Origin of the sequence: Sphaerotilus sp. (genome assembly GCF_034519685.1) — a bacterium.
Lineage (GTDB): Bacteria > Pseudomonadota > Gammaproteobacteria > Burkholderiales > Burkholderiaceae_C > Sphaerotilus.
In genome coordinates this window covers 1823717-1936821 of sequence record NZ_JAXHOF010000006.1, presented here as the reverse complement: position 1 = coordinate 1936821, position 113105 = coordinate 1823717, and the positions used below count along the sequence as shown (strand labels likewise).

Here is a 113105-nt window from a genome sequence, read left to right as displayed (position 1 = left end):
GCATCCAAGACCGACAACGGGAGCGTGCAGCGGTTTGTTTCTGACGAAGACGACTTGGTCGGCTCACTCGACGCAGGCGCCAATGTATTGGCTTCAGTCACCTTTGGTGGCATGGTGGACGAGCCCCTCGCTAGTATTGGTAGCGGCTCCTCAAAATTGATCTTCTCCAATCACCAAGGAAGTGTGACTGCTATCGCCGACAACACGTCGGTAACTTACAAATACCGCTATGGACCTTATGGAGAAGTGGTCCCGCCGAGCAGCGCAGATTCGAGTCCATTCCGGTTTACTGGTCGAGAGAAAGATACAGATTCGCTGTATTTTTACCGCTCTCGCTACTACAGCACGGCAATCCAAAGATTTATATCCAGTGATGCCATCGGTCTGTCAGGCGGCGTCAATACCTATGCCTACGTTGATGGAAATCCGGTTTCGTATACGGACCCTACGGGCGAAATCATACCCATCTTGGCGTGCATCGCCAATCCATGGTGCAGAGGCGCTGCGATGGGTGCCCTCGCGTTCACCGGCAATATCATCTATCAATCGATCGCAAAATCGGATTGTCCCATTGACTGGGGGGAAGCTGCGAGCTGGGGAGTGTCCGGCGCGGGTGTTAGCATGGGTATTGGCGCCGGGTTAAGCGGCGGCACAAATTCGGTGTTTTGGTCTGGCGCAGGAAACCTGCAGCGGGCGGCCAGTCTCGGACGGTCGTTGGAGTCAACTCCGATCGGGTCACTGATGAACGGCCGCATTCAGGCTAAGTGGGCATGGGACGCTGCGTCCGCCATCTATGCTGGAAACGCCCGAGGAACTGCAATTAAGGTTGGGACCCAAGCAGGCAGAACTTGGACTAACGTTGAACTACCGATTTTAACTCAACGCGGCATCCCAATCACAATCGTCCCATAATATAATGCCACCATGCAAAAACGGAAGCAATTCGCAAATGGAACAATTGTAACTTGGCTTGATAGGCAAACTATTAAGTATGATAGCAATGGCTATTGCGTATTAGCGTGGGTTGATTTCGACGCGGGGCTGTCAATCGGCAAGCGCGTAATAAAAATGGAATCACTAGCGCAGTGGCATTCGACCCCTTCAGGGCATTCAAATGCAAGCATATCACCGGACCAGCGAGAGAGAATTATCCATGACATTTCGAGTTTCTTTCTGGGCAACAATATTAGGTGCCGCGTTGAATAAATTGGTACAACCGAAATTGTTCGCTGCTGCAGCGCTTGGTATTTTTCTTGGCGCCAGCGCACAGGAAACAAGGCCACTGATCGTCTACACCTCCACCGACCAAGAATATGCCGAAGTCGTCCTGAAGGAAGCCGAAGCGGCCATCGGCCAAAAGGTCACGGCGGTCTTCGACGCCGAAGCCTCCAAGACCGTGGGACTTGAACGCCGCCTGGCTGCCGAGAAGTCCAAGCCCAAGGCCGACATCTTCTGGAACTCCGAGTTCCTGCGCACCCACCGACTCGACAAACAGGGCCTGCTGGCCGCCACGACCCTCGACAAGGGCTTCAACCTGCCCGCCAGCGTGGTCACGCCGCACAGCGTGGGCTTCGGCATCCGGGGGCGCGTGCTCGCGGTGCATACGCCATCGGTGCCGGAAACTGACCGCCCCAAGCGCATTGAAGACCTGACTGACCCGCGCTGGAAAGGCAAGGTGGCCATCGGCCAGCCGCTGTTCGGCACCACATCCACGCACTTCGCCGCACTGCACGCCCAGTGGGGCGAGGCGAAGTTCACCACCTTCCTGAAAGCACTCAAAGCCAATGGCGTGATGATCCTGCCCGGCAACGGTGATGTGCGCGACGCCGTGGTCGCCGGCCGCGCGTGGGTGGGGCTGACCGACACCGACGACGCCATCGGTGCGCTGCGGCGCCAGCAGCCGCTGGCGATGATCTTTCCGGATCAGCAGGGCGAAGGGGCCTTCGGCGTCTACATGACGGTGGCCAGAGTCGCCGGCGGCCCGAACCCGGCAGGGGCGCAGAAGCTGGTGGAGTACCTGGCCAGCGAAAAGACCGAAACCCGCCTGATCGAACTGGGTGCGGTGCAGATCCCCGTGCGGGCGAACCTGCCGATGGCCAAGGAGATCGGCTCGGTACGGCCGAAGATCTGGTTCATGGATGCAGCCAAGATCGAAGCCAGCCTGGGGCCTTCCGTCGAACTGATCCGCAAGCACCTGCTCTAGTCGCATACCGACCTTTGGCGAACCGCAGCAACCCGTAGCCATCCGCATTGCGCCTTCGCGAACAGCCCATGCCGACAGCCCCTGCGCAAGCAGTTCCCAACCCGATGCGGCTTGCCGCCCTTGCCGCAGCCGTTGCAGTGGCGGCGTTGGCATTGCCGCTGGTGCTGCCTGCGCTGCACGGTGTCGCCAGCGCGCTCCTGGCGGTGTGGGGTGATCAGGCCCTGGCTGGCGGCGGCACCTTGTGGCCGGGCAGCCGGGTGCAAGGCCTGCTGGGGCAGAGTCTGCTGCTTTCGCTGCTGTCTGGGCTGCTCGCCACGGCCATCGCCGCGCTGTGGGCGCTGGCCCTGCTAATGCCGCAGGGCCGCGCGTGGCGCATGGCCTTGTCCGCGCTGCTGGTGGCCTCGTTCTGCTTCGGCACAGTGGTCCACCTGCTGGCCTGGCGAGCCGTGTTTCCGGTCGTCAGCGGCGGGTTGGCGGGTTGGGGGCTGGCGGTAGTGACGCTCGCTCTGCGCTATGCACCCCTGGCAGCCGCATTGCTTGCCACCGGTCTGGCCAGTCTAGAGCGTGCCGAGCTGGACACCGCGCTGTGCACCGGCGGTGCGCGGGCGCTGTGGGCGGTGGCGCGGCGCCGTCTGCTGCGGCTGGCCGGCATGGCACTGGCCGCAGTCGGCGCACTGGTGTTTTGTGAGTCCGAACTGCCGCCTTTGCTGGGTGTGCATGTCTACGCCGAGGAGTTCCTGAGCCAGGTGGCGCTGGAGCCATCCACCAGCGTGGCCGCAGCCTTGGGGTGGCCTTTGATGGCGGTGGCATTGCTGTGCGCCGTGCTGCTGGCGGGGCTGCCGCGGCTGCGTGCGACGGCGGCGGGAGCGGTCTCGCTGGGCTGGATCGGCCACTGGGCACAGCCGCCAGTCTGGCTGCGTTCATGTTTGCCTGCTACCGCATTGGCGCTCGCCGCCTTGCCTTTGCTGTTGTTGGCCTGGGGCAGCCTCCAGTCCACCGGCCGCTGGCCGGCGCATGCCAGTGCCGCGTTGTTTTCGAGCCTCTGGGTGGCCGGACTGTCGGCCTTGCTGGCCTGTGCATGGGCCTGGGCCCTGGCCAGTGCGGCTGTGCGGGCCGGCGGCGGCGTAGTGCCGATATTGAACGTGTTGCTCTGGGTGATGATGCTGTGGCCGTCGGCACTCACCGGCATCGCGCTGGCCGGCTGGTCCGCACCCGACTGGGCAGACCCAGCCGCACCGCTGGTGCTGGCCCATGCGTTGCGTGTACTGCCCTTTGCGGCCTGGGTGCTGCTGGCTTTTCGTGAGGTGCAACCGCGTGCGCCGGTGGAACAGTTGCGGGCCTTGGGTGCCCGGGGCTGGCCCGCGCTGCGGCATGTACACCTGCCTGCAGCACTGCCCGGTCTGACCGCGGCGTTCCTGCTCTGCGGCGGCCTGTCGTTGGCGGAATTGACCGCCACTGTGCTGACCGTGCCGCCGGGCATGGAAACCGTGATCCTGCGCTTGTACAACCTGCTGCACTATGGCGACCAACGTGGCGTGATGTTGCTGGCCCTGGTCCAGGGTTTGACGGTGGCACTGGGCATCATGCTGGCCTTGGTTTTCTGGGGGAGGCGCGATGCTGGAAATCGATGAATTGCAGGTGCAGCGCAAGGGTTTTGCTGTGCAGGTGGCCGGGCTGAAAGTGGCGGCGGCGCAGCGGCTCACCATCATTGGCCCCTCAGGCGGGGGCAAGTCGACGCTGCTGCGCGCCGTCATGGGACTGGAGCCGCAGGCCCGGGTACGGGGCTTGCGATGGAAAGGGGCGGACATCAGTTTCGCACCGCCCGACAAAAGACCCTTCGGATGGCTGCCGCAGGAGCTGGGGCTGTGGCCCAGCCTGCGTGCAAGTGAACATGTCGCTTTCGCACGCACCCGTGGACGCAGTGCGAAGCCCAGTGACAACGACTTCAAGGTGCTTGACATGGTCGCCTTGGGTCATCGTCGAAACGCCTACCCGGCGACCCTGTCGGGCGGCGAGCGGCAGCGGCTGGCCTTTGCACGGGTCATTGCCGCACGTTCACCCTGGGCCGTGCTGGATGAGCCGTTCTCGAACCTCGATCCGGTGATCGCCCACGATCTGGCCCTGGTCTTTGGCGACCTGGCCCTGCGTGAGGGCATGGGCATGATCCAGGTCAGCCACCAGGTGCGACGGCCACAGGCAGAGGATCTGTTCTGGGTGATCGAGGACGGCAGACTGACACAGGCCGGTCCTTGGCAGGCGCTGCAACACATGCCAGCCACGCCGTGGATCGAACGTTTCGTCAGCCTGCAATGAAGTGGCCATTTCTGCTTCGATGGGGGGTGGCGCTGGCGCTGGGTGGCGCGGTTCAGCACGCACTTGCCGCCGAACGTCTGATGCAGACCTGGCACCCCTGGCAAATGGACTCATTGCTCGTCGTGTGGGCGTTGACACAAGTGCCACGGGCTCAACCGCTGGTGGTCGAGTCGGTCGTCCGCGGCACGCCCATCCCGCCTGAACAGGCCATCGATACGCCCGAATCCCCGTACCGCCGCAATGGCCGACGCACGGCGTTCGAAGAAGCGGTACGGCAGACAGGCGTGTCACACCCCTGCATTCCCCGCCTGCACGAGGCAGTAAGGGTGGTTGAGCTGGCGTCGTGGCGAAAGCCCGAATACCCGGCGGTGGAAGCGTTCGAAGCCCGCCTGCGGAGGCTCATACCATCCCAGCCCATGCGCGGGGGCGTGGATGCCGCGTTGGAAGAGGTGGAAAAGTACTGCAGGGAGGGCAAGTGAAGAACATCTCGTTGACCAAGGGCACACGGCATCTGCGGGCGGCCTGCCTTGCGCTGGCGTTGCTGGTGACCGCGACGGCGGCACTGTCGCAGCCCGAATCCGACCCGCCGAGCTCGCCTGGCCTGCCAATCGGCATGAGCTTCGTGGCCCAGGACGCCGCCGGCATCTGGGGCCTGTATCACATCGATGAGCGCCGAGTTGCAGTGCGCCTGCCCACCCAGTTGGAGCCCCGCCTGGCCTGCGTGGTTCCGAACGGTAGCAAGTTCGTCTATTCGGCTGCCGACGGCAGCATTCGCCTGGGCACTGCGCGCCCAGGCGAAGAATCAGTCTTGGCGCGCGCCGATACCAGGCGCAGCTTCATCCAGCCCTGCTTGTCCGCCGACGGCCGTGAGGTTTACGTCGTGGAGATGGCCGAAGGCAAGAGCATCGAGACCGAGATCATTCGCTACACCAGCGGCGCCGATCAACCCGAGCGCATTGCCAGCCAACCTGGCGCGCAACACGACCCCTTCGTGCATCAGAAACGTTGGCTGGTCTACGCCAGCGTAGGCTGCTCGGCCGGTTGCGAGGAACTGCTGGTGGAGATCTGGACACGCGACCTGCTGACGGGCAAGGCCCGACAGTTGACCCTGCTCAACGCACTGTCGCAAGGGCCGGTGACGGACGGACGCCGAGTCGTCTTCAGCAGCAACACCAGCGGCACCCACCAGTTATGGCAAGTGGGCTTGGATGGCAGCAGTGTGCAGCAACTGACCCGCTCCCCCTTAAGCCAGGCTGTTTCGCCGGCCTTGTGTGGCGGAAACCTGCACTTCGTGAAGTCGACCCCGGGCAGCGCAGCCATTGTCAGTTTGACGCAAGACGGTCAAGAAGTGGAACTGTCCTTACCTGGCTTGAAGTCCTTTCGTGCCTTGAGGTGCCTGTAATGAGTCGATTTCGTGTTGCCATCGCCTGCTCGTTGCTGACTTTCCCGCTGATGGTGCTTGGGCAAGTGAAGCTGTTGAGTGTGAGTGCGACCGAACTGAACAGCACAGACAACGCCAACGTGGTGTACACCGTGCGCACCACCGACGACGGTGCTTTATCACTCGATGTACTGACGGGAGATGGGGATGTGGTGCGCCACCTAGTGAAACCGGACGCCAAGGCCGGCGAGCACGAATTGACCTGGGACGGGCGGGACTCGCGCGGCCGGCCCGTCCCCGACGAAGCCTACTGCCCCCGAGTGACGCTTCAGACGGCCAACGTTCGAACTGAGGACAACCCCTGCCGGCGAACTGGCGGCGAAGTGCTCAGTGATCTGAAGCCCAGCATCACCTCGAACGGCGACATTGCCTATACCGTCGAAAGTGCCGCTCGCGTGCTGATTCGGGTGGGCGTGAAACACGGCGCGATGATACGGTCCCTGTCCGTTTGGCGGCCACGCCCGGCGGGGCGCAACCTGCTCCGCTGGAATGGCTTTGACGAGAGTGGTCAGATCGACCTGCGTACCGACCGGCTTGCGCTGCTGGCTACTGCGTTCAAGCTGCCGGATTTCAGCGTCATCACCACCGGCCAAGCTGGATTGGATTATCGAACGTGGCGCACCGCCCAGGGTTGGCCCGAGAAGCCAGACACACCCGTGGATGGCGGCGCGGCAACGCCCCTGGAACGCGGTGGCATTCGCATTGCACGCCAGCACTACATGGCGCGCTACAAGGATCGGGAGCCTCGAATCACGGTGCGCTTCCTGGACAAGACCGGCAAGCCCTTGAATCCGGCCCGGAAGACACCTGACGAGGTTCGCGTCATGGTTGATCTCCATCCCGAGGACCGGTGGCTGATGCAGGAGCAACTATACGAAGTGGCCTTTTTCGTGAATGGCGACTTCGTCTCGGAAGAAGAGAACGGGTATGTACCTATCGGCTGGCTATGGAACACCGCAGGCTTGTCACGCGGCCGCCACCTGCTGACTGTGAACCTCACCGGGTTCACAGGCAGGGTTGGGACCAAAACCATCGCAGTACAGAAGTGACAGTGCTGCGCGGAAGGGCAGCCTAGATGGATGCCGCATCCGGACAGACTTTGCGGCGCTTACCCCCTCAACCCCTGCGCCTCGGCCGCCAGCCGGGTGATGCGCGCCCAGTCGCCCGACTTGACCGCGTCGGCCGGCGTCAGCCAGGAGCCGCCGCAGACCTTGACGTTCGGCAGCGCGAGGAACTGCGGCGCCGTCTCCAGCGTGATGCCGCCGGTCGGACAGAACACGACGTCGTGGAAGGGGCTGGCAAAGGCCTTCAACAGGTTGATGCCGCCCACCGCCGTCGCCGGGAACAGCTTCAGGAAGCGGTAGCCGTCGGCATTGGCCATCATCACTTCGCTGGCCGTGGACACACCCGGCAGCAGCGGCAGGCCGATGTCCAGGCAGGTGCGGCCGATCTCGGGCGTGTAGCCGGGGCTCACGGCGAACTGGCAGCCGGCGTCCTTGGCGGCCTGCGCATCGGCGATGGAGCGCACGGTGCCGGCGCCGACGATCGCCTCGGGCACGGCGGCGACCATGGCGCGGATGCAGTCGAGCGCGGCCGGGGTGCGCAGCGTCACCTCCAGCACCCGCACGCCGCCGGCGACCAGCGCACGGGCCAGCGGCACGGCGTCTTCGACGCGGTCGATGACGATGACGGGGATGACGGGGCCGCAGGCGGCGAGTTCGAGGGTGTTCATGGGCGTGGTCAGGTTGACGGGTTCAAAGGAGGTTCGAGGGGCGCGTGACCGGTCCGGGCTCAGAGCCAGGTCACGGCGCCTTCTTCGGCGGTCAGCACGTTGCGGCGCATCCCGCCGAACAGCTCGCGGCCCATGCCGTGGCCCGCGTCCTCGGCCAGCGCGTCGGAGCGGCCTTCGATGGCGCGCGCCGCCCATTCGTCGGCCGGCACCAGCGCGTCCAGCGTGCCGGTGACCGCGTCGACGCGCACCAGATCGCCCGTGCGCACCTTGCCCAGCGGGCCGCCGGCCAGCACCTCGGGGCTGACGTGGATGGCGGCCGGCACCTTGCCCGACGCGCCGCTCATGCGACCATCGGTGACCAGCGCGACACGGAAGCCCTTGTCCTGCTGCACGGCCAGCGGCGGCGTGAGCTTGTGGAGTTCGGGCATGCCGTTGGCCTTCGGGCCCTGGAAGCGCACGACGGCGACGAAGTCACGCTCCAGCTCGCCGGCCTTGAAGGCGACGTGCAGCGCTTCCTGGCTGTCGAAGACGATGGCCGGGGCCTCGATGATGTGGCGGTCTTCCGGCACCGCGCTGACCTTCATCACGCCGCGGCCGAGGTTGCCGGCCAGCAGCTTCAGGCCGCCCGACGCGCTGAACGGCGCCGCCGCGGTGCGCACGATGGTGTCGTCGATCGGCGTGCTCGGCAGGTCGTGCCACACCAGCGCGCCGTCCGCACCCAGCGTCGGCACGCGGCCATAGGCCGCCATGCCGCCCTCGGCCACCGTCAGCACGTCGCCGTGCAGGCAGCCGCTGTCGAGCAGCTCGCGCAGCACGAAGCCCGGCCCGCCGGCGGCCTGGAACTGGTTCACGTCCGCCTTGCCGTTCGGGTAGACCCGCGACAGCAGCGGCGTGCAGCCCGACAGCTCGGAAAAATCGGTCCAGTCGATCACGATGCCCGCCGAGCGCGCGACCGCGACCCAGTGGATCAGGTGGTTGGTGGAGCCGCCGGTGGCCAGCAGCGCGACCATCGCGTTGACGATGCAGCGTTCGTCCACCAGTTCGCCGATCGGCGTGAAGCGCTGGCCCTTGCGGATCGACAGCACGGTGCGCACGGCTTCGCGGGTGAGCGCCTCGCGCAGGCCGGCGTGCGGATGGATGAAGGCGGTGCCGGGCACATGCAGGCCCATCGACTCCAGCAGCATCTGGTTGGAGTTGGCGGTGCCGTAGAAGGTGCAGGTGCCGGCGCCGTGGTAGGCGGCGGATTCGGCTTCGAGCAGCTTGTCGCGGCCGACCAGCCCCTGGGCGAACTGCTCCCGGACCTTGGACTTCTCGCTGTTGGACAGCCCCGTGCTCATCGGCCCGGCCGGCACGAACACACACGGCAGGTGCCCGAACTGCAATGCCCCGATCAGCAGTCCGGGGACGATCTTGTCGCACACGCCCAGCAGCAGCGCGGCGTCGAACACGTCATGCGCCAGCCCGACTGCCGCCGCCATCGCGATCGTGTCGCGCGAGAACAGGCTCAGCTCCATGCCGGCGAAGCCCTGCGTCACGCCGTCGCACATCGCCGGCACGCCGCCGGCCACCTGCGCGGTGGCCCCCTGGCGGTGGGCCTCGTCGCGGATCAGCGCCGGGTAGCCCTCGTAGGGCTGGTGTGCCGACAGCAGGTCGTTGTAGGCGGTGATGATGCCGATGTTGGGCGCCTTCTCGGCCACCACGCGGAACTTGTCGGCGCCCGGCAGCGCGGCGAAGGCGTGGGCCACGTTGGCGCAGCCCATGCGGTCAGCGCCCCGCGGCTGGGCCGCCGCGGCCCGGGTCCGGCGAAGGTAGGCCTCGCGCTGCGGGCGGCTGCGTTCACGGATGCGGGCGGTGATGTCGGCAATCTGGGTTTTCATGGCGTTGGCGGTCGTGAAACTTGATTGTCGATTAAAGCGTAACTAAGTTACATCGTCAAATCTTTCCGTCCCTGCGACCAGGGCTACCCGCCAGCGCACGCACCGTCCGTGCCAGACCACAGCATGTGCGCCAGCCCCTGCAGAAATGGCTGCAGCCCGCCAGGACAGAGGTCTTCTGTCCTGGCGGGCTGCACAGTGGGGACACCGGGTGGGATCAGGCCGTAACCGGCCCGTAACCCAACCCGTGACCCGGCGCAGTTCGCGTGCGCTTACTGGGCGTCGACGAGGCGGATCTCGACGCGACGGGCTTCACGCTCGGTGCCCGTGCCGGTGGTGCTTTCCGGCTTGCGCAGCAGCACCTGCTCCAGCGGAATGCCCCCGACCAGCAGGGCCGCGCGCACGGCCTTGGCACGCTGCTTGGCCAGCTCGGCGTTCATGACCGGGTCACCCGTCGAGTCGTGGTAGCCCGACAGCAGGACGCGCTTGCCCGGATCGGCGGCGAGCGCCTTGACGGTGTCGGCCATGGCGGGTTCCGCGTCCGGCAGCAGTGCGGCCGAGCCCGATTCGAAATACACGGTCGCCAGTGCAGCGGTCGTGGTCGTGTACTCCACCAGCACATCGGCCGGATCCGTCGCGCTGGTCGCCGCAGCGGCGGTCTGGGCGACGGGTGCCGCCGGACCCTTCATCGTGCGCACCACGGCAAAGCCGAGCACGCCCAGCAGCAGCACCGCCACGCTGGAAAACACCACCCACAGACCCACCTTGCGGCTTTCGTCGCGATCGTCGTCACTCATGGAGAATCCTCCTCATCGTTAAAAGGTGCGCAAGTTTAAAGGCCTGCACGTTGTCAGGGCGTGATGCATCCGGTCACAGCACCCGCTTGTCGCACCTGCACCACTGCCGTCACACTGCCAGACCATGCACGGTCCATTGCCCCCTCCCGCCCGTTCCACGGTCTGCTCGGCGCACGCACTGCGCCTGCTGCAGACCACCCGACAACAGCTGGCCGAGCGACTGGACCGGGGCGAGGCCTTCTGGCTCTACGCCTACGGCTCGCTGCTCTGGAAGCCGCAATTCACGCCGGCGGAAATCCGGCCGGCCCGGCTCTGGGGTTTCCACCGGGCCTTGCGGATGCGCTCGCGGGTCAACCGCGGCTCGGCGGAATGCCCCGGGCTGGTGTTTGCGCTGCTGCCGGGGGGCTCCTGTGTCGGGCAGGTGCACCGAGCGGGCAGCGGGGACGGTGCGGACGCACTGTCCCAGCTCGACACACTCTGGGAACGCGAGATGCCCAATGGGGTCTACACGCCGCGCTGGCTGCGCTGCCACACGTCGCAAGGCCCTGTCACCGCGCTGGCGTTCACGCTCGACCCGGACCATCCCTCCCACACCGGCCGCCTCGACGACGCAGCGCACCTGGCCATCTTCCGCAATGCGGCAGGCCGCTATGGCCGCACCGTGGACTACCTGCACCGCACGGCGCAGTGCCTGCAGGCGCTGTCGATCCACGATGCCGAGGTCTCACGCCTCGTTCGGCTGGCGCGCGACCACGGACTGCTGCCAGGCCAGGACGGTGCTTGACGCACGCACCTGTGCCAGATCGGCCTGCGTGTTGATGTCCTGGAGCACCCCCGCATCGTCGGTCTCGACGGCCGCCGACGGGTAGCGCACCAGCAAACGCCGCAGCCCCTCTTCTCCGCTGAGCTGCACCAGCTCGGAGTACAGCTCCGCTGACAGCCCGACCGGAAACCCCTGGCGGCCACGGTACTGGGCGTAGGCCACCGGCGCCTGGCCCAGTGCACGCGCCACCGCGCGCAGGGTCTGCGGCTGCACCAGCGGCATGTCACCCGGCAGGATCAGCCAGCCCGGTGCATGCGGACGGGCGCTGACCCCCGAGGCGATCGAGAAGCCGACACCCAGGGGCTCGCGGCTGGCGGATCCGACCGGGGGCAGCAGCACGATGTCGCGGGACGCCACCACACCGCGCGCCACCTCCACCAGCGCAGCCACCGTGACCACCACCAGTGGCAGCCCCGCGGAGACAACCGCGTCCAGGGTGTGCGCCAGCACGCTGGCCGGTCCGAGCGACTGCCCGAGCTTGGGGCCGGCGCCCTCGAAGCGCGCGCCGCCACCCGCGGCCAGCACCACCACGGTCGGCAGACTCCGGGTGGGACTCATGGGAAGCTCCTCATCAAGGCATCAGCGTGGTCCATCGTTGTTCTCCCTTGCATGCCGACATGGGAACCCACATCGCACGCCAAGAAAACTGGTGCCTTCACTTAAGGAGAACTGCTAGCCACGCGGCCTCGGCTGGATCAGTCCGACGTCAGGGAGGTGTGTTGCGCTGGAGCAGTGCACCGGCCAGCAGAGATTTCTATAATCCAGGCATGAACAACATCGCCGATCTGCGCAAGAGTTACGAAGCCGGGGAACTCGACGAACACAGCGCTGCCGGCATGCCGCTGCAGCAGTTCGACCTCTGGCTGCAGCAAGCCCTCAAGGCCGGTGTGCCGGAACCGAACGCGATGACGGTGGCCACCGTCGGCGCCGATGCCCGGCCATCGACCCGCATCGTCCTGATCAAGGGCTATGACGCCCGCGGCCTCGTCTGGTACACCAACTACGACAGCCGCAAGGGGCAGGAGCTGGCGCTGCATCCGTGGGCCGCGCTGCAGTTCCACTGGGTCGAGCTGGAGCGGGTCGTCCGCATCGAAGGCCCGGTCGAGAAGGTGTCGGCCGAGGAATCCGACGCCTACTACGCCTCGCGTCCGCTGGACTCTCGGCTGGGGGCCTGGGCCTCGCCGCAGAGCCAGCCGATCACCTCGCGCGCGGTGCTCGTCAGCAATGCCGCCCGCGCCGCGGCGCAGCACGGCCTGCACCCGCCCCGTCCGCCGCACTGGGGCGGCTACCGGCTCGCGCCGCAGCGCTGGGAGTTCTGGCAGGGCCGCAAGTCGCGCCTGCACGACCGGCTCGTGTACCGGCAGGACACCGACGGCCAGTGGCTGCGCGAACGCCTGGCGCCCTGAGTCAGCCCGATTCGGCGCAGAGTCCCCCCTCGGTGGGGCAGAATGCGCCGACCTGACCACCCGGCACTCTGCCTGATCCCCCGTGCTGTTCGACCCTTCCTGGAAACCCCTGCTGTCGGCACTGCTGCAGCCACCGGCCAGCCTGCTGCTGCTGATCCTGCTCGGCCTGTGGCTGGTGCGCCGCAGGCCCGGCCTGGGCACGGCGCTGATCGCGCTGAGCACGGGCGGGCTCTGGCTGATGTGCTGTGTCGGCACCGCCCGCTGGCTGCAGGACAGCGTGCTGCGCCCCCCCGCAGCCCTGACCCCGGTGCAGGTCCGCGCACTGGTGCGCAGCCCGAACCAGCCCCCGACGGCCATCGTCGTGCTCGGCGCGGGACGCCACCGTCTCGCCGCGGAATACGGCGCCTCCAACCTCACCCAGCAGGCCATGGTGCGGCTGCGCTACGGCGTCTGGCTGGCACGGCAGACGGGACTGCCGCTCGGCTATGCCGGTGGAGTCGGCTGGGCGCAGATCGGCGAACAGTCGGAGGCCGAGACGGCCGCCCGCATCGTGCAGGACGAACATGGCACCAGCCTGCGCTGGACCGAATCGCGCTCGCGCGACACGCGCGAGAACGCCGACCTGATGGTGCCGATGCTGGACGGTGCCGGCGTGAAGCGCATCGTGCTCGTCACGCACGCCTCGCACATGCCGCGGGCCATGCGTGCGTTCCGGGAAGCGGCCGGCAAGCGGCTGGTCGTCATCCCCGCGCCGGTCGCCGCGGTGACACGCGACGACCAGACGATCCTGGACTGGATGCCCTCGCACCAGGGCTTCACGCTGGTCCACAACGCCCTCCACGAAGTGCTGGGGCTGGTCACGGGCTCATGACTGGCCCGTGAACAGGCGTCCCCACAGGGCGTCCATGCGCTGGGTCACGGCCCGGTCCATCTCGATGGTGCGGCCCCACTCGCGGCTGGTTTCACCGGGCCACTTGTTGGTGGCGTCCAGCCCCATCTTGCCGCCCAGCCCCGACACCGGCGACGCAAAGTCGAGGTAGTCGATCGGCGTGTTCTCGACCAGCGTCGTGTCGCGCACCGGGTCCATGCGGGTCGTGATGGCCCAGATCACCTCCTGCCAGTTGCGGATGTCCACGTCGTCGTCCACCACCACGATGAACTTGGTGTACATGAACTGGCGCAGGAAGCTCCAGATGCCGAACATCAGCCGCTTGGCGTGTCCGGGGTAGCTCTTCTTGATGCTGACGATCGCCATCCGGTAGCTGCAGCCTTCGGGCGGCAGGTAAAAGTCGGTGATCTCCGGAAACTGCTTGCGCAGGATCGGCACGAACACCTCGTTCAGCGCCACGCCCAGGATGGCCGGCTCGTCCGGCGGTTTGCCGGTGTAGGTCGAGTGGTAGAGCGCATCCTTGCGCATCGTCATGCGGCTGATCTCGAACACCGGGAACCAGTCCTGCTCGTTGTAGTAGCCGGTGTGGTCGCCATACGGCCCTTCCAGGGCGTGGAGGTAACCATCCTTTTCCTTAAGCGGAATGCCTTGTTCGCTCACGCCCTCGAATCCGGGCGCAGCGGGCGGGATGTGGCCCTCCAGCACGATCTCGGCAAACGCGGGCACCTGCAGCTTCAGATCACCCTCGCCGACACCGCTTTCCGCCAGCTCGGTGCGCCCTCCGCGCAGCAATCCCGCGAACTGGTATTCGGACAAGGTGTCTGGCACCGGCGTGACCGCGCCCAGGATCGTGGCCGGATCCGCACCCAATACCACTGCGATCGGAAAGGGCATTCCAGGATTTGCGTGTCCGAATTCACGAAAATCCAACGCACCTCCACGGTGGGCCAGCCACCGCATGATGGTCTGACGCGGCCCGATCACCTGCTGCCGGTAGATCCCCAGGTTTTGCCGTTTCCGGGCATTCGGGACCGACTGCGGACCCCGGGTTACCACCAATCCCCAGGTGATCAAGGGGGCCACATCCCCCGGCCAGCAGTGTTGAATGGGCAAAGTTCCCAGGTCAATTTCACTACCCGAAATGATCAATTCATGGCATGCCGCACGCCGGACCACGGCGGGCTTCATGTCCCACACCGTCTTGGCCATTCGTAACAGACGACCGGTGTCCTGCAGGCCTCTGGGGGGCTCCGGCTCCTTGAGACGCGCCAGAAGCTCACCTATTTCACGTAACGAAGAGACGTGCTCCGCCCCCATGCCGAGCGCCACACGCTCCGGCGTACCGAAAAGATTGGTAACAACCTGGGTTGACGAACGCCCCCCGCGCACCGTCGGGTGCTCGAACTGCAGGGCCGGACCGCCGGCGCGCAAGGTCCGGTCGGACAGCCAGGTCATCTCCAGTTCGACTGCAACCGATTCTTTCACTTTGAGCAGGGCCTTACGTTGCTCCAACAAGGCCAGGAAGTCTCTCAGATCGCGGTATTTCATGAATTTACAATCTCATTACGGTGTTTCTTATTGTTGACTGGTTATTTGGACGACTTCTAGAATTCATCCGTTTTCGAACACAGGGGGCTCGTGGCCTGCCGCTGATGCGTAGCTGCCCCCTTCGATCCCGTTGCCTGTAGAGGGGTTGACCACCCGACAAGAACCACTCGAACGAGGGCTGTCGGCTGTTGCGCAACGGGGATTATCTGGGCGCCCGCCAATGGCCACACGGCGCCCGCAGTGATCGAACGAGGAGTTGCATGACTGCACCCCGATCCTGGACGCGGATTCAGACCGCCACCGCCGAGTCGGTGCGTGTCTTCATCGCGGATCTCGGCAACGGCCTGCTGGCCGTCAGCCACAACAGTCTGGCCGTCATCGGACTGGCTGTCCTGAGTGTCACCTTCGTCATTGGCGGTCGCGCCGATGTGCGGGGTCTGCTGGAAGAACGTGCGCTCGACTGGCTGGTCGAACGCCAGGAAGCCCGCTCTGCGGAAACCAGCCAGATGGAAGAGCCCAGCCTGCTGGCACAGGGCGACTTCTCGGCGGTGGACCGCGCGACGGCCATCGACCCGAGCGAGCTGAACCGCCAGCAGGCAGCAGTGGCCCAATGGCTGGCGCGGCGCTACAAGGTCGCCCCCGAGCCGGTCGGCCGCCTGGTCCAGGAGTCCTGGTCGCTGGGCAAGCGTGTCGGTCTGGAGCCGACGCTGATCCTGGCCATCGTCGCCATCGAGTCGTCGTTCAACCCGTTCGCCCAGAGTTCGGTCGGCGCACAGGGGCTGATGCAGGTGCTCACCCGCGTGCACGACGACAAGTACGTCGCGTTCGGCGGCAACCATGCCGCGTTCGATCCGCTGACGAACCTGCGTGTGGGCGTGCAGGTGCTCAAGGACTGCATCGCCAAGGCGGGCTCGGTCGAAGGCGGTCTGCGCCACTACGTCGGTGCAGCCAACCTCGCCAGCGACGGTGGCTATGCCTTCAAGGTGCTGGCCGAGCAGGAGTTCCTGCTGCAGCTGATCAAGGGCCGCTCGGTGCCCGTGACGGCCCGCCTGCCCGTGCCGCCGGTGTCCGCACCCGCCGAACAGCCGAGCACTGCGCCTGCACTGACGCCGCAGGCCAACCCGGCCACCAGCCCCTCTGCCACCGTCAACCCGGTGCTGCAGAGCAAGCCGGACCGTGTCGCAGCACTGAGCTACTGACCGGCCACTGACCGACAGCGCTGCTGATAAACTCCGCGCACCACGCAACTGGCGTTCACGGACCCCGCCCGGGGTCCAAGGTGGGTCAACCACCGGGGAGCGTGGTCGCGGCAGGCCCGGACCGGGGTCTGTGCAGCGGATTCATTGCCGTGCGCCTGGGCAGCCCACCGCCTCCGCCTGCAACCAGGCGAGGTCGGCGGGGCCGGACTTCACCGACAGGACTGCCTCCCCATGTTTGACCGCGCTACCCAGACCCTCGCCGCCATCGATCCCGAGATCACGGCCGCCATCGACGCCGAAGTGCGTCGCCAGGAAGAGCACATCGAGCTGATCGCCAGCGAGAACTACACCTCGCCCGCCGTCATGGCCGCACAGGGCTCGCAGCTCACCAACAAGTACGCCGAAGGCTACCCTGGCAAGCGCTACTACGGCGGCTGCGAACACGTCGACGTCGTCGAGCAGCTCGCCATCGACCGCGCGAAGAAGCTCTTCGGCGCCGACCACGCCAACGTCCAGCCGAACTCCGGCTCACAGGCCAACCAGGCCGTCTTCTTCGGCCTGCTGCAGCCCGGCGACACCATCATGGGTCTGAGCCTGGCCGAAGGCGGCCACCTCACCCACGGCATGCCGCTGAACATGTCCGGCAAGTGGTTCAAGGTCGTCTCCTACGGCCTGGACGCCAAGGAAGACATCGACTACGAGCAGATGGAACGTCTGGCCCACGAGCACAAGCCGAAGCTGATCATCGCGGGCGCGTCGGCGTTTGCGCTGCGCATCGACTTCGAGCGCTTCGCCCGGGTCGCCAAGGCGGTCGGCGCCTACTTCATGGTGGACATGGCCCACTACGCCGGCCTGATCGCCGCGGGCGTCTACCCGAACCCGGTGCCGCACGCCGACGTGGTCACCACCACCACGCACAAGACCCTGCGCGGCCCGCGCGGCGGCCTGATCCTGATGCGCGGCGACGACATCGCCAAGAAGATCAACTCGGCCATCTTCCCCGGCATCCAGGGCGGCCCGCTGATGCACGTCATCGCCGGCAAGGCGGTCGCGTTCCAGGAAGCGCTGCAGCCTGAGTTCAAGGCCTACCAGGAACAGGTCGTCAAGAACGCCGCCGCGATGGCCGAGACGCTGACCAAGCGCGGCCTGCGCATCGTGTCCGGCCGGACCGAGAGCCACGTCATGCTGGTCGACCTGCGCCCGATGGGCCTGACCGGCAAGGAAGCCGAAGCGCTGCTGGGCCGTGCCCACATGACCTGCAACAAGAACGGCATCCCCAACGACCCGCAGAAGCCCATGGTCACCAGCGGCATCCGCCTGGGCTCGCCGGCGATGACCACGCGCGGCTTCAAGGAAGAACAGGCCGTGCTGACCGCCAACCTGATCGCTGACGTGCTGGAAGCCCCGACCGACGAGGCCGTGCTGGCCCGTGTGCGCGAGCAGGTCGCGGTACTGACGCGCGACTTCCCGGTCTACCGCGGCTGATCCGTTCGAGCGATCAGGTGTCCTGACGATGCGCTGCCCTTACTGCGGTCACCAGGACACCACCGTTGTCGAGACACGCGCGTCGGACGAGGGTGACGCGATGCGCAGACGCCGCCGCTGCAGCGCCTGCGACAAGCGCTTCACCACCTACGAGCGGGTCGAGCTGGCCATGCCCGCCGTGGTGAAGAAGAACGGCAACCGCATCGAGTTCGACCGCGCCAAGCTGCGCGCGTCGATGATGCTGGCCCTGCGCAAGCGCAATGTGAGCGTGGACCTGATCGACGCCGCCATCGCCCGCATCGAGAGCACGCTGTTCACCAGCGGCGAGAGCGAGGTCACCACCTCGCACATCGGCGAGCTGGTGATGCGCGAACTCAAGCGCCTCGACAAGGTCGCCTATGTCCGCTTCGCGTCGGTCTACCGCCGCTTCGAGGACGTGGACGCCTTCAACCAGCTCATCCGGGAAATCTGAGCGCTGCGCATCGAGCGCGCGGTATCCCCCCGCTCTCCCCCGAAATACCCGAACGACTCCCCCTTCGGAGCGAGGCGCCCACCGGGGCGGCTTTCCTAGACTGAACCCTGCACTTCACCCCGCAGGACAGGAAGGAAGGCCGATGACACAAATGCCGTCCCGGACGACGAAACCGCCACTCCGGCGCGCACACGGCGCACACGGGCTCACGCTGGTGGAGCTGCTGGTCGTCCTGGCGCTGGCCGCCCTCATCCTGCACAGCGCGACCCTGTCGTTCTCCGGCTGGCTGCAGCGCCAGCACCTGCTCGGCGTGTCGGCCCAGTTCAATGCCGACCTGCAGTGGCTGCGCAGCGCCGCCGTGCTGCGCCACCGCATCCTGCGCCTGAGCTTCCAGGACACCGGCGCCGGCATGTGCTACCTGATCCACAGCGGAGAGGCAGACACCTGCCGCTGCAGCGCCGATCCACGCGCCGAGCCGCTGGTCGCGTGTGACGACGGGACCGAGCTGCTGCGGGCGGCGCTGGTGCCAGCATCGCGGCGCATCCGACTGCGCTCGAACGTGGCCAGCCTGCGCATCGACCCGCGCCACGGCACCTTCACGCCCACCGGCAGCATCGAGGTCTCCACCACCGACGGCAGCAGCGCCCTGCGCCACGTCGTCAACATCCTCGGCCGGGTGCGGACCTGCACCCCGGGGCCACGTTTCCCGGGGTACAGCCCATGCTGAACACCACGCCACACCCGACCGCGAGCCGGGGCATGACCCTGGTCGAGCTGGCCATCGCGCTGGTCCTGGTCGCGATCCTGGCCTCGCTGGCGGTACCCGGCTGGCAGGCCCAGGTCCAGCGCACACGCCGCAGCGACGCCATCGTCGCCCTGGCACAGCTCCAGCAGGCGCAGGAACGCTGGCGCTCGCAGCGACCGACCTACGCCGCCGGACTCGGCCCGGACGGTCTGGCCCTGCCCGCCATCAGCCCGGCCGGCCACTACGACCTGAGCACATCGGTCGCCCCCGACACCGCCCACCACCGCTACCGCGTCACCGCCGTGGCCCGCGGCCCCCAGACGGACGACCGGCTGTGCCGGTGGCTCGTGCTGGACATCGGCGCCGGGCAACTGCACCACCGCTCCGGCCCGGACGGACAGACCGGCAACCTCGACGCGCAGAACCGCCTGTGCTGGAAATCATGACCCCGGCACCCGCCCTGCGGGGCTGGAGCCTGGTCGAGCTGATGCTGGCGATCGGGCTCGGATTGCTGCTGCTGACGGTGGTGCTGCACCTGGTGTCGGGGCATGTCGAGGAGCAGCGCCGCCTGCTGCTGGAGAGCCGGCTGACGCAGGATCTGCGGACCGCGGTCGAGATGATCGCGCGGGACGTGCGCCGGTCCGGGTACTGGGCCGACGTGTCGGGCGGGGTCTGGGACAGCAGCCGTCCAACGGCCACCTTGACCGCCAACCCCTACCGAGGAGCCGTGCTAAACGGCCCGGCCGCCGCCCCCTGGCTCGGCTACGGCTACAGCCGCGACCTGACCGAGAACCACATCAGCAGCAACCAGGAAAAATTCGGTCTGCGCCTGAACACCAGCGCCCAGGTCATCGAGTGGCGCCTGTCCGGCAGCGCCGTCGCCCCGGACGAGCGCGACCACTGGCAGGCGCTGACCGACCCGGCGCTGATGCGCGTCACGCGGCTGTCGATCCGGCTCGACGAAGTGCGGCACAGCCTGCTCGCCCACTGCCCGAACACGGCCTGTGGCGCCCGGACGGACTGCCCGCCCGAATGGATCCAGCGCCGGGTGCGGATCGAGGTCGATGCGCAGGACGCCCGGGATGCCCGGGTGCAGCGCCAGCAGTCCACCGAGACCCGGCTGCGCAACGACGAGGTGGTCGGTGCCTGCCCGCCGTGAACAGGCGGGCACGGGCACGCTCGCGATGGTGATGACCCTGCTGCTGATCGCGCACCTGGGCCTGCTCTACAGCCACCGCGCGCTGCTGTTCGAGCAGCGCGCCAGCGCCAGCCAGGTCCGCGCCGTCCGCGCCCAGGAAGCCGCGCAGGCGGGGATCGACTGGGCCGTGGCGCGCCTGAACGACCGGCGCGCCACGGACATGCGGTGCCTGCCCGCACCGCCCTCCGCAGCAGACACGCCGGCCACGCTGCGCACCCGGTGGGAGCGCAGCTTCGCCACCGCCACCCCGCTGCAGCCCGCCTGCCGACAAAGCGACCCGGACCCGGTCTGGCAGTGCCACTGCCCCGACAGCGGCCCAGGCCGGGTCGCCGCCCCGGACGACAGCGCCGACCACCCGGCCTTCGCCCTGACGCTGGGCAGCGGCCCGCGAGCGGGACTGTGGACGCTGACCGCCGAAGGCTGCTCGATGCCAGGCCCGGATTGCGGCGCGGCGTCGGGCAGCCCCGAGCCCGACGGGCGTTACCGCGTCACCACCGTGCTCGCCCCCCTCGGCCAGCTGGTGTCGCCACCGCTGGCCGCGCTGACCAGCGTGGGCGCCGTCACGCTGTCCGGCAGCGCCCGCGTGGTCAACACCGACCTCGCCAGCGGGGGCACCGCCATCCACAGCGGTGGGGACATCACGCTGCAGGCCCCGGCGACGGTGATCGGCCCGTCCGGCCAGCCGGTGAATGCCGGGCTGGTGGGCAACGACCCGCCACTGACGGGGCGCGCCCCCACCGGCACGGACACGCTCTGGCCACGCCTGTTCGGGCTGGACGCACGCGCGCTGCAGGCCCTGCCCGCCTGGGAGCCGCTGGCCTGCACAGGGGGCTGCACCGGCGCAGACCTCGACAACGCCGTGCAGCGGGGGGCACAGGCGCTGTGGCTGGACGGCGACCTGCGCCTGGCCGCCGGGGCCTGGGGGAAGACCGAGGCGCCGCTGCTGATCGTCGTGCGCGGCACGCTGCAGCTCGGCGCCGACGTGTCGCTGCAGGGCTTGGTCGTGGCCGACCATGTGCAGGCGCTGGCCACCGCGGCGCCTCGAAGCCAGCTCCGCGGCGCGCTCGTCAGCCTGGGGACCACCATGCTGGACGGCGCGATCGACGTGGTGCGCGACCCGGCCGTGCTGCAGCAGGCCGCGGCGCTGGGCAGCGTGCTCGCCCCGGTGCCGGGCAGCTGGTTCGATCCGCACACCCGATGAAGCGCGCCTGCACCGGCTTCGCGCTGATCGAGCTGCTCGTGGCGGTGGCGCTGCTCGGGCTGGGCACGGCGTCGCTGCTGCGGCTGCACCTGGAACTGCGGCGCACCACGGACCTGTCGCGCCAGCGCAGCGAAGCCGTCCGGCATGCCGCGCAGCACCTGGAGCAACTGCGCGGGCGCACGCCAGCCGACCTCGGCGGGCTCGCGGACACCGGCCCGCAGGTGCTCGACACGCCCACCTCGCCGACCCGCTACACGCTGGAGCGCCGCGTCAGCACGGACACGGCGGGCCGGCTCATGCAGGTGGCCGGCACCGTGCGCTGGCAGGACCGGCAGGCGCTCGACCACACACTGACGCTGGCGACCGCCCTGAAGATGCTGGACCCCGCGTTTGGCGCGGCCACGCTGCTGAACCGCGCCGCCGCCCCGGGCAGCGCGAGCCCGACCGCCCCGGGCATGTCGGAGCGCTCGCTGCGCATCCCCGCGTCCGCCCGCGACCTGGGCGATGGCCGCCACGCCTTCAAGCCGCGCACCGACGAGGCCCTGGTCTGGCTGTTCGACAGCCGCAGCGGCGAGGTGATCGGCCGCTGCGACAGCACCGTGGGGCTGCCGGCCGAGGCCCTTGACGCCAGCAGCCTCGGCACCTGCAAGGTGTTCAGCGGCCTGCTGCTCAGCGGCCACGTCCGGTTCGCCACCGACCGCGACACCCTCACCGCCGCCGACGCCGAACAGCCCGCCAGCCCCGCGATGGGCCTCACCCTGCGCCTGACGCTGACCACCACCGGCCACCCGAGCCCGGCCTGGGAGTGTGTGCAGGACGGACCGACCGGCGTGCCGCCCGGCACCACGCTGAACACCTCGATCGCCTACCACTGCGTCATCCAGCCCGTTGCGCCCGCCTCGGGCGGCACGCCACGCTGGTCCGGCCGGCTGGACCTTGTTCCACAAGGCTGGCTGCTGGTGAGCGCCTCCGGCAGCACCGGGCGGTTCCGCATCTGCCGCTACAGCGCCGACCACGACGGCAACGGCCGCATCGACAACCCCGAGCACCCGGCCAGCCACAGCGTGGTGACGACCGCGCTGGGCAACCAGAATTTCCTGGTGATCCGGGCCGCGGCGCGCTGCCCGGTCGATGTCGGCCCGTTCGGCACCTCGGGCCTGACCGGCACGGGCAACGCCGTGGACGACAGCACCGTCGCCCACCAGCCCTGAAGAAGCCACCCGCCAGCCCGCCAGCGCACAATCACGCGATGCGCACCGCCCCCACCCCCACCTTCTCGGCCCACGACCAGGTCGCCATGGCCCAGGCGCTGACCTGGGCCGAACAGGCCATCGGGCTGACCGACCCGAACCCGCGGGTCGGCTGCGTCATCAGCGACGGCCAAGGGCGCGTGCTCGGCGCCGGCCACACGCAGCAGGCCGGCGGCCCGCACGCCGAAGTCATGGCGATCCGCGCCGCACTGGCCGACGGACATGACCTGCGCGGCGCGACCGTGCACGTCACGCTGGAGCCCTGTGCCCACCACGGCCGCACACCGCCCTGCGCCGACGCGCTGGTGGCCGCTGGCGTGGGCCGGGTGGTGGCCGCCGTGCTGGACCCGAATCCGCTGGTCGCCGGTCAGGGACTGGCGCGGCTGCAGGCCGCCGGCATCGCCGTTGCCCACGGGCTGATGGCGGATGCCGCCCGTGAGCTGAACATCGGCTTCTTCTCGCGCATGCTGCGCGGGCGGCCCTGGGTCCGGCTGAAGGTGGCTGCCAGCCTGGACGGTCGCACCGCCCTGCCGGACGGCACCAGCCAGTGGATCACCGGCCCGCAGGCCCGCGCCGACGGCCATGCCTGGCGCCGACGGGCCGGTGCGGTGCTGACGGGCATCGGCACCGTGCGCGAGGACAACCCGCGGCTGGATGTGCGGCTGGTGCCGACGGCGCGGCAACCGCTGCGCATCGTGCTCGATGCCCGGCTGGACACGCCCCCGACCGCCCGGCTGCTGGAGGCGCCTGGCGAGGTCGTGCTGGTCTGCGCCGCCTCCGCGCTGCACAACCCGCGGGCGTCCGCGCTGGCCCGCGCCAACGTCACCCTGGAGCCCGTGGCCACCGACCCGAACGGCTGGATCGACCTGCCCGCGGTGCTCGACGCGCTCGGGCGGCGCGGCGTGAACGAGCTGCACATCGAGGCCGGCCAGCACCTCAACGGCAGTTTCGTGCGCGCCGGGCTGGTCGACGAGTACCTGGTCTATCTGGCGCCCCGGCTGCTGGGCGCCGGACGTGACATGGCCGCCTTCGGGCCGCTGGCGCAGATCGCCGACGCCGCACCCCTGGTCTTCACCGACATCACCCGCGTCGGCGCCGATGTGCGACTGATGGCACGGTCTGCAACGGCATTCGGCTCGCCAGCCTGAGCCGCCTACAATCGCGGGATGCCGATTTCACCCATTCCCGAGCTGGTCGCCGAGCTGGCGGCCGGACGCATGATCATCCTGGTCGACGAAGAAGACCGGGAAAACGAAGGCGATCTGGTCTTTGCCTCCGATCTGGTCACCCCCGAAGCGATCAACTTCATGGCCCGGTACGGCCGCGGACTGATCTGTCTGACCCTCACCCGCGAGCGTTGCGAGTACCTGCAGCTGCCCCCCATGGCTGCACGCAATGGCACCAAGCACAGCACCGCGTTCACCGTCTCGATCGAGGCGGCCACCGGCGTGACCACCGGCATCTCCGCTGCGGACCGTGCCCGCACCGTGCAGGTGGCGGTCGCGCGGGACTCCGTGGCGCGTGATCTGGTGCAGCCGGGCCATATCTTCCCGCTGCAGGCGCAGGACGGCGGCGTGCTCATGCGCGCTGGCCACACCGAAGCCGGCTGCGACCTGGCCCGCATGGCCGGCCTGTCGCCGTCCGCCGTGATCTGCGAGATCATGAAGGACGACGGCACGATGGCGCGCCTGCCCGACCTGCAGGAATTCGCCCGCGAGCACAACCTCAAGATCGGCACCATCGCCGACCTCATCACCTACCGCAGCGGCAACGAGTCGCTGATCGAGTGCCTGCACCAGGACCGGCTGACGACGCCCTGGGGCGCCTTCGACAGCCGCGTCTACCGCGACCGCACCGGCCAGGTCCACCTTGCCCTGAGCGCGGGCAGCTGGGCGGACGAGGACGAGGTGCTGGTGCGCGTGCACGAGCCGCTGTCGGTGATGGACCTGCTGGACATCGGCCGGGCGCGCCATTCCTGGTCGCTGCCACAGGCGCTGACCACATTGCAGGAGTCCGGCCGCGGTGTGGCCGTGCTGCTCAATGTGGCGCAGGACGCGCAGGCCCTGCTCGGCGTGGCCCTGCCGCCCACTGGCGAGCCGCCCCGCACCTCGATGGACCTGCGCACCTACGGCGTCGGCGCCCAGATCCTGCGTGACCTCGGCATCCGCCGCATGAAGCTGCTGAGCAACCAGCGCCGCATGCCCAGCATGGTCGGCTACGGCCTCGAAGTCACCGGGTTCATGCCCGTGGCCGCTGCCGCGGCCGTGGCGCCCTGATCCTCCACAAGCCAAGGAACACACCATGCAAGGCGCAGACAAGGGCACGGCCCCCCGCCTCGACGGCAGCGACCTCCGGGTGGCGATCGTCCAGGCCCGCTTCAACGCCGCCATCACCGACGCCCTGGCCGAGCACTGCACGAACGAGCTGGTGCTGCTGGGCGTCGAACGCAAGCACATCCGCCATGTCCGCGTGCCGGGCGCGCTCGAAGTCGCGCTCGCGCTGCAGGCGCTGGCCGAATCGGACGAACACGACGCCCTGATCGCGCTGGGCTGCATCATCCGCGGCGAGACCTACCACTTCGAGCTGGTCGCCAACGAGAGCGGCTCGGCCGTGACGCGGGTATCGCTGGACCAGAGCGTCCCAATCGCCAACGCCATCCTCACGGTCGAGAACGAAGCCCAGGCCTGGGCCCGCACCGAAGAAAAAGGCCGCGACGCAGCCCGTGTCGCGGTCGAGATGGCCAATCTCCTGGAAGACCTGACTTGAACCCGAACCCGAAATCCCGCCCAGGCGCTTCCAGTCCGTCCAGCGCTGCCGGTCCGGCTGCGCCCCGCCCCAAGTCCGCACGCCGCCGCTCCCGCGAGCTGGCGCTGCAAGGGCTGTATGAGTGGCAGATCAGCCGCGCCGAGTTCAGCGTCGTGCGTTCGCACATGCGCGAGCAGGAGGACTTCGGCAAGTGCGACAACGCGCGCTTCGACGCCCTGCTGCAGGGCTGCATCGAGCAGGCCCCGGCGCTCGACAGCCTGCTGGCCCCCCACCTCGACCGCCCGATCGCCGAGCTGTCGCCGATCGAGCACGGCGTGCTGCTGATCGGCCTGTACGAGCTGCAGCACTGTCTGGACGTGCCCTACCGCGTCGCCATCAACGAAGCCGTCGAGCTGGCCAAGGCCTTCGGCGGCACGGATGGCCACAAGTACGTCAACGGTGTGCTCGACAAGGCAGCGGTCGACCTGCGTCCCGCCGAAGTCGCCGCCCAGCGCCTCGCGCGCTCGGCGCCCCGGGCCGAATGAACGGGCCAGCCGCACCGACCGGGCCGGATCCGCTGCGGCTGGCGCAGCGCGTGGCCGGCATCGAGCCGTTCTGGGTGATGGAGTGCGCCAAGGCGGCCGACGCCATCGCCCGCACCGCCGCCTGCGACCCGGCGCAGGGTGGCGAGCGGATGGTCTACCTGAACATCGGCGAGCCGGACGAGACCGCCGCCCCGGCCGTGGTCGCGGCAGCCAAGGCCTGCCTGGACGCCGGCCGCACGCAGTACACCCACGCCGTCGGCCTGCCCGCGCTGCGGCGGGCGCTGTCGGGCTGGTACGCCAGCCGCTGGGGTGTCGAGGTCGACCCGCGGCGCATCGTGGTGACCGCGGGCGCATCCGCGGCGCTGCAATTGCTGTGCACCGCGCTGGTCGAGCCGGGCGACGAGATCCTGATGCCCGACCCGTGCTACCCCTGCAACCGCCATTTCGTGACCGCCTCGGGCGGCACGGCCCGGCTGCTGCCCACCACACCGGCCCAGCGCTTCCAGTTAGACGCCGCCTCCGTGGCCGAGGCCTGGGGACCGGCCACACGCGGCGTGATGCTGGCCTCCCCGTCCAACCCGACCGGCACCTCGGTGCCGGCCGAGACACTGGCCGGCATCGTCGAGGTCGTGCGGGCGCGTGGTGGCATCACCATCGTCGACGAGATCTACCTCGGCCTCAGTTTCGACGCCGATGCCCGCACCGCGCTGGCCCTCGGCGACGATGTGCTCGTGGTCAACAGCTTCTCGAAATACTTCGGCATGACCGGCTGGCGGCTGGGGTGGCTGGTGCTGCCGGAGGCCCTGGTGGCACCGGTCGAGAAGCTCGCCCAGAACCTCTACATCTGTGCGTCCACCATCGCGCAGCAGGCCGCGCTGGCCTGCTTCACGCCCGAGACGCAGGCGCTCTGCGAGGAACGCCGCGCCACGCTGAAGGCGCGCCGCGATTTCATCGTGCCCGCGCTGGAAGCACTCGGCCTGCACGTGCCGGTGCAGCCGGATGGCGCCTTCTACGTCTGGTTCGATGTCACCGCCCATGCACCGGACAGCTGGCAGTTCTGCTTCGACATGATGGAGCGCGCCCACATCGCGCTGACCCCGGGCCGCGACTTCGGCCATGCCGAGACCGGCCGGTACGCACGCCTGTCCTTCGCCAGTTCGATGGACGATCTGCAGGAGGCCGTGCAGCGCCTGCAGCGCGTGCTGGGACGCTGACCATGGCCGGGCCAGCCCAGCCTCAACGCCGATGCCGATGTCGCTGCCCATGACCGACCTGCAGCCCGTGTCGCAACGCCCTCCCTCCGAAGCGCCCCGGCCCGACTCCGGCGCCGACACAGGCACCCTCGGGCTGTGGTTGCCCACCAGTCCGGGTGACCTGCCCGACGGCAGCCACGAGACGCTGCCCCCGGACAGCCTGCCCTTCGAGCAACAGATCGACGAGGCACTCCAGATCCACGGCCCGGGCCGCACCTCCGCCACACCCGTCATCGACGGCCGCCGGCTGCAGGGCGACACCGGCGCAGCGGCCGACAGCGGAGAACTGGGCCGCTATGTGCTGGAGCGCCCGCTCGGCGCCGGGGGCCTCGGCACCGTCTGGTCGGCCTACGACACGGTGCTGGCCCGGCAGGTGGCCGTCAAGACGCTGCCGCTCACGGCACCCGCGCCCGAACGCGCACGCCTGACCGAGCGTGTGCTCGACGAAGCACGCGCCGCGGCGCGCCTCAGCCATGCCCACATCGTCACCGTGCACGACGCGGGCGTCAGCCCGGAAGGGGCCTACATCGCGATGGAGCTGCTGCGCGGCAAGGATCTCTCGCAGATGCTGCGCTCCGGCTGGCGCCCCACCGCCGAACAGGCCGCGCTGATCGTGCGTCGGGTCGCCGATGCCCTGAGCTATGCCCACGGCAAGGGCGTCGTCCACCGCGACATCAAGCCGGCCAACATCTTCATGGTCGGGCGGACGCGGCCGGTGGTGCTCGACTTCGGCATCGCCCAGTTGCTGCACGAGACCGATGCCGTGGGCGGACCGGCGATGGGCTCTCCGTTCTACGCGGCCCCCGAGCAGTTCGAAGGGCGTGAGTGCGGGCCGCGCACCGACGTGTATTCGCTGGGTGTCGTGCTCTACGAGCTGCTGACGGGGCACCGGCCCTACAGCGGCACCTCGCTGGCCGAGATCCGCGCTGCCGTGCGCGCGGCGCGGCCCCGCCCGCCACGTGAGCACGATCCGCGCATCCCCGCCGCCCTGGCCGCCATCGCGCTGCAGGCCATCAGCATCGACCCCGAGCAGCGCCAGCGCACCGCCGGCACGGTGGCCCGCGAGCTGCGCGCCTGGCTGGCCACCGTGCCGGCGGGCAGCGGACGGGATGGCGGCGCCGAGCCCGTCCACCATCTCCCGCCCCCGCAGCTGCTGAACGCCGGCACGGGCCCTCTGGAGGCCACGGTGCCCGCCCTGGCCACCACGCCCCGCGTCTCTCCCGCCGACACGCCCCAGGAGCGGCCGAGCTGGATGCTCAGCGCCCTGCTCGCCGGCGTGCTCGTGCTGCTGCTGCTCGTGGTGGCGATGCTGTGGACATCCACCTGATGCATGAAACCTCTCCACGCAGCTTGAACGTCGAGTTCAAGGTTCGAGACTACGAGTGCGACATGGGGCATGTCGTCAACCACGCGGTCTATCTCCACTACCTGGAACACGCCCGCCACGAGTTGCTTGGCAGCATGGGCATCCGGTTTGGCGACCTGGCCCAGCGCGGCATCTTCCTGGTGGTCACGCGCGTTGAGGCTGACTTCAAGGCCTCGCTCGTCAGCGGTGACACCTTCACCGTTCGCACCGAACTTCAGCGCCATGGGCGCCTGCGGCTGCAGTTCCACCAGCAGATTCAGCGCTCGCCTGACGGCAAGGTGATGCTGAGCGCCGTCGTCACCGGCACCGCTCTCAATGCGCGTGGACGTCCCGAGATCCCGGCTGAGCTGGATGGCCTTTTTGGGCCTTCCATTTCATGAACTGAACTGCCCCGGGTTGCGTGGAGCCCAGTGGCTTTGCGTCAGGTGGGCCTATTGAATGTCGCTCATGGCGTGGTGTCGGCGGTGGCGCTGCGTCGGCCTCGCTTGGCCTTGGGCGCGGCGTCGCGGCTGGCGGCCAGGCGCTTGAGCAACTCGGCCGCCGGTTCGTCGTTCGGATCCTGCGGCACCAGCTCGCCCCGGAACGCCTTGGCCAGCAGCGCGGGGGTCAGGCGGTCGGCGGCGGTCTGAGCGGTTTTCAGGCGAGCTTCGAGGCGGTCGGCGAAGGCGAACAGGGTTTCGACGCGGCGGATGATTTCGGTTTGCTCAGCAATGCCAGGCATGTTCAACGGGAACTCCTTAACCTTGGAGAGATTTAAGTTCGGTTGATTCCCACCTTCGGCCAAAACCCGCATTTCAAGATAGTTCGCTTGCAATGCCAACTTGACATATTTGACCAAGGCTTTCTTTGGATCAACAATAACCGCTGCACATGCTTGGTTAATCGTCGCAGGCATCCCGAGTTCACTCACCTGCCCGCGCGTTTTGCCCTCTCCATACATCGCGACAAGAAGCGTTCCAGCCGGATAGATTTTTAAGCGATGCGCTGTAATGGCTTGCTGAGTAACGTACTCATCGGACGAGAGGATCAACTCTTGGCTAGTTGCACCACTGGTAATCCACGGCACACCTGTGAGAGAAAAGTAATCCGGGTTGGATCGAAGTGGTGTTGAACCCGTCCCAACATGGGAAACTGACTCTACGTTGGTCGCTATCCAATCCACTCGGCCATTTTCATCTCTCCAATCCTCCGTCAACCGCCCCGAAGTCGCCGCCGCCAGCACCGATTGCCGGAAGCGCTTGAGCAAGGGCGCCACGCGGGCGAGGCGGTCGCGGCAGGCGTCCACGCGGGTGAGGACGGTGTCGAGTTTGTCGGCGATGCGGGTTTGTTCGGCGAGAGGCGCCAAAGGCGCAGGCCATGCTTTAACTACCGCCTGCGATATATTCGGCTGCGCGCCGCCTTGGCCGGCAAAAATAAAGGCTTCCTTTTGTGAGCCCAAATAGTGGTACAGGTACTCGCCAGTAACAATACCCTTGTAAGGAATTCCAACGGCACATGCTTGATTCGTGGCCGCGGGAATCCCAATAATACTCGTCTTGCCGATTGTTGCACCGTACATGGCCAGCGCAATACTTCCTGCAGGAAACAGTTTTGCGCTAGATTGAGCCAAAGCATCCTCGGTGATGTGCTCTTCCGTGCTCATTAAGACACGTGGCCCAAGTTCACCCGTCTTGATCCAAGGTATACCACCGCCAAAAAAGGCTGGATTGGATCGGCTTGGAGTTCCGCCAGAACCCCACAATGCAAGGTCGCCCAGCTTCGCGTGGGTCCAACCGATTGGAAGCGATTTCAATTTTCCACCTCTTCGCCGAGTTCCGCCAAGATCGCTTCGAGTTCTTCCAGCGCGCCGTTCAGCTCATCCATCGCCTCCCGCGCCAGCACGGCCGGCTCCGGCAGGTCGGCGGCGTCCTCGGCGTTGTCGTCCTTCAGCCAACTGATGTCCAGGCTGTCGCCCCGCGCCCGCACCTCGTCGCGGCTGAACCGACGCCAGCGCCCCGCCTCGCCCTGATCCGTGCGCGGACTGCAGCCATTACAGTCCTCACCGAACACCGCTTCGAACTCGGCAAAGTGCGCCCGCGTCAGCGGCGTGCGCTTGCCGAACTTGGGCGCGTTCGCCCTCATGTCGTAGACCCAGACCTCGTCCGTGCTGCCCGTGGCCGCCTGCCCGATCTTGTGGAAGAACAGCACGTTGGTCTTCACGCCCTGCGCGTAGAAGATCCCCGTCGGCAGCCGCAGGATCGTGTGCAGCCGGCACTTGTCCATCAGGTCGCGCCGAATCTCCGCCCCCACCCCCGCCTCGAAGAGCACGTTGTCCGGCAGCACCACCGCCGCCCGCCCGTCGTCCTTCAGGTGCCGCACGATGTGCTGCACGAACGCCAACTGCTTGTTGCTGGTCTGGTAGGTCAGGTCATCGCGCGTCGGCCCGCCACCGCCCTTGGCCGTGCCGAACGGCGGGTTGCTCAGCATGATGTCGCTCTTCGGCAAACCCGCTCCCGCACTGCCCAGCGTGTTGCCCAGGTGAACCACCCCGGCGTCATCACCCTCCATGCCGTGCAGCAGGCAGTTCATCAACGCCAGCCGCCGCGTGCCCGACACCAGCTCCATGCCGAGGAAGGCCCGGTTGCGCTGGAACGCCCGCTCGCGCTCGTTCAGGTCGTAGTAGTCGTCGGTGTGCTCGCGCATGTAGCGGTCGGCCGCGATCAGGAACCCGGCCGTGCCCGCCGCCGGATCCTGGATCGTCTCGCCCGGCTGCGGCTGCATCAGGTGGACGATGCTGTCGATCAGCGGCCGGGGGGTGAAATACTGGCCCGCCCCGCTCTTGGTCTCGCTGGCGTTCTTCTCCAGCAGCCCTTCATACAGATCACCCAGCCCGTCCTTGGCCGCGCTGAACCAGTCGATGCCCTCCAAGCTCTTGATGAGCTGCTCCAGGTGCCGCGCCTCCTTCAGCCGGGTCTGCGCGTCGGCGTAGATCGCGGCGATCAGCGGGTCGGTGCTCTGGCTCAACTGCAGCAGCGCGCTGCGGTAGTGGTTCAGCAGGTTCAGCCCGCTCAGACCCAGCAGCGTCTTCCAGCGCGCGAACTCCGGCAGCTTGTGCGCCTGCAGCACGCCGTTGTCCGCGTTCTCCTGCTCCATCTTGATGAACAGCAGCAGCACCAGCTCGGTCACGTAGTCGCTGTAGTTGATGCCGTCGTCGCGCAGCACGTCGCAGAGGTTCCAGAGTTTCTGGACGATGTCGTTCTGGGTCATGGGTGGAGTGAAAAGACGGCCCGGGACGCGGCAAACCGCACCCAGGCTCAGGATGAAGAACCGCTGTCTGGTCTCAGGCGCAGCGAGCAGGCCAATGGAACGTCACACGCCCAGCGGCAACTGCCGTGCGTCGAAGCCCGTGGACTGCAACTCGCGCCGGAAGTGGCTCATGGCCAGCGGGAATGCCTGTGCGACCAGAAGATACTGGTGCGGCTCCTGGTCCAGCAAAGGTGCCACCACCGTCTCGGCGAGGCCCGGCGGGTAGTGGAACTTGGCCGTGTACTCGCCCTTGAAAGAAGCGGTCTGGCTGGCGGCTTGCTGACTGTGCGCCTGCGCGCCGAGGGTGATCTTGACGATGGCTTGCAGCGGCCCGCTGGAATCCGCGGGAACAGCCAGGCCGACCTGGATCTCCTGCTGGAGTTCCAGCGACCAGGGTGATCCGCTGTCTTCCACCCGGTTGTCGGACTGGAAAGCCTCCACACGGAACGTGATCAGCCTGGGACGCCATTCGGCTACTTGCATGACTGCACTCCTGCTGCCGTGAAGGTTCTGAACTCCCTGGGGACGTAGTGAGGAGAAGGATCCTCTTGCCGGCGGTTGATGGAAATCACCGTGGCCGACCGTGTCACATGGCGGACCGGGCGCGTCAGCACCAGTTCGTCGGTCATGCCCTTCTCTTCCGCCAGCGCCCGAAAGGCTTCCGGGCTGCGGCGCACCAGACGCAGCAGCGTGTCCATGGATTCGGACTGGACGACGTCATCGTTCTCGTACTTGCTGAACGCCACCGGACCGCCACCAAAGAGGCGCGCAGCCAGTGCTTGCGTCAGGTGGTACTGATCGCGCAGGGCGGCGACCTCGGCGCCCGTCAGCAGACCATCCACCTGTTTGCGCCAGGCCATCAGGGCACGCTTGTTCAGCTTGGCCTGAGCCGCGCCTGCAAAGTCGGAGCCGCAGTGGTCGCACAGCAGGAAATGCTGGGGCAGCAGCGTCTGGTGGCCCTTGTAGTCGGTCTCGACTTGCTCGACCTGTTGGGTCACATGGCCTTCGCCACACAGCGGGCAGAGTTCTTGTGTATCCATCAGGACACCTCCTCAAACATGGCAGGACACCATCAGCACCAGCCGACCTGTCTTGCCAATGGCGAATTTCACAAAGTACGACACCGTCATGGACCTGCCGGTCGCCGGTATCGTTTCCTGGCGACGGATCCGATAGGCATCGCACGCCGCCAGCGCCCCTTGGCCGTTCTCGCACCACTCGGAGTCGATGTAGTCGGCCGTGGTCAGCGCCTGAATCAGTTCGGCCACCTGCACCAGATCGCTCTCGAACAGGTTGAGCACATCCTTCCGGCATTTGGCGGTCCACAGGAGGATCTGGTCTTCGTTTGCCGCCAGGGCCTTGACGCGGGCCAGGTCATACAGCGGCCCATCTGTATCCACCTTCATCCGGCCGGGCTGATCGGGTGGAGTGGAACTGTACTCCGAAAGAACATTTCTTATTACCATGATGGTAACTTACCCCGAGTAGACGCTGACCATGCCACCGCAAAAGCTGGACATTGTCACGCTGCGTTCTGCCAGAGCGCCTCTGCCAAGGTGGCGAGCACCGGTGTCAGCGCACCGCCAAGCTGGCGGTCCAGCCCACGCTGCCCGCCCTGCTCGGCAAAGGCGCGGTTGACGAAGGCCGCGTCGATCACGACCTCGTGCGTGAGCTGCTTGGCCAGCCGCTCCAGCCACCGGCGCTGCACCGGTGTCCAGGTGCGCAGGCCGTAGACCCGCTGCATGGCCTGTGCGACCCGCTGCTCGAAAGGCAGCAGCGCCTCCCCCAGCGCGGCCTGCCGGATGTAGCCGACGATGCTGGCGGCAATCTCGACCTGGCTGCGGTGGCGCCACGCCGACTTCAGTTGCGCCTCGCTGTAGCCATTGGCGTCCAGCAGCAGCCGCACCTCGCGCAGTTGCTCGCGGGTCAAATCCTTCGGCCGGTTGACCACCACCGCCAGCGCCACCGACTGGTTGACCTGCTCGCGCACGAAGCGGCTGAAGCTGTCCAGATAGTCCTCCGGCTTGGCGTAGGCGCCCCAGCTCTGCTCCCGCGCGACCAGCTCGTCGGCGTGGCTGGACAGGATGGGACCGAAGGCCGAGCCCATCAGCACACGCACCTCGGTGAGCTGGTTCAGCAGACCGGCGTGCTGGCCCAGGAACTCGGCCGCGGGCTGTGGCCCGAGGCTGTGCAGATGCTGGTGCAGCTTCTCCGGTGGCACACCCCATTGCTGCTCCAGCGCATCCAGCCGGGCCTTGAGCTTGGCGCCCTTCTCGGTCGGCTGCTCGGCCTGGTGGCGGGCGGTGCGCAGCACGCGCATGAGCTTCTGGCCGAGCTGGTCGAGCACGTCATGCGCATGGCTGCGCTCAGGCTGGCTGCCGGGCAGCGCCAGGCTGGCCGGGTTGCGCAGCTCATCGACCAGTTGCGCCAGCGTGACGTTCGGATCCTTCACCAGCGGCTGCATGGTGTTGACCGGGTCCAGCGCGGCATAGAGATCGACCGGGTCGTAGATGCGGAACACGGTCTTGCCGATGTCGTCACAGCGCCGCGTGGCCCGGCCGATCATCTGCTCGTACAGGATGCGGCTCTTCACCCGCCGCATGAACACCAGGTGGCAGATGGCCGGCACGTCGATGCCGGTGGTCAGCAGGTCGACGGTGATGGCGATGCTGGGCAGCGCGTCGTTCTTGTAGCGGCGGATGAGCTGCTCGACCTTGTCACTGGCACCCGTGATCTTGCGCACCGCCGCCTCGTTGTAGTCGTCCTGATAGACCGCCCGGAACGCCTCGTCGAGCAACCGCTTGACCATGTCGGCGTGCGCATCGGTGGCGCAGAAAATCAGCGCCTTCTCGGCGCTGAAGGGCATCCCTTTCAAGGTGATCGCCCGGAAGCCTTGAGAAGTCGAGCGGTGGAGAAATGAGATCGGGCAGTTCGGCCATCGACCCAACCCTTGGAGGCGGCCACCTTGGGCCCGCGCTTGGCCGTGGCGAGCTTCTTGGCCGGCAGGTGCATGGCCAGCTCCAGCAGGCGCCGCGCCAGGCGTTCGGGCGAAGGCTCGGCCCGATCGGACCAGCACTGGGCCGGCACCGCCACGAGCAGGCCCTCGAAGCCCTGCTTGACGTGCTGCGCCAGATGGAAGGTGGAGACCTCCAGCTCGGGCAGGGCGGGCCGGTGCGCCTGCTCGATCACCGCCTGCAGCAGCGCCAGGACGTTGTAGGCCAGCACCGCCACGGTGAACCCGAGCAGCGCCGCGCGCGGGTGCCCCAGGGTCTTGATCTCGCTGTCGAGCACCGACTCCAGCCGCCCGAACAGGCCCTCGATGCGCCAGCGCTTGCGGTACAGCGCAGCGATCGTGGTCGCCTCCACCGTCGCGGGCAGATTGCTCCACAGCCTCAGTGTCGTGCGGCCCGACTCGGTGGGCTCGTCCAGCTCGATCTCGATGCAGCGCCACGGCGTGCAGGGCTGTGCCTGCCCGCGCACGGCCCGCAGCGTGATGGCGCACTCCCGCACACAGCCCGTGTCCATGCGCACCGCCTCGCTCCACGCCCCGCGTTCGCCCACCCTCGGGTGGCGCCCATGCTCACGCACGATGAAGCTCGCCGCCGCGTCCTGCCAGCCCTGCAGCAGTGCGCGCGTGCAGAAGTGGCTGTCGGCCACCCACAGATCCCCGGGCTCGGCCCCCGCCACCAGCGGCATCACCCCCACCCGCTCGCTCTCGTACGCGTCTTCGCACGCCACCAGATCCCGCACCAGCGCCTCGTCCGGGTCGTACACCACCAGCGCGTGCCCCGGCAGCGCCGCGCCACGCCGACCACGCAACACCCCCAGCCTCTTCTCGCTGCGCCCCAGGTGGTTGCCGTCCACCACCCTCAGCCTCCACCCCGGCAAACTCCTCGGCCTGTCCAGGCTGCCCATCACCGGCCCCAGCCGCTGCGCGCTGCCCTGCACCAGCGCCCTGAGCAACTCCGGCCTCGTCCCGCTGACCTTCCCGTACAGCGCCGCCAGCGACACCGGCAAACTTCGGCTCTGCATGGCCGCCGCGTGCAGCGACGGCCTCAGCCCCAGCGTCACCAGTGTCATCAACTCCACCACCGTCGAGAACATCAGCGTCCTGGCGTACTGCTGCCCGCGGTGCGCCTCGAACACCTCGTCGATCCACTGCGCCGGCAGCGCCTCCTCCAGAACCATGCGCGCCATCACGCTCGCCGGCGTCTGCTGCTCGAACCGCTCAATCACCGCTTCCCAGATCTCAGTCTCCTGTTGGCCTTTCCTTCCTGCAGCTTACCGACTCTGGGGGGACTCACCTTGAAAGGGATGGCGCTGAAGGGGTCGATCTCCTGGGCGAGTTGTTCGCAGATGACGCGGTTGAAGTGTTCGTTGATGACATTGCGGTTGAAGCTCTCGATCTGGAAGTCGAGTTCATCGTCGAGTTCGGCGGCCTCGATCTCGCCCGTGTCCAGGTGCAGCACCTCGACCTGCTCGCCCTTGTCGAAGTGGATGCCCTTCTGGCTCAGCAGGGTCTGGTAGCGGATCGGCGGCTCGTGGTCGATCAGCCAGTCTTCGGCCACGGCCTCGCGGTAGGAGTAGGTGAAGATCGGCTTGCCGAAGATCTCGGTGGTGTGGCGCGCCGGGGTGGCGGTCAGGCCGATGCGCACGGCGTCGAAGTAGTCGAGCACGCGCCGGTAGCTCGACAGGTACTGGGCGTGGTCGCGCAGGGCCAGCTCACCCTCGGTCATCTCCTGGTCAAGCGTGTAGCCGCGGTGGGCCTCGTCCACGATCAGGCAGTCGTAGGTGTCCACCGGGGGCGGGTTGTCGCTGCCGAACAGCCGCTTGACCATCGCCTGCACGGTGGCAACCTGGACACGGGTTTCCGCCTCGGCGGCCATGTCGCCCAGTTCGGCGATGTTGTAGATCTTGCTGAGCGGCTGATTCGATTCCAGCGGGGCTTCGTTGAAGGCGTCCTGGGCCTGCTGCCCCAGCGCCGTGCGGTCCACGAGGAAGAGGATGCGCTTGAAGCGCTCGGCCTTGAGCAGCCGGTAGACCAGCCCGATGATCGTGCGCGTCTTGCCGGTGCCGGTGGCCATCGCCAGCAGGCAGTTGCGGCGGTGGTCGGCCAGCGCCGCTTCGACGGCGCCGATGGCGCGCACCTGGTAGTCGCGCAGTTGCAGGTAGCCGTAGGGTTCGGCCTGCAGGCGCGCTTCCGCCGCCTCCCGGCTGCGCTGCAGCAGATCGAGCAGCCCTTGAGGCGAATGGAAACCGGGGAGCGAGCGGGCCGTGTTCGACGGCGCACGCACGTCGCGGAACCAGGTGCCGCTGACCTCGGCCAACTGCTTGACCTGGGGCCGGCCGTTGCTCGAATAGACGAAGGGGATGTGGAAGTGCGCGCCCTGACCGTCCGGCCAAGGCTCGGTGCGGCCTTCCTGCTGCCAGGCAGTCGGCAGATGGGCCTCGGGCGTGTGGCTGCGGGCGTAGCGTTCGGCCTGCCCGATCTTGCCGGCGACCTGGATGTTCTGGCGCTTGGCCTCGACCACGGCGATCGGCGTCAGGCCGGCAAACAGGAGGTAGTCGGCCGATTGCCGGCCTCCCATGGGCCATTCCGCAATCGCCTTGTACCGGCCGCGCTCGGGTCGGGCGCCGCTGGCGTGGGTGAGTCGGGTGGTGTCGGCGTCCCAGCCAGCTTCGATCAACTGCAGGTCAATGACGAGCCGGGTGGTGGCCTCGTCCATCTGCAGATGGGTGGCGGCTTCGGCGGCACGGCGGGAATAGCCGGCCAGGGTCTCGCTGCCGACGGACTGGGTGGTGCGCTGCGCCTGGGCGTTCAGGCGGGACTCGAACTCCGCTTGCAGGGCGGCATAGCGCTGGTTCTCTGCTTCGGCCAGCGCCAAGCGCTGCTGCAGCGTGGCCAGCTTCTGGCTCGGGTCGTCCGGCAGTCGGAAGGGGCCGGGCTGGAACGACGGATTCGAGCCGAAGGTGCGGTGGAACCAGACCGCCAGCTCCCGCGCCACACGCAGGGCTTCCAGTCCTTCGCGGTAGCCGATGCCGTGCTGCACCTCGTGTGCGGCGGCGTTGCCGGTGCGGCGCAGCAGGTGGAAGAGCTGGCGCACCTGGGCGTCCATGCCCAGCCGCGCATCCACGGCGCGCAGCAGTTCGGCCTGGGTCGGCTGCACGAGGGCCACGCCGACACGGGCGGCGATGTCACGGGTGATGGCCTCAGCCAGCAGGCGCAGCTTGAGCACGCAACTCGACGGGTCGAACGGGTAGAGCCGCTCGGCCGTGGCGCCGAGATCGGCCAGCAGCGTCGAGTGCTCGACCAGGAATGCGAAGTTGCTCGGACCCGTCATGTGTTCCCCCTCCCTCTCTATGGGATCAGCCTCCGGCGCCACTGGTGTCGTGTGCTCGGAGGCGTCTTGGCAAAGTAGGCGACAATCGCGCCCGATGTGTGGACAGTGCTTCGCCCGCAAAAAGCGCCTATTTTCAAGACATTCTGGTGATGTCCATGGGTGTTTAACACGCCGGCCCACCAACGCGGGCAAGGCCAGCCTGACGCTCGACCAGCAAGCGCTGCGCGGCGACGAGGTGCTCGCCGAAGGCCGCATCCGCGTCGGCTGTGTGGACGCGCACACGCTGCGTCCGCGCCGCATTCCCCCCCACCTCCTCGACACGATCGGAACCCCATGAACCAGGACCTCGACATCCTGCAACTGATCCTCCACGCCAGCGTGGTGGTGCAACTCGTGATGGCCGTCCTGCTGGCGGTCTCGCTGGCCAGCTGGGCGGTGATCTTCAGCAAGATCGTCGGGCTGAAGAAGGTGCGCCAGGGCAACGACCAGTTCGAGCGCGACTTCTGGTCCGGCCGCCATGTCAACGACCTCTACCAGCAGAGCGAGCGCAACGCGCAGCACGCCGCCCCGATGGAGCGCATCTTCACCGCCGGCATGCGCGAGTTCCTGAAGCTGCGCGAACGCCGGGTGAGCGACGGCGGCGCGCTGCTGGACGCCGCCCGCCGCGCGATGCGCGCGAGCTGCCAGCGTGAGCTGGATGTCGTCGAGTCGAACCTGTCGTTTCTCGCCACCGTCGGCTCGGTATCGCCCTACGTCGGCCTGTTCGGCACGGTCTGGGGGATCATGCACGCCTTCACCGGGCTGGCGAACGTGCAGCAGGTGTCGCTGTCCACCGTGGCCCCGGGCATCGCCGAGGCGCTGGTGGCCACCGCGATCGGCCTGTTCGCCGCCATTCCGGCGGTGATCGCCTACAACCGCTTCGCGCGCGACATCGACCGCATCGCGATGCAGCAGGACAACTTCATGGAAGAGTTCTCCAACATCCTGGCCCGCAACGCCAACCAGTCGGTCGGCGCTGCCGCCTCTGCCCCGGTCTCCGCACCGGGCCGGCTCTGACATGCCGGCCGTGAGCAGCCGCGGCGGGGGCCGCCGCCGCACCATCAACGAGATCAACATGGTGCCGTTCATCGACGTGATGCTGGTGCTGCTGATCATCTTCATGGTGAGCGCGCCGCTGATGACGCCGGGCGTGATCGACCTGCCCACCGTCGGCAAGGCCCAGCGCCAGCCGGACCGCATCGTCGAGGTGCAGCTCGACGCGGGCGAGCTGCTGCGCATCAAGGTCGACGGCAAGGCGGACACCGAGGGCGAACGCATCGCCCTGCCGCAGCTCGCCCGGCGCATCAAGGCGCTGCAAGGCAGCGGAGCCGATGCGGCGCAGACGCCAGTCATCATTTCTGCGGACAAGGGCGTGCAGTACGAAGCCGTCGTGAAGGTCATGGACACGCTGCAGAAGGCGGGCATCGCACGGGTCGGTCTGGCTGTGCGCACCACCGGGGCCTGAGCGACGATGGCCCGACCGCCGATCCCGAACGACCCGGTGCGCAACCCGCCCTCGGCCGACAGCCTGCGACTGGGCACGACCGTGGCGGTGATCGTGCATGTGGGACTGATCGCGGCGCTGGCCTCTGGGGTGGCGTGGAAACGCGAGGAAATCGCCACGGTGACTGCGGAGCTGTGGTCAGCCGTGCCGCAGCAGGCCGCACCCGCCGCCCCGCCGCCAGCCCCCACGCCGCAGGCCCAGGCAGTGCCGGTCACGCCGCCTCCGGTGCCCGAGCCTCCTGCACCGGTCGTCAAACCGCCGCCTGCGCCGCCGCCCGCCCCCAAGGTGACCCAGCCCCCGCCCCCACCCGAGCCGAGCGAAGCCGACATCGCACGCGAAAAGGCGGACAAGCGCCGCCGCGAGGCCGAGGAGGCGGAACAGGCCAGGCGTGAAAAGGCCGAGAAAGCCGCCAAGGAACGCGAACAGGAAAAGGCCGCCCAGAAAGCAGCCCAGAAAGCAGCCGAGAAGGCCGCTCAGAAAGAGGCCGAGAAGCAGGCTGCGCTCCAGAAGGAAGCCGAGCGCAAGGCCGCTGCCGCCCAGAAAGCCAAGGAAGCCGCCCAGCAGGAGAAAGCCGCCAAGGCCCGCGAGGACAACCTCAAGCGCCTGCAGCAGCAGCTCGGCGAAGGCAGCGACGCCGCCGCGCCGCCCACACCCGCCCGCGCCACGACCGGCACCGGCAGCAGCAGCGGTGGCGGCACGGCCGCGCAGTCCTCCGGCCCGTCCGCCGGCTACGCCGGCCGCCTGCGCGCCTACCTCAAGCCCAAGCTGGTCTACACCGGCCGCAACATCGGCTCGACCCCGGCCGTGGTGCGCCTGCGGGTCGCTCCGGACGGCACCATCCTCTCGCGCGAACTCATCAAGTCCAGCGGCCAGGCCGATTGGGACCAGGCGGTGCTGGACGCCATCGACCGCGCAGGCGTCGTGCCGCGCGACATCGACAGCCGGGTTCCACCGGTGATCGACATTCCCTGGACCGCCTCCGAGCGCTGAACCGACGAGCCCCGACCGCCATGCACTATCCCGTGACCCACAACGAAGCCGCGTCCCGTTTCGAGACGACGGTGGACGGCCTGCTCTGCGTGGCTGCCTACCGCCGCAGCCCGGGCCTGGTGGACTTCCACCACACGGGCGTGCCCCGGGCGCTCGAAGGCCGGGGCATCGCGGCGGCGCTGGTGCAGGCCGCGCTCGAATGGGCCACCGCCGAGGGGCTGGCGGTGCGGCCGAGCTGTTCGTATGTGCGGGTGTACCTGCGCCGCCATCCTGAGCTGTCGGTGCGTCAGAGCGACTGACGCCCGGACACTCGACCCGCTCACGCCCGCAGGTCGATCACCTTCACCCGCACCTTGCGCTCCTTGTCGCCGCGCCGCACGCTCAGCTCCACCGTCGCGTCGATCCCCGCCCGCTCCAGCTCGCCGACAAATGTGGACAGCGTCTGCACCGGCTTGCCGTTGACGCCGACGATCACGTCGCCGAGATCGCCGTTCTGCGGGTTGTAGGGCACCAGCCCGGCCGAGGCGGCCGGCGATCCGCGCCCGACCGCACCGAGCACCACACCAGAAATCCCCGCCCGCGCCACCTGGTCCGGCGAGATCGGCGTGACGCCGATGCCTGGCAGCGGCGCGTGGCCCCGGTTGATGAGCGACGGCACGACCCGGTTCACCAGATCGACCGGGATCGCGAAGCCGATGCCCGACGAACTCCCGCTGGCCGAGCGGATCGCCGTGTTCACCCCGATCAGCCGCCCCGCGCTGTCGAGCAGCGGCCCGCCGGAATTGCCCGGGTTGATCGCGGCATCGGTCTGGATCACGCCCGCGACTTCGCGGAAATTCGCCGTCGGCAGCTCCCGGTCCAATGCGCTCACCAGCCCCTTGGTCAGCGTGCGCTGCAGGCCGAAGGGGTTGCCGATGGCGTAGACGGTCTGCCCGATGCGCAGATCCCGCGAGGTGCCCACCGGCACCGGCCGCAGGTTCTTCGGCACTGTCTTCAGCCGCAGCACCGCGAGGTCGTACTCGGCCGCACCGCCCACCGGCTCGGCCTCGATCGGCTTGCCGGCGTCCAGCCGCACGAAGACCTTGCGCGCACCCTTGACGACGTGGAAATTGGTCACCACATGCCCGCTGGCGTCCCAGACGAAGCCGGAGCCGGCGCCCTGGCTGACCTCCGCACCGCCGAAGGTGCCGCGCTGCACGGTCTCGGTGGTGATGTAGGCCACCGACGGCGCGGACTGCTCGAACAGGGTCACGACGGCCTGCTCTTCCGCTTGCAGCGCGCCACGCGCCGCCACCGGGCGGGGCGCCGCCGACGTGTCTTCCCGGCCGCATGCCGCCAGCGGCCAGACCAGCGCCAAGGCCATCACCGCACACATGCTGCGGGCCTGCGCGCGGCTGTGGTCGGGATCCTTGTTCACATTGATCGTCATGGTGCGTCCAATCCTGGGCAATTCAGGGTAATTCCATTGCATTCTGTCACCACTCCAAGAATCCCGGCCGTGACAGACGGACACCCGCACGGCGGGTATCCTCGGCCCATGTCCAAACCTGTCCGGGCCGCGCTGCCCCACCCCGCCTAATGCGCCGCGGCGTCCTGCAGGCGTCCCTTGCCTATGTGATCTGGGGACTGTTTCCGCTGTATTTCAGGCTGCTGCACGGCGTGGTCGCACTCGAAGTGCTGGCGCACCGGGTCGTGTGGTCGCTGGCCTTCCTGGTCGGGGTGCTGACGCTGCGGCGGCAGTGGGCCTGGCTCGGACCGGCGCTGCGCCAGCCGCGGGTGCTCGGGCTGTTCCTGGCCTCGTCGGCGCTGATCGGCACGAACTGGTACGTCTACATCTGGGCCGTCACCCAGGGCCGCGTGGTCGACGCCAGCCTGGGCTACTTCATCACGCCGCTGGTCAATGTGCTGACGGGCTGGCTGGTGCTCAAGGAGAGGCTGCGGCCGGTGCAGTGGGCGGCGGTGGCGACGGCGGCGGCCGGCGTGGCCTGGCTGACCTGGGCGCAGGGCACGCCGCCGTGGATCGCGCTGATCCTGGCCGCGAGCTTCTCCACCTACGGCCTGCTGCGCAAGACGGCCACACTCGGCGCGCTCGAAGGGCTGACGCTGGAGACACTGCTGCTCGGACCGCTGGCGCTCGCGGGCCTGGGCTGGGCGCTCACGCAAGGACAATCGGCTTTCCCGGGTGCGACACTTGACCAGCAGCTGCTGCTGATGGCGGCCGGGCCGCTGACCGCCGTGCCGCTGCTGCTGTTCGCGGGCGGGGCGCGGCGGATTCCGCTGAGCCTGCTGGGCATGCTGCAGTACATCGGGCCGACGATCCAGCTCGCGCTGGGTGTGTGGCTGTTCCATGAACCCTTTGCCGGTGCGCGGGCACAGGGCTTTGTCATCATCTGGGTCGCCTGCGCCCTCTTCAGCGCCGAACTCTGGTGGCGCAGCCGTCAAACCCCTTCGCCCTTGCCAACCCCATCACCACCGTGACCACCGTGACCCGCCCTCTGAATCGACACACCAACGCGGCCTTGCTGCGGGTGCGCTCGGCGCTGATCTCGCTGAAGGAAATGCTGATCACCGGCGGCCCGGTGCTGCTGCTGGCGGTCGGGCTGGTGTGGATGGCCTATGTGATGCTGGACCCGAACCCGCCGCGGCGCATGGTGCTGGCCACCGGCACGGCGCAGGGGGCGTATGCCGAGTTCGGGCAGCGTTACCGGCAGGCGCTCGAAAAGCACGGCATCGAGGTCGTGCTGAAGCCGACGCAGGGCTCGCTGGAGAACCTGCAGCTGCTCAAGCGCGGCGAGGTGGACGCCGCCTTCGTGCAGGGCGGCTCCGACGAGGTGCAGCTCGGCGACGAGGCGCCCGACGACACGCTGCTGAGCCTGGGCAGCCTGTTCCGCGAGCCGGTCTGGGTGTTCTACCGCGACGACACGGCCAAGGCCAGGCTCGGCCGCGAGACGCTCGACAGCCTGTCGCAGATGGCCGGCTGGCGGCTCAACGTCGGGCAGGACGGCAGCGGCGTGACCAACCTGATGCGCCGCCTGCTCGACGCCAACGGGCTCGACACTGCCTCGATGCCGCTGACCCGGCTGGCGACCACGCCGGCGGTGGTCGCGCTGCTGGCGGGCGAGATCGACGCGATGGCAATGGTCTCGGCGCCTGAATCGCCGATCGTGCGCATGCTGCTCATCACGCCCGGCATCCGCCTGCTCGACTTCGCGCAGGCCGAGGCCTATGCGCGCCGCGTCCCGCAGGTATCGCCAGTCGGGCTGCCGCGCGGGGTGGTCGATCTGGCGCAGGATCTGCCGGCGCAGGACGTGCGGCTGGTGGCGGCCACTGCGATGCTGGTCGTGCGCGACGACACGCACCCGGCGCTGCAGCAGTTGCTGGTGCAGGCCGCGCGCAAGGTCCACGGCGAGCCGAACTGGTTCCAGACCAAGGGCGAGTTCCCCAAAGGTGTCGGTGGCGACTACCCGCTCGCGCCGGAAGCCCAGCGCTTCTACGCCACCGGCGAGCCGACGCTGCAGCGCCATGTCAGCTTCTGGATGGCGAACCTGGTGGACCGGATGTGGGTGGTGCTGGTGTCGATCATCGCGGTGCTGATTCCGCTGTCACGGGTCGTGCCGCCGCTCTACAACTTCCGCATCCGCTCGCGCATCTTCCGCTGGTACGGCAGCCTGCGCGAGATCGAGCAGCACATCACCGACCGCACCCGCAGCCGCGACCTGCTCCACAGCGACCTGGACCGCATCGAGGAGCTGGTGGAGCGCCTGCCGGTGCCGCTGTCCTATGCGGACGAGCTGTACTCGCTGCGCAGCCACATCACGCTGGTGCGCCAGCGGCTCGATGGCCAGCCCGCCACCCCTCCGACCTGAACCCGCCCACGCCACCATGACGACCACGCCCGCGCCGACCTCCCCGGTTCCCGAACGCCTCGCCCTGCTGCGCGCCCGGCTGCAGCACCACGGACTCGCCGCCGTGCTGGTGCCGTCCGCCGACCCGCACCTCTCGGAATACCTGCCCGAGCGCTGGCAGGGCCGCGTGCGCTTCTCGGGCTTCACCGGCTCGATGGGCACGCTGGTGGTGACACCGACCCGCGCTGCGGTCTTCGCCGACAGCCGCTACTGGACACAGGCCGAGGCCGAACTCGCCGGCACCACGGTCGAGCTGGTGAAGATCCCGACGGGTGCTGCGACCCACCACCTCGACTGGATCGCGCAGACGCTGGCCCAGGGCGACGTGCTGGCGGTGGACGCCGCCGTGCTCGGTCTCGCAGCGGCCAAGCAACTGGGCGATGCGCTCGCCGCGCGGGGCATCGTGCTGCGCACAGATCTGGACGTGCTCGATGAAGCATGGCCGGAACGCCCGGACTTGCCCGCCGCACCGGTCTACGAGCACCTCGCCCCGCACGCCGCCGTCGCGCGCGCCGACAAGCTCGCCGCCGTGCGCGCCGGCATGGCCAAGGCCGGCGCGCAGCACCACCTCGTCTCCACCGTGGACGACATCGCCTGGCTCACCAACCTGCGCGGCGCGGACGTGGACTACAACCCTGTCTTCCTCGCCCACCTGCTGGTCGGCGAACAGTCGGCGACGCTCTTCGTCGGCGCCGGCAAGATCGACGCCGCACTGCAGGCGCGGCTGGCGGCAGACGGCATCGCGCTGGCCGACTACGCCGATGCCCGTCCGGCGCTGGCGCGGCTGCCGGACGGCGCCACGCTGCTGGTCGATCCGAAGCGGATCACGCTCGGGCTGCGGCAGGCGGTGCCGGCCGGCGTGCGCGTCGTCGAGGCGATCAACCCGAGCACACTCGCCAAGAGCCGCAAGACTGCCGCCGAGGCTGCGTTCGTGCGCGAGGCGATGGAGCTGGACGGCGCGGCGATGTGCGCGTTCTACGCCTGGTTCGAGTCGGCGTTGGGCCGCGAGGCGATCAGCGAGCTGACCATCGACGAGCGCCTGAGCGCCGAGCGGGCGCGCCAGCCGGGCTTCGTGTCGCTGAGCTTCCCGACGATCGCCGGCTTCAACGCCAACGGTGCGATGCCGCATTACCGCGCCACGCCAGAATCCTTCGCCTGGATCTCGACGCCGGACGGCCTCGTCGCCGAGGGGCTGCTGCTGATCGACTCGGGTGCGCAGTACCTGGGCGGCACCACCGACATCACCCGCGTCTGGCCGATCGGCACGCCGAGCGCGGCGCAGAAGGCCGACTACACCCGCGTGCTCAAGGGCACGATCAACCTGTCGCGCGCCCGCTTCCCGGCCGGCACGCTGTCACCGCACCTGGACACGCTGGCCCGCGCGCCGCTGTGGGAGGCGGGGCTGGACTTCGGCCACGGCACGGGACACGGCGTGGGCTATTTCCTGAACGTGCATGAAGGCCCGCAGAGCATCTCGCGCGCCGTGCCGGACGCCTCGATGGCGATGTGGCCGGGCATGATCACCTCGATCGAGCCGGGGCTGTACCGCGACGGCCGCTGGGGCATCCGCATCGAGAACCTGGGGCTGAACGTCTCGGTCGGCGAGCCCGACGAGTTCGGTGAGTACCTGGCGTTCGAGACGCTGACGCTGTGTCCGATCGACACGCGCTGCCTCGACTTCACCCTGCTCCGCGAGGACGAGCGGCGCTGGCTGAATGCCTACCACGCCGCGGTCTACCGGCGCCTGGCGCCGCGGGTGTCGGGGGCTGCGCTGCAGTGGCTGGTGGCGCGTACCGCGCCGATCTGAGCCGCGCAGGACACGCTCAGTACGTCGTCGAGTCACCGCCGTTGCCACCGCCGTCGCCCCGGTCATCGGTGCGGCGGCGCAGACGGGCCGCGGCCTGCCGGTTCTCGTCCAGCGTTCCCCAGTCGGAGGCCGGGAACGGCGGCATCGGCGACACCGGCTCGCCCTTGGCACGCTGGCGGGCGCTGGTGATGGCGTGGTGGGCATTCCAGGCGGCTTCCTGGGTCTGCTGCAGCATCTGGAAGGCGCTGACCACCTTCTGCAGCCGCTCGGCCTGCAGGCGCAATGCCTCGGCGGTCGACGCACTCTCGGCCGCCATGCTCGCGTTCTGCTGGTTCAGGCGGTCCAGCAGCACCACATCCTGCTCCGGCAGCGACGCCTGCGGACCGTTGAGCTGCGGCGGCTGACGGCGCAGCTCGACCAGATCGGTCATGCGCTGCACCGACACCACGATCGCGTCCATCGTCAGGTCGGCGTCCCGGGCGAGCTGACCGCCGAACTCGACCTTTTCCGCCGAGGCATGGACCAGCGCCTTGATCTCCTTGGCTGCGTTGGCCGCCCGCACCGCCAGCGCACGCACCTCGCCAGCCACCGTCGCGAAGCCCTTGCCCTTCTCGCCCGCCTGGGCCGCCTCGACCGCGGCATGCAGCGCCAGCAGGTTGGTCTGGAAGGCAATGTTGTCGATCTTGCCGATGATCTCGAAGATCTCGCGGCTGGTGGTGCGGATGTCCTCCATGTTGGCCACGACCTGCGAGACGACCTCGCCGCCGCGCTGCGCCGCCGTCACCGCCACGCTCAGCATCTCCTGCGCGGTGCGCACGGACACCTGCAGCGGCTGGTCGCCGTCGGCCAACGCGACCGTCGTGCCCGCCTGGACCGCCCCGGGCATGGCCGTCTCGGTGGAGGGCGCGGCCGCCTGCGCGGTGGCCACGGCGGCATCGTGCGCGGCGACCTGCAGACGGCGCCGGATGTCGGTCATGGCGCGCAGCAGGTGGCCGAACTCGTCTTGCTGGTGGGCCTCGGCCAGCGTGTGGTCTTCGCCGTCGGCCAGCCGCTCGGCAATGTCCACGGCCTGGTCCAGCGGCCACTTGATGCTGTCGATCAGCGTCCAGGCAATCAGCGAGCCGCCCAGCAAGGCCAGCGCACCGAGCGCGCCCAGCAGCAAGGTCCACTGCTGCTGCTGCGCCTGCCACTGCGCCAGCTGCTCTGCCGGCATGTGTGCAAACTGCATCAGTTGTGTGTTGTTGTCTTGCAGTGCATAGACGCCGAACAGGGTCAGCACCAGCATCAGTGCGATCAGGGCGCCAAAGCCCAGTCCCAGGCGGGTGGCCACCGTCAGGTCGGCAAGCAGGCGGCGGGTGTGGCGAAAGGCAAACATCGGGGACGGACTCCGGGTCTCTGGTCGATGCCCCGATTCTGTTCAAGGTCTACGTTTTGCGAAATACATCACGTCTCGTCACACCAGCGTCGAAATGCAAGAGCCTGCATGACGTGCCTGCGAGCAGGGGAGCCGGATCCCGCAATCCGTTCCTGAACGTGCCCTGTGGCGCCGAAAGTTGCAAATCCGACCCTCCATCCAGAGGTTTCGGGGGCCCGTGATCCAAGGTTTTGATGCCCCGCTCGGAGCGACTCGATCCCGTCAGCCTTCACACATTCGGTCGTACCACCTTGGCCTGCAGCGCTTCCTGCAGCATCTGGATGCTGTCCTGCAGATGCGAAGCGGTTTCTGCCGACCAGCCGGAACGATAACGTACCAGGCGCAGGCGTGCCAGCAGATCCTCTGCACGCTGGCGGATGAGCGTGCGCAATTCCACGCGGCCGAGCGGTGCGGGCTGCAGCAGCGTGCCGATCAGGCGGGTCGTGTGGTCGCGCTGCAGCGCGCGGCGCAGGGCGGGAATGTCGCCCCGCCCTGGCGCCAGATCGGCCCAGACCTCGGCGTCGATGCGCCGGTACAGCTCGGCCAGCGCCAGACTCTGCGCGGGCTCGCTCGCCTTGGCGGCGCCGTCGAGCAGGCGCACGGCCACCCCCTCGCTCATCAGCTGGGCCAGCACGCCGCGCTGCAGGTCCGACAGCTGGGTCTGCGGCAGGAAGTCCGTCGCCACGGCAGTGCCGCCGGCGAACAGGGCATCGGCACGCTCCAGATAGTCCGGCGCCAGCCGGCGTTGCAGGCCCGGCGAGACGCCCAGGCTGTCCGGCGAGAGCACCTCGCGGGCGAGCGTGTCGAGGGCCGCCCGCTGCTGGGCGGCGGGCACGGGCGTGAGCGGATCACGGCCGGTGCCGGGACCGTCTCGCAGGGTGCGCAGCCCGCCGATCTGGCGCAGCAGCGTGCCGCTGACCCGCGCCACGTCGCGCAGCGCATAGCCCACACCGCGCCGCAGCGTCGCATGGTCCGCCTGCGCCACCGGCCGGGCCTCCAGCCGGCGCAGCAGGTCACGCGCGATGGCGATGCGCTTGCGCGCGAACACCACCGGATCGCTGCCCAGGTCGCCCTGCAGCGACTCCGGGTCGAGCCCGAACAGGTTGTCCTCATCGGTGCCGTAGGCCAGCGCCGGCTCACTGCTGCGGCCGGCGATGCGCGCCAGCTCGGCGGTCTCCTGCTCGGCGGGCAGCGGGCGGTAGGCGTACTCGATCGCCCAGAGGTCGTAGGGGCCGAGCGTGGTCAGGAACGGTGCCACGGCGGGCTGACCGCGCCCCGGCAGGTTCACCGCCGAGTAGTCCATCACCGAGCCGGACAGCGCCTGGGTGCGCGTGAACTCGGGGTCGGAGAGCTGCGCTTCGCTGTAGACATGCGAGGCGCGGAAGTTGTGGCGCAGGCCGAGCGTGTGGCCGACCTCGTGCATCGTCACATCCTTGAGGTAGGCCTCGACGAAGGCCGTCGCTTCAGGCCCGGCCGGATCGGCGCCGTCGCGCAGGGCCAGCACGTCCAGCGCATAGCCCAGCTGCTCGCCCGCCAGATCCCCGTGTTCGCAGGCGGCATGCAGATCGAACGGACGGGCAAAACCGGCCGATGCCGCAGCGCCAGGACGCTCGCGCAAGGCGTCGCGGGCCTGCATCAGCGCCAGCCAGTCGTCTACGCCGGGGTGGGCCAGGATCTGTGACTGCAAGGTGCGGATGGCGCGTGAACTCAGGCTCTCGATGGCGATGTCGGCGTCCAGGATCTCGCCGCTGCGCGGGTCGACGTGCACCGGGCCGACCGCGCCGAACATCGCGCTGGCGTTGGTCATCCAGCGGACCGAGGCCACACCGGTGTCGAGCGTGTCGAAGGTCGCGTCGTCGGGCTGGACCTTGACGACGATGGCGTCCTTGAAACCGAGCGGCTCGAAGGCCTTGTTCCATTCCAGGATGCCGGCCGTGATCGGCGCCCGGTAGCGCTCGGGCACGCTGCGGTCGATCCAGTAGGTGATCGGCTTGACCGGCGGCGACAGCGCAGCGGCCGGATCCTGTTTCTCCAGGCGCCAGCGGTGGATGTGGCGCAGGCGCGGGGTGCGGGCGATGTCGTCGCTGTAATCGTCGACAGTGGTGAGGAAATGGCCGATGCGGGCATCGGCGGCGCGCGGCGCCATCGGCTTGTCGGGCAGGCGCGACAGCGAGTAGTGCAACTGCACGAAGAGGCTGCGCGCGTCCGGCAGCGTCTTCGGCACGCTCGGGACGACGGGCGCGCCGGGCTGGCCGACGCTCAGCGCGGCGGTGGCGAAATGGCTCTGCACCTGCACGACCAGCAAGTCGGGCTGGGCGCGCACCGCGGTGATGGCCGAGTTGCGCGGGTCGAGGCTGTAGCCTTGGCGGTACGTGCGCTGCAGCTGGGCGCCGATGCCGAGCATGTCGCCCAGGAACAGCGCGCTGGCATCGACCAGCACGGTCTTGCGGTCCGGGTGCGGCTGGCTGGCGACCACCGTGCTGGCCAGCAGACTGGGCGAGAACGCGGCGGCCACGGCGCGGGCCTCGGGCGTGCCGGCCTTGGCGACGTACTGCGCATTGCGGGCGATGAGCTGCACCTGGTTGTGGATGCGGCGGAACTCGACCCACTGCGCCTTGCCTGCGCCGGTGCGCCCGCCCATCAGGCCGCCGAGCACCCCGCCCTCGCCGATGCCGCCGGCGAGCTTGGGCGACAGGAACAGCGGCACATTGAAATCATGCGGCGACAGCTCCAGCCAGACCTTCTCGTCCTTCTGCCACGCGGTGATCATCCCACCGAAGCGGCGGGCGTCGCGGGTCACCAGCGCGAACGGCGGCAGCGGATTCGGGACGACGGGCGGGGTCGCAGCGGCCGGTGCACCGGCAGCGGGTGCGGTACCGGATGCGGCGCCTGCGGGTGCGCTGGCAGCACTGGACGGGCGGCTGGCAGCGGAAGCGGTGGGAGCCGCGCCCGGCGCCGACGCCGTCACAGCCGGCCCGTGGGCACAGCCGGTCAACGCCACCAGTGCGGCAGCCAGGGAGGTGAGAGAGCGCGGCGACATGCGGGTCCAGTGCAACGAAGGGCAACGAAGGGAGCCGCCGATTGTGGCCGCGCATGGCGAATCAGTCGGGCACGCGGTCCAGATCGCCCAGCCAGACCGTGGCTTCTGCATCGCTTGGCGCGCGCCAGTCGCCGCGCGGCGAAAGCGAGCCGCCCGAGCCGACCTTGGGCGCATTCGGTACACACGAGCGCTTGAACTGGCTCGTCTTGAAGAAGCGCCACAGGAAGGTGCGCAGATGGCGCTTGACCTCGGACAGCGGGTAGGCGTTGTGCGCGCCGATGCCCTCGGGCCAGCGGCCGGTCTGCGCGTCGCCCCAGGTGTGCAGCGCCAGGAAGGCCACCTTCGATGGGGCGAAGCCGAAACGCAGCGTGTAGTAGAGGTGGAAGTCCTGCAGCTCGTAGGGGCCGACGCTCGACTCGCTCGACTGCTGCGGCTGGCCGTCGGCGTTGCCAGGCACCAGTTCCGGGCTGATCTCGGTGTTCACCACATCGATCAGCGCCTGGCTGCAGTCCGCTCCGAACGCGCCCTGGCCCGCCACCCAGCGCACCAGGTGCTTGATGAGCGTCTTGGGCACGCTGGCGTTGACGTTGTAGTGCGACATGTGGTCGCCCACGCCGTAGGTGCACCAGCCCAGCGCCATCTCGCTCAGGTCGCCCGTGCCCACCACCATCGCGCCGTGGTGGTTGGCCAGGCGGAACAGGTGGCTGGTGCGCTCGCCGGCCTGGACGTTCTCGAAGGTGATGTCGTACTGCGGGTGGCCGTCGGCGAAGGGGTGGCCGATGTCCTGCAGCATCTGCTGGCAGCTCGGGCGGATGTCGATCGTTTCGGCCGTGCAGCCGATCGACGCCATCAGCCGCAGCGCCTGGTCCAGCGTGCGCCCGCTCGTCGCGTAGCCGGGCATCGTGTAGGCGAGGATGTTGGTGCGCGGCAGGCCGAGCCGATCCATCGTCCGCGCGCACACCAGCAGCGCGTGCGTCGAGTCCAGCCCGCCCGACACACCGATCACCAGCTTCTTCACGCCCGAAGACTGCAGCCGCTTGGCGAGACCTTGCACCTGGATCTGGAACACCTCCTCGCAGCGGGCGTCCCGGATGCGAGGATCGGACGGCACGTAGGGGAAGCGGTCCACCCAGCGCTGCAGCGGCAGCCGCTCGGCACCGGGCCGCTGCAGGGCCACGGCCACCGTGCGGAACGCCGCCACCTCGGCGCGGTGGCGGGCGGCGCTGGCGGCGAAGCTGGTCTGGCGCATGCGCTCGCGCGAGAGGCGCTCGGTGTCCACGTCGGCCGTGACGAGCTGGGCGTCGGCGCGGAAGCGCTCGGACTCGGCCAGCAGCGCGCCGTTCTCGCAGACCAGCGCGTGGCCATCCCAGGCCAGATCGGTCGTGGACTCGCCGTAGCCGGCCGAGCTGTAGAGATAGGCCGCCACACAGCGCGCCGACTGCTGCGCCACCAGCGCATGGCGGTACTCGGCCTTGCCGATGGTGACGTTCGACGCCGACAGGTTCACCAGCACCGTCGCCCCCGCCAGCGCTGCGAACGACGACGGCGGGATCGGCACCCACACGTCCTCGCAGATCTCGACGTGGAAGGTGAACAGCGGCGTGCGGAACAGCACCTGCGCGCCGAACGGCACCGTCTGGCCGCACACGGTCACCTCGGTGGAGACGGCGTGCTCGGCCGGGCTGAACTGGCGGGCCTCGTAGAACTCGCCGTAGTTGGGCAGGAAGGTCTTGGGCACGACACCCAGCAGCCGGCCGTCATGGACCACCGCCGCGACGTTGTAGAGCGCGTGGTCCACCCGCAGCGGCAGGCCCACGACCGCCACCGCATTCACCCCCGCCGACGCCGCGACCACCTCGGCCAGCGCCGCCTCGCAGCCGTCGAGCAGCGCCCGCTGGTGGAACAGGTCGTCGCAGGTGTAGGCCGACAAGCCCAGCTCGGGGAAGGCCACCAGCACAACGCCCTGCTCGGCGGCCTGGCGGTGCAGGGTGATGGTCTGCTGGGCGTTGTGCGCCGGGTCGGCGACGCGGCACACGGGGACGGCGACGGCGACGCGGGCGAAGCCGTGGGTGTAGAGGTTGAAGAAGGGCAACGGTAACGGCGATGGCGTTTGCGAATCCCGAAGGGTCACGGTGGAGGCTCCTGAATGCGTCATGGCAAGGGCATTGAATGGCGGCGTGAATAGAAGACGAATAGAAGATGAATAGAAAAGCTACCCCTCTGCCCTCACCCAGTTCTCGACGCGCAATCCGGCGATGCGCCGGAATTCCCGCTCAGTGTTCGTCACCAGCGTGGCGCCAAGGCTCAGTGCATGGACGGCGATCAGCAGGTCCATCGGGCCAATCCGCTCGCCTCGGCGCTGCAGATCCACCTTGGTTCGTGAATAGAAATCGACGACCTCTGCGCCCAGGGGCTGCACGGACAACTGACCCAGCAGCGCATCGACCCGGCCGGCGTAGTGGGTGCCGCTGGCGCGCAGGGCGCCAACACGCAATTCCATCGCGGTGACCACGCTGACCGCCAGATCCTGCGGCTCGAAATCGTTGAAGCGGGCCAGCACCTCGGGCGGGCGCGTCTTGATGACGTAGACGCAGAGGTTGGTGTCGAGCAGGATCATCGCGGAGTGCCGTGGTCGGTGCCGAACAGGTCGCTGCTGCGCTCGAACTCACCTTGGTCGGGGCGGGTGAAGCTGCCGTCGTCGTCCACCGGCAGGCGGTCGAACGCCTCGGCCAGCAGGTCGCCCAGCCGCTGACCGCGCTTGGGGGTCAGCAGCAGACCTTCGGGCGTGCGGCGGATGTAGACCTCGTCGGTGTCGAAGCGCAGATCCTTGGGGATGCGCACGGCCTGGCTGCGGCCGGACATGAAGACTCTGGCGGTGGTCATGGGTGGACTCCTTAGTCCCGAGATATACCGGGTGCATGATATCTTTTTCAATAGATTTGTTACAGATGGTCGCCGCCGATTCGGCACACTGACCGGCCGTTCAAACAAGACAGTCATGGGGAAATCATGAGCACGACGAAACTGATCACGATCGATGGCGTTCAGGTCTATGTGGAGGTCGAGGCGCTGGACCTGCCAGTGCCGGCCGATGCGACCGCACCGGGCACCCGCGGCATCGGCCAGCGCCGTAACGTGGAGCCTACCGGGGTGGCCGAGAAGCTTGGTGATGTCGGCGACCAATTGCGTGCTGCGATCAAATCGATCACCGGGCCGATGCACTCTGCATTGAAGGAGTTGCCGCCGGATGAATGGACGATCGAGCTGAACATCGGTTTCAAGGGCCAGGCGGGCATTCCGTGCATCACCAAGGGGGAAGCCAATGCCTCGGTGAAGGTCACGGCGAAGTGGAAGAAGTCGGGCGCGTGAGCCCATGCCACTACCGCCCAAGATCCTGTCGGTCTGGGGCAGCCCGGACGGGGATGACTTTCTAGGGTCGGCGAGCCTGCTGGATCGGGAGCATGTGCTGACGGTCAAGCACTTGTTCGTGGACTGCTGGGGGACTGGCCAGGATCTGAGACAGCGGATCTACGTGGGGGACGCTTCCTGCAAGAACGCCCACCGGCTCCGCGCTGATCTGCATGGCACCCATCCGCACCACGACGCGGCCATCGCCCGGCTGTCGGTGACTTGGCCCGATCCATTGCCGCCGGTTTGGTTGATGTCAGCACATCGCTCGCTGACACGGGCGCGGGTGTGTTTGCATGTGGTCAGCCCTGAGCTGCGCGAGTTCTACAGCGTTGGCAACTACGAGATTGGTGGACATGACACCACCCACCAAGAGTGGGAGCTGTCTCCGGAAACGGCGCAGGGTCACTCTGGCGGAATCATTGCGATTGATGGTGAGGTTGTCGGTTTGCTGTTCGGACGCATGCCGGGCCAGCCGCTGGCGCGGGCGGTGTGTGTTCATGATCTACACGACTGGCTACGGCGCCTCATTCCAGGCTGGGTCTGTGGCTCGTCGCATCTGGAGCAGCAATTCGCCGAAGGACTGGCGCGGATAGAGGTCTTGATCCGGGAGCGGCCTTCCCTGGGTGCGCTGTCCTGGGGACGTGACAACCTGAGGCCAGCAATGCTGCACAAGGCACTGGGCGATCTCAAACGGGCGATGGATTCGCTGATCGACAGCGCAGGAAAGGGGCAGCAGCAGTACCCGGAAAGGCTTCGAGAGGATTGCCTGACCTTGATCGGTGAGGTGGTCGAGCTGGCCTTCGACCGCGAGGCGTTGATGGCGTGGGCCAGGACGCAGGAAATCGCCCCGTTCAAGTCGGCAGGTCTGGCGGCCATCTGCCTGGTGCTGGCCAAGGGCCGCAAGGTCGGCCTCACCGTGGATGGTCTGAGCAATCACGAATTTCGGACCCGACGCACGGCATACGTCGAACAGGCGCTGACGCCGGGCTGTGGGCCGGATCGGCGGCAGGATATCGGCCGACAGTTCTATGCTCAGGTTTTCGCGCTGCCCCAAGGTGAGGCGCCATTGGATGAAGACGCACTGGACGATCTGAAGTACCGCATCGAAGAGGCGACCGAGGACGGGATGCCGTTCATCGTTGCCGGCAAGGCAGAGCGTCTGGACCAGGTGGGTGAGTTGCAGCGGCTTGCAGGGCTTTTCAGTGCCCAAGCAGTGGCGCGAACCGGCCAGCGCTCCTCCGATCTACCGCCGATGCTGCTGATCCCCGAGGGCAAGCTGCTGCAATCGTTGCTGCTGTGCCTGGAAGCCATACAGAGGATTCGATGACTGTTTCCCACCCCGACATTCCGGTCTACCCGACCGACACCGACATCCTCATCCCTGCCCAGGAAACCTGGCCCGAGACCATCCACCGCTTCGCCCCCGACGGCTTGGCGGCCACGGCCTTGTGTGCGGCCGAAGCATGTGGCCGGCCGCTGCTGATCCGTGGTGCGCCTGGTGTCGGCAAGAGCCAGGCCGCCCGCGCTGCTGCTGCTGCGGGCGCACGGCCCTTCGTCTCGGCCGTGATCGACAGCCGCACCCAGGCGCATGACCTGATGTGGCGGCTGGATGCGGTACGGCGGCTGGGCGATGCGCAGGTGCTCCAGTCCGGTCAGAAACTCAGACCCGAATCGGCGTACATCGAGCCGCAGGCGCTGTGGTGGGCGATCGACTGGGCAAGCGCGTGCCGGCAGATGGAGGCGTACTGCGTGGCGGCCGACATCGACCAGGCCCGGCAACCCAGCACACCCAAGGGCTGGACCCCAGACACCGGCCGCGCCCCGGTGCTGCTGCTCGACGAGATCGACAAGGCCGACCCGGACCTGCCGAACGCGCTGCTGGAGGTGTTGGCGAACGGGGGCTTTCGCCTGCCGTTCGCCGCGGCCGAGGTGACGGCCTCGCCGGGCCGGCATCCGCTCGTGGTCATCACGACGAACGAGGAGCGCGATCTGCCGCAGGCGTTCCTGCGCCGCTGTCTGATCCTGAAGCTGGAGTTGCCTGAGACCGAAGCGGCGTTCCTGACGTACATGCGGGAGATGGGCGAGCGGCACCAGCGATTCTGGGCGGGTCGCTGCGAGGTGCTCGACCGGGCAGCGCAGCGGCTGTGGTCGCAGCGCGAGGAGGGGCGGCGGCGCCACGAGTACCGGCCCGGCACCGCCGAGTTCCTCGATCTGGCGGGGGCGCTGGCCAATCTGTGGCCGGGGGACGCTGCCATGCAGAAACAGCAGCTCGACCTGCTGGAGCAGTTCACCTTCCACAAGACGCTGGCTGCGCCGCGCTGACGGGCTGACGCCATGGCCCGACGTCCGCGCTTGAACGACGGCGATCTGCTGCGCGCCTGGCACGCGCTGGCAGCGCATGAGCGGGATTCGGTGGCGCTGGCCTTGCAGTATTTCGGACGTGCCGCGCCAGAGGTGCCGCCGGCCGACGAGGAAATCGCGGCCGACACTGATCAGCCGTTGGTGGCGCCCCGACTGGAACCGCCTGAGCCGCCACTGCCGGCGGTAGCCGTCGAGCAGCAGGTATTCTGGCGCATCACCGAGATCCAGCACGAACCCTCGGAGGAGGATCCCCACCCGGTCGAATCGGTGGACGATGCCGTGTTCTGTTCGCCGCCGGATGCCGCCCCGCCGCCCCGCGAAGTCCCGTTGATGGCGTCGAGGGCGGTGATGGCTCGGCTGCGGCGCCACCTGGTGCGCGGGGTCGAGACGGATCGGCTGGATGTACTGGCGGCGGTACGCTGGATCGCGGATGGCCGGCCGCTGCACCGGCTGCCGCCGACCCGGCAGGCGCGGCTGCCCGGTGCGGTGCAGGTGGTGATCGAGGCGTCGGCCACGCTCGGGCCGCTGCGCCATGACTTCATTCCGGTGCTCGACCGGCTCGGACGCTGGCTCGGACCGCGGCGGCGGCTGTTGCGCGCCGACGGGTCGCCGCACTGGATTCGGGATGTGCGGGGGCGGCCCGCGGAGATCCGGACCGATGGCAGCCCGGTTGTGCTGTTGGGCGATGCGGGTTTGCTGGCGCAAGCGGGTGAGGCGGCGATGGAGCGCTGGGTGCAGCGAGGGCAGGCGCTGATGCAGGCGGGGCAGCGGCCCCTGCTGTTGCTGCCGGCCTCGGTGCAGCGAGTCGCGCCGGAGGTGGCGCGGGTGTTCGACGTGGTGGCGATGGAGGGCGACACGGCCGCGGCGCCTGTCGCCATGCCGGCGGAGGCGCTGGAAGACCCCGTGCGTGGGCTGCGGGCGGCGATCTTTGGCAACACCTACGTGCGGCCGGGGTTGCTACGGCGCTTGCGGCAGGCCGTGCGGCCGTGGTATCCGTGGCTGGATGCTGCGGCCGAGGCGCAGCTCTGGAATGACGCCGGGGTGGTGTCGAACATCAACGCCTGTGCGCTTTCAACCGAGCAGCGCCCGGCCGCGGAGGCCGATTTCGCTGCGTGGCCGGCTGCGCTGCGCGAGGCGGTGATCGAGGTGCATCTGGCGGAGCTGGCGTCGATGTCGCCGCTGGTGCGGGCCGAGTACGTGTTGTGGGTGTCGCGCCATGTACCGGCGGGGACGCGGCTGCGGCCGGTGCTGGACGAAGCGGTTCTGGCCACGGAGTGGCTGATGGCGCAGGCCGGGGCGCGGCTGCAAGCCGGCGACGACAGGATGGCGCGGGAGCTGGAGGCGCATCTGCTCGACTTTGGCGAGCGCAGTGCGCCATTGCTGGCGCAGGGCAGCGAGGCGGTGCAGCGGGCGTGGGTGATGGCGTGGCGGCGAAGCGCGCAGCCGAGGGACGAGGCCCATCTGCCGGCGGGGCTGCGGCTGGAACGGCTCGGCGGGTTGATGCGGCCGATGCTGGGGACACAGGCGCTGGAACTGCGGGTCCAGCAGTGCGGCCAGGGCGTCGAGGTGCGTGTGGACTTGGCTGAGGCCGGTGGTGTCACAGGGGCAGCGCTGCATCGCACGGAAGGGGTGCCGCTGTGGCAGGTGGACGGCGCAGAGGTCCGGCGGGTCGGGGATCGGGTGGAGCGGTCGAGTCGCGCGGGGTTTGAGGTTCGCTTGGGGACGGATCGTGTGCGGGTGGAATCGTTTGTTCGGCCGGAGTGGGCTGAGTCGATCGAGTTCGATCAAGATCGATGGGCTGGCCGAACTGTCGAAGGTCGCGAATTGATCTGGGTGCCAAGGCAGCGTGTCGAAGTAGTCGGTGGTGTCGGCGCGAGTGGCTTTGTCATTCCGAATGGGGCTTGGCGATCTGTGCGTGGTTCGCACCAAATTGTCAAACCTCCATGGGCAATCCGTTTCGGGGCTGACGAGTTCGGTGAATGGGACGAGTTTGAGGTTCGTGGTGTCACGCAGCGTATGCGCTGGATCGCCCCCGGCGAGTTCCTGATGGGTTCTCCCGAAGAAGAAATCGATCGCTTCAACGACGAACGCCAGCACCCTGTCCTGATCACCAAAGGCTACTGGCTCGCCGACACCGCCTGTACGCAGGAACTCTGGGAAGTAGTGATGGGCGAGAACCCGAGCAACTTCAAAGACAACCTGCAAAACCCGGTGGAGCGGGTGAGCTGGAACGACATCACGCAGAAGTTCCTGCCGCGCCTGAACAAGCTGGTGCCGGGGCTGAACCTGACGTTGCCGACGGAAGCTCAATGGGAATACGCCTGTCGGGCCGGCACCCAGACAAGGTATTCATTCGGGGACGAGATCAATCAGGAGCAGGTGAATTTCGATGGGAAGCGCGGAAAGACGGTGCCGGTAAGGGAGCTTCCCGCCAACCCGTGGGGGCTGCACCAGATGCAAGGCAATGTGTGGGAGTGGTGCCTGGACGAATTGGCTGCGTATCCCGAAGGAACCTCGATAGACCCAGTTTTCCATCAGGACAAAAAAGAAGAAGGTAGCCGGCGGGTGCTTCGCGGCGGGTGCTGGCTCAGCGACGGCGGACTATGCCGCTCCGCCCGCCGCCTCGCGTTCGTACCGGGTCTTCGCGACCGCTTCATCGGCCTCCGTCTGGCCCGAGTGGCTGAACAGCCGGGGGCTGGATGGACGGAGCAGCCGAACGAATCCCGGAGTTGGACAAAGACGGCATCGACGCTGTGGTCGAACCTGAGCATGGGCTTTGGCCTGCGCAACAAGAAGGACAAGAAGTGACGCCGCCATGGTTTTGCCCCCCTCGCCCGCTGGCGGGAGAGGGGAGAAAGACACTGCAGCGATGCCTGCATTGAATCAGCTCCCACCCGTCATCCCCTTCCGCTGGGCCTGCACCTACGGCGAAGACCGCACCGGGCTGTGGCAGGCGTTCGAGGTCGCGGGGGTGCGGCAGGTGATGCGCTGGATTCCGCCGGGGGAGTTCCTGATGGGATCGCCCGAGAGCGAGGCAGAGCGATCCGACGATGAACGTCAGCACCGTGTCGTGCTGACCGAAGGGTTCTGGCTCGCGGATACCGCCTGCACACAAGCGCTGTGGCAAGCGGTGATGGGTGACAACCCCAGCGGGTTCAAGGACGATCCGCAAAACCCGGTCGAGCAAGTGAGCTGGCTGGACATCACCGAAAAGTTTCTCCCGAAGCTCAACGCGCTGGCACCGGGTCTGGATCTCGTGCTGCCCACCGAAGCGCAGTGGGAATACGCCTGCCGAGCGGGGACGACGACACCGTTTTCGTTTGGCGAGCAGATCACCACAGATCAGGTGAACTACAACGGGAACTATCCGTATGCAGGCGGCAAGAAGGGTGAGTACCGCAACAAGACAGTTCCAGTGAAGGCGCTGCCGGCCAACCCATGGGGGCTGTACCAGATGCACGGCAACGTGTGGGAGTGGTGTGTGGACGAGTACGCTGAATATCCTGAAGGGACGGTGGAAAATCCAGTTGTCCATCAAGACAAACAAGAAAGTCGCCGGCGGGTGCTTCGCGGCGGGGGCTGGATTTCCGGCGGCGGGCGCTGCCGCTCCGCCGACCGCGACGCGAGCGGGCCGCTTGTTCGGGGCAGCCGCATCGGCTTCCGTCTGGCTCGACGGGCTTGCTGACCAGCCAGACCAGCACAGGAATTTTTGTATTGCCAGCCGGAGGCTGGCGGGGCGGAGGCCCGCAGAGTTCCTCAAGGACATGCGGGAACGGTTCCGCAAAGACAAGCCATGATCGTCGCTGCTTGGCTCCACACCGCACTACCGCAGCATCATGACCTGTTCCAGACCCTAGAATCAGCCCCATCCAACACCCTCGGAACCGATCATGGCCCACACCATCCTAGCCTCGACCACGGCCAGCATCTCCGAACTGAAGCGCAACCCGATGGCCACCGTGGCGGCAGGTGAAGGCGCTCCCGTGGTCATCCTCAACCGCAACGAGCCGACGTTCTACTGCGTGCCGGCCCTGGCCTACGAGGCATTGCTGGAGCGTCTGGAAGACCTGGAACTCAACGCGCTGGTCTCCGCCCGTCTGGCCGCCGGCGAAGCACCGATCCCGGTGTCGCTCGATGACCTATGAGCTGGCCTTCCTGCCGGTCGCGCTGGCCGAGTGGAAGCAGCTTGATGGGTCGGTGCGCGAGGTCTTGAAGAAGAAGCTGGCCGAGCGGCTGGAGAACCCGCATGTGCCCGCCGCACGCCTGCATGGGCAGCGAGACCGCTACAAGATCAAGCTGCGCGATGCCGGATACCGACTGGTGTACGAGGTGCGCGACAACGTGATGGTGCTGCTGGTGATCGCGGTGGGCAAGCGAGAACGGGACGCGGTGTACAAGGCGGCGGCGAAGCGGTCAGGGCGCGGTTGAAGGCCGAGTCTGTCTCTCCTGCCCACTACACTGCCCCGATGCACACCCCACCCTCCCGCCGTCGCCTCCCGATCGGCATCCAGACCTTCCGCGAGATCCGGGAAGACGGCTGCTACTACGTGGACAAGACGGGCTTGGCGATCGACCTGATCGAGTCGCCGGGCACGGCGTTTTTGCTGAGCCGGCCGAGGCGCTTCGGCAAGAGCCTGCTGGTGGACACGCTCAAGGAGCTGTTCGAGGGCAACCGGGCGCTGTTCACCGGGCTGGCGGCCGAGGCGCGCTGGGACTGGTCGCGGCGGTACCCGGTGATCCGCATCAGCTTCGGCGGCGGCGTGGCCCACACGGCGAGCCAGTTCGGCTACCGCGTCCAGTCCAACCTGCAGGCCAACCGCACCGCGCTGGGTCTGCCCCGCCCGCCGAGACTGCCGCCGGATGACGTGGCCGGCGACCTGATGGACATGATCGTGCAGGCCCATGCAGCGCATGGCGAGCGTGTCGTCGTGCTGATCGACGAATATGACAAGCCGATCCTGGACAACATCCAAGACCCCGAACGCGCCCGCGAGATGCGCGAAGGCCTGAAGAACCTGTACTCGGTGCTCAAGGACGCCGACGCACACCTGAAATTCGTCTTCCTGACCGGCGTGTCCAAGTTCAGCAAGGTCAGCCTGTTCTCCGGCCTGAACCACCTGACGGACCTCACGCTGCAGCCGCGCTGGAGCGCCCTGTGCGGCTACACCGACCACGACCTGGACACCGTGTTCGCGCCTGAGCTGCCGGGACTGGACCGCGACGAGATCCGCCGCTGGTACAACGGCTACAACTGGCGCGGCGAGTCGGTCTACAACCCCTTCGACGTGCTGCTGCTGTTCCGCAAGCGGCAGTTCATGCCGTACTGGTTCGAGACGGGCACGCCGACCTTCCTGGTGAAACTGCTGACCGAGCGCCGGGAGTTCACGCCGAACCTGGGCCGGATGATGGCGTCGGGCACGCTGCTGTCCACCTTCGACGTGGACACGATCCCGACCGAATCGCTGATGTTCCAGGCGGGTTACCTGACGATCGCCTCGGAACGCATCCGGCCGGGGCAGATCGACTTCCAGCTCAAATACCCGAACCAGGAGGTGCAGGCGAGTCTGAACGACGTGCTGCTGCAGTCGCTCTCAGGCGATGTGTCGGTGCCGGGGCGGCAGATCAGCCGGCTGTGGGATCTGCTGGAAGCGGGTGACCCACTGGCGCTGCGGGATCTGTTCCATGCCTTCTTCGCCAGCATCCCGAACGACTGGTACCGCAACAGCCCGATTGCGCAGTTCGAGGGCTACTGGGCCAGCATCTTCTACAGCCACTTCGCCGCGCTGGGGCTCGACATCCGGGTCGAGGACACGACGAACAAGGGCCGCATCGACATGGTCGTGCTGGCGTGCGGCGCGGTGTGGATCTTCGAGTTCAAGGTGGTGGAACTGGTGCCGGAAGGCCGCGCCATCGAGCAGATCCGCGCGAAGGGCTACGCCGAGAAGTACCGCGACCGAGGCGAGCCGATCCACCTGATCGGCGTCGAGTTCAGCCGCGTGGAGCGCAATCTGGTGGCGTTCGATGTGGAAACGCTGAGCACATGAGCACGAACAGGACCATGACCACCAGACGCCGCCTCCCCATCGGCATCCAGACCTTCCGCGAGATCCGGGAAGACGGTTGCTACTACGTGGACAAGACCGGCCTGGCGATCGACCTGATCGAGTCGGGCAAGGCGTTCTTCCTGAGCCGGCCGAGGCGCTTCGGCAAGAGCCTGCTGGTGGACACGCTCAAGGAGCTGTTCGAGGGCAACCGGGTGCTGTTCACCGGGCTGGCGGCCGAGACGCGCTGGGACTGGTCGCGGCGGCTCCCGGTGATCCGGATCGACTTCGGCGACGGCGTGCTGCACGGCCGCGCGGAACTCGATCGACGCATCCTCGACCAGTTGCGCGTCAACCGCGAGGCGCTGGGCGTGCCCGTGCTGACGGGGCCGCAAGCGGATGACGTGGCCGGTCAGTTCGGTGAGCTCATCCGGCAGGCGCACGCGAGCACGAGCGAGCGCGTGGTGGTGCTGATCGATGAATACGACAAGCCCATCCTCGACAACATCGACCGGCCTGAGACAGCGCGGGAGATGCGCGAGGGGCTGAAGAACCTCTATTCGGTCTTGAAGGGCGCCGACGCGCACCTGAAGTTCGTCTTCCTGACCGGCGTGTCCAAGTTCAGCAAGGTCAGCCTGTTCTCGGGCCTGAACCACCTCACCGACATCACGCTCGATCCCGAGTACAGCGCCCTGTGCGGCTACACCGACGAGGATCTGGACACCGTGTTCGCGCCCGAGCTGCCGGGGCTCGATCGGGACGAGATCCGCCGCTGGTACAACGGCTACAACTGGCGCGGCGAGTCGGTCTACAACCCCTTCGACGTGCTGCTGCTGTTCCGCAAGCGGCAGTTCATGCCGTACTGGTTCGAGACGGGCACGCCGACCTTCCTGGTGAAACTGCTGACCGAGCGCCGCGAGTTCACGCCGAACCTGGGGCGGATGATGGCGTCGGGCACGCTGCTGTCCACCTTCGACGTGGACACGATCCCGACCGAATCGCTGATGTTCCAGGCGGGTTACCTGACGATCGCGTCGGAACGCATCCGGCCGGGGCAGATCGACTTCCAGCTCAAGTACCCGAACCAGGAAGTGCAGGCCAGCCTGAACGACGTGCTGCTGCAGTCGCTCTCAGGCGATGTGTCGGTGCCGGGGCGGCAGATCAGCCGGCTGTGGGATCTGCTGGAGGCGGGTGACCCGCTGGCGCTGCGCGACCTGTTCCACGCCTTCTTCGCCAGCATCCCGAACGACTGGTACCGCAACAGCTCGATTGCGCAGTTCGAGGGCTACTGGGCCAGCATCTTCTACAGCCACTTCGCCGCGCTGGGCCTGGACATCCGCGTCGAAGACACGACGAACAAGGGTCGCATCGACATGGTCGTGCTGGCGTGCGGCGCGGTGTGGATCTTCGAGTTCAAGGTGGTGGAACTGGTGCCGGAAGGCCGCGCCATCGAGCAGATCCGCGCGAAGGGCTACGCCGAGAAATACCGCGACCGGGGCGAGCCGGTCCACCTGATCGGCGTCGAGTTCAGCCGCGTGGAGCGCAACCTTGTCGCGTTCGATGTGGAGACCCTGCCCCGATGACCGCCACGCTCACCCTGCACGAAGACCCCACCACGCTCGACGCCGACGCCTGGAACGCCCTGCTCGCCGCCTGCCCCGCGCCGACGCCCTTCCTGCGCCACGAATTCCTCGCCGCGCTGCACACCAGCGGCAGCGCCGTGACCCGCACCGGCTGGCAGCCCGTCTTCCTGACGCTGGCCGACCCCGACGGCACGCTGCAGGCAGCCGCCGCGCTCTACCTGAAAAGCCATTCCTACGGCGAATACGTCTTCGACTGGGCCTGGGCGGATGCGTGGCAGCGGGCCGGGCAGCGGTATTACCCCAAGCTGCTCGGCGCGGTGCCGTTCACGCCGGTGCCCGGCTCCCGGCTGCTGGCGCGCTCGGACGCGGCGCGGGCCACGCTGCTGCAGGCCATCGAGACCTTTGCCCGCGACCAGGGGCTGTCGTCGGCGCACCTGCTGTTCCTCGACGAGGCCGACCGCGCGGCGGCGCAGGCGCAGGGCTGGCTGCTGCGCGAGGGTGTGCAGTTCCACTGGTCGAACCGCACGCCCGAGCCGTATGCCGACTTCGCCGATTTCCTCGCCAGCCTGACCCGCGACAAGCGCAAGAAGATGCAGCAGGAGCGGCGCTACGTGCGCGAGGCGGGCGTGACGTTCGAGGCGCTGCACGGGGCGGCGATCGGCGAGGACGACTGGGACTACTTCTACCGCTGCTACGACACCACCTACCGCGAACACCACTCGACGCCCTACCTGACGCGGGCGTTCTGGGCCGAGGTGGCGCGCACGATGCCCGCGCACTGGCTGCTGTTCATCGCCCGGCGCGGCGGGGAGCGGATCGCGGCGTCGCTGGTGGCGCTCGATCCGGCGCAGCGCGTGGCCTACGGGCGTTACTGGGGCTGCACTGAGTCGGTCCCGCACCTGCACTTCGCCGCCTGTTACCACGAGCCGCTGGACTGGTGCGTGCGCGAGGGCTTCGCCCGGTTCGAGGGCGGCGCACAGGGCGAGCACAAGATGGCGCGCGGGCTGCTGCCGGTGAAGACCACCTCGGCCCACTGGCTGCGGCACCCCGGCTTCGCGGACGCGGTGGCGCGCTTTCTGGACGAGGAGACCGCCGGGATCGGGGCGTATGTGGACGAGCTGCGGGGGCGCAATCCGTTCAAGGGCGAACCCTGAATCCGCGTGGCCTTGCGGGGAACACCCCGGATAATCGCCGCCCATGACACGCCCTCTGCGCCTCGCCGCCCTCGCCCCCGTGATGGCCACCCTGGCCGCCTGCACGACGCTGCCCAGCGACCGCCTGCCGCCGGCCCCCGCGCCCGCGCCGGTGATCACGCTGCCGTCCACGCCGGTGCCGTCACCTGCGCCGTCCACGACGCCGGCCCCTGCCCCGCTGCCGCTGCCCGCCCCCGTGCCGCCGCCACCGCCTGCCCTGCCGCCACTGCCCCCGGCGCCCCCTCCGCCGCCCGCGCCTCCGCCGGTCAGCGCCGCTGAGGTGCGGGCCGTCGCGCTGCGCGTGCTGCCGCCGAACATCCCCGACCGCAGCGCCTGGGCTGACGACATCGCCACCGCCTTCGCCGCGCTGTCCATTCCGGCGCAGGCGCACAAGGTCTGCGCGCTGGCCGCCGTGATCGAGCAGGAATCGACCTGGCAGGCCGATCCACCGGTGACCAACCTGTCGACAATCGCCAAAGCCGAACTCGACAAGAAACGGGCACGCTTCGGCATCCCGAAAGCCGTGATGGACCTGGCGCTGTCGAAGACCTCGCCGGATGGCCGCACCTACCAGCAGCGGCTCGACCGCCTGCGCACGGAGCGCGAGCTGTCGATGCTCTACGAGGACATGATCCGCGAGATCCCGATGGGCGCACAGCTCGTCGGTGGCCAGAACCCGGTGCGCACGGGCGGCTCCACCCAGGTCAGCGTCGCCTTCGCCACCGAGCTGATGCGCGACCGGCCCTACCCGTGGCGGCCGGCCGGCACGCCACGCGAAGAGGTCTTCAAGCGCCGCGGCGGGCTGTATTTCGGCGCGGCGATGCTGCTGGACTACCCCGTGTCGTACAACCGCATGCTCTACCGCTTCGCCGACTACAACGCCGGCCGCTACAGCAGCCGCAACGCCGCCGTGCAGTCGCTGCTGACCCAGTTGACTGGCCAGAAGCTCGACCCGGACGGCGACCTGCTGCGCTACAAGGGCGGCGAGCCGGTGTCACCACGCACCGAGCCGAGCCAGGCGTGGCGCGCACTGCTGGCGCTGCAGGCCGAGCTGGGCGTGAACGCCGCGCAGATCGAGCGGGATCTGCGGCTGGAGAAACGCTTCGAGTTCGAGCAGTCGCCGACCTACCGGCGCCTCTACCAGCTCGCCGACAGGCGCGGCTTGAAACCCGCCCGTGAGCAGTTGCCCGACATCGACCTGAACAGCCCGAAGATCACGCGCAAGCTGACGACCGCGTGGTTCGCGGACCGCTGCGAGGCACGGTATCGCACCTGTCTGGCGCGGGACGCGGCGCTGTCGGCGATGTCGCCAGCCAGCGATCCGCGGCCCTGACAAGGGCGTGCAAGGACTATCCCGGATAGCCCTTGCCGACCCTGCCCCCGGGCGCGCATGCTGACGGCATGGAGCACTCCGACCCCCCACCCTCCGCAGCCGACACCGGCGACATCACCCGCTCTCCGATCGCGCAGCGCATCGACTGGCTCTTCGAGCTTGCGCGCCGCCATGCACGCGACTACGCATCGTCGGGTTCATGGCTGGCACGCCAGTGTCATCTGGCCCGGCACCCGACCGCCATCACGGTGCTCAAGTGCATGGACGGACGGATCAACATCTCGGTGGCCACCCAGTCTCCGCCGGGCATCATCCAGCCCTTTCGCAACCTCGGTGGCATGTTCGATCTGGGCTGGCCTCACCTGGGCGAAACCCTGGTCGGCCACGTCAGCAAGGTGGTCGCCACGGGTCGGCAGATGCTGATGATGATCACCTACCACTACTCCAAGGGCGACCCCGGGCGGGGCTGCGCCGGCTTCCACTACCGCACGCAGGACGCCCGCGCCCACACCTTCCGCATCCGCGACCAGGTGCAGATCCTGTTCGGTGGTGCGGGATCGGCCGGCATCACGGTCTATCCGCTGGTCTGCGGTTTCGAGACCGATGAGGATGCGCTGATGCTGCACGCCCCGGACGGACGCACCTTGTCCATGGCCGACCTGCACCCCGACGAGACCGAGCACCTGCCCCGCCACCTCGCGGCACTGCTGCCCGACATGCCGACGCGGATGCGCGACGACTTGCTGCCGCTGCTGCGCGGCAACCTGGCCCACATCCACACGCTGCGTGGCCGGGTCCGCACCCTCGACATCGAGCACCGGGAGTGGGTGATCTGCCTCGGCCGCGGCTTCGACTGGCTGCACACCCCGAACCTGGCCCTGATCATCGGCCCCTACAGCCCCAACCTCGAAGGTCCGATCCTGCAGGCCGCCGGCATCATCCGCGCCAACATGCGTGCCGGCCGCATCCCGGACGATGGCTTTCTGCTGCTCACCTCGGTGCCGTACGAAGAGGTCGGCGTCGACAGGGCCCGGGCGGTGCTCAAGTCCAGCTTCATGTCCCGGTTCGCGGCCGAGGCCATCGCCCACCACCAGCCCGAGCAGGTCCGCAAGATGACGGTGCGAAGCTCGGTGTTGAACTGGGGGTCACGCAGCCTGGAGTTGCTCGGGCCGGACGACGTACTGATCGAGCAGGACATGTACGCCGAGGACGCCGCGCGCCGCATCGCCGACGCCGCGGTGGCCGGGCTCGGCCGCGTGGACATCCTCGTCAACAACGCCGGTGGCTCGCGCAGCTTCAAGGAGCTGCGCGTCAGCGAGGAGCAGTGGCAGGAGGCGATCACGCTGAACTTCCACCGCCCGCGCCAGCTCGGCGACGCGCTGATCGACCAGATGATCGCCGGCCGCTGGGGCCGGATCATCAACATCACGGGCAAGAGCGAGCCGGAGCACATCAACGGCGCCTTCTGCGCAAAAGCCGGGATGCACAGCTGGGCAAAGGGCCTGAGCCGCATGGTCGGCCCGCACGGCATCACGGTGAACTGCATCCCGCCAGGGCGCATCCATTCCGAACAGATCTTCCGCAATTACACGCCCGAGTACCGGCAGTGGCAGTGCGAGAACGAAATTCCCGCGGGCCGCTACGGCGAGCCGGAAGACCTGGCGAACCTGGTGTGCTTCCTGAGCAGCCCGCTGGCGAGCTACATCACCGGCACGGTGATCCCGGTCGACGGGGGCCTGCGCCGCTACCAGTTCTGAACCGAGCCGGGCCCCAGACACTGGACCGCCCCACGACAACGAGGAGACAAGCCATGACCATCGACCGCCGCCACTTCCTGTCCGCCACCGCGGCACTCGCCCTGCCCGGGCTCGCCACGGCGCAGGCCACCGCCTCGGGCTGGCCGAAGCAATCGGTCCGCTTCGTCGTGCCGTTCGCACCCGGTGGCACCTCGGAGATCGTCGCGCGCACCGTCGCCCACGAACTGACGAAGCAGCTCGGCCAGACCGTGTTCGTGGACAACAAGGGCGGCGGCGCCGGCATCCCGGCGATGCAGGAGGTCGCCAAGGCCACGCCGGACGGCCACACGATCATCCTCGGCCACGTCGGCTCGCTGGCGGTGAACCCGTACATCTTCCCGAACCAGCCCTATGACGTGAACAAGGATTTCATCCCGGTCACGCTGCTGGCCAAGGTGCCCAATCTGTTCGTGGTCCACCCGGACGTGCCGGCCAAGGACTTCAAGGAGTTCGTCGCCTACGTGAAGAAGAACCCCGGCCAGCTCAACTACGGCTCGGCCGGCAACGCCAGCGCGGGGCACCTGGCGATGGAGTACCTGAAGCTGGTCACGGGCATGTTCATCACCCACATCCCCTACCGCGGCACCGGCCAGCAGCTCACCGATCTGCTCGCCGGGCGCACGCAGGCCAGTTCGGCCGGGCTGCCCGCGATGCTGCCGCACATCAAGTCGGGCAAGCTGCGCGCCATCGCCGTCGGCACGCCGCAGCGGCTGGCGGCATTGCCAGACGTGCCGACCGTGGCCGAAATGGGCTTCAAGGACTTCGAGACTTCGCAGTGGTACGGCATCCTGGCGCCCGCCGGCACCCCTGCCGACGTCGTGAAGAAGCTCCAGGAGGAATCGCTGAAGGCGCTGAAGTCGAACTCGGTGACCGAGCGGTTCACCGCCGATGGTGCGACGGGTGGCGGCGGACCCTCCAGCGAATTCGCGGCCTACATCGCGCAGCAGCAGAAGATCTGGAAAGAGATCGTCAAGCGCGCCAGCATCAAGGCCGACTGAAACGCAACGGATGCCCACGATGGTCGATGTGCTCGTGATCGGCGGCGGCAACGCCGCGCTGTGTGCCGCGCTGATGGCACGCGAAGCCGGGGCGTCGGTGCTGCTGCTCGAAGCCGCTCCACGCGCGCTGCGTGGCGGCAACTCCAGCCACACCCGCAACCTGCGCTGCATGCACGACGCGCCGCAGGACGTGCTGGTCGAGGCCTACCCGGAAGAGGAGTTCTGGCAAGACCTGCTGAAGGTCACCGCCGGCAAGACCGACGAACACCTCGCCCGGCTGGTGATCCGCGCCTCGTCGAACTGCCGCGACTGGATGCGCTCGCACGGGGTGCATTTCCAGCCCTCGCTGTCGGGGGCGCTGCACACGGCGCGCACCAACGCCTTCTTCATGGGTGGCGGCAAGGCGCTGGTGAATGCCTACTACCGCAGCGCCGAGCGGCTGGGCGTACAGATCCGCTACGAGGCGCCGGTGGACCGGATCGAGCTGGACGGTGACCGCTTCGCTGCGGCCTGGGTCGGCGACGAGCGCATCACGGCGCGGTCGTGCGTGCTGGCGTGCGGCGGCTTCGAGTCGGACCGGGGCTGGCTGCGCGAGGCGTGGGGCCAGAACGCGCGCGGCGAATGGCCGGCAGACAACTTCCTGATCCGCGGCACCCGCTTCAACCAGGGCACGCTGCTGCGCGAGATGCTCGCCCACGGCGCGGACCCGATCGGCGACGCCACGCAGGCGCACATGGTCGCCATCGACGCCCGCGCCCCGCTCTACGACGGCGGCATCTGCACGCGCATCGACTGCGTGTCGCTGGGCGTGGTCGTCAACCGCGAGGCGCGGCGCTTCTACGACGAGGGCGAGGACTTCTGGCCCAAGCGCTACGCGATCTGGGGCCGCCTCGTCGCCCAGCAGCCGGGCCAGGTCGGCCACTGCGTGATCGACGCCAAGGCGCTCGGGCGGTTCATGCCCCCAGTGTTCCCCGGCAAGAAAGCCGACACCCTGCCCGACCTCGCCCGCCAGCTCGGCCTGGACGAAGCCACCTTCATGCAGACCCTCGACGACTACAACCGCGCCTGCCGCGTCGGCACCTTCGACCACACCCGGCTCGACGACTGCCACACCGACGGCGTCGCCCCCGCCAAGACCCACTGGGCGCGGCCGATCGACACGCCGCCGTTCTACGGCTACACGCTGCGCCCCGGCGTCACCTTCACCTACCTCGGGCTGAAGACCGACGACCAGGCCGCGGTGCATTTTGGTGGTCGGCCGAGCGACAACCTGTTCGTGGCCGGCGAGATGATGGCCGGCAACGTGCTCGGCCAGGGCTACACGGCCGGCGTGGGCATGTCGATCGGCACGGCCTTCGGTCGCATCGCCGGCACCTCCGCGGCCCGCAGCGCGCTGGCCGGACTGGGGCAGCGCAAAGGAGCCGTCCATGCAGACGCTTGAAGCGCTGACCCGCGACGCGCTGGCGCTCGGGCGCGGCGAGTTCGTCCCCGCCACGCCGCAGACCGACGAGGTGGCGCGCGTGATGGGCATCTGCAACGCCTGCCGCTACTGCGAGGGCTTCTGCGCGGTGTTCCCGGCGATGACGCGGCGGCTCGACTTCACGCCGACAGACGCGCACTACCTCGCCAACCTCTGCCACAACTGCGGCGCCTGCCTGCACGCCTGCCAGTACGCGCCGCCGCACGAATTCGCGCTGAACGTGCCGAAGGCGATGGCCGAGCTGCGCGTGCAGACCTACGCCGACCACGCCTGGCCACCTGCGCTGGGCGCGCTCTACCAGCGCAGCGGGCTGACGGTGGCACTGGCGCTGGCGGGCGGGCTCGCGCTGTTCCTGGTGATGGTGCTGGCGATGACCGGCGGCCTCTGGCATGCGCCGATGGCGGGCAACTTCTACGCCGTGTTCCCGCACAACCTGCTGGTGGGCATGTTCGCGCCGGTGTTCGGCTGGGCGGTGCTGACGCTGGCGATGGGGGTGCGGCGCTTCTGGCGCGGCGTGTCACCGGGGGCAGCGAGTGGCGCGGCGGTGGCCGAGGCCACACACGATGCGCTGCGGCTGAAATACCTGGACGGCGGGCACGGCCAAGGCTGCAACAACGACGACGACCGCTTCACGCTGTGGCGCCGCCGCTGGCACCACGCCACGTTCTACGGTTTCCTGCTGTGTTTTGCCTCGACCAGCGTGGCGACGCTCTACCACTACCTGCTCGGGCTGCAGGCGCCCTACCCGCTCACCAGCCTGCCGGTGCTGCTGGGCACGCTGGGCGGGATCGGGCTGCTGGTCGGGCCGGCGGGGCTGCTGTGGCTGAACCTGCGGCGCGACCCGCTGCACGGCGACCCGGCGCAGCGGCCGATGGACCGGGGTTTCCTCGTGCTGCTGTTCCTCGTCAGCCTGACGGGGCTGGCGCTGCTGGTCGGGCGCGACACAGGGGCGATGGCCGCGCTGCTGGCGGTCCACCTCGGGGTGGTGATGGCGTTCTTTGCGACGATGCCGTATGGCAAGTTCGCGCATGGGGTGTACCGGACTGCCGCGCTGCTCAAATACGCCATCGAGAAGCGGCAGCCGAACACGCTCGGGCTGGGCGAGGACTGACCCGCCCCGGGTTCAGCCCACCGGCTCCAACACCCAGCGCCCCTCGCCCGTGAAGGTGAGCGCCTGGTCATGGAACCCGGCCAGCGTCTGCCGATGGCCGATGCTCACGAGGATGGCCGCCGGCAGGTGGGTGCGCAACAGGCCGTAGAGGGCGTGCTCCAGTCCGGCGTCGGTGGCCGAGGTGGCCTCGTCGAGGAAGATGATCGCCGGCCGGTTCGCCAGCGCCCGCCCGAAGGCCAGCCGCTGCTGCTCGCCCGGCGAGAGCACCTGGGACCAGTCCTGCACGACGTCGAGCTGGTCGATGAGCTGGCCGAGCTGCACCTGGGTCAGCACCTGCCGCGCCACGTCATCCGCCACCGTGTCCGCCGGATAGGCCAGCGCCGCCCGCAGGCTGCCCACCGGCAGGTACGGCCGCTGCGACAGGAACAGGCTGGCCGCGCCGGTCGGGCGCTCCGATTCGCCGGTCGAGAACGGCCACAGCCCGGCCAGCGTGCGCAGCAGCGTCGTCTTGCCCGAGCCGGACGGGCCGCGGATCAGCAGCGCCTGCCCGGCCGCCAGCGTCAGGTTCAGGTCAGTCAGCAGCGCTCGGCCATCCGGGCGATTCACCGTCAGGTCACGGGTCACCAGGGCCGAGGCGTTCTCCTTGACCACCGGCAGCGACAGCTTCGCCGACGCCGCCACGTTCTGCTCGAAGCCGCTCAGCCGGTCCAGTACCGCGCGGTAGCCCGCGAAGCTGTCATAGGAGCTGCGGAAGAAGGACAGCGCATCCTCCACCTGCCCGAAGGCCTGGCTGGTCTGCATCACGTCGCCGAGCTTGATGGTGCCGGCGAACAGCCGCGGCGCCTGGATGATGAAGGGGAAGATCACCGCGATCTGGCTGATGACGAGGTTGTAGCCGTCGAGCTTGAGCGAGCGCCACAGGGTGTCCCAGGCATTGCCGATCACCGCCGTGAAGCTCTTCAGCAGGCCCCGGCGCTCCACCGCCTCGCCGCGGTACAGGGCGATGCTCTCGCCGTATTCGCGCATGCGCACCAGCAGGTAGCGGTAGTTGGCGGTGAACTTCTCGTTGAGGAAGTTCAGCTCGATCAGCGGCCGGCCGATCCGGAAGGCGAACACCGACGCCGCAATCACGTAGACATAGACGAGGAATACCATCGCACGCGGCACCTCGGTGCCGAACACCGTCATCGACGCCGACAGGTTCCACAGGATGCCGGTGAACTCGTACATCGACACCACGGCGCTGACCAGCCCGAGCGCCAGCGTCAGCGTGGTGGTGATGAGCGAGGTCACGTCCTGCTGGATGCGCTGGTCGGGGTTGTCCACCGACGGCTCGGCGAAGCGACCGAGGTAATAGGACTGCCCGCCGAGCCACTCGGACACCGTGCGGTCGTTGAGCCACTGGCGCCAGTGGATGGTGAAGGCGCTGCGGAGGTAGGACGTCACCAGCGCGCGGACCACGTGGATCGCCGCCAGGATGCCGAACAGGTTGAGGCTGAACCAGAACTTGGGCTGGTCGAGCGCCTGCAGCGCGCTGTAGAAATCGTTGTACCAGTACGAGAACAGCACGTTCATGCGCACCGAGAACAGCGTGAACAGCAGCAGCAGCGCCACCCCCAGCAGCGGCCGCCAGCTCCGTTTCGGCGAGAAGTAGGCGCCGCTGAGCGACCAGAACTGCCGCCCCCAGACTGTCCAGCGCGCCAGCGCCGCCATCACGAGCACAAAGACCACCAGCGTGATGGCAAAGGTCTTGCCGAGCCAGATGGCGCTGTTGAGAAGCTCTTGGTTCCAGTTCATCCCGATAGTCTACGGGCGATCCGTGGACGAAAAAAAAGGAGCCGTACCCGGCTCCTTCCTGTCTCGCGGGGCTTCCCGGATCAGGCGGCGTTGGCCTTCTCGTAGGCGGCCATGCCGTTGACGATCTCGGCCTTGGCTGCGTCCGGGCCTTCCCAGCCCTTGACCTTGACCCACTTGTTCGGCTCCAGGTCCTTGTAGTGCTCGAAGAAGTGCTGGATGGCCTTCAGGCGCATCTGGTTGATGTCTTCCGGCTTCTGCCAGTGGGTGTAGATCGGCAGGATCTTGTCGATCGGCACGGCCAGCAGCTTGGCGTCGCCGCCCGCTTCGTCGTCCATCTGCAGCACGCCGATGGCGCGACAGGTCACGACCACGCCCGGGGTCAGGGCGAACGGCGTGATCACCAGCACATCCACCGGATCGCCGTCATCGGCCAGCGTGCGCGGGATGTAGCCGTAGTTGCACGGATAGTGCATCGCGGTCGTCATGAAGCGGTCGACGAACAGCGCGCCGCTCTCCTTGTCCACTTCGTACTTGATCGGATCGGCGTTCATCGGGATCTCGATGACGACGTTGAATTGCTCGGGGGCTTTCGCGCCGGGGGTGACGTTGTGCAGGCTCATGTGGGAGTTTTTCCGAGTGGGGACGAACAATGCCCGGGATTCTACGGGGCGCGCTTGCACCGACCTTGCGCGGCGAGCGATCTGCGGTGACCGTTGACCAACACACCGCCCCGAAATCGTGCGGGCCGTGCTGGAAAACACCATGCTGGCGTGATTGTTTTAACGATTTACTTCTTCTACGATGCCCGCAGGCGCCGGCCCTCGGCGAATGACATCCCGTGCAGAGATTGCAGAGTTCGACGACCCACCCCACGAGGAAGGAGACTCCGATGTCCATGACCACCGCGCTCATTGCAGCGCTGTTGTGCGGCCTGGCGGCTGTGCTGTACGGCTTCCTCACCCGAAGCTGGATCCTCAAACAGGACGCGGGCAACGCCCGCATGCAGGAGATCGCCGCCGCGATCCAGCAAGGTGCCGCCGCCTACCTCGCCCGCCAGTACCGCACCATCGCCATCGTCGGGGTGGTGCTGGCGGTGCTGATCGGGCTGTTCATCGGCCTGCCGACGGCCGTGGCGTTTGTCATCGGCGCGCTGCTGTCGGGGGCCTGCGGGTTCATCGGCATGAACGTGTCGGTGCGGGCCAACGTCCGCACCGCGCAGGCCGCCACCAAGGGCATGAACGAGGCGCTGAACGTCGCGTTCAAGGGCGGTGCGATCACCGGGATGCTGGTGGTCGGGCTCGGGCTGCTGGGCGTGGGCATCGTGTTCTGGGTGCTGACCGCCGGGGCCACGTCCGACGCAGCCGGGCTGTCCACGGCGCTGAAGCCGCTGATGGGGCTGGCCTTCGGCGCGTCGCTGATCTCGATCTTCGCCCGGCTCGGCGGCGGCATCTTCACCAAGGGCGCCGACGTCGGCGCCGATCTGGTGGGCAAGGTCGAGGCCGGCATCCCCGAGGACGACCCGCGCAACCCGGCGGTCATCGCCGACAACGTGGGCGACAACGTCGGCGACTGCGCCGGCATGGCCGCCGACCTGTTCGAGACCTATGCGGTGACGCTGATCGCCACGATGGTGCTGGGCGCGCTGCTGGTGACGGCCGCACCGATGGCGGCGGTGGTGTATCCGCTGCTGCTGGGCGGCGTGTCGATCATCGCGTCGATCATCGGCTGCAGCGTCGTCAAGGCCAGTCCGGGCATGAAGAACGTGATGCCCGCGCTCTACAAGGGACTGATCGTCGCGGGCGTGCTGTCGCTGGTGGCGTTCTACTTCGTCACCGTCGCGGTTGTCCCCGACAACGCGCTGGGCGGCACGGGCGCGCAGATGCGGCTGTTCGGCGCCTGCGTCGTCGGCCTGCTGCTGACCGCGGCGATGGTCTGGATCACCGAGTACTACACCGGCACGCAATACCCCCCGGTGCAGCACGTCGCCCAGGCCTCCACCACCGGCCACGGCACCAACGTCATCGCCGGCCTCGGCGTGTCGATGCGCTCGACGGCGTGGCCGGTGCTGTTCGTGTGCCTGGCGATCCTGGCGGCGTTTCAACTGGGCGGCCTGTACGGCATCGCCATCGCCGCGACCTCGATGCTGAGCATGGCCGGCATCGTCGTGGCCCTGGACGCCTACGGCCCGATCACCGACAACGCCGGCGGCATCGCCGAAATGGCCGAGATGCCCAAGTCGGTGCGCGACATCACCGACCCGCTCGACGCCGTCGGCAACACGACCAAGGCGGTCACCAAGGGCTATGCGATCGGCTCGGCCGGTCTGGCGGCGCTGGTGCTGTTCGCCGACTACACGCACGCGCTCGAAGCGCGCGGGCTGCACATCAGCTTCGACCTGTCCAACCACATGGTGATCGTGGGGCTGTTCATCGGCGGCCTGATCCCCTACCTGTTCGGCGCGATGGCGATGGAAGCGGTCGGCCGTGCCGCGGGCAGCGTGGTCGAGGAGGTGCGCCGGCAGTTCCGCGACATCCCCGGGATCATGCAGGGCACTGCCAAGCCGGAGTACGGCCGCGCGGTGGACATGCTGACGAGCGCGGCGATCAAGGAAATGATCGTGCCGAGTCTGCTGCCGGTGGTCGTGCCGGTGGTGGTGGGGCTGCTGCTCGGGCCGGCGGCGCTGGGCGGGCTGCTGATGGGCACGATCGTGACGGGGCTGTTCGTGGCAATCTCGATGTGCACCGGCGGCGGCGCCTGGGACAACGCCAAGAAGTACATCGAGGACGGCCACCACGGCGGCAAGGGCAGCGATGCGCACAAGGCCGCCGTCACCGGCGACACCGTGGGCGACCCGTACAAGGACACCGCCGGCCCCGCCATCAACCCGCTGATCAAGATCATCAACATCGTGGCGCTGCTGATCGTGCCGCTGCTGTCGGGGGGCTCGGCGCCGGTCGCCAAGGTGGAGGCAGCGCCCGCGGTCGCCGCGGCACCGGTGGCGGCCGAGGCCGATGCGGCTTCGATCAAGGTCGAGAACGGCATCGTGAAGTTCTACTTTGCTTCGGGTGCTGCAGCACTGGCGGACGGCGCCCCGGCCGCACTGACCGATGTGGTCAAGGCGGTCGGTGACGGCAAGACCGCCGTGGTCAGCGGCTACCACGACGCCAGCGGCGATCCGGCACAGAACGCCGAACTGGCCAAGCAGCGCGCCTTCGCGGTACGCGATGCCCTCAAGGCACTGGGTGTGGCCGAGGAGAAGGTGGAGCTGAGCAAGCCGGCCGAATCCACCGGCAGCGGCTCGGCGGCCGAGGCGCGCCGGGTCGAGGTGACACTGAAATGAGATCCAGCGCCTGAACTGCGCTGAACTGTGTAGTACCGAGCCAACAGATTCGCCGCACCGCCGGGCCTGTTGGCCTGCGGTTGCTTCATTCTGGGACACCTCGTTCACGCTTCCTGACGCCGAGATTTCAGATCCGCGCACAGCAAGTCTCAGGCAGCACCGACCTTGGGGATTTGCCGGCTTGATTCACGACAACTTGCGATTCATCCTTCCGAAAAAGCAGCGCAGGCATACAATGCTGCACTGCAACATAACCGCCCGCCACCCTCTCGGTGACGAAGCCCCCCGGTAGTCAGAGGAATCGCAATGCTTTACCAACTCTACGAAACCCAACGCGCGTTGCTCAGTCCGTTTGCCGAATTCGCCAGCGCCACCGGCAAGCTGTACAGCCACCCGCTGTCGCCTTTCGCCCAGGCCCCCGGTTCGCAACGGATGGCTGCCGGCTTTGACCTGATGCACCGCCTGACCAAGGAATACGAGAAGCCCGCCTTCGGCATCAACTCGGTCCAGGTCGACGGCATCGACGTCGCGGTGCAGGAACAGGTGATCCAGTCCAAGCCGTTCTGCCGCCTGCTGCGCTTCAAGCGCTACACCGACAACGCGCAGATGCTGGAGCGCATGCGTGCGCAGCCGATCGTGCTGGTCGTGGCCCCCCTGTCCGGCCACCACTCGACATTGCTGCGCGACACCGTGCGCACGCTGCTGCAAGACCACAAGGTCTACATCACCGACTGGGTCGACGCCCGCATGGTGCCGCTGTCGGACGGTGAATTCCACCTGGCCGACTACATCGGCTATGTGCAGGACTTCATCCGCCTGCTCGGCACGGAAGTGAACGTGATCTCGGTGTGCCAGCCGACGGTGCCGGTGCTGGCCGCGATCTCGCTGCTGGCCTCGCGTGGCGAGTTCACGCCACGCACGATGACGATGATGGGCGGCCCGATCGACGCCCGCAAGAGCCCGACCGCGGTGAACAACCTGGCGATGAACCGCAGCCACGACTGGTTCGAGCAGAACGTGATCTACCGCGTCCCACAGAATTTCCCGGGCGCCGGCCGCCGCGTCTACCCCGGCTTCATGCAGCACACGGGTTTCGTCGCGATGAACCCGGATCGCCACGCCAATTCGCACTGGGATTACTTTCTCGACCTGGTGCGCGGCGCTGACGACAGCGCCGAGTCGCACCGCCAGTTCTACGACGAGTACAACGCCGTCCTTGACATGGACGCCAACTATTACCTGCAGACCATCCGCACCGTGTTCCAGGACTTCTCGCTGGTGTACGGCACCTGGAACGTCAACGGTGAACTGGTGCGTCCGCAGGACATCAAGACCACCGCACTGCTGACGGTCGAAGGCGAGCTGGACGACATCTCCGGCGCCGGCCAGACCGAAGCGGCACACGGGCTGTGCAGCGGCATCCCCGAGGACCGCCGCCAGCACTATCTGGTGCAGGGCGCTGGTCACTACGGCATCTTCTCCGGCCGCCGCTGGCGCGAGAAGGCGTACCCGGAGGTGCGCAAGTTCATCCTGCAGCATCAGCAGCCCGTCGTGGTGGCAGAGCCTGAGCCCATGGCCGCCGCCCCAGCCGCATCGGCGCCAGCAGCGCCAGCGAAGGGCAAGAAGTCCACCGCGACCAGCTGATCCGACCACGAAGACAATTCGCTCTGCGACACAATGCGGGGCCGGGAATTCCCGGCCCCGCTTTTTTCATGCCGCAGCGATGACTGCGCGGCACTGCCCCATGCATCCCAGCCTAGCCGACCAGATTGACGCCCTGCTGCCGCAAACCCAGTGCACCCGCTGCGGCTACCCGGACTGCCGTGCGTACGCCCAGGCCATCGCGGAGGGACAGACCGACATCAACCGCTGCCCGCCAGGCGGCACGGAAGGCGTGGTCCGGCTGGCTGCGCTGACCGGACGTGCTGCGCTGCCGCTGGACGAGACCTGCGGCACCGAGGGGCCCTTGACGGTCGCCGTCATCGACGAGCAATGGTGCATCGGCTGCACGCTGTGTGTCAGCGCCTGTCCGGTCGACTGCATCATCGGCGCACACAAGCAGATGCACACGGTGCTCGAATCGGTCTGCACGGGATGCGAGCTGTGCCTGCCCGCGTGCCCGGTGGACTGCATTTCGCTGGAAGTCGTCACGCCCGGACGCACAGGCTGGCAGGCCTGGACAGCGCAGCAAGCCTCGCAAGCCCGCACACGCTATCTCGATCGACTCCAGCGGCGCAGCAGTGCCGGTGTTCGGCATGCCGAGCAAATGGAACACAAGGCGCGCCACAAGCTGGAACACCTGGACGCACTCACACGCCACACCGAGGTTCCCGGAGAAGTCGAGCGCAAGCGATCCGTCATCGAAGCGGCACTGGCACGTGCCCGGGAACAGAGGCTGCCAAAAACCGTGCTATAGTTTTGGCTGTTGTGTCGGGGGGGTAGCTCAGCTGGGAGAGCGTCGCGTTCGCAATGCGAAGGTCGGGAGTTCGATCCTCCTCCTCTCCACCATCACAACGTTCAACGCAAGCCAATACAAAATACAAAAAAGCCCTTGAGCAGCAACTCAAGGGCTTTTTGCGTTGTGGTGGACCGATGTATCAGGCGGCGCGCGTGGTGTCGCGAACCTCGCGGCGACGGCGCCAGGCCAGCAGGCCAGCACCCGCGGTGAGCATCAACAGGGACGTCGGCTCTGGAACAGGGGCCGCGATCGCCTCGAACGCGATGCTATCGAAATAGGCCCGGGTCGGCGCGCCGGTATAGGACCCAAACAGGGAGGCGGTGCTCGGTGTGGCCGCCCAGACGTCACTCACGATGTAGCCTTCCGCCGTCGGCAGCGTGCCGCCGAACACACTGAACACTTCCGCATTGTCGACGTACCAGCGCAGAGACCCTGCATTCCAGTCGAATGCGTAGGTATGCAGGCCTGCCGAAGCATTGAAACCGAGGTCCACGGTGTGGTACTGGGCGCCTGTGCCGGACAGGAAATAGCTCACCTGCAGGCGGGTCGGATCCTCCCCCTGGATGTGCATGCCGACCAGATCGGTTGGTGTACCGACGCCTGTCCCGGTGTACTTCATGAAGTCCGTGACCACGCCATTGCCGGATGCAGCCTTCAGCACAGCGGTGTAGCGCCCGAAGCCGTAGGTGTCATTGCTGACAAGCTGCCCCGAAGCCGATGGGCGACCGGCACACTGTTCAGGCGCCGTCGCACAGGGCTGGGTGTTCAGGCGCAGTTCCAGCTGACCGGCCGCAAAGGCGATGTGGTCCGCGCGCCAGACGTTGTTCACGGGCTCGCCCGCATACACGCCGTTGGTCCGGGACCAGCGGACCGTGTCCTCGCTGGAGAAGCCGTCAAAGAAGGACGCGCCCCCCGCATGGACCAGTCCCGACACCGGGAGCAGGGCCAGAGCGAGCAACTTGAACGAGCGGTGATAAATGGACATGAGTGGGTGCGATCTGGGTTACTTTGACCGATCTGAAAAAATCAGACCGTGCTGATACCCCCAAGACTAGGCATTGCCTGCCTGCTCCACACCCCCCCGAACGGGGACTTTCACGCCCATTCAGGCCGGCAATCTTGACTGATGTGAAAAATTCACACCGCAAATGTTCCAGATTTCCCGCGAGCACCCTGGTGCCCGGGCCTGTACAAGGCCCGCTGACGTCAGCGGCGTGCGCCGCCTTGCGACGGCATGGGTCCACGACGCTCGATGTGCCGGAAGGTTATGCGGCCCTTCGACATGTCGTAGGGCGACAGTTCCAGCGACACGGCATCCCCGGCAAGGATGCGGATGTGGTGCTTGCGCATCTTGCCGGAGGTGTAGGCGATCAGTTGGTGACCGTTCTCCAGGGTCACGCGAAAACGCGAATCGGGGAGCACCTCGGTGACGCTGCCATTCATGGCGATCAGTTCTTCTTTGGCCAAACGGGGCCTCCTGTGAAATGGATGAAATTCAGGATCAAGACACGAGCCCGACAGGCGAGCCCGTTGCCGAAGCGATCCGGCGGTAGTGCAGCAGTCGGCCGCTGTACGCACTCTCCGTCGCCGACAAGCGGCGGCAGATCGGTGTTTCGTGCAGCGCATAACCCATCGCCGCCATGCGGCGGTGAAACGGCGATCGGTTGCCACGGTTGGGATCAATGATCATCACCTCGCACACGGGAGCCCCGTGGCGACCGATGAAGGACGACAGCACCCCTGCATCGTCCCGCTCGTAGAGCACGTCGCTGCCGATGATCAGGTCGAACAGTCCCTCGACGCTCGGCCCGAACTCGGTTGACGCCTCCTGCGCCCCCCAATGCCCGTGGCAATACGGCATTGGTGGCAGTTCGTTCAACTTCAGATTCTCGCGCAGAAAACCACCCGCCAGAGGGTGACAGTCGCTTGCGGTGACATCGCTGCCACGCCGGTGCATCACCAGACTGGCCAATCCCAGGCCACACCCGATTTCGAGGATGCGCTCGGACGCCAGCAGCGGCCGGATGGCCATGGCCGCCGCCAGTTGCAGCCCCGACGGCCACACCAGCCCGAACAGCGGCCAGGCAGCGGACGAGATGCCCAGCCTTTCGGCTGCGCCCACCGGGTCGGAGAACTGCTGACGGTCCAGCAACGAACGGATGTTGAGTGCCGCCGCACCGACCACCGCGATGGTCTCGTGCTTGAGCAGGTATCCCGGCATGCGGGGCGTGTCCTCTTGGGCCGCCGAGACCCGACAGACAGGGACACGGCCAGTGAATGGGCACCCACGCCAGTGGCGAGTGCGACGCAAAAACAAAACCGCTGCAGAGTCGAAACGACTTTGCAGCGCCAGCGTGCAGTTTACTCTTGCAATGTCATCTTGACAAATTGGCAGACCCGACCGTCATTTCGAGCGGACAGTCAGTTGCGCGCAGATGTTGCGCCCGGTGACCGTGAGCCGCAGGCTGCCGCCATGCCATTCCATCCAGTTCAGCGCCACATAGGACTCGATGAGCGCGCTGTCGATCAAGTCGGCCCGTCGTCGCCGGAGGAATTCGACGGTGGGCAGCAACGCTGCCCGCAGCAGATCTTCGTGCGTTCGCTGCACATGCACGTCCCGTCCCTTCTGGGCGGAGGGGGCCCGTGAACCGGTCATGGTGCTCTCCAGTCGTTGGGGGACCATAGCACCATTCATGCCCGGCGGGCCTCGGCACGCGCCCTAAGGTGCGTCCAGGTACCGCTCGATCAGGCTGAAGAAACGGTCGTAGAACGCCCCGGCTGGGATGGTCTCGCTGGCCACCTTGACCAGCGAGTCGTCGCTGGAGGACACCGGCAGCGACAGCGAACCGATCGCGCTGACGCCCAGGCTGGCCGAGTTGGGGTTCTTCTTCAGCGAATAGCGGTCCTGCACCGCGTTGACGAAGGCGATCGTCGAGGGCGGATCGCTGGCGGCCGAGGCCGCCGGAGTCACCTCCGGCACGCAGACGATGTGGAACTCGATCTGCACATGCACCTCGGCCTCCGGCTGGAAGCTCTTGCGGCCGTTGACTGCATCCGACCGGGCCGAGGTGATGACATAGCCCTGGCTCAGCAGCGCGCGGCGCGCAGCCTCGCAGGTGCCGGTCACCGGGCTGGTGAACACCCGCGAAAAGGTCTCGGTCGAGGCGAAGGCCTCGTTCAGGTAGACGCGGTTCGCGGACTTGCTGGCCGTGCTCGGCGCGCCCACACACCCGCCCAGCGCGACCGCCGCCAGCAGCAGCGCCCCTGGCAGACAGCGGCGTGCGGACAGCAGCATGGCGGGCGGTCTGCCTGCGTCAGCGGGCCGGGCGACGCCCGCCCGCACGGGGCTTGGCGGCCGGCTTTTCCGGGGTGGCAGATTCCGGCGCGGCGGTGAACAGCTTGGCGGCGCGGCTCTTGATCTCCAGCAGCTCGCTCGGCGTGACCGCGTAGCGCGCGGCCATCACGTCCACCGTGATGCTGAACTCGACATCCTTCTTGCCGTTGGTCAGCAGGCCGGAGGTGAACTCGTAGTCCTCGTCGTGGGCGGGGAAACCGTCGGCCTCCAGGTCATGGTCCTCATAGCGGACATTGCCGATCTCGCCGCTGGCCATGTCCAGCAGCCCAGTGGACTTGATGATCGAGTCGGACAGCTCGTCGATGATGACGATGGGCAGTTTCAGGTCCATGTGCGAGAGGTTCAATTGAAGGCGCCGGATGATGCCACATCGCACAATGCGCCCCATGACCCGCGCGCCCCGCCTCCGCCCATGACCCGATTGATCGTCGGCCCCTTCAACCGCGTCGAGGGCGACCTCGAAGTCCGGCTCGACCTCGCCGACGGCCGGGTACGCTCGGCCGAGGTCTCGGCGCCGATGTACCGCGGCTTCGAGCAGATCCTGGTCGGCCGCCCGGCGCACGACGCGCTGGTGATCGTGCCGCGGATCTGCGGCATCTGCTCGGTGTCGCAGTCGGTGGCGGCGGCGCAGGCGCTGGCTGATCTTGCCGGAACCACGCCGCCACCGAACGGGCTGCTGGCCACCAACCTGATGCTGGCCTGCGAGAACCTGGCCGACCACCTGACGCACTTCTACCTGTTCTTCCTGCCGGACTTCACCCGCGAGGTCTACGCCACGCGGCCCTGGTACGCCGAGGCACGCCGCCGCTTCGCCGCGCTGTCGCCGGACGGCGCCGGCGATCACCACCGCCTGGCCACCGCCGCCCGCCAGCGCTGGTTCACGCTGCTGGGCACACTCGGCGGCAAGTGGCCGCACACCGGCAGCATCGAGCCCGGCGGCTCGGCACGGGCGATCGACGCGGCCGAGCGGCTGCGGTTGCTGGCCAAGGTGCGCGAGTTCCGCGGCTTCCTGGAGCGCACGCTGTTCGGCGCGCCGCTGGAGGCCATCGGCGCGGTGGCGAGCGAGGCCGAACTGCAGCAGTGGCACGCCCAGGCGCCGATGGGCGGCGACCTGCGCGCGTTCCTGACGATCTCGGCGGACCTGGGGCTGGACACGCTCGGCGTCGGGCCGGGGCGCTACCTGAGCCACGGTGCCTACCGGCAACCGGACGGCGCGCTGGCCTTCCCGCGCGGGCTGTGGCGCGCCGACACGGGCCGGCTGGCGCCGCTCGACCTGTCGGCGATCACCGAGGACGTGACCCACGCCTGGCTGGAGGACGGCGGCGCGCCGGCGCGCCACCCGGCCCGCGGCCTGACGCTGCCCGACGCCGACAAGCCCGACGCCTACACCTGGAACAAGGCGCCGCGGCTGGCCGGCGAGGTGGTCGAGACCGGCGCCCTCGCCCGCCAGCTCGCCGACGGGCAGCCGCTGGTGCGCGACGCCGTGGCGCGGGTCGGCGGCACGGTTCACACGCGGGTGCTGGCGCGGCTGGTGGAGCTGGCGCGGGTGGTGCCGATGATGGAGCGCTGGCTGATGGCGATCGTGCCGCGCGAGCCGTTCTGCCACGCCGCCCCGCTGCCGGACGAGGGCGAAGGGGTCGGCCTGACCGAAGCGGCGCGCGGCGCGCTCGGCCACTGGGTCAGCGTGCGCGGCGGGCGCCTGGCCCACTACCAGATCATCGCGCCGACGAGCTGGAACTTCTCGCCCCGCGACGCCAGCGGCACGCCCGGCGCGCTGGAGGCCGCGCTCGAAGGCGCGCCGGTCCGGCCGGGCGAGACCTCGCCGGTGTCGGTGCAGCACATCGTGCGCTCCTTCGATCCGTGCATGGTCTGCACGGTGCATTGACAACCCCGCCCGGCCTCACGCCATGCCCGATCGCGAACGTCCGCCCTCTTCCCTCTCCCGCCTGCCGGACCCGGCGCTGCCCGGCGCGGATGGCCCGGACGGTGTGGACGACAGCGCCTGGATGGACGTGATCCACAAGATGGACGAGGTCTACTCGCAGCTCGTCGCCGACGAGATCGCGCTGGAGGAGAAAAACGCGCAGCTGGAGCAGTCGCAGCAGTTCATCTTCAGCCTGCTGACCGCGATGAGCGACGTGCTGGTGGCCTGCAACAGCGCGGGCGAGATCGAGGAGACCAACGCCGCGCTGTGCGAGTTGACCGGGCGCGGCGACGACGCGCTGCGCGGCGCACCGGTCACGTCGCTGATGGCGGACGAGGTCGGCGCGGCCCGCATCCGCCACGCCATGAGCACGCCCGCTCTGCAGCGCGGCGGCACGGTGATCGAGGTCGAGCTGCGCGACGCAGCCGGGCAGCCGGTGCCGGTGGACTTCAACTGCACGCCGCGGCTCGACGCCAGCGGGCGGCGCGTCGGGCTGGTCTTCGTCGGGCGGCCGATGGGCGAACTCAAGCGCGCCTACCACCAGTTGCGCGAGGCGCACGAGGCGCTCAAGCGCACGCAGCAGCAGCTCCTGCACTCCGAGAAGATGGCCTCGCTCGGCCGGCTGGTGGCGGGCGTGGCGCACGAGCTGAACAACCCGATCAGCTTCGTGCTCGGCAACGTGCATGCGCTGCAGCGCTACACCGAGCGGCTGCGGCGCTACCTCGGCGAGATCCATGCCGGCACGCCCGTGGACCACCTCGCGCCGATGCGCCGGCAACTGCGCATCGACCATGTGCTGGCCGACTTGCCCTCGCTGATGGAGGGCACGCTCGAAGGCGCGCAGCGCACCGCCGACATCGTGCAGGGCCTCAAGCGCTTCTCGGCGGCGGACCGGGGCGAGCGCGGCGCGGTGGCGCTCAACGAGGTGGTCGAGCAGGCGATCCACTGGGTACGCAAGGGCACGGCGCCGGGCTTCGACGTGCGCTGGTCACCGGGGCCGGACGCGACGGTCCAGGGCAGCGCGGGCCAGTTGCTGCAGGTGATGCTCAACCTGATCCAGAACGCCTGGGACGCCGCCAGCGGCGCCGGAGCCGCGCCGCCGACGCTGTGGATCACCAGCACGCTCGACGGCGCAACCGCCCGGCTGACCTTCCGCGACAACGGCCCCGGCATCGCGGACGAGCACCTGGGGCGGCTGTTCGACCCCTTCTTCACGACCAAGCCGGTCGGCAAGGGGACGGGGCTGGGGCTGTCGATCAGCTATGGGATCGTCGAGCAACATGGGGGGCGCCTACTCGCGGGGAATGGGCTGGATGGCGGGGCGGAGTTCGTGGTGGAACTGCCGGCGACATGACCGGCGAATAACCAGAACCGCCCCTCAACGCCCCCCCGCCGCGGTGGGCTCGGGTTCAGCCGGCGTCGGTTCCTTTTCGAAGTCCAGCGACATGAAGGCCGAGGACGGCGGCTCGCCGCGGTGGCTCTTGAGCTTGATCTGCAGGCGCAGCTCGTTGGCGGAATCGGCATTGCGCAGCGCGTCGTCGAAGCTGATCAAGCCCTCGTTGTACAGCTCGTACAAGGCCGCGTCGAAGGTACACATGCCCAGCTCGCGCGAGCGGGCCATGACCGATTTGATCTCGTTGAACTCGCCTTTGAAGATGCGGTCGGCGATGGTCGGCGTGTTGAGCAGGATCTCGATCGCCGCCGCCCGACCGTGGCCGTCCTCGCGGCGGATCAGGCGCTGGGAGACGATGGCGCGCAGGTTGGCGGACAGGTCCATCAGCAGTTGCGCGCGCCGCTCCTCGGAGAAGAAGTTGATGATGCGCTCGATGGTCTGGCTGGCGCTGTTGGCGTGCAGCGTGCCCAGGCACAGGTGGCCCGTCTCGGCGAAGGCGATCGCGTGCTCCATCGTCTCGGCGTCGCGGATCTCGCCGATCAGGATCACGTCGGGCGCCTGGCGCAGCGTGTTCTTCAGCGCGTGGTGCCACGACTTGGTGTCCACGCCCACCTCGCGGTGGGTGACCAGCGACTTGCGCGAGGCGTGGACATACTCGACCGGGTCTTCGACGGTGATGATGTGGCCGGCGGACTCGCGGTTGCGGTGGTCGATCATCGCGGCCAGCGTGGTCGACTTGCCCGACCCGGTGGCACCCACGACCAGCACCAGACCGCGCTTGTCCATCACCACGTCCTTGAGCTTGGGCGGCAGCTTGAGCTTGTCGATGTTCGGGATTTCCGACGCGATGGTGCGGATCACCATGCTGACGCTCTGCTGCTGGATGTAGACATTGACCCGGAACCGCGACACGCCGGGGACCGAGATGGCGAAGTTGCACTCCATCTCCGCCGCGAACTCGGCGCGCTGGGTGTCGTTCATCAGCGCCTGGGCGAGCCGGTGCGTGGTGTCCGCGTTGAGCTTCTGGGAGGTCAGCGGCTGCATGCTGCCGTGCGACTTGATGCTCGGCGGGAAGTCGGTGGCGATGAACAGGTCCGATCCCCCGGCGCGCACCATCGCGGCCAGCAGCTTGTGCATGTACGTGCGGGCTTGTTCTTCAGTCAGGGCGGACATGGTGCTCCATCACATGAGGGGCTGGGGCACACCGCCGCAGCGCAGCCGGGAGGTTGCCAGCGGGGTCAGGGATGGGATCGGCGGATAAGGCGGTGGAGAGCGGCGCGATCCATAATGGAACCATATTGGAACCACCCATGGAGCTTCACATGCCGGCGACCTTGACCCTGAAGAACATCCCCGACGCCATCTATGACCGCCTGCGTGCCGCCGCCGAGGCGCACCGGCGCAGCATGAACAGCGAGGCGATCGTGTGCCTGGAGACGGTACTGTTGCCACGGCGGGTGAGCCCGGACGAACAACTGAGTCGCATCCGGGAACTGCGCGCCAGCCTGAATTTCACGGTGACGGCCGAAGACGTGGACACGCTCAAGCGCGAGGGGCGGCCGTGATCGTCGTCGATACCAACATCCTGGCCTATTTCTTCCTGCCCAGCGAATTCACGCCGGCCGCCGAGGCGCTGTATGCGCGGGACAGCGACTGGGCCGCGCCGGTGTTGTGGCGCAGCGAGTTCAGGAACCTGCTCGCCGGCTATCTGCGGCGCGGCAACCTGACGTTCGATCAGGCGCTGTCGCTGCAGACCGCCGCTGAGCGCTTGCTGAATGGCCGTGAATACGAAATCGACTCGGAATCCGTGCTCCGGCTGGTCAGCGAGAGCCAGTGCAGCGCGTATGACTGCGAGTTCGTGGTGCTGGCGCAGCGGCTGGGGGTGCCGCTGGTGACGATGGATGGGAAGGTGCTGCGGGCGTTCCCGATGATTGCAGTCGGAATATCAAGATGAGCACGGATCGAGGAAAACGATGTCGTATTTTGCACCTCACCGGCATACGCTCTCTGAGCGTACCCATGGAAGCTCTTCACCTTAAAATTTCGCTAAATCATTGATTTCATTGTAGGACTTACGCAAAAGAAACTTTCAAACTCAACTGAGTTTTGAGTGCCATATTCTGATCCATGGATTGATCCGGCACCCGATGTGCACTGAAATATCTTGTTTCAACTGGCTGTTCGGATTCATTAAATATGCCTACAATTGGCTTGCCTGGCACGCTCTAAACTGAAGTGCAACACGGCAATGAAAACAACAGGTTGAGCCAATGGGACAAGAGTATTCAAGCCTGAGTCTGGAAGAGCGCACGCAGCTTGGGCTGCTGGTCACGCAGAAGCTGACGCAGCGACAGATCGCCGTGCAACTGGGGCGTTCGGCCTCGACGATCAGCCGGGAGCTGGCGCGAAATCGACACCCGAAGCGGGGCTACCTGGTGGCGACTGCGCAGCAACAGGCCGCCCGGCGCCGGGTGCAGGCCAAGGCCGGGGTGCGCAAGCTCGGCCAGCAGTTCGACACGCCGCTGGGCAAGTGGGTGCGCCACGAGCTTGAGCGGGCCTTGTCACCCGAACAGATCGCAGGCAGGCTCAAGCTGATGAACCCCGAAGACACGACGCAGCGCGTCTCGCACGAGACAATCTACCAGGCGATCTACATGGTGCCGCGTGGCGAGCTGCGCACCGAGTTGATCGGGGAGCTGCGGCGCAGCCACACCAAGCGCATGCCGCGTGCGCGGGGCACCAGCCGCAAGGGCGGCAACATCGCCAACCTCGTGCCGCTGAGCGAGCGCCCCGCAGAGGTGGACGCCCGGCTGGTGCCCGGCCACTGGGAGGGCGACTTCATCAAGGGGGCTCGCAACGCCAGCGCCATCGGCACCGCCGTGGAACGCCACAGCCGCTTCGTGCTGCTGACCCAGATGAATGGCTGCACCGCCACCCACGCCCTCGACGGCTTCACCCGGCGCTTCAACGGCGTCATCCCCGAGCTGCGCAGGAGCTTCACCTACGACCGCGGTTCGGAGATGGCCCGCCACCTGGAGCTGACCGAGGCCACCGGCATGCCGGTCTTCTTCTGCGAGCCCTACAGCCCCTGGCAGCGCGGCTCCAACGAGAACATGAATGGCCTGGTGCGCCAGTTCCTGCCCAAGGGCACTGACCTGTCCACCGTCACCCCGCAGAAGCTCGCCTACATCGAGTCCATGCTCAATGACCGCCCTCGCAAGATCCTCGGCTTCCGTACTCCTCGCGAGGTCTACACCGAACTCGTCCAGACAAAACTCGCCCAGCGGCAGGCGCTTGCCGCCAAAACTGTTGCACTTCAGACTTGACTCCGCCGAGTGCTGGGATGGACCAACCCGAAGCCCCTGGCCGTGAGGCCACCGCAGTGCCGAACAAGCCCGAGACGCTGGAGCAATGCCACGCGGTGATCGAGCAGATGGGGCAGGAGCTGGCGAAGCTGCGCGAGCAGGTCAGTGCGCTGCTGGACAAGAAGCTGAACTCACGCAACTCGTCGAAGCCGCCATCGTCGGACGGGCCGGGGGACAGCGGCAACCGGGCACAACGCCGGACCAGCGGCCGGGTGCGGGGCGCGCAGCCTGGGCACAAGGGCACGTACCGGGCGCTGCTGGCGGAGTCCGAGGTGGACGTGATCCACGACTGCCCGCCGCCTGCGGCATGCGAGTGTGGCGGTCCGGTGGCGGCGGGGCGGCCGATACGGCACCAGGTGTTCGACGTGCCGGCACAGGTGAAGGCCGAGGTGCAGGAGTACCGGCTGTACCACGGGGTGTGCGGGCACTGCCGCAAGACACACGCATCGGTGTTGCCGGCGGGGGTGCCGCGCGGACAGATCGGGCCGAGGGCGCTGGCCCTGGTGGGGCTGCTGGGCACGGCGTACCACCTGACGCAGCCCAAGATCCGGGATCTGCTGGCGCAGGTGCTGGGGGTGCGGTTCAGCGTGGGGGCGATCTCGCAGGCGCACGGGCTGGTGGCGCAGGCGTTGAAGGAGCCGGTGCAGGCGGCGGTGAAGACGCTGGCCGCAGCGCCGGTGGTGCATGTGGACGAGACCAGCTACGCGCGAGAAGGCGCGGGGCGGCACTGGGTGTGGACGGTGACGCAGCCCAAGCTGGTGGTGTACCAGCTCTGGTCTTCGCGGGCGCGCTACGTGGCCAAGGAGATGCTGGGCGAGAGCCCGAAGGCCAAGCTGGTCACGGACCGCTATGCGGTGTACGACTGGGTGGACGCCGCGCAGCGGCAGGTGTGCTGGGCGCACCTGCTGCGGGACTTCACGCGCATCAGTCAACGTGCGGGGCAGGCCGGACGGATCGGGCGCCGACTGCTGGGGCTGGGCTATGTGCTGTTCCGGCGCTGGCACCGCAAGGACCAGCAGGTCGCCGCGCAGATGGCGCAGGTGCAGCACCACGTGCGCCGGGCGCTGGAGCGCGGCATCGCCGGCGCCTGCCAGCGCACCGCACTGACCTGCGCCAACGTGCTCAAGCTCTGGCCGGCGCTGTGGACGTTCGTGAGCGACGCGGCCGTGCCGCCGACCAACAACGCCGCCGAGCAGGCGCTGCGCACCATCGTGCTCAAGCGCAAGATCTCGGGGCTGACGCGATCACGCCGGGGCGAGGAGTTCATCGCCCGGGGCTACACGGTGGTGGAGAGCTGCAAGCGCCAGGGCCGTGATGCGCTGGCGTATCTGCGTCAGGCGATGCAGGCGCACTTCACCGGTGGTCTGGCGCCCTCGCTGGTGCCCTCGGGCTGAGTGCGTGGCCGCAGGCTCGGTCCTGCGGTCCTTCAGGTCATCTTCGAACTCGCGCTGCGTCCTTCTCGACGCGGCGTGCCCAGGGCTTTGCGGGTGTCAATACCGGGGGGCTGAATACGTACGGTGGAGAAATCCATCGAACCTGATCCGAACGCTTTCTTGCTGTTCGACGACAGCGTCTCGGACAAGAACCACTCCCATGCGATCGAGCTGGTGCGGCGGCAGTACAGCGGCAATGCCCATGGCCTGATCAAGGGCATCGGTGTGGTCAACTGCTTGTACGTCAACCCCCGCAGCGGTCGCTACTGGATCATCGACTGGCGAGTGTTCGCCCCGCAGGTGGACCACAAGACCAAGCTCCAGCACGTCCAGGAGATGTTCGACGAGGCCATGACGGGCAAGAAGCTGCCATTCCGCGTGGTGCTGATGGACTCCTGGTACGCCACCAAGGAGCTGATGGTGCACATCCATCGTGCGGGCAAGATCTTCTACTGCCCGCTCAAGAGCAATCGCCTGGTCGATGACAGTCAGGCGCAGGCGCCCTATCAGGCCGTCAGTGAGTTGCAGTGGAGCGACCAAGGCGCCGCGCACGGCAAGCTCGTCAAGGTGAACAAGTTTCCAGGCAGCCTCAAGGTCAAGCTGTTTCGGGTGGCGACGGGAAACGGTCGCACGGAATGGGTGGTGACCAATGATCTGGAACAGACTTCGGTGGACGACACGCGAGAGATCTGCGCGATCAGGTGGAAGATCGAGCAGTATCACCGGGAGGTCAAGCAGGTGCTGGGCATGGAGAAATGCCAGTGTCGATCTGCCAGGGCGCAGAGGAATCACATTGCCTGTGTCATCTTGGCGTGGAACCATCTGTCCGCGCTGGCCAGAGACATGAGGACGAATATCTACAGCATCAAGAAGGCGATGATGTCGAATTACATGCGGCAGGAAATAGCTCGACCGTCAGTGCCGATGGCGTACATTTGAGATGGCTACAAAAGTCCAAGCTCTGTGCTAACTGAGTTCAACTTGCGTAAGTCCTACATTGATGTTAATCAGTCAAGATAGATCAAGAACTTCTGTGAACCCGCTTATTAAAAATTTAATTGCGCACCCCCTAAATATCAACACCCATAAGATCATGAATTTCACAATGACAGTTCGGGCATACAGCTTTAGTATTTTCAACAGTATCCAACCCATTCCTGGAAAGCGGCTTTATGTGATGGACCTCCAAGTATGGGGAACCATCTTTCTTCCTTTTGAATGGAGCTTTCTTTCCACACTCCTCACATTTTCCATTCGCCAGAAAAAGTCTTTCCGCAACAACCAAAGAACTTCTCACATACCTATAAACCTGTGTCAAAGTTTTTTGCGGTGGACCTCCATGGTTTTTTGCAATTAATTTCAAACGCTCTTGCGAACTCAACCTCATATTTAAACAAACTTCATCATAAAACTTCTCAGAAGATCTTTTTTCAACAATCAAAAACCCCAAATCCTTGAGTCGGCGATGAAAAGTACCTTCCTTTGCACCGCCATAATCTTCAGTCGCAATCAATATTCCCGTCGACAACTCATACGCACAACTACAAATGGCTTTCGGAGGATACGGCTTACCATCAATGATCACATCATAGAACTTTGAATTCCTAAAATTCCTATATCCCGCCTCATCCCAGATCAATGCGGCACGAAAGATACTATCTTTTGATACTTTCTCTGGATCCCATTTCGTCATACAAAACTCCCACTACATTAATTGCGCACAAATAAATCAACCCTTATATTGTTAGGACTTACGCAAGTTGAACTCAGTTAGCACAGAGCTTGGACTTTTGTAGCCATCTCAAATGTACGCCATCGGCACGGCGGAGTCAAGTCTGAAGTGCAACAGTTTTGGCGGCAAGCGCCTGCCGCTGGGCGAGTTTTGTCTGGACGAGTTCGGTGTAGACCTCGCGAGGAGTACGGAAGCCGAGGATCTTGCGAGGGCGGTCATTGAGCATGGACTCGATGTAGGCGAGCTTCTGCGGGGTGACGGTGGACAGGTCAGTGCCCTTGGGCAGGAACTGGCGCACCAGGCCATTCATGTTCTCGTTGGAGCCGCGCTGCCAGGGGCTGTAGGGCTCGCAGAAGAAGACCGGCATGCCGGTGGCCTCGGTCAGCTCCAGGTGGCGGGCCATCTCCGAACCGCGGTCGTAGGTGAAGCTCCTGCGCAGCTCGGGGATGACGCCGTTGAAGCGCCGGGTGAAGCCGTCGAGGGCGTGGGTGGCGGTGCAGCCATTCATCTGGGTCAGCAGCACGAAGCGGCTGTGGCGTTCCACGGCGGTGCCGATGGCGCTGGCGTTGCGAGCCCCCTTGATGAAGTCGCCCTCCCAGTGGCCGGGCACCAGCCGGGCGTCCACCTCTGCGGGGCGCTCGCTCAGCGGCACGAGGTTGGCGATGTTGCCGCCCTTGCGGCTGGTGCCCCGCGCACGCGGCATGCGCTTGGTGTGGCTGCGCCGCAGCTCCCCGATCAACTCGGTGCGCAGCTCGCCACGCGGCACCATGTAGATCGCCTGGTAGATTGTCTCGTGCGAGACGCGCTGCGTCGTGTCTTCGGGGTTCATCAGCTTGAGCCTGCCTGCGATCTGTTCGGGTGACAAGGCCCGCTCAAGCTCGTGGCGCACCCACTTGCCCAGCGGCGTGTCGAACTGCTGGCCGAGCTTGCGCACCCCGGCCTTGGCCTGCACCCGGCGCCGGGCGGCCTGTTGCTGCGCAGTCGCCACCAGGTAGCCCCGCTTCGGGTGTCGATTTCGCGCCAGCTCCCGGCTGATCGTCGAGGCCGAACGCCCCAGTTGCACGGCGATCTGTCGCTGCGTCAGCTTCTGCGTGACCAGCAGCCCAAGCTGCGTGCGCTCTTCCAGACTCAGGCTTGAATACTCTTGTCCCATTGGCTCAACCTGTTGTTTTCATTGCCGTGTTGCACTTCAGTTTAGAGCGTGCCCACTGACGGTCGAGCTATTTCCTGCCGCATGTAATTCGACATCATCGCCTTCTTGATGCTGTAGATATTCGTCCTCATGTCTCTGGGGCTTTGTTGCACAACCCACCCCGCCGGCCGATGGTCGAGCGGTGAGGTAGGCTGACAGGATGAGCAAGCCAGCAAAGCAGAAGTACGTGACGAAGAACTGGGCGCCGTACACGAAGGCGCTGAGGGCGCGGGGCTCGCTGACGATGTGGCTGGACCGGGACATGGCGTGGCAGGCTGCGCCGGTCAGCGGCAAGCCGGGGCGACCGGCGACGTACAGCGACGCGGCGGTGCAGTGCTGCCTGACGATGAAGGTGCTGTTCGGACTGGCGCTGCGCCAGACGCAGGGGTTCGTGCAGAGCGTGCTGGGGCTGTCGGGGCTGGACTGGCAGGCACCGGACTACAGCACGATGAGCCGGCGCGAGAAGCGGCTGACGGTGGAGATCACGGCGCGGCCGAGCCGGGGCGGGCTGCACCTGCTGGTGGATTCCACGGGGATCAAGATGCTGGGCGAGGGCGAGTGGAAGACCAAGAAACACGGGGCGGAGTACCGCAGGCAGTGGCGCAAGGTTCACCTGGGGATCGACGCCCAGACGCTGGAGATCCGGGCGATCGAGGTGACGGACAACAGCGTGGGGGATGCGCCGATGCTGCCGGAGCTGCTCAGCCAGATTCCGGACGAGGAGGCGGTGCTGTCGGTGAGCGGGGACGGGGCGTATGACACGCAGGACTGCCACGACGCGATCGCCGAGCGGGGAGCCGAGGCGGTGATTCCGACGCGCAAGAACGCGCAGCCGTGGAAGGCCAAGCGGCCGGGGGCGGCGGCGCGCAACGAGATACTGCGGGCGACGAACCGGCTGGGCCGGGGGATCTGGAAGAAGTGGAGCGGCTACCACCGGCGCTCGCTGGTGGAGACGAAGATGCGCTGCTTCAAGCTGCTGGGCGAGCGGGTGATGGCGCGCACCTTCGAGCGTCAGGTGGTGGAGCTGCAGGTGCGGGCTGCGGTGCTCAACCGCTTCACCCACCTGGGCACCCCGGTGACGCAGGCTGTGGCGTAACTCCGTCTGGGGTCAGGGGAAACTCGGCTTCGGCGGAGTTGTGCAACAAAGCCGCGTCATGCGAGAAATGCGGGTGATGGTCGGCGAAGTAGGTTTGGGTATAGTTGGTCTGGGTGGAGATCAGAAACTGACAGTAGTCGCGTCTTGTCGGCTTCATCATGGCTCCTGTTGAGTTGAGGCAAGCCAATTGTAGGCATATTTAATGAATCCGAACAGCCAGTTGAAACAAGATATTTCAGTGCACATCGGGTGCCGGATCAATCCATGGATCAGAATATGGCACTCAAAACTCAGTTGAGTTTGAAAGTTTCTTTTGCGTAAGTCCTAATTGTGCAACCTATCATCTACAAGCACCAGACAAAATACCGTGCATCTTTAACGCTCTAAGCCTAGTTTATATTGATGCAAAACAAAGTGGAATTCAAGCTTCCACTAGAGCATTCAAAGTGGGCGAACATCTTCCGCATCCTGATCATCTGTTCCATGACCTCAGTCAATCCATCACGAAAACCTCAACGCTGACAAGCACTTGCACGCGCCGCCCGGACTTTCCCGGATAGGCCGCCGCGCAGGCACGCGACTTGTGTCTGGTCTCCCACATCGATCCGAGGAGACCCCCACATGGAAACGTTCTACGAGGTGATGCGGCGCCAAGGCATCTCGCGCCGCAGCCTGCTGAAATACTGCTCGCTCACCGCCACATCGCTCGGCCTCGGCCCCGCGTTCGTGCCGCAGATCGCGCAGGCGATGGAAACCAAGCCGCGCACGCCCGTGCTGTGGCTGCACGGGCTGGAATGCACCTGCTGCTCGGAGTCGTTCATCCGCTCGGCGCATCCGCTGGCCAAGGATGTCGTGCTGTCGATGATCTCGCTCGACTACGACGACACGCTGATGGCCGCCGCCGGCCACCAGGCCGAGGCCATCCTCGACGAGATCATCGAGAAATACAAAGGCAACTACATCCTGGCCGTCGAGGGCAACCCGCCGCTCAATGAGGACGGGATGTTCTGCATCCAGTCCGGCAAACCCTTCATCGAGAAACTCAAGCGCGTCGCCAAGGACTGCAAGGCCATCATCGCCTGGGGTTCGTGCGCATCGTGGGGCTGCGTCCAGGCCGCCAAGCCGAACCCGACGCAGGCCACCCCGATCCACAAGGTCATCACCGACAAGCCCATCATCAAGGTGCCCGGCTGCCCGCCGATCGCCGAGGTGATGACCGGCGTGATCACCTACATGCTGACCTTCGACAAGATCCCCGAACTGGATCGCCAGGGTCGGCCGAAGATGTTCTACAGCCAGCGCATCCACGACAAGTGCTACCGCCGTCCGCACTTCGACGCCGGCCAGTTTGTCGAGAGTTTCGACGACGAGTACGCCCGCAAGGGGTATTGCCTCTACAAGGTCGGCTGCAAGGGCCCGACCACCTACAACGCCTGTTCCACCGTGCAGTGGAACGAGGGCACCAGCTTCCCGATCAAGGCCGGCCACGGCTGCATCGGCTGCAGTGAGGACGGTTTCTGGGACAAGGGCTCGTTCTACGACCGCCTGACCACGATCCACCAGTTCGGCGTCGAAGGCACCGCCGACCAGATCGGCGGCACGGCGGCCGGCGTCGTCGGCGCCGCGGTCGCGGCGCACGCCGCCGTCTCGGTGCTCAAGCGCGTGGCCAGCAAGCCCGACGACGCGGCACCCCGGGCCTGAACACACGCCCCACCCTCACACACGAAGAGAGACACATCATGGGCGTCATCGAAACCCAAGGCTTCCAGCTCGACAACACCGGCCGGCGCATCGTCGTCGACCCGGTCACCCGCATCGAAGGCCACATGCGCTGCGAGGTGAACGTCGACAGCAACAACGTCATCCGCAACGCGGTGTCCACCGGCACGATGTGGCGCGGCCTCGAAGTCATCCTCAAGGGCCGCGACCCGCGCGACGCCTGGGCGTTCGTGGAGCGGATCTGCGGCGTCTGCACCGGCTGCCACGCGCTGACCAGCGTGCGCGCCGTGGAGGACGCGCTCGGCATCAGGATCCCGCTGAACGCGCACCTGATCCGCGAGATGATGGCCAAGACGCTGCAGGTCCACGACCACGCGGTCCACTTCTACCACCTGCACGCGCTCGACTGGGTGGACATCCTCTCCGCGCTCAAGGCCGACCCGAAGCAGACCAGCGCGCTGCAGCAGATGGTCTCGCCATCGCACCCGATGTCCTCGCCGGGCTATTTCCGCGACATCCAGACCCGGCTGAAGAAGTTCGTCGAGTCCGGCCAGCTCGGCCCGTTCATGAACGGCTACTGGGGCTCGAAGGCGTATGTGCTGCCGCCCGAGGCGAACCTGATGGCGGTGACGCACTACCTGGAAGCGCTCGACCTGCAGAAGGAATGGGTCAAGGTCCACGCCATCTTCGGCGGCAAGAACCCGCACCCGAACTACCTCGTCGGCGGCGTGCCGTGCGCGATCAACCTCGACGGCAACGGCGCGGCCGGGGCGCCCATCAACATGGAGCGGCTGAACTTCGTCGAGGCGCGCATCAAGGAGATGATCGAGTTCAACAACAACGTCTACATCCCGGACGTGCTCGCCATCGGCACGCTCTACAAGCAGGCCGGCTGGCTGCACGGCGGTGGTCTGAGCGCCACGAACGTGGCCGACTACGGCACCTATGACAAGGTGCCCTACGACCACAGCACGCACCAGCTCCCCGGCGGCGTGATCCTGAACGGCAACTGGGACGAGATCCACCCGATCGACCCGCGCGACCCGGAGCAGGTGCAGGAGTTCGTCACCCACAGTTGGTACAAATACGGCGACGAGACCAAGGGCCTGCACCCCTGGGACGGCGTGACCGAGCCGAACTACCAGCTCGGCGCCAACACCAAGGGCACCCGCACCAACATCGAGAACATCGACGAAGGCGCGAAATACTCGTGGATCAAGGCCCCGCGCTGGCGCGGCCACGCGGTGGAGGTCGGGCCGCTGTCGCGCTACATCCTCGGCTACGCCCACGCCAGCAAGGGCAACAAGCATTGCCAGCGCGTCAAGGAGCAGGTGGACAGCGCCGCCGTGGCGATCAACAGCGCGATCCCGAAGGCGCTGGGCCTGCCGGAGACGCACTACACGCTCAAGCAACTGCTGCCCACCACCATCGGCCGCACGCTGGCCCGCGCGCTGGAAAGCCAGTACGCCGCCGAGATGATGTACGACGACTTCAAGCAGCTCATCGGCAACCTGAAGGCCGGCGACACCGCCACAGCCAACGTCGAGAAATGGGATCCCGCCACGTGGCCGAAGGAGGCCAAGGGCGTGGGCACGGTTGCCGCGCCGCGCGGCATGCTGGGCCACTGGATCAAGATCAAGGACGGCAAGATCGAGAACTACCAGTGCGTCGTGCCGACCACCTGGAACGGCTCGCCGCGCGACGCCAAGGGCCAGATCGGCGCCTTCGAGGCCAGCCTGCTGAACACGCCGATGGTCAACCCGGAGCAGCCGGTCGAGATCCTGCGCACGCTGCATTCGTTCGACCCCTGCCTGGCCTGCTCGACCCACGTCATGAGCCCCGACGGCCAGGAACTCACCACCGTCAAGGTGCGCTGAACCACCCGATGCACACGAGGAGACCTCCCATGAAAACCACCCTCCGCACCCTGGGCGCCCTCGCGGCACTCACCGCCGCCACCAGCGCCAGCGCCCACACCGGCCACGGCACCGAGACGCTGTTCTCCGGACTGGCGCACCCGTTCGGCCTGGACCACCTGCTGGCGATGGTCGCCGTGGGCGTCTGGTCGGCGGCGGCACTGCCGATCGGCCAACGGATCACGGGGCCCGCTACTTTCATGGCCGCGCTGCTGGCCGGCGCGCTGGCGGGCGCCGCCGGGCTGGTGCTGCCGGGCACCGAGGCGCTGATCGCGCTGAGCGTGGTCGTCTTCGGCGCGATGCTGGCGTTCGTCCAGCGGATTCCGGCCCGCGGCGGCCTGGTGCTGGTGGGACTGGCCGCGCTGATGCACGGGCTGGCCCACGGCGCCGAACTGCCTGCCGGTGGAGGCTTCGTCGGCTATGCGCTCGGCTTCCTGGCCACGACCGCGCTGCTGCACAGCGCGGGCCTGGGCCTGGGGCACGCGATGCTGCGCCTGCAAAGCGTGGCCTGGCGGCTGCTTGGCGCGGGGGTCGGCGTGACCGGCCTGGTTCTGCTGACCCGCGTGTGAAGGGGCTCGCCATGAGCAACCACCACTCCGCCGTGACGGCCACCGCCGCGGCCACCGGCATCGACACCGACGCCGTCGCCCACGGCCAGTCGATCAAGTCGGTCTATGTCTACGAGGCGCCCGTGCGCCTGTGGCACTGGGTCAACGCGCTGGCCATCACCGTGCTGGCCATCACCGGCTACTTCATCGGCGCGCCGCTGCCGACGATGCCCGGCGAGGCCAGCGACCATTTCCTGATGGGCTACATCCGCTTCGCGCACTTCGCCGCGGGCTACGTGTTCGCGGTCGGGCTGCTCGGGCGGATCTACTGGGCGTTCGTCGGCAACCACCACGCCCGCGAGCTGTTCACGCTGCCGGTGTTCACGCCGGCGTACTGGCGCGAAGTGGTCAGCATGCTCAAGTGGTACGCCTTCCTCTCGCCGCGCCCGAACCAGTACGTCGGCCACAACCCGATGGCGCGGCTGGCGATGTTCTGCGGCTTCTTCCTGTTCTCCCTCTTCATGGTCTGCACCGGCTTCGCCCTCTACGGCGAAGGCGCGCAGATGGGGTCGTGGCAGGAGCGGATGTTCGGCTGGGTCATCCCGCTGATGGGCCAGTCGCAGGACGTGCACACCTGGCACCGCATGGGCATGTGGGGCATGGTGATCTTCGTGACGCTGCATGTGTACGCCGCGATCCGCGAGGACATCATGGGCCGCCAGAGCATCGTCAGCACGATGATCTCCGGCTACCGGACCTTCAAGGACTGACATGGACACGCTCCTGAACCCGGTCGCCGGCCCCATCGTCGTGCTCGGCATCGGCAACGTGCTGTGGGCCGACGAAGGCTTCGGCGTGCGCTGCGTCGAGGCGCTGCAGCAGCAGTGGGACTTCCCGGACGGCGCAGACGGCACGGACGCCCCCGAGGTGTCGCTGATCGACGGCGGCACCCAAGGCCTCTACCTGATCCAGCACGTCCAGGGCGCCGCCCGGCTGCTGATCTTCGACGCCATCGACTACGGGCTGGCCCCCGGCACGATGCGGCTGATCGAGAACGAGGAGGTACCGCGCTTCCTGGGCGCCAAGAAGATGAGCCTGCACCAGACCGGATTCCAGGAGGTGCTGATGCTGTCGATGCTGACCGGGCGCTATCCCGAACAGGTGATGCTGATCGGCTGCCAGCCCGAGGAGCTGGAGGACTACGGCGGCAGCCTGCGCCCGCGCATCCGGCTGGCGGTGGACGACGCGGTGGCGCTGGCGGTCGAGCGGCTGCGCCAGTGGGGCGCACGGCCCGTGCCACGCGCCGCGCCGCTGGCGGGGGACGAGGCGGTGACGGTGCCGACGCTGGCGCTCGGCGCCTACGAGGCGGGGCGGCCGGCGGCGGAGCAGGCCTGCCGCATCGGCGACGAGCGCTTCATGCCCCGGAGCGCCTGACCATGTGCATGGGACTGCCGATGTGCATCACCGAACGCCGGGGCGCCCCCGCCGGCCACGCCTGGGCATATGGCCGTGGCGAGGACCGCCTGGTCAACACCGCGCTGGTGGGCGACTGCGCGCCGGGCGAGTGGGTGCTGGTCTTCCTCGACAGCGCACAGGAGCGCCTCAGCCCCGAGCGCGCCGCCGAGATCGACGCCACGCTGGACCTGGTCGCCGCGGCGATGCAGGGCCATGCACTGACGAACACCGAGGCGGCCTTCGTGCTGCCGTCGGCCATGAATGCGGCCCAACTGGCCGCGCTGACGGGACAGACCCCATGAACACGAACACCCCCGACCTGCACCCGCTGATGGCCCGCCTCGTGCGCGACTTCGGCGCCCGCGTGGTCACGCCCGACAGCGTCGAGGCCTGGGCGGCCGAGGGCGGCGACCGGGTGCTGCTGCTCGGCGGCGACCCGGTGCGGTTTCCCGAGGCGCTGGACGCGGCGGTCGTGCTGCCGGAGCTGCAGCGCGCCCACGCCGGCCGCTTCCAGATCGCCCTCGGCGCCCGCGAGGACGAGGAAGGTCTGGCCCGCCGCTACGGCTCTCGGCACTGGCCCGCATTGGTCTTCCTGCGCGACGGCCGCTACGTGACGGCGGTGTCGGGCATGCACGACTGGACCGACTACGTCGCCCGCGTCGGCGAGGCGCTGGCGATGGCGCCGTCGCGGGTGCCGGGTGTCGGCATCCCGGTGGTCAGCGCCAGCGCCAGCACCAGCACTTGCCACTGAATCGGAGCCCACGCCATGAACCTGCCCTTCGACATCAAGCCCTTCCCGATCCCCGTCGTCGCCCTCGGCCCCGGCACCCAGAGCGGTGACGAGGACGAATCGCTGAACTACCTCTCCATGCCGCAGGGCATGAGCACCTTCCGCGCCCCGCCGCTGCCCGAGCCGGAGGAACTCGCCGGCCACGCCGACGCGGTGGCGGCGCTGGCCGAGGTGCTGGCGCGGCTGCAGGCGCTGCTGCGCGGCGAGGCGGTCGAGCCGGTGCGGCTGGACGGGCTGGCGGCGGCCGATCTGACGCTGATCAACCAGGTGCTCGGCGAGGGCGAGGTCAGCGCACAGGTGCTGTCCGAGCCGGGCCGTGTGCCCAGCGCACCGCGGGCGCAGATCCAGGAGTCGGTCTTCGCCGGGGTCTGGCGGGTGATCGAGCGCTGTGACGACGGGCGGGTGATCGACACGGTGGAGGTGGGTGCGGTGCCGGCCCTGCTGCGCCGCATCGCCCGTGAAGACACGCGGCAGGTGCCCTCCGCGCCGCCCGTGCTGCCGCCGAACGTGCTCAACGCACCGTCGATCCTGGTCGAGCTGGCCGAACACCGCCAGCGGTGGCGCGAGGGCGACGCGCCGCAGGTCGTCAACCTGACGCTGCTGCCGGTGACGCTGGAGGACATCGCCTGGATCGACCACCAGCTCGGCACCGGCCGCATCGTCATCCTCTCGCGCGGCTACGGCAACTGCCGCATCACCAACGCCTGCGCCGCCCACACCTGGCGCGTCGTCTACTACAACTCGCAGGACACGGTGATCCTGAACTCGGTCGAGGTCTGCGGGCTGCCGGAGGTGGCGTGCGCCGCGCCGGAGGATCTGGCGGACTCGGCCGAGCGGCTGGTCGAGGTGCTGCAATGGGTGTCGCAGGCATGAGCACGGACACCAGCACCGGCGGGTTCCGGGGTTTCGAGGGCAGCTACCTGGGCGACGCGGCGCGGCTGCCCGCCGACGCACGGCTCGAATGCAAGATCTGCTGGTGGGTGTATGACCCAGCGGTGGGCGACGAGGTCTGGCAGGTCGCGCCCGGCACGGCCTTCACCGCACTGCCCGCGCACTGGCGTTGCCCGCAATGCGATGGCGACGCCACGCAGTTCATGGTGCTGGGAACGGAGTGACGGCCGATGTCTGCTGAGCGACTGGACACGCTGGAGGCGACCTTCCGCCGCATCGCCACGACGCGGATGCGCGGCGTGCCGGTGCTGCACGCCGCGCTGTCGGTGCAGGCGGTCGGGTTCGTGCGGGAGCCGGCTGCCGCTGCAGCTTCCGCTTCCGCAAAGCCGGCGCCCACGCCGATGCTGATGGGCGTGCTGGTGACGCCGTGGTTCATGAACGTGCTGCGGCTGCCGATCAGCGCCGTGGCCGATGGGGCGGCGGCCGGGCTGCTGCCCGTGGGCGCCACCGCCGCGCGCGGCTACGGCGAGCACCGCCTCGACTTCGTCGGCGCCCATGAGCCGACGATCGGCGCGTTCGAGCAGGCGTCGCTGTTCTCGCCGATGTTCAGCTTCGCCGACCAGCCGGCGGCGGTGGCGACGGCGCGCGAGGTGCTGCGGCTGTTGCGCCAGCCTGTGGCAGCGTCCAGGGTGGCCGCATGACGATGACACCGAACACACTGGCCGGGCGCGTCCAACTGCGCCCCGGCGTGGCCCCGCCCGCAACGATCCGCAGCAGCCGGCCGGACCTGCTGTCGCGCCTAGCACCCGGCCGCCGCGCGGACGAGATGCCGGGGCTGCTCGGCGCGGTGTTCACGCTCTGCGCCGCTGCGCACCGGCTGACCGCGACGGCCGCCCTGCGCGCCGCGCGGGGCGAGCCGGCGGCGGACCCGAGCACCGCCGCACAGACGCTGCGCCTGACCACCGCCCGCGAGCAGATCCTGCGCATCAGCCACGACTGGCCGCGCCTGCTGCGCGAGGACGGGCGCGGCGACGAGGGCGCGCTGCTGCTGCGCACCTGTCCGCTGTGGCGCGACGACCTGGTGCCGGACGACCGGCTGGACGCCCTGCCCGGCTGGATCGCGCACAAGTGGCTCGGCCACGCCCCAGCCGACTGGCTGCAGCGCCACGACGCCGACCCGACCGGCTGGGCGGCGCGCTGGGTCGAACAGACCGAGCGCTTCGGCACACCGGGCGCGCTGGTCCACCTGCTGCACCGCGTCGGCCCGCTGGCCCGCGCGCTGGCCACGCCGGGCCGGTCGCTGCTCCCCGCGGCCACCGACTGGGCCACGCTCGGGCAGGCGATGGCGGACAAGCCAGCGTTCTGCGCCCGTCCACACTGGCACGGCCACGCCGCTGACACCGGCCCGTGGAGCCGCCGCGCCAACGCCGCCGCCGAGCCCGAGGCAGGCACTGCGCCGCTCAGCGCCAGCGTGTGGCAGCGGCTGATCGCCCGGCTGGTCGAGGTGCTGCGCCTGAGCCTGCCGCCGCACGCGGACGGCGCGCTTCGGCTGGACCACGGGGCGCTGGACCTGGGCGGCGGCGCGGGGCTGGCGTGGTGCGAGATGGCGCGCGGGCTGCTGGTCCACCGCGCGCAGCTCGACGCGGACGGCCAGCGGGTGCAGGACTGGCAGGTGCTCGCGCCGACCGAATGGAACTTCCATCCCGAGGGCACACTGGCGCACGCGCTCGCCACACTGCGGGAGGATGATCCCGGACGGCGAGACGCGGCCGCGCGGTTGCTCGCGGTCGCGTTTGATCCCTGTGTCGAATTCGAGGTGCTGCATGCATGAACTCAGTCTGGCGGGCGGCGTCGTGCGGCTGGTCGAGGACGCTGCCGAACGCGAAGGTTTTCGCCGCGTGGCGCAGTTGCGGCTGGAGGCGGGCGCGCTCAGCGGCGTCGAGGTGCGCGCGCTGCGCTTCGCGCTGGACGCCAGCACCCTGGGCACCTGCCTGGAAGGCGCCGAGATCCTGATCGACGAGCCGCCGGGCGCGGCGTGGTGCCTGCGCTGCTGTGCGTCGGTCGAGATCGCCTCGCGCGCCGACGCCTGCCCGCGCTGCGGCGGCTTTCAACTGCAGCCGACCGGCGGCACCGAACTCCGTGTCGTGGACCTGATGGTGCACGACGACTGAACCAGAACGATCGAACGATCCCGCGAAAGGAATTCCCCATGTGCGTCATCTGCGGCTGCTCCACCGGCACCCCCGGCGCGGTGCATGAACACCCGACCGCCCCGGTGGTCATGGCCACGACGGGCCACGACCTGCACTTCGGCGCCGGCCCCGCCCGCGTCTCGGTGCCCGGCATGAGCCAGGCGCGGGCCATCAAGCTCGAAGCCGACGTGCTCGGCGCCAACCAGCGCATCGCCGACGCCAACCGCGCCCACTTCGCCGGCCACGGCGTCGTCGCCTACAACCTCGTCTCCAGCCCCGGCTCGGGCAAGACGACGCTGCTGTGCGCGACGATCGAGGCGCTGAAGGCCCGCGCGCCGGACCTGCCGGTGGGCGTCATCGAAGGCGACCAGCAGACCTCGAACGACGCCGACCGCATCCGCGCGACCGGCGCCCCCGCGATCCAGGTGAACACCGGCAAGGGCTGCCACCTCGACGCACCGATGGTCGCCGAGGCGTTCGCGCGGCTGCCGCTGCACCACCACCATGAACATGACCATGACCATGCGCACGGTCACTCGCACGACCACCACCATCCCCACGCCCCCACCTCGCTGCTGATGATCGAGAACGTCGGCAACCTCGTCTGCCCGGCGATGTGGGATCTCGGCGAGCGCGCCAAGATCGCCATCCTCTCGGTCACCGAGGGCGAGGACAAGCCGATCAAGTACCCGGACATGTTCGCGGCGGCGAAGCTGATGGTGCTGACCAAGACCGACCTGCTGCCCTACCTCGACTTCGACGTGGCGCAGTGCATCGCCTACGCGCAGCGGGTGAACCCGGGCATCGAGGTGCTGCTGCTGTCGGCGCGCACGGGCGTCGGCATGGACGCGTGGCTGGACTGGCTGCTGGACGCGCAGGAAACGCAGGCCGCGTGAGCATGACCGCGACCGTCACCCTGCCGCCCCCGCTGCACCTGCCGCGCGCCGCGCCGAAGCGGGTGCTGGCCGTCGGCGCGTGGCTGAAGAACACGGCGGGGCTGCTCGACGGAGACCGCTACACCGCGTCGGCGCTGCACGGCGACCTCGGCACGCCGGACGCTTGCGCGGCGCTGGAGGCGTCGGTCGAGGCGCTGGTGCGGGACGCGCGCGGGCCGATCGACGCCGTCGCGCACGACCTGCACCCGGACTTCCACAGCACGCGGCTGGCGCTGCACTGGGCCGATCGGCTCGGCGTGCCGGCCATCGGCGTGCAGCACCACCACGCCCACCTCTCCGTGGTGCAGGCCGAGCGTGGGCTGGACGGGCCGCTGCTCGGGCTGGCGCTGGACGGGGTCGGGCTCGGCACGGACGGGACGGCGTGGGGCGGCGAGCTGCTGCGGCTGGACCCGGACGGCGGCGTCGAGCGGCTCGCGCACCTGCCGCCGCTGGCGCTGCCCGGCGGCGATGTGGCGGCGCGGGAGCCGTGGCGGCTGGTCGCGGCGGTGCTGCACGGGCTCGGGCGCGGCGACGAGATCGAGGCGCGGCTGGCGCCGGTGGTCGGTGCGGCGGCGGCGCAGGGGGTGCGGGGGATGCTGGCACGCGGCCTGAACTGCCCGGTCAGCACCGGCGCGGGGCGCTGGTTTGACGCGGCGGCGGGGGTGCTCGGGCTGTCGGTGCGGCAGCGGGAGGAGGCCGAGGCGGCGGTCGCGCTGGAGCGGTGTGCGGCGGCGTGGCTGGCGCGGCATCCGGAGGGCGTGGTGGGGGTGGGCCCTCGCGTTCGCGAGGGTGACGGGGGTGGGTTGACGGGCGGGCTGGGGATGTGGGCGCTGATGGAGGCGCTGCTGGCCCTGGATGTCCACGACGCCGACGCCCGCGGGCGGGGGGCGGCGCTGTTTCATTGGGCGCTCGCCGATGCACTGGCGGACGCCACCCTCGCAGCGGCCACCCGCGACGGTCTGCACGAGGTCGCCCTTGGGGGCGGCTGTTTTTTCAACCGGCTGCTGAGCCAGCGGCTGACTGCGCGGCTGACTGCGGCCGACCTGCGGGTGCATCGCCCGCTGGCGGTGTCCTGCGGCGACGCCGGGCTGGCGCTCGGGCAAGCCTGGGTCGCGGCGGCGATGACCGCGACGGCGAGCCGGAACCACCTTTCGACGGAGACCTGAACCATGTGCCTCGCCCTGCCTGCCCGTGTGGCGGCCCTGTTGCCCGACGAGATGGCCACGGTCGATCTCGGCGGCGTCCGCAAGGACATCTCGATCGCGCTGACCCCGGAGGCGCGGGTCGGCGACTACGTCATCGTCCACGTCGGCCACGCCATCGGCCTGCTCGACACCGAGGAGGCCGAGCGCACGCTGGCCCTGTTCGCCGAGCTGAACGCGCACCCGAGCGCCCACGAGGAGGCCGCGCCATGAAGTACATCGACGAATTCCGCGACGGCGAGATCGCCCAGGCGCTGGCCGCGAAGATCCGTGCCGAGGCGCAGCCCGGGCGCCGCTACCACTTCATGGAGTTCTGCGGTGGCCACACGCACGCGCTGTCGCGCTACGGCGTGCCGGCGCTGCTGCCGGACAACGTGCAGATGGTCCACGGCCCCGGCTGCCCGGTGTGCGTGCTGCCGATCGGGCGCATCGACCAGGCGATCGGCCTGGCGCTCGACCACGGCGCCATTGTCTGCACCTACGGCGACACGATGCGCGTGCCGGCGTCGGGCAGCCTGTCGATGCAGCGCGCCAAGGCGCGCGGCGCCGACATCCGCATGGTGTATTCACCCGCAGACGCGCTGAAGATCGCCCGCGCGAACCCGACCCGCGAGGTGGTGTTCTTCGCCATCGGCTTCGAGACGACCACGCCGCCGACCGCGCTGGTGCTCAAGCAGGCCGCCAAGGAACACCTGCCCAACTTCAGCGTGCTGTGCTGCCATGTGCTGACGCCGAGCGCGATCACGCACATCCTCGAATCACCCGAGGTGAAGCAGTGGGGCACGGTGCCGCTGGACGGCTTCGTCGGCCCGGCGCATGTCAGCATCCTGATCGGCTCGGCGCCCTACGAGGGCTTTGCCCGCGACTACCGCCAGCCGGTGGTGATCGCCGGCTTCGAGCCGCTGGACGTGATGCAGGCGATCCTGATGCTGATCCGCCAGGTCAACGAGGGCCGCCACGAGGTCGAGAACGAGTTCACCCGCGCCGTGAACCGCCAGGGCAATCTGGCGGCCCAGCAGGTGGTGGCCGAGGTGTTCGAGCTGCGCGAGTCCTTCGAGTGGCGCGGCCTGGGCGAGGTGGCGCACAGCGCGCTGCGCATCCGGCCCGCGTTCGCGCAGTGGGATGCCGAGCGGCGTTTCGACCTCGCCTACCGCCCGGTGCCGGACCACAAGCAGTGCGACTGCGGCGCCATCCTGCGCGGCGTGAAGCGCCCGACCGACTGCAAGCTCTTCGCCACGGTCTGCACGCCGGAAAACCCGATGGGCTCATGCATGGTGTCGAGCGAAGGCGCCTGCGCGGCGCACTACAGCTACGGCCGCTGGAAAGACATCGCCATCGTCCCCGCCTGAGCCCCCGTCCCCGTCATTCCCGCGCAAGCGGGAACCCACCCCCGCGCAGCCCACCAGGTCCACGATGTCCACCAAGAAAGACTACCTCCGCCCGATCGACTTCAAGACCGGCCGCATCGACATGAACCACGGCGCCGGCGGTCGCGCCGCGGCGCAGCTGATCGAGGAGCTGTTCGCCCGCGCCTTCGAGAACCCCGCGCTGCGCGAGGGCAACGACGGCGCCGTGCTGCCCGCGCCGCCGCCCGGCCACCGGCTGGTGATGGCGACCGACGCGCATGTGATCTCGCCGCTGTTCTTCCCCGGCGGCGACATCGGCGCCCTGAGCGTCCACGGCACGGTCAACGACGTGGCGATGATGGGCGCGCAGCCGCTCTACCTCGCCGCCAGCTTCATCCTGGAGGAAGGCTACCCGCTGGCCGACCTGAAGCGCCTGGTCGACTCGATGGCCGCCGCGGCCCGCGAGGCCGGTGTGGCCATCGTCACCGGCGACACCAAGGTCGTCGAACAGGGCAAGGGCGACGGGGTGTTCATCAGCACCACCGGCGTCGGCTGGCTGCCGCCCGGGCGCCGCCTCGCGGGCGACCAGGCCCGCCCGGGCGACGTGGTGTTGGTGTCCGGCACGGTCGGCGAGCACGGGGTGGCGGTGCTGTCGCTGCGCGAATCGCTCGAATTCGAGACCGCGATCACCTCCGACACCGCCGCGCTGAACGGCCTGACCGCCGCGATGCTGGCCACCGTGCCGGAAGGCAGCGTGCGCGTGCTGCGCGACCCCACGCGCGGCGGGCTGGCGACCACGCTCAACGAGATCACGCGCCAGTCCGGCGTCGGCATCACGCTGGACGAGGCGGCGATCCCGGTGCTGCCGCAGGTCGAGGCGGCCTGCGAGCTGCTCGGGCTTGACCCGCTGTACGTCGCCAACGAGGGCAAGCTGGTGGCGGTCTGCGCGCCGGAGGTGGCCGAGGCACTGCTGGCCGCGATGCGCCACCACCCGAGGGGACATGGCGCAGCGCGCATCGGCGTCGTCACCGAAGACCCGCACCGCTTCGTGCAGATGACGACCCGCTTCGGCGGGCGGCGCGTGGTGGACTGGCTGAGCGGGGAGCAGTTGCCGCGGATCTGCTGAGCGGCCGCCACACATCTGCTCACAGATACAGCCCCCAGCGCGAAACCTGTTCGTACCGATGCCCCGTACCACGCCCTACCATCGGCGCCATCGTCGGACTTCTGCCCTGGCCCATGCCCACTTCGTTGATCCCGCTGACCCCGCTGCCCCAGCCGCTGGCCCTGCTGACCGCACTGGTCTGCGCCACGGCCCCCCTGTCACCCGCTGCAGCGCAGGCCGACAGCGCGCCGACCACCTCGTCGAATCCGCCCAGCGAACTCTCGCGCTACTGGGAACTCGACGCCGAGGACCGGCGCGGCGAGCTGCGCTTCGTCGCCTACCGACCGAACTACATCCTGCCGCTGCACGTCACCAGCCGCATCAACCGCGCGCCGCAGTCGCCGACGCAGGCGGCCGTGGCGATGCCCGACTACCAGCGCGTCGAGGCCAAGTTCCAGCTCTCGCTGCGGACCAAGCTGATGCAGGACGCCTTCGACTCGGGCGCCGACCTCTGGGCGGGTTTCACGCAGCAGGCGCTGTGGCAGGTCTTCAACGGCCAGGACTCGGCGCCGTTCCGCAACACCGACTACGAGCCGGAGCTGATGCTGGTGATGCCGACCCAGCCGGCGTGGCGAAACCTGCCGGGCGGCTGGCAGTGGCGCTACACGATGTTCGGGGTGGCACACCAGTCCAACGGCCAGTCCGATCCGCTGTCGCGGAGCTGGAACCGGGTCTACCTCGCCACCGGGGTCGAGCAGGGGCCATGGTCGCTGACCGCCAAGCTGACGCAGCGCCTGAACGAACCGCTGGAAACGGACAACAATCCGGACCTGACGCACTACCGCGGCCGGACGGAGCTGCGGCTGCGCTGGGTGTCGGGGCCCTCAGTCGCAGCATTGCAGTACAACGGCTCGCCGCGGCGGCTGAGCCGCGGCGCACTGACTGCCGAGTGGAGCCGGCCGATCCGTCTCGACCAGCCAGAGGGGCTGCGCTGGTACGTGCAGGCATTCAGCGGCCACGGCGAGACACTGACCGACTACAACTTCCGGCAGACCAGCGTCGGCGCGGGCGTGATGTTCTCGCCGTTCTGACATCATCGGCGGATGCCCGTCACCGCCCACGCCCAGCCCGCATCCCGCATCGCCGTCATCGACTTCGAGACCACCGGCATCTCGCCCCAGATGGGCGACCGCGCAACCGAGGTGGCCATCGTGCTGCTGGAGGCCGGCCGGGTGGTCGACCGCTTCCAGAGCCTGATGTTCACCGGCGCCCACATCCCGGCCTTCGTCAGCCAGCTCACCGGCATCACCAACGCCATGGTGCGCAGCGCCCCGCCCGCCACGCAGGTCATGTCGGAGGCCGCGCGGTTTGTCGGCCACGCGCCGATGGTGGCGCACAACGCCGCCTTCGACCGCAAGTTCTGGCAGGCCGAGCTGGCACAGGCCGGGCTGGCCGCGCCGCACCCCTTCGCCTGCACCGTGATGCTGTCGCGCCGGCTCTATCCGCAGGCGCCCAACCACCAGCTCGGCACGCTGGTCGATTTCCACCGCCTGCCCCGCGCCGGCCAGGCGCACCGGGCGCTGGCGGATGCCGAGATGGCCGCGGCGCTGCTGTGCCGCATCCAGCAGGATCTGCGCGGTCCGTCGGGCACGGGGCGCGCCGACCACGACTGGTTGATGCAGGTGCAGGCCTGTCCCAAGGCGAAGCTCGGGCGGCTGCTGGCAAGCGCCTGACCCAGCCCGCAGCACACCACACCGACGCTCCATGACCGACGACGACCTGCTCCATCCGGACGACCTGCCGCTGGTGCTGCTCGTCGATGACGAGGTGCGCTCGCAGGACGCGATGCGCCGCACGCTGGACGAGGATTTCCGCATCCTCTGCGCCAGCTCCGCCGACGAGGCCCGCACGCTGCTGGAGCGGCACGAGGCGGCGGTGATCCTGTGCGACCAGCGCATGCCAGGGCTGACCGGCGTGGCCTTCCTGCGCGAGGTGCGCGAGCGCTGGCCGGAGACGGTGCGCATCGTGATCTCGGGCTACACCGACAGCGAGGACATCATCGCCGGCATCAACGAGGCGGGGATCTACCAGTACATCCTCAAGCCCTGGGTGCCGGACCACCTGCTGCAGACCGTGCGCCAGGCGGTGGAAGCGCGCACGCTGCAGCGCGGGGTGCACCGGCTGGAGCTGGACCTGCGCGCCGGCACGACCGCGCTGCGTGCCCGGCGCGGTGACCGGCTGGCGCAGGCGCGTGCGGCCTTCGGCTTCGACCGCATCGAGCGCGCGCCGGGCAGCCCGCTGGACGGCGTGTGCGAGATGGCGGCGCGGGTGGCGCGCTACGACCTGTCGGTGCTGGTGCTGGGCGAGTCGGGCACCGGCAAGGAGCTGCTCGGCCGCGCGATCCACTACGCCAGCCCGCGCGCCGAGGGGCCGTTCGTGCTGGAGAACTGCGCCGCCATCCCCGACACGCTGCTCGAATCCGAGCTGTTCGGCCACAAGCGCGGCGCCTTCACCGGCGCGTTCGAGGACCACGTCGGCCTGTTCCAGCGCGCCCATGGCGGCACCGTCTTCCTCGACGAGATCGGCGAGACCTCGCCCGCGTTCCAGGTCAAGCTGCTGCGCGTGCTGCAGGAAGGCGAACTGCGGCCGGTGGGGTCGCCGCGCCCGGTCCCGGTCGATGTGCGCGTGATCGCGGCCACCCACCGCCAGCTCGAAGACGAGGTGCGCGCTGGCCGCTTCCGCGAAGACCTGTACTACCGGCTGACCGGCATCACGCTGCACATGCCACCGCTGCGCGAGCGGGTCGGAGACATCGCGCCGCTGGCGCGGCGGCTGCTGCGCGAGGTGGGCGCCGAGCTGGGACGGCCGGGTGTCGTGTGGGCGGACGACGCGATGGGCGTGCTGATGGGCTATCCGTGGCCGGGCAACATCCGCGAGCTGCGCAACGAGATCGCCCGTGCCATCGCCCTCAGCGACGGCGAGCGCATCGAGGCCCGCGCCTTCTCGACCCGCGTGCTGCACGGCCAGGCCGGCCGCCACGCCGCCGCCCAGGGGCCGGGCAGCTTCGCCACGCTGCCGCAGACCGGCACGCTGCAGGAGCGGCTCGACGCGATCGAGGCGGTGGTGCTGCGTGAGGTGATGCTGCGCCAGCGCTGGAACAAGACCCGCGCGGCGGCCGAACTCGGGCTGTCGCGGGTCGGGCTGCGGGCCAAGCTGCAGCGATTCGGACTGGAGGACCGCCCATGAACAGGCCCATGAACGTGCTCTGGCTGCAGTCGGGTGGCTGCGGCGGCTGCTCGATGTCGCTGCTGTGCGCCGACACGCCGGATTTTCCGGGCCAGCTCGAACAGGCGGGCCTGCGGCTGCTGTGGCACCCGTCGCTGTCGCTGGCCGGCGGCGCCGAGCTGGTGGCGCTGCTGGAGGACTGTCTGGCGGGCCGGGTCGCGCTGGACGCGCTGTGCATCGAGGGCGCGCTGCTGCGCGGGCCGAACGGCACCGGGCGCTTCCATGTGCTGGCCGGCACCGGGGTGCCGATGATCGACTGGGTGCGCCGGCTGTCGGCGGTGGCGCGCCACGTCGTGGCGGTGGGCAGTTGCGCGGCCTGGGGCGGCATCACGGCGGCGGGCGCGAACCCGACCGACGCCTGCGGCCTGCAATACGACGACGACCGGCCCGGCGGCCTGCTCGGCGCCGACTTCCGCAGCGCCAGCGGACTGCCGGTGGTCAACGTGGCCGGCTGCCCGACACACCCGGGCTGGGTGCTCGACACGCTGATGGCGCTGGCGGCCGACCAGTTCGGCGCCG

At 68.1% G+C, this 113105-nt stretch carries 108 protein-coding genes, 1 tRNA gene, 2 pseudogenes and 1 riboswitch (2 of these 112 running past the window's edge); of the genes and pseudogenes, 80 read left to right on the top strand and 31 right to left on the bottom strand.

Annotation, left to right across the window (positions count from 1 at the left end; genetic code table 11):
- The 7 genes from U5O44_RS19770 to U5O44_RS19740 all read left to right on the top strand — a co-directional run.
- Positions 1-912, top strand: partial view of an RHS repeat-associated core domain-containing protein gene (locus tag U5O44_RS19770; protein WP_322590104.1) — the end only. It extends 2601 nt beyond the left edge of the window; only the last 912 of its 3513 coding nucleotides appear in the window; its start codon lies beyond the left edge, outside the window; it ends in the stop codon at positions 910-912.
- Positions 913-1114: 202 nt separating this feature from the next.
- Positions 1115-2203 (top strand): extracellular solute-binding protein, encoded by a 1089-nt coding sequence (locus U5O44_RS19765; protein ID WP_322590103.1) that lies wholly within the window; start codon positions 1115-1117, stop codon positions 2201-2203.
- 68 nt (positions 2204-2271) lie between these two features.
- Positions 2272-3834 (top strand): ABC transporter permease subunit, encoded by a 1563-nt coding sequence (locus U5O44_RS19760; RefSeq protein ID WP_322590102.1) that lies wholly within the window; start codon positions 2272-2274, stop codon positions 3832-3834.
- Positions 3818-4516 (top strand): ATP-binding cassette domain-containing protein, encoded by a 699-nt coding sequence (locus tag U5O44_RS19755; RefSeq protein WP_322590101.1) that lies wholly within the window; start codon positions 3818-3820, stop codon positions 4514-4516. The genes U5O44_RS19760 and U5O44_RS19755 overlap by 17 nt, the downstream gene beginning before the upstream one ends.
- Positions 4517-4542: 26 nt before the next feature.
- Entirely contained in the window at positions 4543-4995 is a 453-nt protein-coding gene (locus tag U5O44_RS19750) for a hypothetical protein (protein ID WP_322590100.1), read from the top strand.
- The gene (locus U5O44_RS19745; RefSeq protein WP_322590099.1) at positions 4992-5918 is read left to right on the top strand and encodes a TolB family protein; all 927 of its coding nucleotides are present in this window, start codon (positions 4992-4994) and stop codon (positions 5916-5918) included. The genes U5O44_RS19750 and U5O44_RS19745 overlap by 4 nt, the downstream gene beginning before the upstream one ends.
- Complete coding sequence (locus U5O44_RS19740; RefSeq protein WP_322590098.1) at positions 5918-7006, top strand: FlgD immunoglobulin-like domain containing protein; 1089 nt, start codon at positions 5918-5920, stop codon at positions 7004-7006. The genes U5O44_RS19745 and U5O44_RS19740 overlap by 1 nt, the downstream gene beginning before the upstream one ends.
- Before the next feature lie 59 nt (positions 7007-7065).
- On the opposite strand, the gene U5O44_RS19735 is transcribed toward U5O44_RS19740, so the two are convergent.
- The 3 genes from U5O44_RS19735 to U5O44_RS19725 all read right to left on the bottom strand — a co-directional run bounded on the left by U5O44_RS19735 (position 7066) and on the right by U5O44_RS19725 (position 10360).
- Positions 7066-7689 (bottom strand): bifunctional 4-hydroxy-2-oxoglutarate aldolase/2-dehydro-3-deoxy-phosphogluconate aldolase, encoded by a 624-nt coding sequence (locus tag U5O44_RS19735; protein WP_322590097.1) that lies wholly within the window; start codon positions 7687-7689, stop codon positions 7066-7068.
- A 59-nt stretch (positions 7690-7748) separates the two neighbouring features.
- The gene (edd, locus tag U5O44_RS19730; protein ID WP_322590096.1) at positions 7749-9566 is read right to left on the bottom strand and encodes a phosphogluconate dehydratase; all 1818 of its coding nucleotides are present in this window, start codon (positions 9564-9566) and stop codon (positions 7749-7751) included.
- Between the two features lie 269 nt (positions 9567-9835).
- A complete protein-coding gene (locus tag U5O44_RS19725) occupies positions 9836-10360 on the bottom strand; it encodes an OmpA family protein (protein ID WP_322590095.1) in 525 nt (174 codons plus the stop codon).
- Between the two features lie 124 nt (positions 10361-10484).
- On the opposite strand from U5O44_RS19725, the gene U5O44_RS19720 reads away from it, so the two are divergent.
- A complete protein-coding gene (locus U5O44_RS19720) occupies positions 10485-11144 on the top strand; it encodes a gamma-glutamylcyclotransferase (protein WP_322590094.1) in 660 nt (219 codons plus the stop codon).
- Here the strand turns inward: U5O44_RS19720 and U5O44_RS19715 are convergent.
- Positions 11085-11741, bottom strand: coding sequence for a nucleotidyltransferase family protein (locus U5O44_RS19715; RefSeq protein WP_322590093.1), 657 nt, complete (start codon positions 11739-11741; stop codon positions 11085-11087). The genes U5O44_RS19720 and U5O44_RS19715 overlap by 60 nt on opposite strands.
- 209 nt (positions 11742-11950) lie before the next feature.
- On the opposite strand from U5O44_RS19715, the gene pdxH reads away from it, so the two are divergent.
- Together pdxH and U5O44_RS19705 are read left to right on the top strand one after the other, a co-directional pair.
- The gene (gene pdxH, locus U5O44_RS19710) at positions 11951-12589 is read left to right on the top strand and encodes a pyridoxamine 5'-phosphate oxidase (RefSeq protein WP_322590092.1); all 639 of its coding nucleotides are present in this window, start codon (positions 11951-11953) and stop codon (positions 12587-12589) included.
- An 82-nt stretch (positions 12590-12671) separates the two neighbouring features.
- Positions 12672-13460 (top strand): YdcF family protein, encoded by a 789-nt coding sequence (locus U5O44_RS19705; RefSeq protein WP_322590091.1) that lies wholly within the window; start codon positions 12672-12674, stop codon positions 13458-13460.
- Here U5O44_RS19705 and U5O44_RS19700 read toward each other — a convergent pair.
- Positions 13455-15026, bottom strand: coding sequence for a UbiD family decarboxylase (locus tag U5O44_RS19700; RefSeq protein WP_322590090.1), 1572 nt, complete (start codon positions 15024-15026; stop codon positions 13455-13457). The genes U5O44_RS19705 and U5O44_RS19700 overlap by 6 nt on opposite strands.
- A 260-nt stretch (positions 15027-15286) precedes the next feature.
- Between U5O44_RS19700 and U5O44_RS19695 the strand changes: the two genes are divergently transcribed.
- From U5O44_RS19695 to U5O44_RS19625, 15 genes are all read left to right on the top strand, one after another.
- Entirely contained in the window at positions 15287-16225 is a 939-nt protein-coding gene (locus tag U5O44_RS19695; RefSeq protein ID WP_322590089.1) for a lytic transglycosylase domain-containing protein, read from the top strand.
- A gap of 34 nt (positions 16226-16259) precedes the next feature.
- Positions 16260-16393, top strand: a riboswitch (ZMP/ZTP riboswitch).
- A 63-nt stretch (positions 16394-16456) separates the two neighbouring features.
- Positions 16457-17710 (top strand): serine hydroxymethyltransferase, encoded by a 1254-nt coding sequence (gene glyA / locus U5O44_RS19690; RefSeq protein WP_322590088.1) that lies wholly within the window; start codon positions 16457-16459, stop codon positions 17708-17710.
- Between the two features lie 28 nt (positions 17711-17738).
- The gene (gene nrdR, locus U5O44_RS19685; protein WP_179634986.1) at positions 17739-18182 is read left to right on the top strand and encodes a transcriptional regulator NrdR; all 444 of its coding nucleotides are present in this window, start codon (positions 17739-17741) and stop codon (positions 18180-18182) included.
- Between the two features lie 142 nt (positions 18183-18324).
- Positions 18325-18909, top strand: a complete 585-nt coding sequence (locus U5O44_RS19680; protein WP_322590087.1) for a GspH/FimT family protein — start codon at positions 18325-18327, stop codon at positions 18907-18909.
- Positions 18903-19373 (top strand): type IV pilin protein, encoded by a 471-nt coding sequence (locus tag U5O44_RS19675; protein WP_322590086.1) that lies wholly within the window; start codon positions 18903-18905, stop codon positions 19371-19373. The genes U5O44_RS19680 and U5O44_RS19675 overlap by 7 nt, the downstream gene beginning before the upstream one ends.
- A complete protein-coding gene (locus U5O44_RS19670) occupies positions 19370-20086 on the top strand; it encodes a hypothetical protein (RefSeq protein WP_322590085.1) in 717 nt (238 codons plus the stop codon). Before U5O44_RS19675 ends, U5O44_RS19670 begins: the two co-directional genes overlap by 4 nt.
- On the top strand, positions 20070-21326 hold the full coding sequence (locus U5O44_RS19665; protein WP_322590084.1) for a hypothetical protein: 1257 nt from the start codon (positions 20070-20072) through the stop codon (positions 21324-21326). The genes U5O44_RS19670 and U5O44_RS19665 overlap by 17 nt, the downstream gene beginning before the upstream one ends.
- Positions 21323-22537, top strand: coding sequence for a prepilin-type N-terminal cleavage/methylation domain-containing protein (locus tag U5O44_RS19660; RefSeq protein ID WP_322590083.1), 1215 nt, complete (start codon positions 21323-21325; stop codon positions 22535-22537). The genes U5O44_RS19665 and U5O44_RS19660 overlap by 4 nt, the downstream gene beginning before the upstream one ends.
- Positions 22538-22575: 38 nt before the next feature.
- On the top strand, positions 22576-23724 hold the full coding sequence (gene ribD, locus U5O44_RS19655) for a bifunctional diaminohydroxyphosphoribosylaminopyrimidine deaminase/5-amino-6-(5-phosphoribosylamino)uracil reductase RibD (protein WP_322590082.1): 1149 nt from the start codon (positions 22576-22578) through the stop codon (positions 23722-23724).
- Positions 23725-23742: 18 nt separating this feature from the next.
- Positions 23743-24852, top strand: coding sequence for a bifunctional 3,4-dihydroxy-2-butanone-4-phosphate synthase/GTP cyclohydrolase II (gene ribBA, locus U5O44_RS19650; RefSeq protein WP_322590081.1), 1110 nt, complete (start codon positions 23743-23745; stop codon positions 24850-24852).
- 25 nt (positions 24853-24877) lie between these two features.
- Positions 24878-25342 carry a 6,7-dimethyl-8-ribityllumazine synthase gene (ribH, locus tag U5O44_RS19645; protein ID WP_322590080.1) on the top strand — a complete coding sequence of 155 codons (465 nt, stop codon included), beginning with the start codon at positions 24878-24880 and terminating at the stop codon, positions 25340-25342.
- The gene (nusB, locus tag U5O44_RS19640; RefSeq protein ID WP_322590079.1) at positions 25339-25866 is read left to right on the top strand and encodes a transcription antitermination factor NusB; all 528 of its coding nucleotides are present in this window, start codon (positions 25339-25341) and stop codon (positions 25864-25866) included. The genes ribH and nusB overlap by 4 nt, the downstream gene beginning before the upstream one ends.
- A gap of 32 nt (positions 25867-25898) precedes the next feature.
- Positions 25899-27080, top strand: coding sequence for a pyridoxal phosphate-dependent aminotransferase (locus U5O44_RS19635; RefSeq protein ID WP_416222226.1), 1182 nt, complete (start codon positions 25899-25901; stop codon positions 27078-27080).
- Between the two features lie 37 nt (positions 27081-27117).
- Positions 27118-28446, top strand: a complete 1329-nt coding sequence (locus U5O44_RS19630; RefSeq protein ID WP_322590077.1) for a serine/threonine-protein kinase — start codon at positions 27118-27120, stop codon at positions 28444-28446.
- A complete protein-coding gene (locus U5O44_RS19625; RefSeq protein WP_322590076.1) occupies positions 28431-28865 on the top strand; it encodes an acyl-CoA thioesterase in 435 nt (144 codons plus the stop codon). The genes U5O44_RS19630 and U5O44_RS19625 overlap by 16 nt, the downstream gene beginning before the upstream one ends.
- A 65-nt stretch (positions 28866-28930) precedes the next feature.
- Here U5O44_RS19625 and U5O44_RS19620 read toward each other — a convergent pair whose 3' ends face one another.
- From U5O44_RS19620 to hsdR, 8 genes are all read right to left on the bottom strand, one after another.
- Positions 28931-30277, bottom strand: a complete 1347-nt coding sequence (locus tag U5O44_RS19620; RefSeq protein ID WP_322590075.1) for a restriction endonuclease subunit S — start codon at positions 30275-30277, stop codon at positions 28931-28933.
- Positions 30274-31731, bottom strand: a complete 1458-nt coding sequence (locus U5O44_RS19615; RefSeq protein WP_322590074.1) for a class I SAM-dependent DNA methyltransferase — start codon at positions 31729-31731, stop codon at positions 30274-30276. Before U5O44_RS19615 ends, U5O44_RS19620 begins: the two co-directional genes overlap by 4 nt.
- A 102-nt stretch (positions 31732-31833) precedes the next feature.
- Entirely contained in the window at positions 31834-32253 is a 420-nt protein-coding gene (locus U5O44_RS19610) for a hypothetical protein (RefSeq protein ID WP_322590073.1), read from the bottom strand.
- Positions 32244-32810 carry a type II toxin-antitoxin system MqsA family antitoxin gene (locus tag U5O44_RS19605; RefSeq protein ID WP_322590072.1) on the bottom strand — a complete coding sequence of 189 codons (567 nt, stop codon included), beginning with the start codon at positions 32808-32810 and terminating at the stop codon, positions 32244-32246. The genes U5O44_RS19610 and U5O44_RS19605 overlap by 10 nt, the downstream gene beginning before the upstream one ends.
- A 12-nt stretch (positions 32811-32822) precedes the next feature.
- The gene (locus U5O44_RS19600) at positions 32823-33176 is read right to left on the bottom strand and encodes a hypothetical protein (RefSeq protein ID WP_322590071.1); all 354 of its coding nucleotides are present in this window, start codon (positions 33174-33176) and stop codon (positions 32823-32825) included.
- Between the two features lie 116 nt (positions 33177-33292).
- Positions 33293-34636, bottom strand: coding sequence for a type I restriction-modification enzyme R subunit C-terminal domain-containing protein (locus tag U5O44_RS19595; RefSeq protein ID WP_322590536.1), 1344 nt, complete (start codon positions 34634-34636; stop codon positions 33293-33295).
- A gap of 5 nt (positions 34637-34641) precedes the next feature.
- Positions 34642-35967, bottom strand: a complete 1326-nt coding sequence (locus U5O44_RS19590) for an IS4 family transposase (protein ID WP_322588457.1) — start codon at positions 35965-35967, stop codon at positions 34642-34644.
- Positions 35968-36002: 35 nt separating this feature from the next.
- Positions 36003-38111 (bottom strand): type I restriction-modification system endonuclease, encoded by a 2109-nt coding sequence (hsdR, locus tag U5O44_RS19585; protein WP_322590070.1) that lies wholly within the window; start codon positions 38109-38111, stop codon positions 36003-36005.
- Between the two features lie 333 nt (positions 38112-38444).
- Between hsdR and tolQ the strand changes: the two genes are divergently transcribed.
- The 4 genes from tolQ to U5O44_RS19565 are packed head-to-tail and all read left to right on the top strand — an operon-like array spanning position 38445 to position 40943.
- The gene (gene tolQ / locus U5O44_RS19580) at positions 38445-39167 is read left to right on the top strand and encodes a protein TolQ (protein ID WP_322590069.1); all 723 of its coding nucleotides are present in this window, start codon (positions 38445-38447) and stop codon (positions 39165-39167) included.
- A gap of 1 nt (position 39168) precedes the next feature.
- Entirely contained in the window at positions 39169-39615 is a 447-nt protein-coding gene (locus U5O44_RS19575; protein WP_322590068.1) for an ExbD/TolR family protein, read from the top strand.
- A 6-nt stretch (positions 39616-39621) separates the two neighbouring features.
- Complete coding sequence (gene tolA, locus U5O44_RS19570) at positions 39622-40644, top strand: cell envelope integrity protein TolA (RefSeq protein WP_322590067.1); 1023 nt, start codon at positions 39622-39624, stop codon at positions 40642-40644.
- Positions 40645-40664: 20 nt separating this feature from the next.
- On the top strand, positions 40665-40943 hold the full coding sequence (locus U5O44_RS19565; RefSeq protein WP_322590066.1) for a GNAT family N-acetyltransferase: 279 nt from the start codon (positions 40665-40667) through the stop codon (positions 40941-40943).
- A gap of 20 nt (positions 40944-40963) precedes the next feature.
- Here the strand turns inward: U5O44_RS19565 and U5O44_RS19560 are convergent, their stop codons facing one another.
- A complete protein-coding gene (locus tag U5O44_RS19560; protein ID WP_322590065.1) occupies positions 40964-42073 on the bottom strand; it encodes a S1C family serine protease in 1110 nt (369 codons plus the stop codon).
- Between the two features lie 149 nt (positions 42074-42222).
- On the opposite strand from U5O44_RS19560, the gene rarD reads away from it, so the two are divergent.
- The 3 genes from rarD (at position 42223) to U5O44_RS19545 (ending at position 46356) form a co-directional block, all read left to right on the top strand.
- A complete protein-coding gene (gene rarD, locus U5O44_RS19555) occupies positions 42223-43122 on the top strand; it encodes an EamA family transporter RarD (RefSeq protein WP_322590064.1) in 900 nt (299 codons plus the stop codon).
- An 80-nt stretch (positions 43123-43202) separates the two neighbouring features.
- On the top strand, positions 43203-44510 hold the full coding sequence (locus U5O44_RS19550; protein ID WP_416222225.1) for a TAXI family TRAP transporter solute-binding subunit: 1308 nt from the start codon (positions 43203-43205) through the stop codon (positions 44508-44510).
- 16 nt (positions 44511-44526) lie between these two features.
- Positions 44527-46356, top strand: a complete 1830-nt coding sequence (locus U5O44_RS19545) for an aminopeptidase P family protein (protein ID WP_322590062.1) — start codon at positions 44527-44529, stop codon at positions 46354-46356.
- A 16-nt stretch (positions 46357-46372) separates the two neighbouring features.
- Here U5O44_RS19545 and U5O44_RS19540 read toward each other — a convergent pair whose 3' ends face one another.
- The 5 genes from U5O44_RS19540 to U5O44_RS19520 form a co-directional block, all read right to left on the bottom strand.
- On the bottom strand, positions 46373-47731 hold the full coding sequence (locus tag U5O44_RS19540) for a methyl-accepting chemotaxis protein (RefSeq protein WP_322590061.1): 1359 nt from the start codon (positions 47729-47731) through the stop codon (positions 46373-46375).
- 268 nt (positions 47732-47999) lie between these two features.
- Complete coding sequence (locus U5O44_RS19535; protein WP_322590060.1) at positions 48000-50810, bottom strand: zinc-dependent metalloprotease; 2811 nt, start codon at positions 50808-50810, stop codon at positions 48000-48002.
- A gap of 61 nt (positions 50811-50871) precedes the next feature.
- A complete protein-coding gene (locus U5O44_RS19530) occupies positions 50872-52902 on the bottom strand; it encodes an NAD(+) synthase (protein ID WP_416222200.1) in 2031 nt (676 codons plus the stop codon).
- Positions 52903-53022: 120 nt separating this feature from the next.
- Complete coding sequence (locus U5O44_RS19525; protein WP_322590058.1) at positions 53023-53427, bottom strand: PIN domain-containing protein; 405 nt, start codon at positions 53425-53427, stop codon at positions 53023-53025.
- On the bottom strand, positions 53424-53693 hold the full coding sequence (locus U5O44_RS19520) for an antitoxin (RefSeq protein WP_322590057.1): 270 nt from the start codon (positions 53691-53693) through the stop codon (positions 53424-53426). Before U5O44_RS19520 ends, U5O44_RS19525 begins: the two co-directional genes overlap by 4 nt.
- A gap of 126 nt (positions 53694-53819) precedes the next feature.
- On the opposite strand from U5O44_RS19520, the gene U5O44_RS19515 reads away from it, so the two are divergent.
- The 15 genes from U5O44_RS19515 (at position 53820) to tcuB (ending at position 72117) form a co-directional block, all read left to right on the top strand.
- Entirely contained in the window at positions 53820-54179 is a 360-nt protein-coding gene (locus U5O44_RS19515) for a CU044_2847 family protein (RefSeq protein WP_322590056.1), read from the top strand.
- A 4-nt stretch (positions 54180-54183) separates the two neighbouring features.
- Positions 54184-55548: a serine protease family protein gene (locus tag U5O44_RS19510; protein WP_322590055.1), complete on the top strand. Its 1365-nt coding sequence runs from the start codon at positions 54184-54186 to the stop codon at positions 55546-55548.
- Positions 55545-56543 (top strand): AAA family ATPase, encoded by a 999-nt coding sequence (locus U5O44_RS19505; protein ID WP_322590054.1) that lies wholly within the window; start codon positions 55545-55547, stop codon positions 56541-56543. The genes U5O44_RS19510 and U5O44_RS19505 overlap by 4 nt, the downstream gene beginning before the upstream one ends.
- 12 nt (positions 56544-56555) lie before the next feature.
- The gene (locus U5O44_RS19500) at positions 56556-59390 is read left to right on the top strand and encodes a formylglycine-generating enzyme family protein (protein WP_322590053.1); all 2835 of its coding nucleotides are present in this window, start codon (positions 56556-56558) and stop codon (positions 59388-59390) included.
- A 61-nt stretch (positions 59391-59451) separates the two neighbouring features.
- Positions 59452-60267, top strand: a complete 816-nt coding sequence (locus tag U5O44_RS19495; protein WP_322590052.1) for a formylglycine-generating enzyme family protein — start codon at positions 59452-59454, stop codon at positions 60265-60267.
- 205 nt (positions 60268-60472) lie between these two features.
- Complete coding sequence (locus U5O44_RS19490) at positions 60473-60727, top strand: type II toxin-antitoxin system Phd/YefM family antitoxin (protein WP_322590051.1); 255 nt, start codon at positions 60473-60475, stop codon at positions 60725-60727.
- On the top strand, positions 60717-61010 hold the full coding sequence (locus tag U5O44_RS19485; protein WP_322590050.1) for a type II toxin-antitoxin system RelE family toxin: 294 nt from the start codon (positions 60717-60719) through the stop codon (positions 61008-61010). Before U5O44_RS19490 ends, U5O44_RS19485 begins: the two co-directional genes overlap by 11 nt.
- A gap of 38 nt (positions 61011-61048) precedes the next feature.
- Positions 61049-62626: an ATP-binding protein gene (locus tag U5O44_RS19480; RefSeq protein ID WP_322590049.1), complete on the top strand. Its 1578-nt coding sequence runs from the start codon at positions 61049-61051 to the stop codon at positions 62624-62626.
- A 14-nt stretch (positions 62627-62640) separates the two neighbouring features.
- A complete protein-coding gene (locus U5O44_RS19475) occupies positions 62641-64206 on the top strand; it encodes an ATP-binding protein (RefSeq protein WP_322590048.1) in 1566 nt (521 codons plus the stop codon).
- Positions 64203-65360, top strand: a complete 1158-nt coding sequence (locus tag U5O44_RS19470) for a GNAT family N-acetyltransferase (protein WP_322590047.1) — start codon at positions 64203-64205, stop codon at positions 65358-65360. Before U5O44_RS19475 ends, U5O44_RS19470 begins: the two co-directional genes overlap by 4 nt.
- Before the next feature lie 43 nt (positions 65361-65403).
- On the top strand, positions 65404-66732 hold the full coding sequence (locus U5O44_RS19465; protein WP_322590046.1) for a DUF1615 domain-containing protein: 1329 nt from the start codon (positions 65404-65406) through the stop codon (positions 66730-66732).
- 68 nt (positions 66733-66800) lie between these two features.
- Positions 66801-68489: an SDR family oxidoreductase gene (locus tag U5O44_RS19460; protein ID WP_322590045.1), complete on the top strand. Its 1689-nt coding sequence runs from the start codon at positions 66801-66803 to the stop codon at positions 68487-68489.
- A 53-nt stretch (positions 68490-68542) separates the two neighbouring features.
- Positions 68543-69526 (top strand): Bug family tripartite tricarboxylate transporter substrate binding protein, encoded by a 984-nt coding sequence (locus tag U5O44_RS19455; RefSeq protein WP_322590044.1) that lies wholly within the window; start codon positions 68543-68545, stop codon positions 69524-69526.
- Between the two features lie 19 nt (positions 69527-69545).
- Entirely contained in the window at positions 69546-70967 is a 1422-nt protein-coding gene (gene tcuA, locus U5O44_RS19450) for an FAD-dependent tricarballylate dehydrogenase TcuA (RefSeq protein ID WP_322590043.1), read from the top strand.
- Entirely contained in the window at positions 70954-72117 is a 1164-nt protein-coding gene (tcuB, locus tag U5O44_RS19445) for a tricarballylate utilization 4Fe-4S protein TcuB (protein ID WP_322590042.1), read from the top strand. Before tcuA ends, tcuB begins: the two co-directional genes overlap by 14 nt.
- A gap of 12 nt (positions 72118-72129) precedes the next feature.
- On the opposite strand, the gene U5O44_RS19440 is transcribed toward tcuB, so the two are convergent.
- Together U5O44_RS19440 and ppa are read right to left on the bottom strand one after the other, a co-directional pair.
- Complete coding sequence (locus U5O44_RS19440) at positions 72130-73914, bottom strand: ABC transporter ATP-binding protein/permease (RefSeq protein ID WP_322590041.1); 1785 nt, start codon at positions 73912-73914, stop codon at positions 72130-72132.
- Between the two features lie 80 nt (positions 73915-73994).
- The gene (gene ppa, locus U5O44_RS19435) at positions 73995-74534 is read right to left on the bottom strand and encodes an inorganic diphosphatase (protein ID WP_322590040.1); all 540 of its coding nucleotides are present in this window, start codon (positions 74532-74534) and stop codon (positions 73995-73997) included.
- Between the two features lie 269 nt (positions 74535-74803).
- Between ppa and U5O44_RS19430 the strand changes: the two genes are divergently transcribed.
- The 4 genes from U5O44_RS19430 to U5O44_RS19415 all read left to right on the top strand — a co-directional run bounded on the left by U5O44_RS19430 (position 74804) and on the right by U5O44_RS19415 (position 79762).
- Entirely contained in the window at positions 74804-77254 is a 2451-nt protein-coding gene (locus tag U5O44_RS19430) for a sodium-translocating pyrophosphatase (RefSeq protein ID WP_322590039.1), read from the top strand.
- A 306-nt stretch (positions 77255-77560) separates the two neighbouring features.
- The gene (locus U5O44_RS19425; protein WP_322590038.1) at positions 77561-78898 is read left to right on the top strand and encodes a polyhydroxyalkanoate depolymerase; all 1338 of its coding nucleotides are present in this window, start codon (positions 77561-77563) and stop codon (positions 78896-78898) included.
- 100 nt (positions 78899-78998) lie between these two features.
- Positions 78999-79670 (top strand): electron transport complex subunit RsxB, encoded by a 672-nt coding sequence (gene rsxB, locus U5O44_RS19420; RefSeq protein ID WP_322590037.1) that lies wholly within the window; start codon positions 78999-79001, stop codon positions 79668-79670.
- A 16-nt stretch (positions 79671-79686) separates the two neighbouring features.
- A tRNA-Ala gene (locus tag U5O44_RS19415) sits at positions 79687-79762 on the top strand.
- Positions 79763-79851: 89 nt separating this feature from the next.
- Here the strand turns inward: U5O44_RS19415 and U5O44_RS19410 are convergent.
- The 6 genes from U5O44_RS19410 to U5O44_RS19385 form a co-directional block, all read right to left on the bottom strand.
- Positions 79852-80697: a family 16 glycosylhydrolase gene (locus tag U5O44_RS19410; RefSeq protein ID WP_322590036.1), complete on the bottom strand. Its 846-nt coding sequence runs from the start codon at positions 80695-80697 to the stop codon at positions 79852-79854.
- Positions 80698-80918: 221 nt separating this feature from the next.
- A complete protein-coding gene (gene infA, locus U5O44_RS19405; protein WP_322590035.1) occupies positions 80919-81179 on the bottom strand; it encodes a translation initiation factor IF-1 in 261 nt (86 codons plus the stop codon).
- 34 nt (positions 81180-81213) lie between these two features.
- Entirely contained in the window at positions 81214-81933 is a 720-nt protein-coding gene (locus U5O44_RS19400; RefSeq protein WP_322590034.1) for a class I SAM-dependent methyltransferase, read from the bottom strand.
- Positions 81934-82116: 183 nt separating this feature from the next.
- Positions 82117-82368: a hypothetical protein gene (locus tag U5O44_RS19395; RefSeq protein ID WP_322590033.1), complete on the bottom strand. Its 252-nt coding sequence runs from the start codon at positions 82366-82368 to the stop codon at positions 82117-82119.
- A 63-nt stretch (positions 82369-82431) separates the two neighbouring features.
- A complete protein-coding gene (locus tag U5O44_RS19390) occupies positions 82432-83007 on the bottom strand; it encodes a DUF2242 domain-containing protein (protein ID WP_322590032.1) in 576 nt (191 codons plus the stop codon).
- A 19-nt stretch (positions 83008-83026) separates the two neighbouring features.
- Positions 83027-83398: a hypothetical protein gene (locus tag U5O44_RS19385; protein ID WP_322590031.1), complete on the bottom strand. Its 372-nt coding sequence runs from the start codon at positions 83396-83398 to the stop codon at positions 83027-83029.
- 81 nt (positions 83399-83479) lie between these two features.
- Here U5O44_RS19385 and U5O44_RS19380 point away from each other — a divergent pair, with 81 nt between their 5' ends.
- Positions 83480-84952, top strand: coding sequence for a nickel-dependent hydrogenase large subunit (locus U5O44_RS19380; protein ID WP_322590030.1), 1473 nt, complete (start codon positions 83480-83482; stop codon positions 84950-84952).
- Between the two features lie 22 nt (positions 84953-84974).
- Positions 84975-86345 (top strand): sensor histidine kinase, encoded by a 1371-nt coding sequence (locus U5O44_RS19375; protein ID WP_416222199.1) that lies wholly within the window; start codon positions 84975-84977, stop codon positions 86343-86345.
- Positions 86346-86369: 24 nt separating this feature from the next.
- On the opposite strand, the gene U5O44_RS19370 is transcribed toward U5O44_RS19375, so the two are convergent.
- Positions 86370-87548, bottom strand: coding sequence for a PilT/PilU family type 4a pilus ATPase (locus U5O44_RS19370; protein WP_322590534.1), 1179 nt, complete (start codon positions 87546-87548; stop codon positions 86370-86372).
- A gap of 158 nt (positions 87549-87706) precedes the next feature.
- Here U5O44_RS19370 and U5O44_RS19365 point away from each other — a divergent pair, with 158 nt between their 5' ends.
- The 5 genes and pseudogenes from U5O44_RS19365 to U5O44_RS19345 all read left to right on the top strand — a co-directional run.
- Positions 87707-87949: a FitA-like ribbon-helix-helix domain-containing protein gene (locus U5O44_RS19365; protein ID WP_322590029.1), complete on the top strand. Its 243-nt coding sequence runs from the start codon at positions 87707-87709 to the stop codon at positions 87947-87949.
- Entirely contained in the window at positions 87946-88338 is a 393-nt protein-coding gene (locus U5O44_RS19360) for a type II toxin-antitoxin system VapC family toxin (protein WP_322590028.1), read from the top strand. The genes U5O44_RS19365 and U5O44_RS19360 overlap by 4 nt, the downstream gene beginning before the upstream one ends.
- A 316-nt stretch (positions 88339-88654) precedes the next feature.
- Positions 88655-89710: an IS30 family transposase gene (locus U5O44_RS19355; RefSeq protein WP_322588856.1), complete on the top strand. Its 1056-nt coding sequence runs from the start codon at positions 88655-88657 to the stop codon at positions 89708-89710.
- Positions 89711-89727: 17 nt separating this feature from the next.
- Entirely contained in the window at positions 89728-91143 is a 1416-nt protein-coding gene (tnpC, locus tag U5O44_RS19350; protein WP_322586439.1) for an IS66 family transposase, read from the top strand.
- A 123-nt stretch (positions 91144-91266) separates the two neighbouring features.
- Positions 91267-92121 (top strand): annotated as a pseudogene (locus U5O44_RS19345) (IS701 family transposase); the annotation flags it as partial.
- Positions 92122-92251: 130 nt separating this feature from the next.
- On the opposite strand, the gene U5O44_RS19340 reads toward U5O44_RS19345, so the two are convergent.
- Both U5O44_RS19340 and U5O44_RS19335 read right to left on the bottom strand, forming a co-directional pair.
- Positions 92252-92875, bottom strand: a complete 624-nt coding sequence (locus U5O44_RS19340; protein ID WP_322590026.1) for an HNH endonuclease — start codon at positions 92873-92875, stop codon at positions 92252-92254.
- Between the two features lie 136 nt (positions 92876-93011).
- Positions 93012-94067: an IS30 family transposase gene (locus U5O44_RS19335; RefSeq protein WP_322588856.1), complete on the bottom strand. Its 1056-nt coding sequence runs from the start codon at positions 94065-94067 to the stop codon at positions 93012-93014.
- A 199-nt stretch (positions 94068-94266) separates the two neighbouring features.
- Between U5O44_RS19335 and U5O44_RS19330 the strand changes: the two genes are divergently transcribed.
- On the top strand, positions 94267-95202 hold the full coding sequence (locus tag U5O44_RS19330) for an IS5 family transposase (protein WP_322586820.1): 936 nt from the start codon (positions 94267-94269) through the stop codon (positions 95200-95202).
- A gap of 52 nt (positions 95203-95254) precedes the next feature.
- Here the strand turns inward: U5O44_RS19330 and U5O44_RS23120 are convergent.
- Positions 95255-95359: pseudogene (locus U5O44_RS23120) on the bottom strand (IS701 family transposase); the annotation flags it as partial.
- A gap of 464 nt (positions 95360-95823) precedes the next feature.
- Between U5O44_RS23120 and U5O44_RS19325 the strand changes: the two are divergent.
- From U5O44_RS19325 to U5O44_RS19225, 21 genes are all read left to right on the top strand, one after another.
- Positions 95824-96903, top strand: coding sequence for a hydrogenase small subunit (locus U5O44_RS19325; RefSeq protein WP_322590025.1), 1080 nt, complete (start codon positions 95824-95826; stop codon positions 96901-96903).
- Between the two features lie 38 nt (positions 96904-96941).
- Positions 96942-98798, top strand: coding sequence for a nickel-dependent hydrogenase large subunit (locus U5O44_RS19320; RefSeq protein ID WP_322590024.1), 1857 nt, complete (start codon positions 96942-96944; stop codon positions 98796-98798).
- A 29-nt stretch (positions 98799-98827) separates the two neighbouring features.
- Entirely contained in the window at positions 98828-99406 is a 579-nt protein-coding gene (locus tag U5O44_RS19315) for a HupE/UreJ family protein (RefSeq protein ID WP_322590023.1), read from the top strand.
- An 11-nt stretch (positions 99407-99417) separates the two neighbouring features.
- On the top strand, positions 99418-100155 hold the full coding sequence (gene cybH, locus U5O44_RS19310) for a Ni/Fe-hydrogenase, b-type cytochrome subunit (RefSeq protein WP_322590022.1): 738 nt from the start codon (positions 99418-99420) through the stop codon (positions 100153-100155).
- Between the two features lies 1 nt (position 100156).
- Entirely contained in the window at positions 100157-100819 is a 663-nt protein-coding gene (locus U5O44_RS19305; protein WP_322590021.1) for a HyaD/HybD family hydrogenase maturation endopeptidase, read from the top strand.
- Positions 100820-100821: 2 nt separating this feature from the next.
- Entirely contained in the window at positions 100822-101142 is a 321-nt protein-coding gene (locus U5O44_RS19300; RefSeq protein WP_322590020.1) for a HypC/HybG/HupF family hydrogenase formation chaperone, read from the top strand.
- Entirely contained in the window at positions 101139-101591 is a 453-nt protein-coding gene (locus U5O44_RS19295) for a thioredoxin domain-containing protein (protein ID WP_322590019.1), read from the top strand. Before U5O44_RS19300 ends, U5O44_RS19295 begins: the two co-directional genes overlap by 4 nt.
- 15 nt (positions 101592-101606) lie before the next feature.
- The gene (locus tag U5O44_RS19290; protein ID WP_322590018.1) at positions 101607-102503 is read left to right on the top strand and encodes a hydrogenase expression/formation protein; all 897 of its coding nucleotides are present in this window, start codon (positions 101607-101609) and stop codon (positions 102501-102503) included.
- Positions 102500-102745 carry a rubredoxin gene (locus tag U5O44_RS19285; RefSeq protein WP_322590017.1) on the top strand — a complete coding sequence of 82 codons (246 nt, stop codon included), beginning with the start codon at positions 102500-102502 and terminating at the stop codon, positions 102743-102745. Before U5O44_RS19290 ends, U5O44_RS19285 begins: the two co-directional genes overlap by 4 nt.
- A gap of 6 nt (positions 102746-102751) precedes the next feature.
- On the top strand, positions 102752-103222 hold the full coding sequence (gene hybE, locus U5O44_RS19280; RefSeq protein ID WP_322590016.1) for a [NiFe]-hydrogenase assembly chaperone HybE: 471 nt from the start codon (positions 102752-102754) through the stop codon (positions 103220-103222).
- On the top strand, positions 103219-104352 hold the full coding sequence (locus U5O44_RS19275) for a hypothetical protein (protein ID WP_322590015.1): 1134 nt from the start codon (positions 103219-103221) through the stop codon (positions 104350-104352). Before hybE ends, U5O44_RS19275 begins: the two co-directional genes overlap by 4 nt.
- The gene (locus tag U5O44_RS19270) at positions 104345-104692 is read left to right on the top strand and encodes a hydrogenase maturation nickel metallochaperone HypA/HybF (RefSeq protein ID WP_322590014.1); all 348 of its coding nucleotides are present in this window, start codon (positions 104345-104347) and stop codon (positions 104690-104692) included. Before U5O44_RS19275 ends, U5O44_RS19270 begins: the two co-directional genes overlap by 8 nt.
- 38 nt (positions 104693-104730) lie before the next feature.
- Complete coding sequence (gene hypB / locus U5O44_RS19265) at positions 104731-105609, top strand: hydrogenase nickel incorporation protein HypB (RefSeq protein ID WP_322590013.1); 879 nt, start codon at positions 104731-104733, stop codon at positions 105607-105609.
- 2 nt (positions 105610-105611) lie between these two features.
- Complete coding sequence (locus U5O44_RS19260; RefSeq protein ID WP_322590012.1) at positions 105612-106814, top strand: Kae1-like domain-containing protein; 1203 nt, start codon at positions 105612-105614, stop codon at positions 106812-106814.
- 3 nt (positions 106815-106817) lie between these two features.
- Positions 106818-107063 carry a HypC/HybG/HupF family hydrogenase formation chaperone gene (locus U5O44_RS19255; RefSeq protein ID WP_322590011.1) on the top strand — a complete coding sequence of 82 codons (246 nt, stop codon included), beginning with the start codon at positions 106818-106820 and terminating at the stop codon, positions 107061-107063.
- Positions 107060-108199, top strand: coding sequence for a hydrogenase formation protein HypD (hypD, locus tag U5O44_RS19250; protein WP_322590010.1), 1140 nt, complete (start codon positions 107060-107062; stop codon positions 108197-108199). The genes U5O44_RS19255 and hypD overlap by 4 nt, the downstream gene beginning before the upstream one ends.
- Positions 108200-108263: 64 nt before the next feature.
- Positions 108264-109322: a hydrogenase expression/formation protein HypE gene (gene hypE, locus U5O44_RS19245; RefSeq protein WP_322590009.1), complete on the top strand. Its 1059-nt coding sequence runs from the start codon at positions 108264-108266 to the stop codon at positions 109320-109322.
- 113 nt (positions 109323-109435) lie between these two features.
- A complete protein-coding gene (locus U5O44_RS19240; protein ID WP_322590008.1) occupies positions 109436-110392 on the top strand; it encodes a phospholipase A in 957 nt (318 codons plus the stop codon).
- A 12-nt stretch (positions 110393-110404) separates the two neighbouring features.
- A complete protein-coding gene (locus tag U5O44_RS19235; protein WP_322590007.1) occupies positions 110405-111034 on the top strand; it encodes a 3'-5' exonuclease in 630 nt (209 codons plus the stop codon).
- Between the two features lie 31 nt (positions 111035-111065).
- Positions 111066-112547, top strand: coding sequence for a sigma-54-dependent transcriptional regulator (locus tag U5O44_RS19230; RefSeq protein WP_322590006.1), 1482 nt, complete (start codon positions 111066-111068; stop codon positions 112545-112547).
- Positions 112544-113105: the 5' portion of an NADH-quinone oxidoreductase subunit B family protein gene (locus U5O44_RS19225; protein WP_322590005.1), read on the top strand. 446 nt of this gene lie beyond the right edge of the window; 562 of the gene's 1008 nt are visible here — the first part of the coding sequence; the start codon lies at positions 112544-112546; the stop codon falls past the right edge of the window. Before U5O44_RS19230 ends, U5O44_RS19225 begins: the two co-directional genes overlap by 4 nt.

Excerpts from the sequence above, each read along its gene's own strand:
- U5O44_RS19765 (WP_322590103.1), top strand. The coding sequence starts at position 1,115 with ATGCAAGCATATCACCGGACCAGCGAGAGAGAATTATCCATGACATTT.
- U5O44_RS19760 (WP_322590102.1), top strand. The coding sequence starts at position 2,272 with ATGCCGACAGCCCCTGCGCAAGCAGTTCCCAACCCGATGCGGCTTGCC.
- U5O44_RS19755 (WP_322590101.1), top strand. The coding sequence starts at position 3,818 with ATGCTGGAAATCGATGAATTGCAGGTGCAGCGCAAGGGTTTTGCTGTG.
- U5O44_RS19740 (WP_322590098.1), top strand. The coding sequence starts at position 5,918 with ATGAGTCGATTTCGTGTTGCCATCGCCTGCTCGTTGCTGACTTTCCCG.
- U5O44_RS19735 (WP_322590097.1), bottom strand. The coding sequence starts at position 7,689 with ATGAACACCCTCGAACTCGCCGCCTGCGGCCCCGTCATCCCCGTCATC.
- edd (WP_322590096.1), bottom strand. The coding sequence starts at position 9,566 with ATGAAAACCCAGATTGCCGACATCACCGCCCGCATCCGTGAACGCAGC.
- U5O44_RS19725 (WP_322590095.1), bottom strand. The coding sequence starts at position 10,360 with ATGAGTGACGACGATCGCGACGAAAGCCGCAAGGTGGGTCTGTGGGTG.
- U5O44_RS19720 (WP_322590094.1), top strand. The coding sequence starts at position 10,485 with ATGCACGGTCCATTGCCCCCTCCCGCCCGTTCCACGGTCTGCTCGGCG.
- U5O44_RS19715 (WP_322590093.1), bottom strand. The coding sequence starts at position 11,741 with ATGAGTCCCACCCGGAGTCTGCCGACCGTGGTGGTGCTGGCCGCGGGT.
- pdxH (WP_322590092.1), top strand. The coding sequence starts at position 11,951 with ATGAACAACATCGCCGATCTGCGCAAGAGTTACGAAGCCGGGGAACTC.
- U5O44_RS19700 (WP_322590090.1), bottom strand. The coding sequence starts at position 15,026 with ATGAAATACCGCGATCTGAGAGACTTCCTGGCCTTGTTGGAGCAACGT.
- U5O44_RS19695 (WP_322590089.1), top strand. The coding sequence starts at position 15,287 with ATGACTGCACCCCGATCCTGGACGCGGATTCAGACCGCCACCGCCGAG.
- glyA (WP_322590088.1), top strand. The coding sequence starts at position 16,457 with ATGTTTGACCGCGCTACCCAGACCCTCGCCGCCATCGATCCCGAGATC.
- nrdR (WP_179634986.1), top strand. The coding sequence starts at position 17,739 with ATGCGCTGCCCTTACTGCGGTCACCAGGACACCACCGTTGTCGAGACA.
- U5O44_RS19680 (WP_322590087.1), top strand. The coding sequence starts at position 18,325 with ATGACACAAATGCCGTCCCGGACGACGAAACCGCCACTCCGGCGCGCA.
- U5O44_RS19675 (WP_322590086.1), top strand. The coding sequence starts at position 18,903 with ATGCTGAACACCACGCCACACCCGACCGCGAGCCGGGGCATGACCCTG.
- U5O44_RS19670 (WP_322590085.1), top strand. The coding sequence starts at position 19,370 with ATGACCCCGGCACCCGCCCTGCGGGGCTGGAGCCTGGTCGAGCTGATG.
- U5O44_RS19660 (WP_322590083.1), top strand. The coding sequence starts at position 21,323 with ATGAAGCGCGCCTGCACCGGCTTCGCGCTGATCGAGCTGCTCGTGGCG.
- ribD (WP_322590082.1), top strand. The coding sequence starts at position 22,576 with ATGCGCACCGCCCCCACCCCCACCTTCTCGGCCCACGACCAGGTCGCC.
- ribBA (WP_322590081.1), top strand. The coding sequence starts at position 23,743 with ATGCCGATTTCACCCATTCCCGAGCTGGTCGCCGAGCTGGCGGCCGGA.
- ribH (WP_322590080.1), top strand. The coding sequence starts at position 24,878 with ATGCAAGGCGCAGACAAGGGCACGGCCCCCCGCCTCGACGGCAGCGAC.
- U5O44_RS19630 (WP_322590077.1), top strand. The coding sequence starts at position 27,118 with ATGTCGCTGCCCATGACCGACCTGCAGCCCGTGTCGCAACGCCCTCCC.
- U5O44_RS19615 (WP_322590074.1), bottom strand. The coding sequence starts at position 31,731 with ATGACCCAGAACGACATCGTCCAGAAACTCTGGAACCTCTGCGACGTG.
- U5O44_RS19610 (WP_322590073.1), bottom strand. The coding sequence starts at position 32,253 with ATGCAAGTAGCCGAATGGCGTCCCAGGCTGATCACGTTCCGTGTGGAG.
- U5O44_RS19605 (WP_322590072.1), bottom strand. The coding sequence starts at position 32,810 with ATGGATACACAAGAACTCTGCCCGCTGTGTGGCGAAGGCCATGTGACC.
- U5O44_RS19600 (WP_322590071.1), bottom strand. The coding sequence starts at position 33,176 with ATGAAGGTGGATACAGATGGGCCGCTGTATGACCTGGCCCGCGTCAAG.
- U5O44_RS19595 (WP_322590536.1), bottom strand. The coding sequence starts at position 34,636 with ATGCCCTTCAGCGCCGAGAAGGCGCTGATTTTCTGCGCCACCGATGCG.
- U5O44_RS19590 (WP_322588457.1), bottom strand. The coding sequence starts at position 35,967 with ATGGCGCGCATGGTTCTGGAGGAGGCGCTGCCGGCGCAGTGGATCGAC.
- hsdR (WP_322590070.1), bottom strand. The coding sequence starts at position 38,111 with ATGACGGGTCCGAGCAACTTCGCATTCCTGGTCGAGCACTCGACGCTG.
- tolQ (WP_322590069.1), top strand. The coding sequence starts at position 38,445 with ATGAACCAGGACCTCGACATCCTGCAACTGATCCTCCACGCCAGCGTG.
- U5O44_RS19575 (WP_322590068.1), top strand. The coding sequence starts at position 39,169 with ATGCCGGCCGTGAGCAGCCGCGGCGGGGGCCGCCGCCGCACCATCAAC.
- tolA (WP_322590067.1), top strand. The coding sequence starts at position 39,622 with ATGGCCCGACCGCCGATCCCGAACGACCCGGTGCGCAACCCGCCCTCG.
- U5O44_RS19565 (WP_322590066.1), top strand. The coding sequence starts at position 40,665 with ATGCACTATCCCGTGACCCACAACGAAGCCGCGTCCCGTTTCGAGACG.
- U5O44_RS19560 (WP_322590065.1), bottom strand. The coding sequence starts at position 42,073 with ATGACGATCAATGTGAACAAGGATCCCGACCACAGCCGCGCGCAGGCC.
- rarD (WP_322590064.1), top strand. The coding sequence starts at position 42,223 with ATGCGCCGCGGCGTCCTGCAGGCGTCCCTTGCCTATGTGATCTGGGGA.
- U5O44_RS19550 (WP_416222225.1), top strand. The coding sequence starts at position 43,203 with ATGCTGATCACCGGCGGCCCGGTGCTGCTGCTGGCGGTCGGGCTGGTG.
- U5O44_RS19545 (WP_322590062.1), top strand. The coding sequence starts at position 44,527 with ATGACGACCACGCCCGCGCCGACCTCCCCGGTTCCCGAACGCCTCGCC.
- U5O44_RS19540 (WP_322590061.1), bottom strand. The coding sequence starts at position 47,731 with ATGTTTGCCTTTCGCCACACCCGCCGCCTGCTTGCCGACCTGACGGTG.
- U5O44_RS19535 (WP_322590060.1), bottom strand. The coding sequence starts at position 50,810 with ATGTCGCCGCGCTCTCTCACCTCCCTGGCTGCCGCACTGGTGGCGTTG.
- U5O44_RS19525 (WP_322590058.1), bottom strand. The coding sequence starts at position 53,427 with ATGATCCTGCTCGACACCAACCTCTGCGTCTACGTCATCAAGACGCGC.
- U5O44_RS19520 (WP_322590057.1), bottom strand. The coding sequence starts at position 53,693 with ATGACCACCGCCAGAGTCTTCATGTCCGGCCGCAGCCAGGCCGTGCGC.
- U5O44_RS19515 (WP_322590056.1), top strand. The coding sequence starts at position 53,820 with ATGAGCACGACGAAACTGATCACGATCGATGGCGTTCAGGTCTATGTG.
- U5O44_RS19510 (WP_322590055.1), top strand. The coding sequence starts at position 54,184 with ATGCCACTACCGCCCAAGATCCTGTCGGTCTGGGGCAGCCCGGACGGG.
- U5O44_RS19505 (WP_322590054.1), top strand. The coding sequence starts at position 55,545 with ATGACTGTTTCCCACCCCGACATTCCGGTCTACCCGACCGACACCGAC.
- U5O44_RS19500 (WP_322590053.1), top strand. The coding sequence starts at position 56,556 with ATGGCCCGACGTCCGCGCTTGAACGACGGCGATCTGCTGCGCGCCTGG.
- U5O44_RS19495 (WP_322590052.1), top strand. The coding sequence starts at position 59,452 with ATGCCTGCATTGAATCAGCTCCCACCCGTCATCCCCTTCCGCTGGGCC.
- U5O44_RS19490 (WP_322590051.1), top strand. The coding sequence starts at position 60,473 with ATGGCCCACACCATCCTAGCCTCGACCACGGCCAGCATCTCCGAACTG.
- U5O44_RS19485 (WP_322590050.1), top strand. The coding sequence starts at position 60,717 with ATGACCTATGAGCTGGCCTTCCTGCCGGTCGCGCTGGCCGAGTGGAAG.
- U5O44_RS19480 (WP_322590049.1), top strand. The coding sequence starts at position 61,049 with ATGCACACCCCACCCTCCCGCCGTCGCCTCCCGATCGGCATCCAGACC.
- U5O44_RS19475 (WP_322590048.1), top strand. The coding sequence starts at position 62,641 with ATGACCACCAGACGCCGCCTCCCCATCGGCATCCAGACCTTCCGCGAG.
- U5O44_RS19470 (WP_322590047.1), top strand. The coding sequence starts at position 64,203 with ATGACCGCCACGCTCACCCTGCACGAAGACCCCACCACGCTCGACGCC.
- U5O44_RS19465 (WP_322590046.1), top strand. The coding sequence starts at position 65,404 with ATGACACGCCCTCTGCGCCTCGCCGCCCTCGCCCCCGTGATGGCCACC.
- U5O44_RS19460 (WP_322590045.1), top strand. The coding sequence starts at position 66,801 with ATGGAGCACTCCGACCCCCCACCCTCCGCAGCCGACACCGGCGACATC.
- U5O44_RS19455 (WP_322590044.1), top strand. The coding sequence starts at position 68,543 with ATGACCATCGACCGCCGCCACTTCCTGTCCGCCACCGCGGCACTCGCC.
- tcuA (WP_322590043.1), top strand. The coding sequence starts at position 69,546 with ATGGTCGATGTGCTCGTGATCGGCGGCGGCAACGCCGCGCTGTGTGCC.
- tcuB (WP_322590042.1), top strand. The coding sequence starts at position 70,954 with ATGCAGACGCTTGAAGCGCTGACCCGCGACGCGCTGGCGCTCGGGCGC.
- U5O44_RS19440 (WP_322590041.1), bottom strand. The coding sequence starts at position 73,914 with ATGAACTGGAACCAAGAGCTTCTCAACAGCGCCATCTGGCTCGGCAAG.
- ppa (WP_322590040.1), bottom strand. The coding sequence starts at position 74,534 with ATGAGCCTGCACAACGTCACCCCCGGCGCGAAAGCCCCCGAGCAATTC.
- U5O44_RS19430 (WP_322590039.1), top strand. The coding sequence starts at position 74,804 with ATGTCCATGACCACCGCGCTCATTGCAGCGCTGTTGTGCGGCCTGGCG.
- U5O44_RS19425 (WP_322590038.1), top strand. The coding sequence starts at position 77,561 with ATGCTTTACCAACTCTACGAAACCCAACGCGCGTTGCTCAGTCCGTTT.
- rsxB (WP_322590037.1), top strand. The coding sequence starts at position 78,999 with ATGCATCCCAGCCTAGCCGACCAGATTGACGCCCTGCTGCCGCAAACC.
- U5O44_RS19410 (WP_322590036.1), bottom strand. The coding sequence starts at position 80,697 with ATGTCCATTTATCACCGCTCGTTCAAGTTGCTCGCTCTGGCCCTGCTC.
- U5O44_RS19400 (WP_322590034.1), bottom strand. The coding sequence starts at position 81,933 with ATGCCGGGATACCTGCTCAAGCACGAGACCATCGCGGTGGTCGGTGCG.
- U5O44_RS19395 (WP_322590033.1), bottom strand. The coding sequence starts at position 82,368 with ATGACCGGTTCACGGGCCCCCTCCGCCCAGAAGGGACGGGACGTGCAT.
- U5O44_RS19390 (WP_322590032.1), bottom strand. The coding sequence starts at position 83,007 with ATGCTGCTGTCCGCACGCCGCTGTCTGCCAGGGGCGCTGCTGCTGGCG.
- U5O44_RS19385 (WP_322590031.1), bottom strand. The coding sequence starts at position 83,398 with ATGGACCTGAAACTGCCCATCGTCATCATCGACGAGCTGTCCGACTCG.
- U5O44_RS19380 (WP_322590030.1), top strand. The coding sequence starts at position 83,480 with ATGACCCGATTGATCGTCGGCCCCTTCAACCGCGTCGAGGGCGACCTC.
- U5O44_RS19375 (WP_416222199.1), top strand. The coding sequence starts at position 84,975 with ATGCCCGATCGCGAACGTCCGCCCTCTTCCCTCTCCCGCCTGCCGGAC.
- U5O44_RS19365 (WP_322590029.1), top strand. The coding sequence starts at position 87,707 with ATGCCGGCGACCTTGACCCTGAAGAACATCCCCGACGCCATCTATGAC.
- U5O44_RS19355 (WP_322588856.1), top strand. The coding sequence starts at position 88,655 with ATGGGACAAGAGTATTCAAGCCTGAGTCTGGAAGAGCGCACGCAGCTT.
- tnpC (WP_322586439.1), top strand. The coding sequence starts at position 89,728 with ATGGACCAACCCGAAGCCCCTGGCCGTGAGGCCACCGCAGTGCCGAAC.
- U5O44_RS19340 (WP_322590026.1), bottom strand. The coding sequence starts at position 92,875 with ATGACGAAATGGGATCCAGAGAAAGTATCAAAAGATAGTATCTTTCGT.
- U5O44_RS19335 (WP_322588856.1), bottom strand. The coding sequence starts at position 94,067 with ATGGGACAAGAGTATTCAAGCCTGAGTCTGGAAGAGCGCACGCAGCTT.
- U5O44_RS19330 (WP_322586820.1), top strand. The coding sequence starts at position 94,267 with ATGAGCAAGCCAGCAAAGCAGAAGTACGTGACGAAGAACTGGGCGCCG.
- U5O44_RS19325 (WP_322590025.1), top strand. The coding sequence starts at position 95,824 with ATGGAAACGTTCTACGAGGTGATGCGGCGCCAAGGCATCTCGCGCCGC.
- U5O44_RS19320 (WP_322590024.1), top strand. The coding sequence starts at position 96,942 with ATGGGCGTCATCGAAACCCAAGGCTTCCAGCTCGACAACACCGGCCGG.
- U5O44_RS19315 (WP_322590023.1), top strand. The coding sequence starts at position 98,828 with ATGAAAACCACCCTCCGCACCCTGGGCGCCCTCGCGGCACTCACCGCC.
- cybH (WP_322590022.1), top strand. The coding sequence starts at position 99,418 with ATGAGCAACCACCACTCCGCCGTGACGGCCACCGCCGCGGCCACCGGC.
- U5O44_RS19305 (WP_322590021.1), top strand. The coding sequence starts at position 100,157 with ATGGACACGCTCCTGAACCCGGTCGCCGGCCCCATCGTCGTGCTCGGC.
- U5O44_RS19300 (WP_322590020.1), top strand. The coding sequence starts at position 100,822 with ATGTGCATGGGACTGCCGATGTGCATCACCGAACGCCGGGGCGCCCCC.
- U5O44_RS19295 (WP_322590019.1), top strand. The coding sequence starts at position 101,139 with ATGAACACGAACACCCCCGACCTGCACCCGCTGATGGCCCGCCTCGTG.
- U5O44_RS19290 (WP_322590018.1), top strand. The coding sequence starts at position 101,607 with ATGAACCTGCCCTTCGACATCAAGCCCTTCCCGATCCCCGTCGTCGCC.
- U5O44_RS19285 (WP_322590017.1), top strand. The coding sequence starts at position 102,500 with ATGAGCACGGACACCAGCACCGGCGGGTTCCGGGGTTTCGAGGGCAGC.
- hybE (WP_322590016.1), top strand. The coding sequence starts at position 102,752 with ATGTCTGCTGAGCGACTGGACACGCTGGAGGCGACCTTCCGCCGCATC.
- U5O44_RS19275 (WP_322590015.1), top strand. The coding sequence starts at position 103,219 with ATGACGATGACACCGAACACACTGGCCGGGCGCGTCCAACTGCGCCCC.
- U5O44_RS19270 (WP_322590014.1), top strand. The coding sequence starts at position 104,345 with ATGCATGAACTCAGTCTGGCGGGCGGCGTCGTGCGGCTGGTCGAGGAC.
- hypB (WP_322590013.1), top strand. The coding sequence starts at position 104,731 with ATGTGCGTCATCTGCGGCTGCTCCACCGGCACCCCCGGCGCGGTGCAT.
- U5O44_RS19260 (WP_322590012.1), top strand. The coding sequence starts at position 105,612 with ATGACCGCGACCGTCACCCTGCCGCCCCCGCTGCACCTGCCGCGCGCC.
- U5O44_RS19255 (WP_322590011.1), top strand. The coding sequence starts at position 106,818 with ATGTGCCTCGCCCTGCCTGCCCGTGTGGCGGCCCTGTTGCCCGACGAG.
- hypD (WP_322590010.1), top strand. The coding sequence starts at position 107,060 with ATGAAGTACATCGACGAATTCCGCGACGGCGAGATCGCCCAGGCGCTG.
- hypE (WP_322590009.1), top strand. The coding sequence starts at position 108,264 with ATGTCCACCAAGAAAGACTACCTCCGCCCGATCGACTTCAAGACCGGC.
- U5O44_RS19240 (WP_322590008.1), top strand. The coding sequence starts at position 109,436 with ATGCCCACTTCGTTGATCCCGCTGACCCCGCTGCCCCAGCCGCTGGCC.
- U5O44_RS19235 (WP_322590007.1), top strand. The coding sequence starts at position 110,405 with ATGCCCGTCACCGCCCACGCCCAGCCCGCATCCCGCATCGCCGTCATC.
- U5O44_RS19230 (WP_322590006.1), top strand. The coding sequence starts at position 111,066 with ATGACCGACGACGACCTGCTCCATCCGGACGACCTGCCGCTGGTGCTG.